Here is a 115,343-nt window from a genome sequence, read left to right as displayed (position 1 = left end):
ACGGAAATCGCTGCCGCGACGCGGCTCCATCTTGAAAAAACGTCAGACAACAATGTTCACAATCCTCTGCGGAACCACGATGACTTTCTTGGGCTCGCCACCGGCAAGAATCGATTTGACGGCATCCAGCGCAAGGGCGGCCGTGCGGACCGCATCTTGATCCGCATCGCGCGCGATTGTCAATTCACCGCGCTTCTTGCCGTTAACCTGCACGGGCATGACCACATCGTTTTCCTCGACCAGCGAAGCGACGAAGCTTGGCCACGGTGTCTGGGCCACAAGGCCCTCATTGCCCAGCGCCGACCAGCATTCTTCCGCCAGATGCGGCGTCATGGGGGCGATGATGCGGATGAGGATCTCGACGGCGTCGCGTGCCGCTGCCTTGACCTCTTCCGGCTTGCCGCCAGCGGCGACATCGGCGAGCGGACCGGCCAGCGCATTGACCAGTTCGTAGATGCGGGCGATGGCCTTGTTGAAGGCGAGCTTGTCCAGATCTTCCTGAACGGCCTTCAGCGTCTTGTGGGCCGTCTTGGAGGCCGCCAGCCCTTCGCCTTCGATTACCGGCTTCGGCTTAACGGTCTTCAGCTCTTCGGCAGCTTCGCAGATGATGCGCCAGACGCGCTGGACGAAACGGTTCGCGCCCTCAACACCCGATTCGGACCAGATGACATCACGATCCGGCGGGGAGTCCGACAACACGAAGAAGCGTGCGGTATCGGCGCCGTAGGATGCGATGATATCGTCAGGGTCGACCACGTTCTTCTTCGACTTCGACATTTTCTCGATGGAGCCGATCTTCACCTCTTCGCCGGACGAGAGCAGGAATGCCCGGCGCGTGCCGTCGTTTTCCTCGATCCTCAGCTCGGCAGGCGGCACCCATTCACGCGCCGTTCCTTCACCGCGGCTGTAGGTCTCGTGGACCACCATACCCTGGGTGAACAGGCCCTTGAAAGGTTCCTTGACGTCAACATGACCCGTCTCGCGCATCGCGCGGGTGAAAAAGCGCGAATAGAGCAGGTGCAGGATGGCATGCTCGATACCGCCAATATACTGATCCACCGGCAGCCAGCGATTGGCGACCTTCGGGTCGGTCGGCGCGTCTTCCCACGGCGCGGTGAAGCGCGTGTAATACCAGCTGGAATCGACGAATGTATCCATCGTATCCGTCTCGCGGCGTGCGTCATGGCCGCATTGCGGGCAGGCGACATGACGCCAGGTGGGGTGCCGGTCCAGCGGGTTGCCGGGCACGTCGAAGGTCACATCGTCGGGCAGCTTGACCGGCAGGTCCTTTTTCGGAACCGGCACGACGCCGCAGACTTCGCAATGGATGACCGGGATCGGGCAACCCCAATAACGCTGGCGGGAAATGCCCCAGTCGCGCAGGCGGAAATTGACCTTGCGCTCGGCCTGCGGCGTATTGCCCAGCGTCTGCGCGGAAAGCTTCTGCACGACCGCCTCGAAGGCGTCCGTTGTGTTCATACCGTTCAGGAAGCCGGAATTGATCATCACGCCGTCATCGGTATAGGCCGTGTCCTCGACGGTGAAGCTTTCCGCATCCGGGCCTTCGGGGGCGACGATGGCCACGACCGGCAGGCCGTATTTGCGGGCGAAATCCAGATCGCGCTGGTCACCCGATGGGCAGCCGAAGATTGCGCCGGTGCCATAATCCATCAGCACGAAGTTGGCGACGTAGACCGGCAGTTCCCAGCTGGGGTCCAGCGGATGCACGACCTTGACGCCGGTATCGATGCCTTTCTTTTCAGCCGTTTCGAGTGCTGCGAGCGAGGTGCCATGGCGACGGCATTCGTCGCAGAACTCGGCGATATCAGGGTTGTTCGCGGACAGTTCCCTGGCCAGCGGGTGGTCGGCGGCAATCGCCAGGAAGGAGGCGCCGAACAGGGTGTCCGGGCGTGTCGTGTAGACGGTAATGTCGGAGAAACCTTCCGGCGCCGTGTCGGCAACGGTCTGCCAGCGCAGCGACAGGCCTTCGGAGCGGCCGATCCAGTTCTTCTGCATCAGGCGCACTTTTTCCGGCCATTGGTCCAGCGTGTCCAGCTCGTCCAGCAGGTCCTGGCTGAAATCGGTGATGCGGAAGAACCATTGCGTCAGCTCGCGCTGTTCGACCAGCGCGCCGGAGCGCCAGCCGCGGCCGTCGATCACCTGCTCATTGGCGAGAACCGTATGGTCGACCGGGTCCCAGTTGACCTTGGACTGCTTGCGATAGACCAGACCCTTTTCCATGAAATCGACGAACAGCGCCTGCTGACGATGGTAATATTCCACGTCGCAGGTGGCGAATTCACGGGTCCAGTCCAGGGACAGGCCCATGGATTTCAGCTGGCCGCGCATGGTGGCGATGTTCTGGTAGGTCCAGTCCTTCGGGTGAACCTTGTTCTGCATGGCGGCGTTTTCGGCAGGCATGCCAAAGGCGTCCCAGCCCATCGGGTGCAGAACGTTGAAACCGCGGGCGCGCTTGTAGCGGGCGACCACGTCGCCCATGGCATAGTTGCGGACATGGCCCATATGGATGCGTCCCGACGGATAGGGAAACATCTCCAGAACGTAATATTTCTCACGCGGATCGCTGTTGTCGGTGACGAAAACCTTGTCTTCGTTCCATTTCTGCTGCCAGCGCGGCTCGGCGTCGCGAGGATTGTAACGTTCGATGGCCATTGTTTAGAATTCCGGGTATCGAGGGGAAAAATTTGCGCTGACCTTCACCATGAAACGACCGGGGCGTCAAGTTTGGCGGGGCATTCGGGCGTTCAATCTTGGCCAGCGTGCCTCAAATGGTGCTAAACCCGCTTGGCATCAAGGCAATCGGCGTCTAGTTAGCGTTGCGAATGGTTCAAATTGAGGTCTTGTGATGGAAATCGAAGCACGTCTTGAGGATGTCAGGCAGCGCATTGCCGATGTTGCGGAGAAATCCGGACGCAAGGCGGCGGACGTTGCCCTTGTCGCGGTCTCGAAGACCTTCGAGGCGGAGGCGATCCAGCCGGTCATCGATGCCGGCCAGCGGGTGTTCGGGGAGAACCGGGTGCAGGAAGCGCAGGGCAAGTGGCCAGCGCTGAAAGAGAAGACTGACGGCATAGAACTGCATCTGATCGGCCCGTTGCAATCCAACAAGGCGGCGGATGCGGTCGCGCTGTTCGATGTCGTGCAAAGTGTCGACCGGGAAAAGATTGCCCGGGCGCTTGCCGAGGAATGCGGCAAACAGGGCCGCAGCCTGCGTTTTTACGTTCAGGTCAATACCGGGCTTGAACCGCAGAAGGCGGGCATCGATCCGCGAGAAACCGTTGCTTTCGTTAAACTCTGCCGGGAGGAACTGAAGCTTCCGGTTGAGGGCCTGATGTGCATTCCGCCGGCGGATGAAAATCCCGGCCCGCATTTTGCGCTGCTGGCGAAGCTTGCCAGGGAGTGCGGTCTTGGGAAACTTTCCATGGGTATGTCGGGCGATTTCGAAACGGCCGTTGAATTCGGCGCCACCAGTGTGCGTGTGGGCTCGGCCATCTTCGGTACGCGATAAGGCCATAAACAAAAAACCCGGCGCTGAGGCCGGGTTTCAAGCATTCGAAAACGTTGATCAGTACTGATCGTCCTCGTCTTCGTCCTTCTGCGTCGACTTCAGCGAGGAGAGCTTCTTGAAGACTGCGTCGGCGTCGATCTGATCGTCTTCTTCACGCTGGAAGCTGTAATCGAGACCTTCCGTCGCCGTTGCCGGCTGCAGCGTGTTGTCGAGTTCTTCGGCTGTCGGCAGCGGGCGGCCACGCGAGGCGCGTTCGACTTCGAGGTCGAGATCGATCTGGCTGCAGAGGCCAAGCGTTACCGGGTCCATCGGCGTCAGGTTGGCCGAGTTCCAGTGGGTACGGTCGCGAATCTGCTCGATCGTCGACTTCGTGGTGCCAACGAGACGCGAAATCTGCGCATCCTTCAGTTCCGGGTGGTTGCGAACGAGCCAGAGAATGGCGTTCGGACGGTCCTGACGCTTGGAAACCGGGGTGTAACGCGGGCCGCGGCGCTTGGATTCCGGCACGCGGACCTTCGGCTCGGAGAGCTTCAGCTTATGGTTCGGATTGGCTTCGGCGCGGGCGATCTCGTCGCGGGAAAGCTGTCCCGTCGCGATCGGGTCGAGGCCCTTGATGCCCTGCGCGGCTTCACCGTCGGCAATCGCCTTGACTTCAAGCGGATGCAGTTTGCAGAACGTGGCGATCTGATCGAACGACAGCGCGGTGTTGTCAACCAGCCATACAGCCGTTGCCTTTGGCATGAGCAATTGTTGAGCCATAGATACAGTCCTTCTGTCCGTCCGCGCCGGTGTCGCGGGCGTGGTATCAACCACTGATTTCCGGGATATTGGCGCTCTATAACCGGATTGCATCATAATTGCAATTCTTTGCGAAACAAATGACCTTTGTCTAATTGCCGTGCGCATTTGAACTGCTATGAATTCACCACATGCCTGAGGTGGGAGTCTCGGGCCGCGTCAGAAGCCATATCGGTTCCAGGAGGAGTTCATGTCTGCCAAAATCTACCCGGTGCTCAAATCGGCGAAAGCCCGCACGCTCATCGACAATGAGCGTTACCAGAAATGGTATCAGGAGAGCGTCGAGGATCCGGAAAAGTTCTGGGACAAGCACGGCCGGCGGATCGACTGGTTCAAGCCCTATACCAAGGTCAAGAACACCTCCTTCAAGGGCAGGGTTCCGATCAAGTGGTTCGAGGATGGCCTGACCAACGTCTCCTATAACTGTATCGACAGGCACCTGAAGACGCATGGCGAACGCACGGCGATCATCTGGGAAGGCGACAATCCCTATATCGACAAGAAGATCACCTATAACCAGCTCTATGACTATGTCTGCCGTCTGGCAAACGTGCTGAAGAAGCACGGCGTCAAGAAGGGCGACCGTGTGACCATCTATATGCCGATGATACCCGAGGCGGCCTATGCCATGCTTGCCTGCGCCCGCATCGGCGCCATCCATTCCGTCGTGTTTGGCGGCTTCTCGCCGGAAGCGCTGGCGGGCCGTATCGTCGACTGCCAATCTACCTTCGTCATCACCTGCGATGAGGGCGTGCGCGGCGGCAAGCCGATCCCGCTCAAGGAAAATACCGACAAAGCGATCGATATCGCCGCCAAGCAATATGTCATCGTCAACAAGGTTCTGGTGGTGCGCCGCACCGGCGGCAAGACCGGCTGGGCGCCCGGCCGCGATATCTGGTACCATCAAGAAATCGCCACCGTGAAGCCGGATTGCCCACCGGTGAAGATGCGCGCGGAAGACCCGCTGTTCATCCTCTATACCTCCGGTTCCACCGGCAAACCGAAGGGTGTGCTGCATACGACCGGCGGTTACCTCGTTTATACCTCGATGACGCATGAATATGTCTTCGACTACAAGGACGGTGAGGTTTTCTGGTGTACGGCCGATGTCGGCTGGGTCACAGGCCATTCCTATATCGTCTACGGGCCGCTGGCGAACTGCGCGACGACGCTGATGTTCGAAGGCGTTCCCAACTTCCCGGATCAGGGCCGTTTCTGGGAAGTGATCGACAAGCACAAGGTCAATATCTTCTACACCGCGCCGACGGCGCTCCGATCACTGATGGGGGCGGGCGACCAGTTCGTCCAGCGCTCGTCGCGCTCCAGCATCCGTCTTCTCGGTACGGTGGGCGAGCCGATCAATCCGGAAGCCTGGGAGTGGTATTATCATGTGGTCGGCGAGGACAAGAGCCCGATCGTCGACACCTGGTGGCAGACGGAAACCGGCGGCATCCTCATCTCGCCGTTGCCGGGTGCGACCGATCTGAAGCCCGGTTCGGCGACAAGGCCCTTCTTCGGCGTGCAGCCGCAGCTGGTCGATGCCGAAGGTAATGTGCTGGAGGGGCCCGCTGACGGCAATCTCTGCATCATCGACAGCTGGCCGGGTCAGTCGCGTTCGGTCTATGGCGATCATCAGCGCTTCATCGACACGTATTTTTCGACCTACAAGGGCAAATATTTCACCGGCGATGGCTGCCGGCGTGACGAGGACGGCTATTACTGGATCACCGGCCGCGTCGATGACGTGCTGAACGTTTCCGGCCATCGCCTTGGTACGGCGGAGGTGGAATCGGCGCTGGTGTCGCATCACCTCGTTTCGGAAGCGGCGGTGGTCGGTTATCCGCATGCCATCAAGGGGCAGGGCATCTATTGTTATGTCACGCTGATGGCTGGCCAGAACGGTGATTACGCGTTGCGCGAGGAGCTGATAAAGCACGTGCGCAACGAGATCGGACCGGTTGCGACGCCCGACAAGATCCAGTTCGCGCCGGGCCTGCCCAAAACCCGTTCCGGCAAGATCATGCGACGCATCCTGCGCAAGATCGCCGAGGATGATTTTGGTGCGCTGGGGGATACATCAACGCTCGCCGATCCGGCTGTTGTCGAAGATCTCATCGCCAACCGGCAGAACCGCACGGCGTGATCATTTGGAAAGGCTGCTTCGGCAGCCTTTTTTCTGGTTTGAGTTTTCCGCAAATAAAAACACCCGGAGGCGGAACCTCCGGGTGTTTTTCGTTTCAGCTGGATGGGGCTTACTGGCCGCGGATCTTCTTCAGGTCCGCCAGAACGGCGTCGACGACGTCGGCGCCGATTTCAGCCTTGTGCTTTTCGTAAACGACCATCGACTTTTCGCGGATACGGGTCTGCTCTTCCGGAGACAGGGCGTTCACTTCGAGGCCGGCAGCCTTGATCTTTTCCAGCGACTTCTGGTTCAGGTCGCGGATGACCTTGCGCTCTTCGTCGCGGCCGACGACTGCGCATTCACGCAGGGCCGTCTGTTCTTCGGGTGTGTAGCTGTCGAAGATCGGCTTGGAGAAGAGGAAGAGGAACGGCGTGTAGGCGTGGTTCGTCTCGGTGATGTACTTCTGCACCTCGTAGAACTTGGAGGTGTCGATCGTCACATAGGGATTTTCCTGCGCGTCGATCGCATTGGTTTCAAGCGCCGAGAAGACTTCGCCGAAAGCCATCGGTGTTGCATTGGCGCCGAGGTTCTGGAAGGTGTCGAGGAAGATGTTGTTCTGCATCACGCGAACCTTGAGGCCGGAGAAGTCTTCCCACTTCGTAACGGCATGCTTGGAGTTCGACAGGTTGCGGAAGCCGTTTTCCCAGTAAGCCAGGTTCACAAGACCCTGCTCTTCCAGCTTCTTGTTCATCATGTCGCCGAAGGCGCCGTCCATGACGGCATCGGCTTCCTTGTCGTTGGCGAACAGGAACGGCAGGTCGAAAACGCCGAGCGAGGGGATGAGACCAACGAGCGGCGAGGACGACGTCACGACGGCTTCCTGAACGCCGGAACGCAGGGCCTGGGTTGCCTGAAGGTCACCACCGAGAGCGCCGCCCCAGAATGCCGTCAGCTTCAGCTTGCCGCCCGACTTGTCGTCGAGGCAGGCCTGCATGGCCTTGATGCCGTTGCCGACGGGGTGATCCTGGTTGATGCCGTTCGAAACACGGATGTTACGGCTGTTGAATTCGGCCATTGCCGGAGCTGCGGCGCCAACGGCGAAAGCGATGGCCGTGGTGGTCAGAAGAAGCTTTCTCATAATATCCTCCCTTGGATTGTGTTCGAGAAACAGGTTGCGGGTTAACGGAGATACTGCAGCGGTACGAGGACGATGTCCGGGAAAATCACCAGCAGTGCCAGCACGATGGTTTCGGCGACGAGGAACGGCCAGACGCCGATCGTGACCTTGCCGAGCGGGATGCGGCCGACGCCGCTGACGACGTTCAGCACGACGCCGACCGGAGGGGTAATCAGGCCGATGGCGTTGTTGATGATGAAGAGAACGCCGAAATAGACCGGGTCGATGCCAGCCTGCTTGATGATCGGCATCAGAACAGGCGTCAGGATCAGGATGGTCGGTGTCAGGTCGAGCGCGGTGCCGACGACGAAGACCAGCACCATGATGACGGCCATCAGGAGCATCGGACGGTCGATCAGCGGCTCGATATAGCCTGCGACTTCGTTCGGGATATTCGCTGCCGTGATGAGCCACGCGGAAACGAGTGCTGCGCAGACCAGGAACATGATGATCGAGGTGCTCTTGGCGGCGCGCAGGAGCACGTGGAACAGGTCCGCCGGCTTCAGTTCGCGATAGATTACCATGCCGACAAAAAGCGCGTAGGCAGCGGCGACGACGGCGGCTTCGGTCGGCGTCATGATGCCGGCCTTGATGCCGCCGAGGATGATGACGGGCATACCGAGCGCCCAGCCGGCGCGTGCCGTCGCCGTGATGCGCTCCCTGGCCGAGGTTTTGGGTAGAGGCTTGACGTTATCCTTGCGCACCACGATCAGCCAGGCGGTGATCAGCGAAATGCCCATCAGAATGCCGGGGACGATACCGGCCAGGAAAAGCTGGGTGATCGAGACGTTGGCGGCCACACCGAAGACGATGAAGGCCATCGACGGCGGAATGACCGGGGCGATGATGCCGCCTGCGGCGATAAGACCGCCCGAACGCGGAATATTATAGCCGGCCTTCGCCATCATCGGGATCAGGATTGCGGCAAGGGCTGCGGTATCGGCCGCAGCCGAACCGGAGATGCTGGCCATGATGATGGCGGCGACGATCGCCACGATGCCGAGACCGCCCCTGATGTGGCCGACCAGCGCGATCGCAAAGTCGATGATGCGGCGGGACAGGCCGCCGGAATTCATCAATTCACCGGCGAGGATGAAGAAGGGAATGGCGAGCAGCGTGAAGGTGTCCGCGCCCGAGATCATGTTCTGTGCGATGATCGCGGTATTGAACATGCCCATGTACCACATGAGCACGACGCCGCAGAACATCAGCGAGAAAGCGACCGGAACGCCAATCGCCATGGCTCCCAGGAGAGAGCCGACAAAAACGAAAAGTGTCATGGTATCAGCGCTCCGAAAGCTGTTCGATCGTCAGGTTCTCACCCGCGAACTGAGCGATTTCATCCTCTGTCACGCGGCCCGTGAGCTGGCGGTACAGGCGCTCCAGCGCGATGATGAACATCAGCCCGCCAGTGAACATGCCGATGCCGTAGACCCAGATCATCGAAAGCTTGGTGACGGGCGCATGCATGCTGGCGTTGATGCCTGATTGCTTCCAGGTCCCCCAGAAGAAGATGGCGGAACAGGCCAGGATGATGATGTTGGACACGATCATGCAGACGATGCGGGCGCGGCGCGACAGGAACATCACGAGCGTTTCGATGCCCATGTGGCTGTTCTCGCGGAATGTCAGCACGGCGCCGATGAAGGTCAGCCACACGAAGAAATAACGCGACAGTTCTTCAGAGATGTTGATGCCGGAATTCATCGTGTAACGCATGACGACGTTGACGAAGACCATGATCGACATGCCGGCGAGCAGCAGGACGAGAATGATTTCGAGAATCCGGTAAAAAAGATTGATGGTCTTTTGCATTTTCCCCTCCCGAAGAAATATCTAGAGCAGCCCTCGTTTCGCCAGGTTGCGCATAAGGGCCGCGGTGCCGAATGTCCATTCCGGGCATTCGTCGGTCGTGGTGACCCAGTTGATCAGCTTGCCGAGCTTGGGCGTGGAGATTTCGACACGGTCACCCTTTGAATGGGTGAAACCGAGGCCTGGGCCATGGCGGTCCTTCACCGGCGCGAACATCGTGCCAAGGAAAAAGACGGCGCCGTCAGGATATTGGTGGTTACGGTTCAAGAGCTGCGAAGCGAGGTTTTCCGGTGTACGGCTGATCGCTTCCATGGGACTGACGCCCGTCATGGTGAAGCCGTCTTCGCCTTCGACCAGAAGCGAAATCTGCGACTTCTTCACGTCTTCGATGGTGAAGTTGCCGTCGAACAGGCGGATGAAGGGGCCGATCGCGCAGGAGGCATTGTTATCCTTGGCCTTGCTGAGCAGCAGGGCGGAACGACCTTCGAAATCGCGCAGGTTGACGTCGTTGCCGAGCGTCGCGCCGATGATGCGGCCGTCGGAGGTAATGGCCAGCACCACTTCCGGCTCCGGGTTGTTCCACTGCGATTTCGGGTGAACGCCGATCAGTGCGCCGCAGCCGACCGAGGCCATGGCCTGCGCCTTGGAGAATATCTCCGCGTCAGGGCCAATACCCACTTCCAGATATTGCGACCAGAGACCCATTTCCTGGAGCAGTTTCTTCACTTCGGCGGCTTTTTCGGATCCGGCCTCAAGTCCCTTGAGGTTGTCGCCGAGAACCGGCGCCAGCCTTCCGCGAATTTCCTGCGCACGCAGCGGGTCGCCCTTGGCCTGCTCCTCGATCACGCGTTCCAGCATGCTGTCGGCGAAGGTGACGCCTGCGGCCTTGACAGCCTGAATATCGTTGGGGGCCAGAAGCTCACCGGCGGAGCCATCGAGGAAGGCATCGAGGGCGCCGAGCGCCACGAATGTGCCGGTATCGGCAAGCCGTTCCACCAGATCCGCCTTTTCCAGAAGCTCCGACATGGTGGGTGCAATGGAGGTGAGGTCATAGAGCACGCCATCCTTGAGCAGGACCGGGCAGGGACCGCCTTCGCTTTTCGACCAGACACGGCCGACCAGCAGGGCGTTTTCATAATCTTCAGGCAAAATTGCAGTAGCGTCGATAGACGTTGCGCCGGTCATGTATGTCCTCCCCTTCAGCCTCCGACAGGCCGCCTCCTGCGGTCTTATTGTCTGGATGTCTGACAACCTAATCCTATCCTTCTTAGTATGACTTTTGCTATGAGTCTAGCGGCCTTGCCGACAAAATTATCGTCTTTCGCGTCTCAATCCCCGGAAAGCCGTAAACCTGTCCTATAGCTTTGCCGGCTGCGCCTATTCGCCGCCTAGAAGATATCCAGTTCGAGATTGACCCGACTTGCTGCGCCGATCAGGTGCTTGCGCATGGCGTTCTTGGCGGCGGTTGCATCGGCCTTCTCGACCGCCTCGTAGATAGCGACATGTTCGGCGATCGTCACCTCGAGAATTTCCCCGAAAACGGCGCGCGAGAAGGCGATGTTGATGGCGGAGCTGATGCGTTCGGCAATGAAGCCGAGGAACATCAGGAAATATTCGTTCTCGGTCGCTTCCGCCAGAATGCGGTGAAAGTCGAGATCGGCGGCGACGCCCTCCGTCGACCAATCATCGGCGGTTTTCATCTTTTCCAGCGCTGCCGCCAGCCGCGCCAGCTGCTGCGGGCTGCGGTGCAGTGCCGCCAGCCCCGCTGCCTCGATTTCCAGCGGCATGCGAAGCTGGAAGAGATCGCGGAAATTTTCCGGGTCGTTCAGGCGGGATCGCTCGATGCGGATGGATAGTCTCTGCCGGGGATCGGTGACGAATGCGCCGACGCCCTGGCGTGTTTCGACGAAACCCTCGTTGCGCAATTGCGCGATCGCCTCGCGAATGACAGAGCGGCTGACGCCGAAGGTTTTCGCCAGAACATGTTCCGTCGGCAGCCTGTCGCCCGGCCCGAGTTTCGAATCATTGATCTCGCGGGCGATCTCCGCGGCGATCCGGCCGGGAAGATGGTCGTTGCGATGTATCTGATTGAACTCCAGCGTCATGGTTGCTCCCGTGCCATAGAAACGATTGGTTCGTTTTTTCCCGCGGCAGCGACTTCCTCCTTCGCCGCCAGCGGGGTTTTCAAAGGCGATGTCTGCGGCCGCCTTTGCCATTTCTCGATTAGCTATCCGGTTGCAGGCTTATCTGGCAACCGGGATTCATCCGCAGATCGGGATCGAAGGCGTTTTTCAGGCCTGCGATCATCCGGCGCTGCACATCAGATAGCCGGCTCTCGAAATCGGAGCGCTTCAGGCGGCCGATGCCGTGTTCGGCGCTGATGCTGCCGACGTAACGGTCGAGGACCTCGTTGACGAGTGTCTTCGATTTGTAGATGAACGCCTCGCGCTCTTCAGGGGTTGCGCCATTCGGCGGCAGCACGTTGAGGTGGACATTGCCGTCTCCCACATGGCCGTAGGACACTGCGAGGCATTCCGGCAGCTTTTCCGAAAGTTCTGCCTCGGCCTCGGCCACGAAAGCCGCGAGTTTGGAGAGCGGCACGGAAATATCGGTGCGCATGTGGCTGCCGCGCAGCGCCTGGCCCTCGTTCATACCCTCACGGAACAGCCAGAGTGATTGCGCCTGCGCACGTGAGGAGGCGATGACACCATCCAGCACCAGGCCGTCTTCCATGACGCCCTCGAGGAAGCGCCCCATCAGGTCGGCCGTGTCCACCAGGCCCGAGCCTGATATTTCCATCAGCACATAGGCCGGATAATCGCCGGCAATTGGCATTTTCAGGTCCGGAATTGCTTCGATCGCCAGAGTGAAGGCGACCGGCGGCATGAATTCGAAGGCAGACATCAAGTCGCAGCATTCGCGGCGGGCGCGGCGATAAAGCTTGATGGCATCGTCAAGCGAATTGAGGCCAAGCAGCGCCGTTTCGATGTGTTCTGGATTGGGGTAAAGTTTGACGGCAACGGCGGTGATGATGCCGAGCGTTCCTTCCGCGCCGATGAAAAGCTGCTTCAGATCGATGCCGCGATTGTCCTTGCGTAACGTTGAAAGCCCGTTCCAGATGGTGCCGTCAGGCAATACCACTTCGAGACCCAGCACCAGTTCGCGGGTCATGCCGTAACGCAGGACATTGATGCCGCCGGCATTGGTGGAGACGTTGCCGCCGATGCGGCAGCTGCCCTGTGCGCCAAGCGACAGCGGGAAGAACATGCCCTTGTCCTGAACCGCATCCTTGAATTCCGAGAGAATGCAGCCGGCTTCCACGATGGCGGAAAAATCGTCGTCGTCTATGGTGCGGATGGCGTTCATGCGTTCCAGGCTCAGCACGACCTGATGTTTGGGGGCATCGGGAATACCGCCGAGTACCAGTCCGGTATTGCCGCCCTGGGGAATGATGGCAAGGCCGAGTTCAGCGCAGGCGCGCACCGTGTCGGAGACTTCCTTGGTCGAACGGGGGCGAATAACGGCCACGGCGGAACTGGTGACGTCGCCATGCCAGTCGCGGCAATAACGCAGCATGTCTTCCTGCGATGTCAGCAGCAGAGCCTCGCCCAGCCTGTTTTTCAGCGAGAACCGCAATTCCTCGATATCGTGTTCGCTCACGATCGTCATTCCACCCTCTCCGTCCAATCCGCCCAAAAGTGCCCGGGCAAGGTCTTTTGCCCTTGCTTTTACCGGTTTGTGAAAAAATACTATTTTCAATCCGATCATATAAGGTTATCAGACAACCTTACAAGCTAATTTATCGGTCGACTGGCCGATGAGGTTTTTTCGGTCTCGGGAGAATGACCGGGACAAAGAGGAGGAAGACATGCATATCGCAATCATCGGCGCCGCAGGCATGGTTGGCCGCAAGCTGACGCAGCGTCTCGTCAAGGACGGTGCGCTCGGCGGCAAGCCGGTCGAGAAATTCACGCTGATCGACGTGTTTCAGCCCGAAGCGCCTGCCGGTTTTTCCGGTGCCGTCGATGCGCGGGCGGCAGATCTGTCCGCGCCGGGCGAAGCCGAAAAGCTGGTGGACGCCCGTCCGGATGTCATCTTCCATCTTGCCGCCATCGTCTCCGGTGAAGCGGAACTCGATTTCGACAAGGGCTACCGCATCAATCTCGACGGCACACGTTATCTCTTCGACGCCATCCGCATCGCCAACGGCAAGGATGGTTACAAGCCGCGCGTGGTCTTCACTTCGTCTATCGCCGTCTTCGGTGCGCCGCTTCCCTACCCGATCCCCGATGAATTCCACACCACGCCTTTGACCAGCTACGGCACGCAGAAGGCGATCTGCGAATTGCTGCTGTCCGATTACAGCCGTCGCGGTTTCTTTGACGGTATCGGCATTCGTCTGCCGACCATCTGCATCCGTCCCGGCAAACCGAATGCGGCTGCCTCCGGCTTCTTCTCCAATATCCTGCGCGAGCCGCTGGTCGGTCAGGAAGCGGTTCTGCCGGTGCCGGAAAGTATTCGCCACTGGCATGCCTCGCCGCGTTCCGCTGTCGGTTTCCTCATCCATGGCGCAACGATTGACGTCGATAAGGTCGGCCCGCGCCGCAACCTGTCGATGCCGGGCCTCAGCGCCACCGTCGGCGAGCAGATCGAAGCGCTGCGCAAGGTCGCTGGCGAAAAGGCTGTCGCCCTCATTCGCCGCGAGCCGAACGAGATGATCATGCGCATGTGCGAAGGCTGGGCGCCCGGTTTCGAAGCCAGGCGCGCCCGGGAGCTGGGTTTCACGGCTGAAGGCTCCTTCGAAGAAATCATTCAGGTTCACATCGAGGACGAACTGGGAGGTTCACTGAAATGAGGATCAGTGGGGAGGAGAAGAAGCGGTCGGTCGCCTTTATCGGCACCGGCCTGATGGGCGGGCCGATGGCCCGGCGTCTGCTGGGCGCCGGTTTTCCGGTTACGGTCTGGAACCGTAGCGTCGATAAGGCCGAGGCGCTGGTTGCCGACGGCGCCGTTCTGGCGGCATCTCCTGCGGAGGCCGCAAAAGGCGCCGATATCGTCATCACCATGCTGAGCGACGGCAAGGCCGTGGGCGAGGTGCTGTTTGAGGCCGGCGTGGCCGAAGCGCTGAAAAAGGGTTCTGTTGTCATCGACAGCAGCTCGATTGCGCCGCCGATTGCGTGGGAACATTCCTCCCGGCTTGAGGCGCTTGGCATCCATCACGTCGACGCGCCGGTTTCCGGTGGGGTGCCGGGCGCGACGGCCGGTACGCTTGCGATCATGGCGGGCGGCGACGAGGCGCTGATTTCGGGTCTTGCGGATGTCTTTGCGCCGATGGGCAGGCTCACTTTTGTCGGCCCCTCGGGTGCGGGCCAGCTCTGCAAGCTCGCCAACCAGCAGATCGTCGCCATCACCATCGGCGCGGTTGCCGAGGCGATGATGCTGGTGGAAGCGGGCGGCGCATCGCGTGAAGGGTTCCGCAACGCCATTCGCGGCGGTTTTGCCGAAAGCCGGATTCTGGAACTGCATGGCGAGCGCATGGTGAAGCGCAATTTCGTGCCGGGCGGTCCGTCCAAGTTCCAGCTCAAGGATCTGAATGGCGTGCTGGCGACGGCAAAGGACCTGTCTCTCAACCTGCCGCTGACCCAGCAGGTGACGCGGGAATTCGACGACTTCGTCGGTGACGGCGGAGCCGATATCGATCATAGCGGCATCCTGCTCTATCTTGAAAAACTCAATAACCGGGAACAGGGCTGAGGCGGCTCATGAGCGACGACAAGACACCGATGCGCCGCCTGCGGTCCCAGGACTGGTTCGACAACCCTGACCATCTCGATATGACGGCGCTCTATCTCGAGCGCTTCATGAATTATGGCGTGACGCCGGAAGAGCTGCGTTCCGGCAAGCCGGTCATCGGCATCGCCCAGAGCGGCAGCGACCTCACGCCCTGCAACCGCGTCCATGTGGAACTGGTCAAGCGGGTGCGTGACGGCATCCGCGATGCCGGCGGTATCCCCATCGAGTTTCCGACCCATCCGATGTTCGAAAACTGCAAGCGCCCGACAGCGGCGCTTGATCGCAATCTCGCCTATCTCAGCCTCGTGGAAGTGCTTTACGGCTATCCGCTCGACGGCGTCGTTCTGACCACGGGCTGCGACAAGACCACGCCGTCGGCGCTGATGGCGGCAAGCACGGTCGATATTCCGGCCATCGTGCTCTCCGGCGGACCGATGCTCGATGGATATCACGACGGCGATCTGGTTGGTTCCGGTACGGTCATCTGGCGCATGCGCCGTAAATATGGCGCCGGTGAAATTACCCGCGAGGAGTTCCTTCAGGCAGCGCTCGAATCCGCGCCTTCGGTCGGCCATTGCAACACCATGGGCACGGCCTCGACCATGAACGCGATGGCGGAAGCGCTCGGCATGTCGCTCACGGGCTGCGGCGCGATCCCGGCCGCTTACCGCGAACGCGGCCAGATGGCCTATCGCACAGGCCGCCGCGCCGTTGAACTGGTTGTCGAGAACATCAAGCCTTCCGACATCATGACGCGTGAGGCATTTCTGAACGCGATCCGCGTCAATTCGGCGATCGGCGGCTCCACCAATGCCCAGCCGCATCTGGCGGCGATGGCGAAACATGCCGGCGTCGAGCTTCGCGAAGAGGACTGGCAGGTTCACGGCTACGACATTCCGCTGCTGGCCAACATCCAGCCGGCCGGCAAATGGCTGGGTGAGAAATACCACCGCGCCGGTGGCACACCGGCTATCATGTGGGAGCTTCTCAAGGCGGGCAAGCTCGATGGACGCTGTCCGACCGTGACTGGCAAAACCATGGCGGAAAATCTTGAAGGCCGTGAATCGACCGACCGCGATGTGATCCTGCCCTATGACAAGCCGCTCAAGGAACGCGCCGGCTTCCTCGTCCTCAAGGGCAATCTCTTCGATTTCGCGATCATGAAAACGAGCGTGATCTCCGCGGAATTCCGCCAGCGTTATCTGAGCGAGCCGGGTCGAGAGGGTATTTTCGAGGGCAAATGTGTGGTGTTCGATGGTTCGGAAGACTATCACGCCCGCATCAACGATCCGTCGCTCGAGATCGACGAGCGTACCATCCTCGTCATTCGCGGCGCGGGGCCGCTCGGCTGGCCGGGTTCGGCTGAGGTCGTCAATATGCAGCCGCCGGACGCGCTTCTGAAAAAAGGCATCACCAGCCTGCCGACGATCGGCGACGGCCGTCAGTCCGGAACGGCGGACAGCCCGTCGATTCTCAATGCTTCGCCGGAAAGTGCGGCCGGCGGCGGGCTCGCATGGCTTCGCACCGGTGATGTGATTCGCATCGACTTCAACAAGGGCGAATGCAACGCGCTGGTCGCGGATGCGGAGCTTACGGCCCGCAGGGCAGATGGTATTCCCGCCGTGCCTGTGGACGCGACGCCGTGGCAGCGCATCTATCGCCAATCCGTCACCCAGCTTTCGGATGGCGCGGTTCTCGAGGGGGCGGCGGATTTCCGCCGGATTGCCGAGAAGATGCCCCGGCACAATCACTGACCGAACATGACGGAAAATCCCCGGCCCAGACCGGGGATTTTTCTTGTTGAGGCGGTTTCGCATTTCATTGCGACCTCCTAATGTAGCCGCGAATCCGCATCACATCCGCATTACCCCCGGGGCAGGACATGACAGATATTTCGATGATCGAGGCGGCGCGCGAGCGCATTGGCAACCATGCGGTCCGGACACCGCTCCTGTCGTCACATTTTCTGGATGAGATAGCCGGGCGAAAGCTGTTCGTGAAGGCGGAGTGCCTGCAAAGGACGGGTTCCTTCAAGTTTCGCGGCGGCTGGTCGGCGGTATCGGGCCTGCCGGCGGCGGTGCGTGCAAAGGGCGTGATCGCCTTTTCCTCCGGCAACCATGCGCAGGGTGTGGCGCTTGCCGCCCGCCTGCACGGCGTTCCTGCCGTCATCATCATGCCGTCCGATGCGCCGAAGATCAAAATCGACAATACCCGCGCCTATGGCGCAGAGGTTGTGCTTTATGATCGGGCGAATGAGGACCGCGACGCCATAGGCGACCGGCTGTCGCGCGAGCGTGGGCTGACGCTGATCCGGCCCTATGACGAACCGCTGGTCATTGCCGGGCAGGGGACGGTGGGGCTGGAGATTGCCGAACAGGGCGCGGAACTGGGTATCGGCGCGGCCGAGGTTCTGGTGCCCTGCGGCGGCGGCGGCCTTACATCCGGCATCTCCCTTGCGCTTGCGGCGAAAGCACCGAATTACAAGGTCAGGACTTCAGAACCGGAGCGGTTCGACGATGTGGCGCGCTCCCTTGCCTCGGGTAAGATCGAGCGTAACGCCACGGCCTCGGGTTCGATCTGCGACGCGATCGTCACGCCGCAACCGGGTAACATTACTTTCCCGATCATGGCGGGGCTGTGTGGAGAAGGTATCGCCGTGACCGAGGAGGAAGCGTTGCGAGCCATGGTTCTTGCCTTCAACCGGCTGAAGGTCGTTGTCGAACCCGGCGGTGCGGTGGCCCTGGCTGCAGCCCTGTTTCACGGCGATGAGCTTGAGAGCGAAACGGTGATCGCGGTCGCTTCGGGCGGTAATGTCGATCTTGGCATCATGGCCGATGCGCTGGCCCGTTTCGGCTGAAATCAGGCCTCGAGCCGTACCGCAACCTCGCTGGCGATTGCCAGTGAGGCGGTCAGGCCGGGGCTTTCTATGCCGAAAAGATTGACGAGGCCGGAAAGCTCGTGTTCTTCCCGCCCATCGATACGGAAATCCATGGCCGGCTCGTCGGGCCCTGAAATCTTCGGGCGTATGCCGGAATAGGCTGGAACCAGTGCGTCTTCCGGCAGGCCCGGCCAATAACGCCGTATCGCGTCACCGAAACCGTCCATACGCCGGGGGTCGACGGCGTAATCGATGGCCTCCACCCATTCGATATCCGGTCCGAAACGGGCCTGACCGGCGAGATCGAGCGTGAGATGCACGCCGAGGCCGTGGGTGTGCGGTGCGGGGTAGATCAGCCGCGAAAAGGGCGATTTGCCCGCCAGCGAAAAATAACTGCCCTTGGCAAAACGCGCCTGCGGGATTGCATGTGCCGGCAATCCTTCAATGTTTCTTGCGACCATGGGTGCGACGAGGCCGGCGGAATTGATGAGCAGCCGGCATGTCAGGCTCATCGGGTCCCTGCCGCCGGTGTGTACCCGGAAACCGGTGCCTGCCGCTTCTGCTCTTTCGAACGGTGTATTGAGTGCAAGCGCTGCGCCATGGTCTTCGGCCTCGCCGAGCAGAGCGAGCATGTAACCATGACTGTCGATGATGCCGGTCGAAGGTGAGAGCAGGGCCGCCCGACAAGCGAGTGCAGGCTCAAGCAACCGCGCCTGTTGTTCATCGATCAGTTCCAGATCGTCGCAGCCGTTCGCCACGCCTTTCTCACGGAGCGCCGCCAAAAGCGTCGTCTCTTCATCATTTTCGGCCACAATGAGTTTGCCGCAGCGGCGGTGCGAAACACCGTGACTCTGACAGAAGGCATAAAGCCGGGTCTTGCCCTCGACGCACAGCCGGGCCTTGAGGCTTCCGACCGGATAATAGAGACCGGCGTGAATGACCTCGCTGTTGCGGGAGGAGGTGGCCGAGCCGAATTCCTTCTCCCTTTCAAGTATGATGACGGAGAGACCGCGCATCGCCAGCTCGCGCGCCGCCGCCAGCCCGATCGCTCCGGCTCCGATGATGATGGCGTCGATATCCGTCATGGTCTCTTCCGTGCCCGCAACTGGTTTTGAACGGGAATGCCCTTCGCCGCGTTGATCCCGGGCAATGGGTAGATTGATGCTTGCCCGCAGGCAAGTCGCGATCCGTATTTTTCCCGATGCGCCGATCTTATGGAATTTTATCTCTACTGAAACAGTGGGGAATAAAGCTATTCTCTAGGGGAGATGAGCAATGCCCGCTTTGAAGGGCCGAGCAGGAAGGGAGTGTACAATGTCTTATTCCAAGGCAGGAAAAGTAAAAGACTTTGTCTCGCAGCCCCAGTCGCCGCGCAACTGGAAAGATTCGGTTCATGCGGCTCTTGTCGGCGTCTGCGTGGCTTTTGTCGCTGCCGTCATTTTCGGTCTCGTTCCCTGATCCTCCCGATTTTCTCATCAGGTAATTTGAGAATAAAAGGCTGGTCGCTCCTCCGACCGGCCTTTTTCATGCCCATTCAGGCCTTCAGGTAATCTTCCGCCAGATCGACCCAGAAAGCGGTTCCGATCGGCAGGATATCGTCGTTGAAATCGAATTTCGGATGGTGCAGCGGCGGGTCGTTATCGGTGCGCGCAGTGCCGAGGAAGAAATAACAGCCGGGCCGTTTCTCCAGCATATAGGCGAAGTCTTCCGCACCCATCGACGGACGCTGCATCTCGACTACCTTTTCAGGTCCGGCAAAACGCCGGGCGAGATCGGCGACATAGTCCGTTTCCGCCTTGTGGTTGACGGTAGCATTATAACCGCGCTCGTAATCGATGGTGACGCTCATGCCGTAGCTGGCCGCCTGACCTTCGGCTATCGCCCGGATGCGCTTTTCCAGCTCGTCGCGCACGCCCGGATCGAAGGAGCGGATGGTCAGCAGCATTTCCGCCGTTTCGGGAATGACATTGCTGGCAGCACCGGCATGGAACGCGCCAACGGTGACGACCGCCGATAATTGCGGATGGATGTTGCGGGACACCACGGTTTGCAGCGCCATGATGATGCTTGCGCCGGCAACGATGGGGTCGGCCGCATCCTGCGGTTCGGCGCCGTGGCCGCCATATCCGTTGACCGTGATCTTGCACTCGTCGACGGCGGCAAGGATCGGCCCGTCGCGCAGCACGAATTGCCCGAAGGGCACGCCGGGGTCGTTATGAAGGGCAAAAACCGCATCGCAGGGAAAACGTTCGAACAGCCCGTCTTCGATCATGATGCGGGCGCCGCCGAAATTCTCTTCCGCCGGCTGGAAGATCAGATGCAGGGTTCCGTCGAAATTTTTGCGCTCGGCGATGATCTTCGCCGCGCCGAGCAGCATGGCGGTATGGCCGTCATGACCGCAGGCATGCATCACGCCCTGATTGGCGCTCGCATAATCCGCACCGGTTTCTTCATGGATCGGCAGGGCGTCGATATCGGCGCGAATGCCGAGCGTGCGGGTGCTGTCGCCATTGCGGAGTGTGGCGACGACCCCGGTTCCAGCCAGCCCCCGCGTAACCTTATAGCCCATAGCCGCCAATTGTTCGGCGATAAAATCCGACGTTTTGAACTCCGAAAGGCCGATTTCGGGGTTGCGGTGCAGATGGCGGCGAATGGCCACCACATCTGGCATATGGTTGGCAAAGGATGCGAGATTTGCGGTCTGTCTGGTCATTTTTAAAGTCCCGGGTTCGGCCGTTTTTTCCGGCGCCTTTTGTAAATGACATAGCAGCATATGCAGCCATGCGTAAGGGGCGTAGCCTGCCCGGAAATGCCCCGAAATTCAGCGCTTGCATCGTGCCGCGACAGGTGGCATGGAACTATTGACGTCCTGGGGCATTAGCTTCTTTCGGATGTAGCGCGGGCCTCTCGGTTCGTGTTGCCCTTCAGGTTGTCAACGGGGGATTATCGGACGTTGCGCGAACAATTTTCGCCATCGGGGAGGGTGCGAAATCCGGTCGGAACGGCATTGCCGGGCCGAACGATGCCATTTTCTTCCCCTCATCGAAAACGCCCTGTCCGCTCCGATCTCCAGTTTCGCAGATATTCCGGAATAATGACTCTGCAGCATGACGCGCCTGCGGATATTCTGCACTTGACGATCCGTTCCGCACGGCGTCCGGTCCGGTTCACCGAAGGTTCAGGATAAGTCATAAATATAGCGTGGCCCGATTTTCGTGTGTGTTCCCGCCACGGACGAAATGCCGGCCAAGTCGAACAGGTTTCCCTTAAGTTCAGAATACGAGCCCGATGTCATTTCATATTACCCCGACCGCCGCCGCCCGTGATTCCGAGACGAAGCAGATCGATCACAACGATTCGATCCGCGCGTCCTATATGACGGTGGAGGAACTGCATGATGCGGGCGCCGCGCTTTCGCGCGATGGCGCCGACAGTCTTCCCGGCTTCATGGAGTTCGATTTCTTCGAGCGTCACCGCGAGAACGAGAAGGAAATCCTCAGGGTCTATCGCACCACGGCCGTCGATGCGGAAAATGGCGCGACGATCACGCCGGCGGCGGAATGGCTGCTCGACAATCACTACGTCATCGAAGAGGCGATCCAGGAAGTCCGCCGCGATTTTCCGCGCAAGTTCTATCGCCAGCTGCCGACGATGACGGTGGGCGGCGTGACGATCCCGCGGGTTATGGCGCTCGGCTGGCTTTATGTCGCCCATACCCACAGCACGGTTTCGCGCGAGAACATGACGGCGTTGGTGGATGGCTACCAGACCTCGAAGACGTTGCAGATCGGCGAATTGTGGGCTTTGCCGTCGATCATCCGTTTCGTCCTCATCGAAAATCTTCGCCGTATCTCCATCCGTGTGGAGCGTTCGCGCCGCATGCGCCAGAAGGCGAATGAGGTCGTCGATGAAATCATCCGTCTGAACGATGTGGAAGCCTCGGCAGCGCTTCTCAAGCAGGTCGATTCGCTGGTCGACGACCCGACTTTCGCGACGCAGTTCCTTTATCGTCTGAGGAACGGTTCGCAGACCTCCGGTTTTGCCGTTGCCTGGCTCGAAGAGCGTCTTCACGCTGCCGGCACCGATGCCGAAAACGTCATGATGTCGGAACATAATCGTCTGGCATCCGGCAATGTCACGATGGGCAACATCGTCAAGAGCCTGCGCGAGATCGACGATACTGAATGGTCCGTGTGGTTCGAGGAAGTCAGCCATATCGACAAGGTTCTGCGCGAAGAGACCGATTACGAGGTTCTCGATTTCGGTTCGCGCAACACCTATCGCAATACGATCGAACTTCTGGCGCGCCGTTCCCCCAAGACCGAAGTGGAGGTTGCGCGCGCCGCCGTCGAAATGGCGCGTTCGGAGACGCCGGCCGGTGCGGATGAAACTCATCGCGTCAATGTCGGCTCCGTGCTTGTCGGCCAGCGTCGTTTCGAGCTTGAAAAGGCTTTGGGTTACCGGCCGCTGGTGTCGCAGCATATTGTCCGGGCGATGCGCAAGTTCAACTGGCTTGCGATTGCGGCGCCGGTGCTGCTGATCACCGCGCTCGCCATGCTGGCGGTCGGCTGGTTCCTGGCGCAGGCCGGTATGCCCTGGTATGTGGTGACCGCTTTCCTGCTGATGTTCGCATTGCCGGCCTCCGAAGGCGCGACCGGTCTCTTCAATACGCTCGTCACCTTCTTCGTGAAACCGTTCCGGCTGGTTGGATACGAGTTCAAGAACGGCATTCCGCAGGATGCCCGCACATTGGTCGCCGTGCCCTGCATGCTGACCAGCCGCGACAGCGTCGACGAGATGATGCGCAATATCGAGGTGCATTATCTCGCCAATCCGCATGGCGAGATTTATTTCTCGCTCGTCAGCGACTGGCGCGATGCGCAATATGAACAGTCCGACGATGACCTCGAGATTCTCGATTATGCCAAGCGCGAGCTTGCGGCGCTGAACAGCCGTTATGCCTTTGATGGCAAGACGCGCTTTTACCTGCTGCATCGCCGCCGCATCTATAATCCGGCCGAAGGCTGCTGGATGGGCTGGGAGCGCAAGCGCGGCAAGCTGCATGAGCTGAACATGCTGCTGCGCGGCGACAAGGACACGACATTCCTCGGCGGCGCCAATGTCGTACCCGAGGATGTGAAATATGTCATGACGCTGGACGCCGATACGCGCCTGATGCGCGACGCGGTGACCAAACTTGTCGGCAAGATGCATCACCCGATCAATCGTCCGGTGATCGATCCGGTATCCGGACGGGTTGTCGAAGGCTACGGTCTTCTGCAGCCGCGCGTGACGCCCTCGCTGACGACCGGCAAGGACGCGTCCGTCTTCCAGCGGGTCTTCTCGATCAACCGCGGTATCGATCCTTATGTCTTTACCGTTTCCGACGTCTATCAGGACCTGACCTCCGAAGGCACCTTCACCGGCAAGGGTCTTTATGATGTGGATGCCTTCGAGGCGGCGCTGAAGGGCCGGATCGAAGAGAATTCCATTCTCAGCCACGATCTGCTCGAAGGCTCCTTTGCGCGCTGCGCGCTGGTGACCGATGTTGAGCTGGTGGAGGACTTCCCGACCCGCTATGAAGTGGAAGTGTCGCGCCAGCATCGCTGGGCGCGTGGCGACTGGCAGCTTCTGCCCTTTATCCTCGATCGTGCCCGTGGCGTTACCGCCATCGGCCGCTGGAAGATGGTCGACAATCTGCGTCGTTCGCTGACGCCGATCGCCTGGTTCTTCGCCTCGATCCTCGGCTGGTATTTCATGGATCCGCTTGGTGCGCTGATCTGGCAGATACTGCTGATCTTCTCGCTGTTTGTCGCGCCCACGCTGTCCCTGCTGTCCGGCCTCGTGCCGCGCTCCACCGATATCGTGCCGCAGGCGCATTTCCATACCATCTGGTCGGAAATCCGCGCCACCAATGCGCAGGTTGCGCTGCGCATCGTCTTCATCGCCGATGCCGCCTGCATGATGACGGATGCGATTGCCCGCTCGCTTTACCGCCTGCTCGTCAGCCACAAGCTGATGCTGGAATGGCGTACCGCCGCCAGCATGCAGTCGAGCGCGCAGGGCAGCATCATCGATTATTACCGCCAGATGTGGCATGCGCCCGTGGTGGCGATGCTTGGCCTGCTGTTTGCGGCGCTGCCGGGCGACAACGCTTTCCTGATCGGCATTCCCTTCACGCTGCTCTGGGTTCTGTCCCCCGCCGTCGCCTGGTATGTCAGCCAGTCGGCTGAAACCGAAGACCGGCTTTTCGTTTCGGAACATGTCTCGTTCGAGCTTCGCAAGATCGCACGCCGCACCTGGCGTTATTACGAGGCCTTCGTGACGCTGCAGGAAAACCACCTGCCGCCTGATAACTTCCAGGAAACGCCGGAGCCGATTGTCGCTTCGCGCACATCGCCCACCAATATCGGCGTCTATCTGCTTTCGATCATTTCGGCGCGCCAGTTCGGCTGGATCAGCTTTGCCGATACTCTGGAGCGGATCGAGAACACGATCCAGACCGTCGAGAAGATGGAAAAATATCGTGGCCATCTCTACAACTGGTATCATACCGACACCCTGCAGACGCTGGGACCGCGCTATGTTTCGGCGGTGGACAGCGGCAATCTCGCCGGCCATCTGATTGCGGTTTCATCCGCCTGCCGCGACTGGGCCGAAGCGCCGTCGGCCCATCTTCAGGGCAATCTTGACGGTATCGGTGATGTTGCCGGCATTCTGCGCGAAACGCTGAAGGCTCTGCCCGACAACCGCAAGACCCTGCGTCCGCTGCATCGTCGTCTGGAAGAGCGCATCATCGGCTTTTCGAACGCTCTTGCTTCCGTCAAGCGCGAGCATGAATTCGCTTCCATCCGCGTCATCAATCTTGCGGTGCTGGCGCGCGATATCCAGAAACTCGCAACCAATGTCGATCATGAGGTCAAGTCCGCGCAGAGCGCGGAAGTGACCCGCTGGGCGCAATTGCTTGTGGAATCCTGCGAAGCGCATATCTCCGACAGCGCCATCGACCTCACCAATATGGAGCCGCTGCGCCAGCGCCTCGCATCGTTGCGCGACCGCAGCCGCAACCTCGCCTTCTCGATGGATTTCACCTTCCTTTACCGCAAGGATCGCCGTCTTCTGTCGATTGGCTACCGCGTCGAAAGCAAGGAACTGGACGAAGCCTGCTACGACCTTCTGGCTTCCGAATGCCGCCTGACCAGCCTGTTCGCCATTGCCAAGGGCGATCTGCCGACCGAGCACTGGTATCGTCTCGGCCGCCAGGTCGTGCCGATCGGCGCACAGGGTGCGCTGGTCTCCTGGTCCGGTTCGATGTTCGAATATCTGATGCCGCCGCTTGTCATGCAGGAGCGTCAGGGTGGTATTCTCAACCAGACCAACAATCTGATCGTCAAGGAACAGATGAACCATGGCCGTCGTCTCGGCACGCCCTGGGGCATTTCCGAAGCGGCGTTCAACGCCCGCGATCACAACATGAACTATCAGTACACCAACTTCGGGGTGCCGACGCTCGGTCTCAAGCGCGGCCTTGGCCAGAATGCGGTGATCGCGCCCTATGCGTCGATCCTCGCCAGCCAGTACGATCCTGACAGTGCGCTGGAAAACCTCGACAAGCTGCGCAAGCTTGGCGCGCTTGGTCAGTACGGCTTCCACGATGCTGTCGATTTCACGCCGACGCGTGTGCCCGATGGCAAGGTCTGCGCGGTGGTCTACAATTATTATGCCCACCATCATGGCATGTCGATTGCCGCCGTCGCCAACGTTGCCTTTGACGGCGTGCTGCGCGAACTCTTCCACTCCGATCCGGTGATCGAAGCGGCAGAGCTGCTGCTGCAGGAAAAGGCACCGCGCGAAGTGCCGGTGATGAGCGCCAAATACGAGCCGGAAACCCCCGGCAAGGAGCAGGCCGATCTGTTGCGTGCGGAAGTCCGCTCCATCGCCGATCCGGCCGTGCGCGACCGCGAAGTGGTGTTCCTGTCGAATGGCCATTATTCGACGATGCTCACCTCCACCGGCGCCGGTTATTCGAAGTGGAATGGCCAGGCGATTTCCCGCTGGAAGGCTGATCCGACCGAAGACCGCTGGGGCACCTTCATCTTCCTGCGCGATACCACCAATGGACAATGGTGGAGTGCGACGGCGGAACCGCGCGTCATCGAAGGTGAAAAGACCAAGACGATCTTTACCGACGACAAGGCCGAGTTCCACAAGACAACAGGCGATCTGCAGAGCGTGGTCGAATGTATCGTCGCCACCGAGCACGATGCCGAAGGCCGGCGTATCACCCTCTTGAACGTCGGTTCCGAGGATCGTTACATCGAAGTGACCTCCTATATGGAGCCGGTCATCGCCTCCGAGGACGACGATAACGCCCATCCGCTGTTCTCGCGCATGTTCGTGCAGACGGAGATCGGCCGCCGCGGTGATGTTATCCGCGCCTGGCGCAACCGTCGCAGTCCGAACGAGCCCGGCACTGTCATTGCGCATCTGGCCGCTGACAATGCCGGCCCGTCGCGCCCGACGGAATTCGAGACGGATCGTGCCAAGTTCATCGGTCGCGGCCGTTCGCTGCGCGAAGCGGCGGCTTTCGATGCCGGTGCGACGCTTTCCAGCGCCGACGGCTTCACGCTTGATCCGATCCTGTCGCTGCGCCGCACCGTGCGCGTGCCGGCGGGCAAAAAGGTGAGCGTGATCTTCTGGACGATCGCCGCGCCGAGCCGCGAGGAGGTCGACAAGGCGATCGACCGTTATCGTCATCCGGACGCCTTCGCGCATGAACTCGTGCATGCCTGGACGCGCACGCAGGTGCAGATGCGCCATGTCGGCGTTACCTCGCAGCAGGCGGCCGCCTTCCAGCATCTCGGCCGTTATCTGACCTATCCCGACATGCATCTGCGGGCGGATTCGGAAACGCTGAAAACGGGTCTCGCCTCGCAGCGCGCCTTGTGGTCGCTTGCGATTTCGGGCGATTTCCCGATCTTCAGCCTGCGCATCAACGACGATATGGACATGGATATCGCCCGCGAGGCGCTGAGCGCCCATGAATATCTGCGTTCACGCGGCGTGATCTTCGATCTCGTTATCGTCAACGAACGGGCCGCTTCCTACGCACAGGACATGCAGCACGCGCTGGATCATATTTCCGAGACGCAGCGCCGCATCAATCCCGCCGATGGCGGTCGTCCGCACGTCTTCTCCGTGCGCCGCGATCTGATGGACGAAGAGACGTGGAGCGCGCTTCTCGCCGCCTCCCGCGTTGTCCTGCACGTGCGCAACGGCAAGATCGTTGACCAGATCAACCGCGCGGTGTCGCTGTTTGCGGCTCATCGCGGCCCTGACGGCACGACGGATGCTGCACAGGCCCGTCTGCCTGTTCCGGCCTTCTCGATTGCGGAGCCGGTCGAGGATGCGGGTGATCTCGATTTCTGGAACGGTTTTGGCGGTTTTGCCAGGAACGGACAGGAATATGTCGTGCGCCTCAATGGCGGGCAGTCAACGCCGCATCCGTGGATCAACGTCATCTCGAACGAGAATTTCGGCTTCCATATTTCGGCTGAAGGCGCGGGTTTCAGCTGGAGCCGCAATTCGCGCGACTATCAGCTGACGCCCTGGAGCAACGATCCGGTCATCAACCGGCCGGGCGAGGCCTTCTATGTCGCCGATGTGGAGACAGGAAAGCTCTATACGCCCTGCGCCGCGCTGTCGCGCGATCCCGAAGCCCTGTTCGAAGCCCGTCACGGTCTCGGTTATTCCGTGCTGACGGGCGTGGCCGATACGCTCGAAGTGGAGCTGACGCAGACCGTGGACCGTGAAAAACCGGTCAAGCTCTCGCAGGTCATCGTTCGCAACAAGGGTTCGAAGAGCCGCCGTCTGAAGGTCTACGCCTATGTGGAATGGGTGCTCGGCAATAACGGCCAGAAATCCGCGCCGTTCATTCTCAGCAGGCACGATGCCGGCAGCAATGCGATCTTCGCATCCAACCCCTACAGCATCGACTATAGTGCCCGCACCGCGTTCCTGACGCTCGACAGCGAGGCGAGCGGCTTCACCACCAGCCGCCGGGAATTCATCGGCCGCTTTGGTTCGGCGCAGGCGCCGCAGGGCATCGTGTCCGGTGCCGCACTCAGCGGCAGCACCGAGCTCGATGGCGATCCCTGCGCGGCGCTGATGCAGGAAATCCACCTGAAGCCCGGTGAAGAACGGCACATGACCTTCATTCTCGGCGATGCCGACAATGCGGAAGAGGCCGAAGCGCTGGTGAAGGATGTTCGCAAGGCGGACTTCCAGACGGTGCTGGACGAAAGCAAGGCTTTCTGGACGGGCTTTACCGGGCAGTTGCAGGTTTCCACGCCCGATGCCGGCTTCAACCACATGGTCAACAACTGGCTGCCGTATCAGGCGCTGGCATGCCGCATTCTGGCGCGCACCGCCTTTTACCAGTCGAGCGGCGCCTTCGGTTTCCGCGACCAGTTGCAGGACACGTTGGCCTTCCTGCTCTATCAGCCGGATCTTGCCCGCAAGCAGATCCTGCGGGCGGCGGGCCGGCAGTTCCCGGAAGGGGACGTGCAGCACTGGTGGTTGCCGTTGACCGGCGCCGGTGTTCGCACCACCATCTCCGACGACGTGGTCTGGCTCGCTTATGCGATCAACCAGTATGTCTCGGCCACGGGTGACACCGCCATCCTCGATGAAAGCATTCCCTTCCTGAAGGGGCCGGCCTTGATGCCCGGTCAGCACGATGCCTTCTTCCAGCCGGAGACGAGCGACAGATCCGCGACCCTTTATGAACATGCGGCGCTGGCTCTCGATCTCGCCATTCATCGCACCGGTGAAAACGGTCTGCCGCTGATCCTCGGCGGCGACTGGAACGACGGCATGAATCGTGTCGGCGTGGGCGGCAAGGGCACCAGCGTCTGGCTCGGTTGGTTCCTTTCGGGGGCGTTGCGCGATTTCATCGAGATCGCGGAAAAGCGTGGCGATACCGACCGCGTCGGCAAATGGGCGTCGCATCGGGAAAGGCTGCGCAATGTGCTGGAAACAGCGGGTTGGGACGGCAGCTATTACCGCCGCGGTTATTTCGATGACGGCACGCCGCTCGGTTCCGCCGAAAGCGAGGAATGCCGGATCGATTCGCTCGGCCAGAGCTGGAGTGTTCTTTCCGGTGAGGGTGAGGAAGGCCGGTCGCGGCAGGCGATGGATGCCGTCATGGAGCATCTGGTCGATGAGCAGACCGGCATTATCCGGCTGTTCACGCCGCCCTTCTCGCGTGCGCCGCATGATCCTGGTTACATCAAGGGATATCCGCCGGGTGTGCGCGAAAACGGCGGACAATATACCCATGCGGCGACCTGGGTGGTTCTTGCGCTCGCCAAGCAGGGCCGCGCGCAGGAAGCCTGGAACTGCTTCAAGCTGCTCAACCCCGTCAATCACGCGCTCGATGCGGCGGCGTCGGAAACCTATCGGGTCGAACCCTATGTGGTGACTGCGGATGTTTACGGTGAAGGCGCTTATGCGGGCCGTGGCGGCTGGAGCTGGTACACGGGTTCCGCCGGCTGGCTCTATCGTGCCGCTGTCGAGGGTATTCTCGGCATCACCCGCACCGACGGCAAGCTGCATATTTCGCCGTCGCTGCCTGAAGACTGGAGCGGTTTCTCGGTGAAGATCACGCTCGACGGGAAGGCAAGGGACATCGTCGTCAGCCGCAAGGCCGGCACGGCGGAAGTCTCCGTTTCCGTCGATGGCAAGGCCCTGTCGGCAGATGACAGGGTGATCCCCTTCGACTGAGACGATCGGGTCTCCGTTCGCCTTTAAACTCAGGCTCCCGCGGTGACGCGGGGGCCTGAATTTTTATGGGGCTGCCCTGACCTCCGACTCGGTATACCGGTGGAATCATGGCACGGAAGCCCGATCTCCTTCGCAGGATTGGCTGGAAGCTGCCGCAGCACCGAGATAGGGTCATCCCGGCGATGGCTTTGATGGCGCGGTGCCGGGTCGCCCGGTCTAACCTGTCGTTTATCTTTTCGGGAAAAACAGCGGCTGTCAGTGATCGGCCGATTGGAAAGGGGGTACCTTGCAATTCCGTGCATCTTTCACAGAACTTGCACTGATGGTGTTGCTCGCCATTCTTTCCCTGGCGTTGTCGTGTTGGTTGGCGTGTTACCCACGGAAGACCAGCGTTGGAATAGCGCTTGGCGTCGTGCTCGGAGTTTTCTTGACCAATCTCGCCGCAGGTATTGTCGCCTTTCTGGGAAATGTCCTTCCATTCGGGCAGATTGATTTTTGGCTGGCAAGTTCTTTGACCGAAATTCTCCGATAACGACCTGTTGTCACGATCCTCGGGTGGCGCACAAAGAAAAAGGGCGGACAACATGCTGTCCGCCCTTGTCTTCATTCCGTCAGCCAAAGCCTCAGGAGGCTATGGCCTTTGGCCGGGGCTGCTGCTGGCTTTCATCCTCCGTCAGCAGGCCGCTGGTGCGCAGCAGCGAGGTGAAACGCCCGCCACGCTGGCTCAATTCGTCGAAGGTGCCCTTCTCGATGACCCGGCCCTGATCGAGGAACAGCACGAGATCGGCATCGCGGACCGTCGACAGCCGATGGGCGATGATGAAGGTCGTACGGTCCTTTCTCAGCGCATCCACGGCGTCCTTCACGCGGGCTTCGGTTTCCACGTCTAGTGCACTGGTCGCCTCGTCGAGAACCAGGATGGGGGCGTTCTTCAAAATGGCGCGCGCGATGGCAATACGCTGGCGCTCACCGCCAGACAGGCGGTTGCCGCGTTCACCCACCTGGGTCAGATAGCCGTTGATACGGCTGTCGATGAAGTCCGTCGCCGCCGCCGCCGCCGCTGCCTCCACCACTTCCGCATCCGTTGCCGATTCCCGGCCGAGGCGGATGTTTTCGCGGATGGAGCGGTTCAGCAGGCCGGCATCCTGAAACACCGTGGCGATGGAGTTGCGGAGCGAATTTTTCGTCACCGTCGAAATATCGGTCCCATCGATCAGGATCTGGCCGGAATCGGGATCGTAGACACGCTGTAGAAGGTTGATCAGCGTGGTCTTGCCGGCGCCGGTCGGTCCGACGATCGCAATGGTCTCACCGGCTTTGGCCGTGAACGAGACGTCGTGAACCCCCTGCTTGGTGTTGGCGAAACCGAAATTGACATTGCGGAACTCCACGGTGCCGGAGACATTCGACAATTCGCGGGCATCGCCCGGTTCTTCCCGTTCCTTGACGGAATCCTCCAGCACGAAGAAGTCCTCGAGCTTGGCGCGGGCTTCGAAAATCTGCGTCACGAACTGACGCATCTGGTCCAGACGGCCGATCAGGAGGTTGGCGAAACCGATGAAGGCGATGACATCGCCAACGCGCAGTTCACCGTTCTTCACCAGCACGGTGCCGATGACGAGGATGATCATCATCGAAACGGTGGAGGCCGTGCGGTTCAGAGCACTCGCGAAAGCCCACCAGTCCAGCACCGGATATTGCGCGCTCAAGAGTTTTTCGGTGAAGGATTTCAGCGCCTTCGTTTCAGCCTCGATGCGGTTGTAGCTGTGCAGCACCGAGACGTTGCTGATGGAATCGCTCACATGGGCAAAAACGCTGTGATAATGCTCTTCGACCGAAGCCTGGCCGTCCTTGGTCCGGCCCATCACCCATTTGCCGATAAACCAGTAGACGATGCCAAGGCCGATCAGAACGAAGCTGAGGCGGAGATCCATGGACATGGCGGTCGGCACAAGCAGCACCAGCGCAACGAAGGTTGCGAGATGCGTGCGCATGAATTCGAGCCAGAGGCCGAACAGCGTTTCGCTAGCGCGCAGCAGGGTGTGCAGGGCGTTGGATGTACCGCGCTGATGGTGCCAGGAAAGCGGCATGGAGATGATGCGCCCGAAGGCTTCCGTCAGCAGCGAAGCGCGCCGGCCATGGGCCAGCCGGTCGGCCTCGCGGGCGACAGCCACATAAGCGACGGTGTTGAAGACACCGAACCCGGCCCAAAGAATGAGAATGGGCGTGACATTGGTGCCGGAAGAGATGGCGTCGATGATCCGGCCGAACAGCACCGGTTCGGCGATGGTGATCGCTGCAAGAATGACGTTGGCGATGACGACCACCGTCACCCGCCATTTATGAACGGTCAGATAGCGCAGAGCGCGTGTGTAAACCTGAAACAAGGTCAAATTTTCAATCCAGTCCGGGCGTCTTTTCAAGCGGTTTGTGGTTCGTCCTCAACGTTATGCTACTTTAGCAAGGTTGCATGAGACGACGAATTTTGTGTAATTATCGCTCTTTCTGTCTGAATGGCGGCTTAACAGATTGACCGCGCGTGCGAACCGAAAAAACCCAACCCGATGTTTCCCGGGACCTGCCGTCACAAGATTTCGCATCTTCGTTTCAGGGATTGCTAACGACGATATGTTCAATCTCAAACGACCGGCGCCCGAGTAACATGACGTCATCGCGGGACCATGTCCTCGTGTCATTCCTTCAAGCCAAGCTCCGGACCCCGTGTCTTTATGCATGATATTCTTCACTTCATCTCCGCGTGTTACCAGGCAGGAAGCGCCGACCGCGTTCGCTCCGAATTTGCAATGCTCATTCGCGAATATGGTTTCGAATATTTTCTCGTCAGCAGACGGATGACCGGGGAGCTCGCCTCAACCGGTCAGGTTCTCGCACAACATCTGCCCGAAGGCTGGCTGGAGGTCTATCGGGCCAAGAAATATAACCTCGTCGATCCCGTCCGTAAGGTGATCGGCATGGTGCACAAGCCGTTTCAGTGGAAGGAGGCGCTTGAGGGCCTGCCGCGTGCGATGCATCGCAAAAGGGCGAGCGTATTTTTTCACGATGCCGGCCGGTACGGTCTGCAGGGCGGTTACGCCTTTCCCGTCCACGGCCGTGCGGGTTTCATCGGCGCGGTCTTCATTGGCGGCCAGGATCGGCAATTGCCCTCTTTGCAGGTCGAGCTTCTGGACGCCGCCACCCGCGCCGTCTTCTGGCGCCTGCTCGATCTTTCCGGGCAGGCTCATGGCTTCACCAATGCGCCTGATGTTTCCGCTCTCGAGCTCACGAAGCGCGAAATGGAGGTTTTGACGCTGATGGCGGATGGCATGACCTCCACTGAAATCGGACGCCAGCTATCGATCTCCAACCACACGGTCGACTGGTATATCAACGGAATCCAGCGGCGTTTCAACGCCAAGAACCGGCAGCATACCGTCGCACTCGCTTTTCGTCATGGTCTGCTGAGCTAACGGCGACAGGACGGTTCTCTCCCGAATTGCCCTTTCCAAGACCGGGTTTTGCTGCTTAATTCCGCAGTGCAGCAGAAATTTTGTTTTGGCGTGTGGGGAGACCGTCTTGAAAATATCGAAAATACTTGTTGCCAACCGATCCGAAATTGCGATCCGCGTTTTCCGGGCAGCGAACGAGCTTGGGATTAAAACCGTTGCGATTTGGGCGGAAGAGGACAAGCTGTCTTTGCACCGCTTCAAGGCGGACGAATCCTATCAGGTCGGCAGGGGGCCGCATCTCGCCAAGGATATGGGACCGATCGAGAGCTATCTTTCGATCGAGGAGGTTATTCGCGTAGCCAAGCTCTCCGGAGCGGACGCGATCCATCCCGGTTACGGCCTTCTGTCTGAAAGCCCCGAATTCGTGGAGGCCTGCAACAAGGCTGGCATCACCTTCATCGGACCGACGGCGGATACGATGCGCCAGCTCGGCAACAAGGTGGCCGCGCGCAATCTGGCGATCTCGGTCAACGTCCCCGTTGTTCCAGCTACCGATCCGCTGCCCGACGATATGGCGGAAGTGGAGCGCATGGCCGAGGAAATCGGCTATCCGGTCATGCTGAAAGCCTCCTGGGGCGGCGGCGGACGCGGCATGCGCGCCATCCGCAGACGAGAAGATCTCGCCCGCGAGGTGACGGAAGCCAAGCGCGAGGCGAAGGCTGCTTTCGGCAAGGACGAGGTCTATCTCGAAAAGCTGGTTGAGCGTGCTCGCCACGTCGAAAGTCAGATTCTCGGCGATACGCATGGCAATGTCGTGCATCTGTTCGAGCGTGATTGTTCGATCCAGCGCCGCAATCAAAAGGTGGTCGAGCGTGCGCCCGCGCCCTATCTCACCGAAGCGCAGCGTCAGGAACTTGCGGCCTACTCCCTGAAGATCGCCGCCGCGACCAGCTATATCGGTGCCGGCACGGTCGAATATCTGATGGATGCCGATACCGGCAAATTCTACTTCATCGAGGTCAATCCGCGCATCCAGGTGGAGCATACCGTCACCGAAGTCGTGACCGGTATCGATATCGTCAAGGCGCAGATCCATATTCTCGAAGGCGCCGCCATCGGCACGGCGGAATCCGGCGTGCCTCGCCAGGAGGATATCCGTCTCAACGGCCACGCGCTGCAGTGCCGCATCACGACGGAAGATCCGGAGCATAATTTCATTCCGGACTATGGTCGTATCACCGCCTATCGTTCCGCGTCGGGATTCGGCATCCGTCTGGATGGCGGCACCTCCTATACCGGCGCTGTCATCACCCGCTACTACGATCCGCTGCTCGTCAAGGTAACGGCCTGGGCGCCGCGGCCGGATGAGGCGATCAACCGCATGGACCGCGCCCTGCGCGAATTCCGTATCCGCGGCGTTGCGACCAACCTTACCTTCCTTGAAGCCATCATCGGTCACGACAGCTTCCGCAACAACACCTATACGACCCGCTTCATCGATTCGACGCCGGAACTCTTCGCGCAGGTCAAGCGTCAGGACCGCGCCACCAAGCTTCTGACCTATCTTGCCGATGTGACCGTCAACGGCCACCCGGAAACCAAGGGTCGAGCCAGGCCGTCCGAAAAGGCGGCAAAGCCCGTCGTGCCTTATATCGATGCGCCGACGCCCGATGGCACCAAGCAGTTGCTTGACAAGCTTGGCCCGAAGGGCTTTGCGGACTGGATGCGCAATGAAAAACGCGTTCTGGTTACCGATACGACCATGCGCGACGGGCACCAGTCGCTGCTGGCCACCCGCGTTCGCACCCATGATATTGCCCGCGTCGCCAGCGTTTACGCCAAGGCGCTGCCGCAGCTTCTCTCGCTGGAATGCTGGGGCGGTGCGACCTTCGACGTTTCCATGCGCTTCCTGACGGAAGACCCGTGGGAGCGTCTGGCGCTGATTCGCGAAGGCGCGCCGAACCTGCTGCTGCAGATGCTTCTGCGTGGCGCGAACGGCGTCGGATACAAGAATTACCCAGATAATGTCGTGAAATACTTCGTTCGTCAGGCTGCAAGGGGCGGGGTCGATCTTTTCCGCGTCTTCGACTGCCTGAACTGGGTGGAGAATATGCGCGTCTCGATGGATGCGATTGCCGAGGAGAACAAGCTCTGCGAGGCGACCATCTGCTATACCGGCGATCTGTTGAATTCGGCTCGTCCGAAATACGATCTCAAATATTATACCAACCTTGCCGCCGAGCTTGAAAAGGCCGGAGCTCATATCATCGCCGTCAAGGACATGGCGGGCCTGTTGAAACCGGCCGCCGCCAGGGTTCTGTTCAAGGCGCTGCGTGAGGCGACCGGTCTGCCGATCCACTTCCATACCCACGATACCTCGGGCATTTCCGCCGCGACCGTTCTTGCGGCCGTGGATGCCGGTGTCGACGCTGTCGATGCTGCAATGGACGCCTTCTCCGGCAATACGTCGCAGCCATGCCTCGGCTCGATCGTGGAGGCGCTGGCGGGATCGGAACGCGATACGGGTCTCGATACCGAATGGATCCGCCGCATTTCCTTCTACTGGGAGGCTGTGCGCAACCAGTATGCCGCCTTCGAGAGCGATCTCAAGGGACCGGCCTCGGAAGTCTATCTGCACGAAATGCCGGGAGGCCAGTTCACCAACCTCAAGGAACAGGCTCGTTCGCTGGGTCTCGAAAGCCGCTGGCACGAGGTGGCTCAGGCCTATGCCGACGCCAACCGCATGTTCGGCGATATCGTCAAGGTGACGCCGTCTTCCAAGGTTGTCGGTGACATGGCGCTGATGATGGTCAGCCAGGATCTGACGGTGGCCGACGTTGAAAACCCCGATCGTGAAGTGTCTTTCCCGGAATCGGTCGTGTCGATGCTGAAGGGCGATCTTGGACAGTCGCCTGGCGGCTGGCCGGCAGCCCTGCAGAAAAAGGCGCTGAAGGGCGAAGCGCCCTATACGGTCCGTCCCGGTTCGTTGCTGGAAGATGCCGATCTCGATGCCGAACGGAAGGTGATCGAGGGCAAGCTGGAGCGCAAGGTCGACGATTTCGAGTTCGCGTCCTATCTGATGTATCCGAAGGTGTTCACTGATTTTGCGCTGACAGCTGAGACGTATGGCCCGGTTTCGGTGCTGCCCACCCATGCCTATTTTTACGGCATGGAAGATGGCGAGGAACTGTTTGCCGATATTGAGCGTGGCAAGACGCTTGTTATCGTCAATCAGGCCTCCTCCGGCACTGACGATAAGGGCATGGTGACGGTGTTCTTTGAGATCAACGGCCAGCCCCGCCGCATCAAGGTGCCGGATCGTGCCCATGGCGCTTCCGGTTCTGCCGCGCGCCGCAAGGCAGAACCCGGCAATGCCGTCCATATCGGCGCGCCGATGCCAGGTGTCATCAGTCGCGTCTTCGTCAATCAGGGCCAGGAGGTCAAGGCGGGCGACGTGCTGCTGTCCATCGAGGCCATGAAGATGGAAACCGCGCTGCACGCCGAACGTGACGGCAAGATCGCTGAAGTTCTCGTGCGCCCCGGTGACCAGATCGACGCGAAGGATTTGCTGATCGCTTACGCGGAATAAGCGCATATAGGCCCTTGGACAGAGTGACAGACGCCCGCCGAAAGGCGGGCGTTTTTTATTGCGCTTCGGCAAAAACTCGAATATGCATGTTCATGCACGTTTATTCCTGTTTATGCATGAGTCCCCATGAGTGATCATTTCGTCAGTGAGCGGCAGGCGCTTATCCTTGCGCAGTTGCGGCAGAGCGGTCGTGTATTGGCGCAGGATCTGGCCCAGAACTTCGGGGTTTCCGAAGATACGGTGCGCCGCGACCTGCGCGAGATGGCGGCGCGCGGGGAATGCCTGCGCGTTTACGGCGGCGCGCTGCTTTCCGACAGCACGACGGTGCCGCTAAAAACGCGGATTGCCGAGGATGCCGACCGCAAGGCCATGCTGGCGCGCACTGTCGTTCCGCTGTTTGAACCGGGCATGGTTGTCTTCATTGATGCCGGTTCCACCAATCTCGCCATTGCAAGGGCGCTCCCTGCGGGTCTCAGTCTCACGGTGGTGACGAATACGCCGGCCATTGCCGCCGAACTGACGGGACGGGCCGATATCGATCTGGTGCTGATCGGCGGCAAGGTCGATCCAGCGGTAGGTGCTGCGATCGACGCCATGGCGCTGCGGCAGCTCGAGTTGATGCGGCCCGATCTCTGTATTCTCGGTGTCTGCGGCGTTGCGGTCGAGACGGGTCTGTCGGCGGATGTTTTCGAAGACGCCGTGTTTAAGCGGCTCGCATGCAGCGCAAGCCAGCGGATCATCGCCGCGATTACCACGGAAAAGCTCGGCCATAAGGCTGCTTTCCACGTGCATGATTTTTCCCCGCCTCTTTCCCTCGTGCTGGAACAGGACGCCGATCACGCATTGGTCGAGGCGCTGTCGGCAAAAGGCGTACAGGTTCATTGCGGCGAAGATGACGCCGTTCAGTTTTCTCATGGTCAAGTCTGAAGGATATTGCCGATGAATGGCCCCACGACATTTTCGCCGACAGGCGCACGCTCATCCTATCTGACGCGGCACAGGCTGGGCGTTTCCCTGCTGTTTCTGATGAATGGTTTCATGATGGGGTCATGGGCTCCGAAGATTCCGGAGTTTGCGGCACGCTTATCGCTCAGTGAAAGTGCGCTCGGCCTGATCATTCTGGTTTTTGGTATCGGTTCGCTGGTTTTCATGCCGATCGCCGGTTCGCAGATCGCCCGTTTTGGCTCGCGCACGGTCAGCCTCGTCACTGCCGCGATCTTTTTGCCGACGCTGCTTTTCATCTCCTGGGCGGGCACGGTATGGGCGGGCGTGATGGCGGTTTTCCTGTTCGGCGGGCTGACGGGGGCGATGGATGTCGCCATGAACGCCAATGCCGTGGCGGTCGAGCGCGACATGCGCCGCGCGATCATGTCGTCTTGCCACGCCTTCTGGAGCCTCGGTGGCCTGATCGGCGCGGGTCTTGGCGGTTACCTCATCACGGCAATCGGCGTCCAGGGCCATGCGATCGCGTTGACAATTATCGCCCTTATCCTCTTGGTTATTGCCTGGCCGCGCGTTCTTGCGGATCGTCCGCATGCCGAGGCGGAGCGCCCGAAAGGCGGCTTGCCGCTGACGCCCCTGCCATGGATCATCGGCCTGATGGCGTTGTTTTCAATGGTTCCGGAAGGTGCGATCCTCGATTGGGGTGCTCTTTATCTGCGCAACGAACTCGGTGCTTCCGTATCTCAGTCCGGTTTCGCCTTCGCGGCATTTTCCATGACCATGGCGATCATGCGCTTTGCCGGCGATCTGGTGCGCGACAGGTTCGGGGCCGTCCGAACCCTGCGTTTTTGCTCGGTCATGTCGATCACCGGTCTTCTGATTGCCGGCCTTGCGGGAAATTCCACTTTCGTGATCATCGGTTTCGCCATTGCCGGCATCGGTATCTCCAACATGGTGCCGATCGCCTTTTCGGCGGCGGGCAATATGCCCGGACTGGCGCCCGGCATCGGCCTGTCGGTCGTCACCACCATGGGTTATTCCGGCATTCTGGTAGCGCCCTCGGCCATCGGCTTCATTGCAGAACATACCGGCCTTGCCAGCGTGTTTCTCGCGCTGCCTTTGCTGCATGTGGTGGTTTTGCTGCTTTCGCGGCTCGCCCGGCATGCGGATGGTGCGGGCAAGGAATAGGCGTCTCGAATTTTGCCATGATTGCGGTAAAGTAGAAGCTCTTATGCGTTGGGTGTTGACAAGCAGGCCCCCTTGTTTCACCTCAATTGCCAGACCTTGCCGCAAGCTCCAGAGACCGCCATGACGTCACACGCCGATTATGATCCAAAGCCCCGCCGCGCATCCGTCGCCGTCGACGTGGGCGGCGTCATCGTCGGTGGCGGCGCGCCTGTCGTCGTGCAATCCATGACCAATACCGACACGGCGGATATCGACGCCACGGTGCAGCAGGTGGCGGCGCTGTTCAAAGCCGGTTCGGAAATGGTGCGCATCACCGTCGACCGGGACGAGAGTGCCGCAGCCGTGCCGAAAATTCGTGAGCGGCTGCTGCGTCTGGGCATGGACGTGCCGTTGATAGGCGATTTCCACTATATCGGCCACAAGCTTCTGGCCGATCATCCGGCCTGTGCCGAGGCTCTTGCGAAGTACCGCATCAATCCGGGCAATGTCGGTTTCAAGGACAAGAAGGACAAGCAGTTCGGCGAGATCGTCGAAATGGCGATCCGTTATGACAAGCCCGTGCGCATCGGCGTCAACTGGGGATCGCTCGACCAGGAACTGTTGACCACGCTGATGGACAAGAACAAGGAGGAGGGTTTCCCGCTCTCCGCCCGTCAGGTCACCCGCGAAGCGATCGTCCAGTCGGCGTTGATTTCCGCCGAGCTCGCCGAAGAGATCGGCCTGCCGCGCAACCGCATCATCCTTTCCGCCAAGGTCAGCCAGGTGCAGGACCTGATCGCCGTTTATTCGATGCTGTCGGAACGCTCCGACCACGCCCTGCATCTCGGTCTCACCGAGGCGGGTATGGGCTCGAAGGGTATCGTCGCCTCGTCAGCGGCCATGGGTTATGTGCTGCAGCACGGCATTGGCGATACGATCCGTGTTTCGCTGACGCCGGAGCCGAATGGCGACCGCACCCGGGAGGTGCAGGTGGCGCAGGAACTCTTGCAGGTCATGGGTTTCCGTCAGTTCATTCCGGTCGTAGCGGCATGTCCCGGCTGTGGGCGCACCACGTCCACCGTCTTTCAGGAACTTGCCCAGAATATCCAGAACGATATTCGCAAGAACATGCCGGTCTGGCGTGAGAAATATCCCGGCGTCGAGGCGCTCAATGTCGCCGTCATGGGCTGCATCGTTAACGGCCCCGGCGAAAGCAAACATGCCGATATCGGCATTTCCCTGCCCGGAACCGGCGAAAGCCCGGCAGCCCCCGTCTTTATCGATGGCGAAAAAGCGCTCACCCTGCGTGGCCCCAATATCGCTGCCGATTTTGAAGCGCTTGTGATCGATTACATCGAAAAGCGTTTTGGCCGGAAAGATGCGGCGGAGTAAAGAGTACCGTGAAAAGGCCGGAATTCCACTGTCATACCTCCTGAACCTCTCGGAGCATCAAAACACATGATCAAAAAAATCGCGATCGTCGCCCTTTGCGGGACCTATCTTTCTGCCTGCACCACCACCGATCCCTATACGGGTGAGCAGAAGATGTCGAACACGGCCGGCGGCGCCGGCATCGGCGCCGTGGTCGGTGCTCTGGGCGGTCTGGCTGTCGGCGGTTCGCCGACCGGCCGCCGTAATGCCGCGCTTATCGGCGCCGGCATCGGCGCGCTCGCCGGCGGCGCCATCGGCAACTACATGGATGGCCAGGAAGCCGAGCTTCGCGCCCAGCTTCAGGGTACGGGCGTTTCGGTCACCCGCCGCGGCGACAGCATCGTTCTCAACATGCCGTCGAACATCACCTTCGCGACGGACCAGGATCAGGTCATTCCGCCCTTCTATCAGACGCTCGATTCCGTCGGCATCGTGCTGAACAAGTTCAACCGCACGCTGATCGACATCAACGGCCACACTGATTCCACCGGCAGCGCCGGTTACAATCAGGGCCTTTCGGAACGTCGTGCCGCCTCCGTCGCCAACTATCTCGGTGCGCGCGGCGTCGATCAGCGCCGTATTTCGACGCTCGGCTTCGGCCCGTCGCAGCCGATCGCCTCGAATGCAACGCCTGACGGTCGCGCTCAGAACCGTCGCGTTGAAGTGCTGATTTCGCCGCTCAAGGGCTGATTGGGTAGAAAGAGCTGGCCGGGAAACCGGCTCAGCTTTTTCGTTCAGCGATGAATCTGGCGGCCGCGATGAGAATCGCGGCCTTTTCGCCATAAGGGGCCAGCAGTTCGGTGGCCTCGGCCACCTGCTCCTGCAGTTTGCGGCGCGCCCAGTTTTCGCCGCGCAACGCCACCAGTGTGCCCTTGCCGCGAGCGGCGTCCTTGCCGGTCGCCTTGCCCATGGTGGCGGCATCGGCGGTCAGGTCCAGAAGATCGTCAGCCAGCTGGAAGGCGAGGCCGATCTTTTCGCCGAAGAGGCGCAGCCTTTGCCTTTCGGAAACATCGCTGCCGGCAAGGATCGCGCCCGCTTCGCAGGCGAAACGCAGCAGCGCCCCGGTTTTCATAGCCTGCAATGTAATGATACCGGCTTCGTCCGGAGCCTGCTTTTCCGCTGCAAGATCAAGCGCCTGCCCACCGGCCATGCCGCCAATTCCGGCTGCGCGGGCAAGCGAAAGCACGAGCAAGGCCTTGCGCTCGGCAGCAAGCGGATTGTCATTCGAGGCAATGATGTCGAAAGCGAGCGTTAGCAGACTGTCGCCTGCGAGGATGGCGGTTGCCTCATCGAACTTGCGATGCACGGTCGGTTGGCCGCGGCGCAGGTCGTCGTCGTCCATAGCAGGCAGATCATCATGGACAAGCGAATAACAATGCAGGCATTCCAGCGCCGCGCCGACATAAAGGGCGGCTTCGGCATTTCCATTCAGCAGCGCGGCGCTCTCGATAACGAGGAACGGCCTCAGGCGTTTGCCGCCATTCAGCACGCCGTGGCGCATGGCGTCGAGCAGGTTCTGCGGGCGCGTGATCTCGTCCGCGCGGGCTTCGCCGGAAAGCAGGCGGCCAAGCAGGGCTTCGGTTTTGGCTGCGTTTTCGCGCAGCCTCGTTTCGAAATTTGTCATCGCAGCGTCCATGCCGCGCTCTTTGGCATGCCGCGTCGGGTCAAGCAACCTTTTCGTGATTCCAGAGCTGCGAGAGTGTGACCGGACTCGCCTTGAAGACGGCAATGGACTATGAAAGGCTTTAACTGGCGCGGGGCTGAGACGGATATTGAGCAGTACGCCTGAAAGCGACGCAGATTACGCCGTGCTGGCGGAGGACCGGAGCAGTCGAAAGGTGGATTTTCGCAGGTTGGCAAAGCGCATCATTATGACCTTGCTGGCACTGCTGATCCTGCCTTACCTGCTGATTCCCGTTTATGCGCTGCCATTCATCCGCCCTGTCTCGACGCTGATGCTTGCTGATCTGGTCACCCTGCAGGGCTACGACAGGCGCTGGGTGCCGCTTGAGGATATTTCGCCGCGCCTCGTGCAATCCGTGATGATGTCCGAGGACGGGCAATTCTGTTTCCATGGCGGAGTAGACTGGAACCAGATGCAGTCCGTCGTCAGCAATGCACTCGATGGTGCTTCCACCCGTGGCGCCAGCACCATTCCGATGCAGACGGCAAAAAACCTGTTTTTATGGAACGGCCGCTCTTTTCTGCGCAAAGGACTCGAATTGCCGCTGGCGATTGCGGCCGATTTCGTCTGGTCCAAAAAGCGGATGATGGAGATTTATCTCAACGTTGCCGAATGGGGGCCGGGCATTTACGGCATCGAGGCCGCTGCGCAGCATTATTTCAAGGTACCGGCCGCAAAGCTGAGTTCGCGTCAGGCCGCGCTGCTGGCAGTCTCTCTGCCCAATCCCATCGACCGTGTCGCCAGCAAGCCGGGGCGTGGCCTGCAACGGCTGGCCGCCCTTATCGAGCGACGTGCCCGGGCCTCGGGCGCTTATGTCGGTTGCGTGCTGGACTGATCCTTCCAGTCACTCAGCCTTTCTTGAAAATATAATCGGTTTCCTGACGCAGGATTTCACCCGGCCTCAGGACAGCGTGCGGGAAATCGGGATGATTGACGGCATCCGGCCATATCTGCGTTTCCAGGCAGAAGCCGGCAAAGGGACCATAATGGCGGCCATCGAGGCCGGGAACGGGAACGTTCAGCTTGAAGGCCGAATAGAATTGCACGCCGGGTTCCGTGGTGTGAACGTCAAGGGCGATGTCCGAGGCCGGTGAATAGGCGCGGGCGACCTTGCGCTTGGCGCGGCGCTCGGGCGACAGGCAGAAATTATGGTCGTAGAGGACCTGCTCGCCATTCTCCTTGCGCCGCATCGGCGTCGGCCGGCGCAGGTCGAAGACGGTGCCATCGACGGAGCGGATTTCGCCGGTCGGTATCTGCTGCTCGTTCGTCGGCAGGTAAAAGTCGGCGGCGATGCTGATCTCATGGCCGAGTGCGGTATCCGCGCCGTCGAGGTTGAAATAGGAGTGCTGGCAGACATTGGCGATGGTCGGCCTGTCGGTCACCGTTTCATAGACCACCGAAAGCACACCGCCATCGCGGATCGTATAGGTGGCCGTGACCGTGCAATTGCCGGGATAACCGGCGCGGCCATCGGGATCGATGATCTGCAGAACCGCATGGCTTTCGCCATGTTCCATCAGCATCCAGTTGCGCTTGCCCATGCCGTCGCTGCCGCCATGCAGATGGGTGACGCCTTTTTCGTTGAGCTCCAGCTGGTATTCGTGTCCGTCGATGGAGAACCGGCCGTTGCCGACACGGTTGGCGTTGCGGCCGGGGGTGGCGCCGAAATAGGAGGAATATTTGTAATCCTCGAATTTATCGAAGCCGAGCACCAGCGGCGGTTGATGGCCCTCAAGGCGCAGATCCTGAATGACGGCGCCCCAGGTGATGACTTTCGCCGTCAAACCGCCTTTGGAGATGGTGACGCGTTCGACCTTTTCGCCGGTTGCCGTGAAACCGAAATTCTCCCGTGCCGCACCGTCGCTCATCTCATCATTCTCCCTGGTGTCGTGAATTGCCGGGCGGACGTTGCGTCATTTTCCGGCAATTCGCAATCCCGCAATTCAAAGCATGTCTCCCGAAAATGTCCCGCGGTTTGTGGGGCAAAGACATGCTTAAGACAACGCGCTTTACGCGGCCAGTTGCCCGATGGATTCGAGGTCGTAGGGCGTCGTCTGGTATATCTCGTTGATCCAGTTTCCGAAGAACAGGTGGGCGTGGCTGCGCCAGCGGTTGAGCGGGGCAAGTTCCGGGTCGTTATGGGGAAAATAATCATGCGGCAGCTTGATCGGCACGCCGGCATGCACGTCGCGAAAATATTCGTCGGAAAGCGAGGTCGAATCATATTCGACATGGTTGAACATATAGAGCCGGTTGCCAGCCTTCTCATGCACCAGGCACACGCCCATTTCCTCTGATTCCATCAGGATTTCGAGTTCGGGACGTTTTTCGATATCGGCGCGGCGCACTTCCGTCCAGCGTGAGACGGGAACCTGGAAATCGTCCGAAAAGCCGTTGAGATAGATCGACGAAGGGCAGAGATTGCGGTGGCGATAGACACCGAACGCCTTTTCCTTCAGTTCGTATTTCGGCACCCCGTGGAAGTGGTAGATGGCGGCCATCGCGCCCCAGCAGACGTTCAATGTCGAATGGACGTTGGTTTGCGTCCACTCGAAAATCTTCTGCATCTCGTTCCAGTAGGTCACGTCCTCATAGTCCAGCAATTCGATGGGCGCGCCGGTGATGATGAAACCGTCGAACTTGCGGTGGCGCACTTCCTCCCAGGTCTCATAGAAGGAGAGCAGATGTTCTTCCGGCGTGTTCTTGGCGCGGTGGCCGCCGATGCGGATGAGCGACAATTCCACCTGCAGCGGTGAAGCGCCAACGAGGCGCGCCATCTGGATTTCCGTCTTGATCTTGTTCGGCATGAGGTTGAGAAGCCCGATCTGGAGCGGGCGGATATCCTGCCGGATAGCAGCCGTTTCGGTCATGACCCGCACACCCTCATGAACGAGGGTCTCAAAGGCGGGAAGCGTATCGGGAATCTTGATCGGCATGTCGAACTCTCTTTTCCGGATCACGTAAAGAACGTTGCGAAAACAAAAAAAACCGGCAGCGAAATCGCGGCCGGTCCCAGGAAATTGCCTTTTTCCTCGACCCTTTAGCGACTTCTTTAAAGTGGCTGCAAGCCGGTCGGCAAATCACCACTGAGGCGTTTCATAATCCCGAAGCCGGCGAAAATCAATATAGGCCGATTTCATCGGCTTTCGGCTTTCCATTTTTGGCCGAGGTGCGATAAGGCAGGGCATGGATAAAGAGCGCTTCACCATTCTTCTTGGCGGCGATGTCACGGTGACCGATCGTCTGAAGGCAGCGGTCGCGAACAGCCGCGTGATCGCGGCCGATGGCGGCATGCGCCATGCAGCGCCGCTCGGTCTCAGGCCGGAGCTTTGGGTGGGGGATTTCGATTCCGCCAGCGAAGAGCTGCTCAACGCCTGGCCCGATGTGACGCGGCAACCCTATCCAGCAGCAAAGGCCGTGACGGACGGTGAAATCGCTGTCTCGGAGGCTCTTTCCCGCGGCGCGCATACGCTGATATTGGTGGGTGCTCTCGGCGGGGCTCGAAGCGACCATGCGCTTCAGCACCTGCTTTATGCGGTGGCGCTTGCGGAACGCGGTCTCGATATAACGCTGACCTCCGGTGAAGAGGAAGCGCAGCCGCTGCTTCCCGGCTCACTCAATGTCGACCTGCCGGCTGGCTCGCTGTTTTCGGTTGCCGGGTTCACCGCCCTTGAGGGGCTCGATATCGGCAATGTGCGTTATCCGCTCAAGGATTTCGCGCTTGCTTTCGGCTCCTCCCGCACTATTTCCAATGTCGTGAATGGCGGCCCCGTGCATTTCTCGCTGAAAAGCGGAAAAGCCATCGTGCTCGCCCGCCCCTATGATCTGACCGGAGCCTGACGCCTTGGCACCCCCAATTTTGAAACTCGATGACATCAAGCTGACCTTCGGCGTGACCCCGCTGCTCGATGGAGCCAATCTCCAGGTGGAGCCGGGCGACCGCATCTGTCTCGTCGGGCGCAACGGTTCGGGCAAGTCGACGCTGATGAAGATCGCCGCCGGTCTCGTCGAGGCGCAGTCGGGCGAGGTTTTCCGTCATCCCGCCGCCACCATCCGTTATCTGGAACAGGCGCCGGATTTTGCCGGTTACGACACGGTTCAGGCCTATGCCGAGGCGGGGCTGGGGCCGGGTGACGATCCCTATCGTGTCACCTATCTTCTCGAGCACCTCGGGCTGACGGGACAGGAAAATCCGGTGAGCCTTTCCGGCGGTGAAGCGCGCCGCGCGGCCCTTGCCCGCGTGATGGCGCCGGAGCCCGATATTCTGATGCTGGACGAACCGACCAACCATCTGGATCTGCCCACCATCGAATGGCTTGAAAGCGAGCTGCAGCAGACGCGCAGCGCACTGGTGCTGATTTCGCACGACCGGCGTTTTCTCGAAAAGGTCTCGACCTCGACCGTATGGCTGGATCGTGGCCAGTCGCGCCGTCTCAATCGCGGTTTTGCCCATTTCGAGGAATGGCGAGACAAGGTGCTGGAAGAGGAAGAGCTGGAGCAGCACAAGCTCGGCAAGGCCATCGAGCGCGAAGAACACTGGATGCGTTATGGCGTGACCGCAAGACGCAAGCGCAACATGCGCCGCGTCGGCGAGCTTCAGGCCATGCGTGCGGAATATCGCGGCCATAAGGGGCCGCAGGGTACGGTGCAGGCGACCGCCACCGAAGGGCGGGAATCCGGCAAGCTGGTCATCGAGGCCGATGCCATCACCAAGTCTTATGGCGAGCGCGTGATCGTCGCGCCGTTTTCGCTGCGCGTCCATCGCGGCGATTGCATCGGTTTCGTCGGCCCGAACGGCGCCGGCAAAACCACGCTTCTGAAGATGCTCACAGGCCAGCTTGAGCCCGATAGCGGCACTGTGAAGCTCGGCACCAATCTGGAGATCGCGACGCTTGACCAGAAACGCGAGGATCTCAATCCCAACGATACGCTCGCGCATTATCTGACCGATGGCCGCGGCGAGAATCTGCTGGTCAATGGCGAATTGAAACATGTGACGGGCTATATGAAGGATTTCCTGTTCCAGCCGGAACAGGCCCGCACGCCGATCCGCAACCTTTCCGGCGGCGAGCGCGCCCGTCTTATTCTGGCGCGCATCCTGGCGCGGCCGACCAATCTTCTGATCCTCGACGAGCCGACCAACGATCTCGATATCGAAACGCTCGACCTGTTGCAGGAAATCGTTGCGGGCTTTTCCGGCACAGTCATTCTGGTCAGCCACGATCGCGATTTCCTCGACCGCACCGTCACGTCCACCATCGCGCCCGTTAATCCCGATGAGCCCGATGGACGCTGGATCGAATATGCCGGCGGTTATTCGGACATGATGGCGCAGCGCAAGGGCGCCGCCGAAGAAAAACGCAGGGCTGAGAAACAGGAAAAGGCAAAGGCCGCACCTTCCGTTTCTGCGTCGCAGGATCCTTCGAAGGCTAAAGGCAAGCTTTCTTTCAAGCAGAAATTCGCGCTCGAAAATCTGCCGAAGGAAATGGAAAAGGCCCAGGGCGAAATCGCAAAACGGGAGCAGCGCATGGCCGATCCTCAGCTCTTTACCAAGGACCCGGCCGCCTTCAACACATTGGCGCAGGAGATGGCGAAGCTGCGCGAAAAGCTGGAGCGCATGGAAGAGGAATGGCTGGAACTGGAGATGCTGCGCGAGGAACTGGAGGGCTGAAGGCGGTCGGTCGCAATGCGATCCTTCCCTAGTCTTTGACAGACAGGCGGAATTGCCGTTCTATGCCGGCGTTGTCGGAGGAGTTCTGAAAATGCGCATGATTTTCGTCAATCTGCCGGTCAAGAATATCGAGACATCGAGAAACTTCTTCACGGCTCTCGGTTTCAGCTTCAATCCGGAATATTCGGATGACCGCACGCTCTGCATGATCGTTGAGGAGAACATCTTCGTGATGTTGCTCCAGGAAGAGCGTTTTCGCGATTTCATCAATGGGGATATCGCTGACGCCAAGAGCAGCACCGAGGTTCTGACCTGTCTTTCCGCCGGAAGCCGCGAGGAAATCGACCGGATGATCGCAACCGCGCTTGCATCTGGCGGCAACGGCTGGAAACCGGTTCAGGACCATGGCTTCATGTATGCCGGCAGTTTTCAGGATCCCGACGGGCACGTCTGGGAACTGGTGCACATGACGGGGCAGGGCTGATCCCGGCCATCTTGCCAAGCAGAGACGACGGGACTACATCATCATCATGATCTAACGGGGTGTCTTTTGTGCTTTCGTGCAAAAGGCTGAGAGGCTTGCCAACCCGAAGAACCTGATCCGGTTCATACCGGCGGAGGGATTAGACGGCTTTCGGACAGGCGGCTATTTCCCTTTTTGTTGTGAGGAGATACCCGTGCGCCGTCGTTTTTTTCTGAATTCCCTGGTTGCCGCTTCGCTGTTTATGCCCGGTCTTGCCGCCGCGAAGGACAGGCAAGAACTGACCGTCTACACCTATGAAAGCTTCGTCTCCGAATGGGGGCCGGGTCCCAAGGTGAAGGAAGCTTTCGAAAAGGTCTGCGGCTGCACGGTCAATTTTGTGGGTGTCGCGGATGGCGTGGCGTTGCTCAATCGCCTGAAGCTTGAAGGGGCGGGGTCCAGGGCGGATGTGGTGGTCGGTCTCGACACCAATCTTGTCGCGGAAGCGAAACAGACCGGTCTTTTCGATGTCAACGGTATCGACGCATCGGCTGCCAAGGTGCCGGGCGGTTACAAGGATGATGTTTTCGTGCCCTATGATTACGGCCATTTCGCCGTCATCTATGATACGCAGACGGTGAAAAATCCGCCGGCGAGCCTTAAGGACCTCGTGGAAGGCGATCCCTCGCAGAAGATCGCCATTCAGGACCCTCGCACGTCCACGCCCGGGCTGGGCCTGCTCTTGTGGGTGAAGTCTGTTTATGGCGACAAGGCGCCGGAGGCCTGGGCGAAGCTCAGGAAGCGCATTCTGACCGTTACGCCGGGCTGGTCGGAATCCTACGGGCTTTTCACCAAGGGTGAGGTGCCGATGGTGCTCTCCTACACCACCTCGCCGGCCTATCACATGGTCGCGGAAAAGACGGACCGTTATCAGGCGGCCGCGTTTTCCGAAGGGCACTACATCCAGATCGAAGTATCAGGCCTCCTCAAGAACGCGCCGCACAAGGAGCTGGCAAAGCAGTTCCTTGCTTTCACGCTGACGTCGGGTTTTCAGGACGCCATTCCGGAAAATAACTGGATGATGCCAGTCGCAGCGACTTCCAAGCCGTTGCCCGAGGCATTTTCAAAGCTGGTCGTGCCGCAGAAGACCTTTCTGATGGACCCGGAAGAGGTGGCGAAGAACCGCAAGGCGTGGATCGACGAGTGGCTTGCGGCCATGAGCATGAACTGACGAAGAGGCGCGCCCAGGCATGATGCTGCGTCGCGACTACAGGCGGTCGATCATTTTCGGGATGGTGGCCTTCGCCGCCGTTTTCCTGTTCATGGCGCTCGCCGTCGCGGCTCTGCTCTCCTTTGATTCCGGCGCATCCGTTACCGGAATCAGCGATGCCTATACGCTGCGCATCCTGCGCTTCACGCTCTATCAGGCAATGCTTTCCACGGTTCTTTCCATTGTTCTCGGCCTGCCGGTGGCATTGGCGCTTTCCCGTCGCAAAGACTTTCCGGGGAGGATCTGGATCATCAGGCTGATGGCGGTGCCGATGGGGCTGCCGGTGATTGTCGGCGCCTTCGGCATTATCGCCATCTGGGGCAGGCAGGGCGTCCTGAATACGGCCCTCGTTTTTATTGGCGCCGATGAGCCTTTCAGCATTTACGGCCTTTCCGGCATTCTTGTCGCCCACGTGTTTTTCAATCTGCCGCTGGCGGTACGGCTGATGCTGGCCGGGCTGGAGCGCATTCCCGGTGAATACTGGCGCATGGCGGCAAGCCTCGGCATGGGGCAGGTGTCGGTTTTCCGTTTCATCGAATGGCCTGCGGTATCGAAGCTCGTTCCGGGCATCGCCGGGCTCATCTTCATGCTCTGCGCCACCAGCTTCACGCTGGTGCTTCTGTTGGGCGGCGGGCCGGCGGCGACGACGCTGGAGGTAGCGATCTATCAGGCGCTACGGTTCGATTTCGATCCGCAGCGGGCGATTGCGCTTTCGGTCTTGCAGATCGTTCTCACCGCAGTTCTGCTTGGCCTGCTGGCCCTTTTTCCATCGCCGGAAGCGGAAATCTCCTCGCTTGGTCGTCCCATCAGTCGTTTCGATGGCAAGACCGCCAGCGCGCGCCTTTGGGACGGGACGGCAATCCTCTTTGCGGTTCTGCTTGTCGGCCTGCCGCTTGTCGCGATAGCTGTCTCGGGCCTGAGGGCCGATCTGCCGCGCCTGCTCGCTGCGCCGGTCTTCCTGCGGGCAATGGCGACCAGTCTTGCAATCGCCGTGCTCTCCGCCGCCTTGGTGTTGCTGTGCTGCATGGCGATTATCGGCGCGCGCCAGGCGGTGCGTTCCAAACGGCAGGCGACGTGGCCGTTGCGCTCGCTTTCCGCCATGCTGGGAGCGGGGTCTTCGCTGGTGCTTTTGGTGCCGCCCGTCGTGCTGGGAAGCGGGTGGTTCCTGTTGCTGCGGCCCTTCGGGGATGTCAGCGTCTATGCCCCGGTTCTTGTTGCGCTCATCAACATGCTGATGGCCCTGCCGCTTGCCATGCGGGTGCTGGAGCCGGCCTTTACCAGCCATTTCCTGCGCACTGGCCAGCTTTCCGCCAGTCTCGGGCTTCAGGGTCTCACGCGGTTACGCTTCGCCGATCTGCCGGTTCTGTGGCGGCCGCTGCTTATGGCATTCTCCTTCGCCATGGCGCTGTCGCTTGGCGATCTCGGGGCGGTCGCCCTGTTCGGCTCGGAAAATTTCGTGACCTTGCCATGGCTGGTTTATAGCAATATGGGCAGCTACCGCACCAATGATGCCGCCGGCTATGCATTCATCCTTGGTGTCATTTGCCTGCTGCTCGCCGCGGGCGGCGTTTCACGGCAATCTCAATCAGCAAGGGCGAACATATGACGGGCGATGGTTTTGCCGTTGAGATGGACAGGGTGAGGCTGCGGCTCGGGGCGCAGGATTTCGAATTTGACTGCGCCTTCCCGCAGGGCCGGATCACCGCCGTCGTCGGCGCATCCGGTTCGGGCAAGTCGACGCTCCTCAATCTCGTTGCCGGTTTCGAACTACCTGATTCAGGGCGTGTGATAATCGGCGGGCAGGACATGACGGCGTTCGATCCTTCCGAAAGACCGGTCTCATCGATCTTTCAGGACAATAATCTTTTCGCCCATCTCGATATTTTCACCAATGTCGCGCTCGGCGTCAGCCCCGGGCTTAAACTGCAGGCGCCAGACAGGCAGAGGATCGATGTGGCGCTCACGCGCGTCGGTCTCGATGGTTTCGGCAAGCGCCTGCCGGGTACGCTTTCCGGCGGCGAAAGGCAAAGGGCGGCGCTGGCGCGTGCGCTGGTCAGGAAAAAACCGGTCATGCTGCTCGATGAGCCTTTTGCGGCACTTGACCCGGGTCTCAGGGCGGGCATGACGTCGCTGCTTCTCGACTTGCACGCGGAAACAAAAAACACCGTGATTATTGTCTCGCACCATCCGGACGACATAAAAAAGCTGGCGCAGCGGGTGGTTTTTCTTGATCGCGGCCGTGTTGTCTATGCGGGCGCGACCGCAGATTTCTTCGCCACACAAAATGTGAAGGCCGTCGACAGTTTTCTGAACGGCTGATCGCCTTATTTTCGACGCGTGCCGCTGGCAATCGCTTTAGATGACTTCAATGGCGCTAATTTGCACTTGCCAGTTTCAAGTTGTTGCCCGAGAAAAGATGGGAATTATTGCGTTCTTCAGGAATATTCCGGACTTGATGGATCGTTTTTACCGTTTTGGCATTCATCGTCCGTTGGGGCGAATCTGTTATTCTGGTCTGCAATTAACGGATGATCAGGAACGTTAGGGGCAGGCACAGAGAATGAGAAATAGCATGACTGCACAGTGGAGGCTCTTCTCCCGTTCAGGCCTTCGCCGTTCGGGCAGGATGGCTGCCGCCTGTTCGGTACTGACGGCGTCGGCCGTTTTTCTGTCGTCCTGCCAGTCTCTTTTCAGTCCGGCCTACCAGTCCACCCTGCGTCCTTCGGATAATCCGCAGACCGTGGAAGAGGTGCAGAAGAACGATCCCCGCGCCCAGATGGGTGCGCGCGAACATCCGCGCATCGTGGCGAGCTATGGCGGGGAATATCGCGACGCCAAGACGGAGCGGCTTGTCGCCCGTATTACCGGCGCGCTGACGGCGGTTTCGGAAAATCCGCAGCAATCCTATCGAATCACGATCCTGAACTCACCTGCCATCAACGCCTTTGCCCTGCCGGGCGGTTATCTTTACGTGACGCGCGGGCTTCTGGCACTTGCCAACGATGCTTCGGAAGTGGCCGCCGTGCTTTCGCATGAGATGGGCCATGTCACGGCAAACCACGGTATCGAACGCCAGCGCCGCGAAGAGGCGGAGGTGATTGCGAGCCGCGTGGTTGCCGAAGTGCTGTCGAGCGATCTTGCCGGCAAGCAGGCGCTTGCGCGCGGCAAGCTGCGGCTCGCGGCCTTTTCGCGCCAGCAGGAATTGCAGGCGGATGTGATCGGCGTGCGCATGCTGGGCGAGGCCGGTTACGACCCCTTCGCCTCACCGCGTTTTCTGGATTCCATGGCGGCCTATGCGCGCTTCTCCTCTGCCGATCCCGAAAACGACCAGAGCCTCGACTTCCTTTCCAGCCATCCCAATACGCCGCAACGCATCGAGCTTGCGCGCCGTCATGCCCGCGCCTTCGGCCAGGACGGCCAGGTCGGGGATCGTGGTCGCGACTGGTTTCTGGATGGCATAGACGGCCTGCTTTACGGCGACAGCCCGCAGGAGGGTTATGTCCGCGGCCAGACATTCCTGCACGGAACGCTCGGCATACGCTTCGATGTGCCGGAAGGTTTTGTCATCGACAACAAGGTCGAGGCCGTTCTGGCGACGGGACCGGGCGATACGGCGATCCGTTTCGATGGCGTTGCCGATCCGAAACAGACCAGCCTTGCCAATTACCTGACCAGCGGCTGGGTTGCCGGTCTGCTGCCGGAAACCGTCAAGGAAATCCAGATCAACGGTCTGGAGGCCGCGACAGCCCGGGCAAGTGCGGATAAATGGGATTTCGACGTGACCGTCATCCGTGTCGGGCAGCAGATATTCCGTTTCCTGACCGCCGTGCCGAAGGGCAATACGCAACTCGATTCCATCGCCAATATTTTGCGCACCAGCTTCCGCAAGATGACGCCGCAGGAAATCACCTCGCTGAAGCCGCTAAGGGTGCGGGTGGTGACGGTGAAGCCCGGTGAAACCGTGGCGACGATGGCGGCGCGAATGATGGGAACCGACCGGAAGCTCGACATGTTCCGTATGATCAATGCCATGAGCGCCACGGCCACCATTCAGCCGGGTCAACGGGTGAAGATCATTTCGGAATAGACCTCAAAGAAAAACCCCGGATCACTCCGGGGTTTTATCATCAGCTATCTGCGATGATTATTGCCACTCGCGCACGTCGACGAAATGACCGGCAATCGCCGCCGCCGCCGCCATGGCGGGGGAGACGAGGTGGGTGCGGCTCTTATAGCCCTGACGGCCCTCGAAATTGCGGTTCGAGGTGGAGGCGCAGCGTTCGCCGGGTTTCAGGCGGTCGTCATTCATGGCAAGGCACATGGAGCAGCCCGGCTCGCGCCATTCGAAACCGGCTTCGAGGAAAATCTTGTCCAGACCTTCCTTTTCCGCCTGTTCCTTCACGAGACCGGAGCCGGGCACGATCATGGCCGAAACGGTGGGAGCGACTTTACGGCCGTCAACGATCTTCGCCGCCGCGCGCAAATCCTCGATGCGGCCGTTAGTGCAGGAGCCGATGAAGACACGGTCGATGGCGATATCGGTGATGCGCGTGCCGGGCTTCAGGCCCATATACTCAAGCGCGCGCCACTTGGAAGCGCGCTTGTTTTCTTCCTCGATATCATCGGGATTGGGAACAATGCCTTCAACGGACGTCACGTCTTCCGGAGACGAACCCCAGGAGACGATGGGCGGCAGATTGGCCGCATCCAGAATGACCACCTTGTCATAATGGGCGCCTTCGTCGGATTTCAGCGTTTTCCAGTAGGCGATCGCCTGTTCCAGCGTTTCGCCCTTCGGCGAGCGCGGCTTGTCCTTGATGTATTCGAAGGTCGTCTCATCCGGCGCGATCAGACCGGCGCGGGCGCCGCCCTCGATAGTCATGTTGCAGACCGTCATGCGGCCTTCCATGGAGAGCGAACGGATCGCCTCGCCGGCAAATTCGATGACGTGGCCGGTGCCGCCGGCCGTGCCGATCTCGCCGATAATGGCGAGGATGATGTCCTTGGCGGTGACGCCATCAGGAATCTTGCCATCGACACGCACCAGCATGTTCTTGGCTTTCTTCTGGATCAGCGTCTGGGTTGCCAGAACATGTTCCACTTCCGAGGTGCCGATGCCATGCGCCAGCGCGCCGAAGGCGCCGTGGGTCGAGGTGTGGCTGTCGCCGCAGACGATCGTCATGCCAGGCAGGGTAAAACCCTGTTCAGGGCCGACGATATGGACGATGCCCTGGCGCTTGTCGCGCTCGGAATAATATTCGACGCCGAAATCCCTGGCGTTCTGCGCAAGCGCTTCCACCTGAATACGGCTTTCCTCGTTCTTGATGCCTTCCAGCCGGTCGGCCGTAGTCGGAACGTTATGGTCGACGACAGCCAGCGTACGGGCCGGCGAATGCACGGGGCGACCGGCCATGCGCAGACCTTCGAAGGCCTGCGGGCTCGTCACCTCATGCACGAGGTGACGGTCTATGTAGAGAAGACAGGTTCCGTCCGGGTCACGATTGACGACGTGGTCGTCCCATATTTTGTCATACAAAGTGCGGGGTGCGCTCATGGCTCTATGCCTTGTCATGGAAAAGGGTAATCAGGGTTCAGAAAGGCGGTGGACAGCGGGTGCTGTCAGGCGAGCCTAAGTCGGCTGGTGAGCGCCCCGGAAACGCGCGCAAAGAACCGTGCCGGCAGACGCTTGTGGTCCTGCAGCACATAAACATTCTGCGCGAGACATCCGAATTTAGATCCCATGGCAGCCTTCATAGCAGATCGCCGGTTTTACGGCAACATGAATGCGTATGGCACCGAATGCGACCGCTCGGCATTTCCCATGTGCACTGCATCATTACTGAAGGTCCGTAACAGGCTTCTCTTGCGGGGTTTCCCAATGGTTATGTTGCGATGCAACTTGCGTATTTTGCGCCGCACATATAGATGGGTCCCCTTATCATTTGCATTTCGACGAGAAATCGAAGGGAGGGAAAGCATATGGTATCCGAAAAGGCCCTTATCTCGAAGATCACCTGGCGGCTGATGCCGTTTCTTGGCCTTCTCTATCTCATCGCCTATATCGACCGCCAGAATGTCAGCTATGCCAAGCTGCAGATGGTCGATGCGCTGAGCCTTAGCGAATATGCCTACGGTCTTGGCGCTTCGCTATTCTTCATCGGCTACTTCATCTTCGAAGTGCCGAGCAACCTGTTCCTCAACCGTTTCGGCGCCAGCAAATGGTTTGCCCGCATTCTGGTGTCCTGGGGTGCGGTTACCATCGCGCTTGCCTATACGCAGAATGCCACGATGTTTTACATCCTGCGCTTCCTGCTGGGTCTCTGCGAGGCGGGTTTCTTTCCGGGCGTATTGTTCCTGATGACGCTCTGGTTCCCGCGCGATTATCGCGGCCGCATGATCGGCCTGTTCATGATTTTCAGCGCGCTTGCCAATGCCATCGGTGCGCCGCTCGGCGGCATGCTGCTCGATCTCGATGGTTTCCTCGGTTATGCCGGATGGGAATGGGTATTCCTCGCCACGGGTATTCCGGCTGTCATCGCCGGTATCGCCACTTTCTTCTATCTGGACGATACGCCCGAAAAGGCGAAGTTCCTGACACAGGACGAGAAGGACTGGCTGAAGAACCGGCTGGCCGAAGAAAACAAGGGCATGGAAGAGCATGCGGAGGATGGCTTCAAGGCGCTCATCAATCCGCGCGTCCTGTTCATGGCGCTCTGCTATGTCGGCTTTCCGCTGGCGGCCTATGGTCTCAGCTACTGGCTTCCGACCATCGTGAAGAGCTTCGGCGTTTCCAACACCGCCAATGGCTTCATCAACATCATCCCCTGGGTGATCGTGGCCATCGCCCTGTTCGTCGTGCCCCTGGCCGCCGACAAGGCAAAGAACAAGACGCCTTATATCGTCGGTCCTGCCTTTATCGGCGCATTTTGCCTGTTGATGTCGGCATTACTGAGCGATCCGGTCCTGCAGTTCGCTTTCCTCTGCATCGCCGCCGCGGGCATCTTTGCCGGCCAGCCGGTATTCTGGAGCCTGCCCGGCCGTTTCCTCAAGGGCGCAGGTGCGGCAGCCGGCATCGCTGCGATCAATTCCGTCGGCAATCTGGGTGGCTTCGTGGCGCAGAATGTGGTGCCCTGGATCAAGGATCAGACCGGTAGCACCATTGCGCCGATGTTCTTCCTTGCCTTCTGCCTGGCGCTTGCCGGGGTGCTGGTCATCATCGCAGCGCGTAAAATGGGCAATCAGGTCAAGGCCGCCTGATTCTGGAAGATTGCGGCGGCTGACACGATTGGCGACCGTCGCACATGTAAAAAAATTGTGGCCCGGATGTTTCCGGGCCACAATTTTTTAAGCGGCAATAGATGAAATTCTCTTCGAGAGAATTATGCGGTGAACCAGTCGCTACCGGTCAGGTGAACACCGGCAACGACGATCTTTTCACCCTTGTGCTCGCCAGTCACGTTGTAGCTGAGGATGGTGTCGTTATCGATCGTCGACACCGCCCAGTTATCGATTACCGTGCCGACCAGCTTGAGCTTGTCCACGGCGGCGTTGAAACCTTCGATGGTATCCGTCGCCAGGCTCTTGGCCATGTCGCCGAGATTGAAGACGAAGGTATCGGCGCCACCGCTTGCCTTGATGTGGTCGATGCCCTTGCCGCCGGTTACCAGCGAAGAAGCAAGGTTCACACCGCTCAGGTCGATAAAGTCGTTACCTGCACCAGCATCGATCTTGACGGAGGTGAAGCTGCCGTCGGTGATGCCAGCGCCGCCGTTCACGGCGCCGGTGTTGGCGGCAAGGCCGCCCGTGCCGGCCGCAGACGCATCATTGAATGCAGCGCCCGCCTTGACGATGATCGTGTCGTTACCGGCGCCGGTGTCGATGTTGAAATTGTTTACCCAGGTCTTTTCGTTCGAAACGACGGAGACGGTGACCGTGTCATTGCCCGCGCCGGTCGAGATATTGCCACGCTTGGCATTGAGAACTTCCACGGTGGACGAACCCGTGCCGCCGAGATGAACGTCGACCTGAACGAAATCCTTGAAGGTAAGGTTTTCAGAGGTATCGGACTGGGCGAGAGCGTTCTTTACCGAATTCCATGCCGACGATACGTCAAATTTGAAGCCGTTCGCGCTGGGATCGTAGCCAACATCGACCGTGCCGCCCGCGCCGGTACCGGGAACCGATACAGCGCCGACATTGACCACGCCCGTGTCGAGGGAAGAGCCGTTCTTGACCAGTGCAGTCGATTCCGTGAGGAGCTTATAAGCTTCCTGATCGACCAGGCTGGTGAGCGAAGAAACCGATGCAGCGCCACCATTACCAAAAGTCACTTTTAACGCCATTTTACACTCCCATAAATTTTTGAGAAATCGATGAATTGAAATTAAATTTATACTAAATATTGCGGGTGATATTTAATGCATAAAAAACGATAATACAATATAAGAAATTGTTTTTTTAGGCTTGGCGCGTTTTTACTAATTTTCAGAAATTTCTTTCTGAAAATTATGCGGCGAAAATTATTTATTCCTGTACGAAGGTCTTTTTGAGCCTGTCCTGGAATGGCTTCACAAAATAAGAAAGAACACTTCTTTCGCTGGTTTGTATGAATACTTCAGCCGGCATTCCGGGATATAATTTCCCACCGGGCAGATGACCCATCCCGGCCCTGTCGGGTTTGATGCGCAGCGCGTAATAAGATGCGCCGGTTCGGGAATCTGTCTGTAGATCAGGAGCGACGACAGCAACTTCCGCTTTCAGATCCGGTGTCGTGCTTTGGTTGAATGCGGTGAAGCGAATGGTAACCGGCTGCCCGACATAAATCTGGTCGATGTCTCGTGGCGTTATGTTGGCTTCGATGGCAAGATCGTCCTGCTCCGGCACCACCAGCATCAGCACTTCACCCGGTTGAATGACGCCATTTATGTTGTGCACCGATAGCTGGTAGATGCGGCCGGCAATCGGCGAGCGGATGTCGAGGCGATCCAGCTGATCGCGCGTTGCCGCCAGCCGTTCTTCATATTCCGCAACGGTTGCTTCGATCGCCGTCAGATCTTTCGTAACTTCCGATTTGCGGTCCTCGTCGAGCTGGAGCAATTGCAGGTCCAGTTCGCTCAGCTTGCCCACCGTCTGTGCACGCGCTGCAATATACTGGCCCTGCTGACCCTCGAGATTGGAAAGCTGGCGCTTGAGGAGATTGAGGCGCTGAAGCGTGACAAGACCTTTTTTGAAGAGCTCTTCCGTCTTGGAAACGTCTTCTTTCACGATGGCAAGCTCGTTGTCGGTGGCCTCAACCTGAACCTCGAGGCCACGCGACTCGTCGGCGAGCTGGTCCTTGCGTGTTCCCAGCTGCTTTTTCATGCCGATCAGCGCACTGCGACGACTGGTGAAAAGGCTCTGTTCGCTATCGATGAAAGTTTTGGCCGCCTTCGAGCCCGTCAGCGCCGTCAGGTCTTCCGTGACGGTGAAAGACGGGGCTTCGGCAATCTCCGCACGCAGACGAGCCCGACGCGAATAGAGCTGCGCAAGCGTATTCTCGACAATGGAAAGGTTCGCCTGAACGATCGTATCGCTCAGCCGCAACAGCACCTGACCGGCCTCGACCCGGTCGCCTTCGGCGACATTGATCTCGCTGACGATGCCGCCGGAAAGGTGCTGGACTTTTTTTGAATTGCCTTCAACGACGACCCGTCCCGTTGCCACCACTGCGCCGGCAAGCTTTGCAAAAGCCGCCCAGCCGCCCAATCCGACCAATAGGCCTAGCGCGAGAACGACCACTGCGGTCGAATGTCTGAGGATGGACGCATTTGTCATGCCGGGTTTTTCTGCCTCAACCATTTTCGCTCACCCGGTTTTCAATCTTGCGCGTTTCTTCCTCCTCAGGCACCTGGCGGATGTTCTGCCGCAGGATTTGCGCGAGCACCTCTTCCTTGGTGCCGAAGCGCAGCATCCGGCCGTTGCTCATCACCATCACCAGGTTGACGCTTTCTATGGCGCTGGGGCGATGGGCAATGACGACGACGATGCCGCCGCGGGCCCTGATGTCGCCAATGGCATTGCGCAGGGCGCCTTCGCCCTCACTGTCCAGATTGGAATTCGGTTCATCGAGAAGCACGAAGAAGGGGTCGCCAAACAGTGCACGGGCAAGGCCGATACGCTGTTTCTGCCCGCCCGACAAAGCCTCTCCGTAATCGCCAATATGGGTATCGTAACCATTGGGCAGATTGAGGATCAGCTCATGCACCTGTGCGGCCTTGGCTGCGGCGACAATCGCTTCTGCGGTCGCATCGCGGTCGAAGCGCGCGATATTCTGCGCCACCGTTCCCGGCATCAGCTCCACCTGCTGGGGCATGTAGCCGATGGATTTGCCGAGAAACTCGAAATCCCACTGGTTGAGCGCAGCCCCATCGAAGCGGACGGAACCGCGTTCATAGGGCCAGATGCCGGTCATCAGGCGTGCCAGTGTGGATTTGCCGGAGGCGCTTGGGCCGATGATTCCGAGGCCGTCGCCCGCGTTCAGCGTGAAGGAAATATCGGCGACCGTATCGCGCGGGCCTTTGGGCGGGCCACCTGTTACACGATCAACGGCAACAGTATATTGCGGGCGCGGCAGGGAGAGCGGCGGTGCGGGTTCCGGCACCAGCTCCAGAAACTCATTGACGCGTTTCCAGCCCTGCCGGGCTGTCATGAAGCTGCGCCAGTTCGCAATCGCATGCTCGACAGGGCCGAGCGCCTTTGCAGAAAGGATCGAGCCCGCGATGATGCTGCCCGCCGATGCATTGCCATCGATGACAAGCACGGCGCCGACGGCCATGACGCCGGATTGCAGCAACAGGCGGAATGTTCGCGACATGGCGCCGAGCATGCCGGCCGTATCGGATGTCGATAGCGTGACGGAGCGGTATCTGGAATGCAACTCGTCCCACATGGATGTCACGGCACCCATCATGCCCATGGTCCTGATGGATTCAATGTTGCGCTGACTGCTGCTGACGAGCACGTTTCTCTGCCCTCTGGCGGTATAAGCCTGCTTTGTCGCTTTTTCCGTCAGCCAATTGGTCAGCAGCGTCAGCACGACGAGAACCACGGCCCCGCCGAGCACCGCAAAACCGATCCAGGGATGCAGGGCAAAGCAGATCAGCAGATAGATCGGCAGCCAGGGAATATCGAAAAAGGCCGCCGGGCCCGGTCCGGAAAGAAACTGTCGGATCTGATCGAGATCGCCGACGATCTGCAGCCCATCGATCTTGGCGGAAGCGATGAGCGGCGTACTGATCGATGCCCTGAACAGCTTCTGATTGAGCGCGTCATCCATATTATCGGCGATGCGCGCCAATATCCGGCCGCGCAGCGCGTCAAACCCCATAAGAAACGCGTAGAGAACGATGAGGAGAACAACCAGCGCCACCAGAGACGGTATACTCTTGCTGGGCAGAATGCGGTCGTAAACCTCCAGCATGAAAAGCGAGCCGGAGAGATTGAGAATATTCATCAACGCGCTGGCAAGGCCAACAGCGAAAAAAGCGGACCTATTTTTTGTTAAAAAAGAATTAAATAAAAACATAGTAACACCTAAAACAACAGGAAAATTGCACAATAAATGGAATTAGGCAATGCTGTTCGAGGATTGGCTAAAATGGCTGAGGAAGAAATGGATGAATATCGGGCGCAGGCATCAATCTGCCAGCGTCGGTCCGTGGGCAAAAATGGTTGACGAATGGCGGAGGCGTGGGGCGGACGGGAGAAGAGGATAGCTTCCTGACTGCACGACCGGTCTTACCCTCGGATCACCTATGGAGGCCCCGATGTGCAGCGTCCGGCGGGCGTTCAGGCGTAACAAAAAAGGCGGTCCTGAGACCGCCTTTTTACTCAATCCACCGAAATGGAAATCTTATTCAGCTGCGGTTTCAGCAGCCTTTGCCGCTTCTTCCGCTGCCTTGGCTTCTGCGGCTTCGGCTGCTGCCTTCTCGGCGGCGAGAGCCTGTGCTGCTGCTACCTTTTCGGCTTCCAGACGCGCCTTTTCGTCGGCGAGCGCCTGACGCTCGGATTCGTTCAGCTTGCGGGCGCGGGTACCGGTGTTTTCAACGATACGGGCAGCCTTACCGCGACGGTCGCGCAGGTAATAGAGCTTCGCGCGGCGAACCTTGCCGCGGCGAACGACTTCAACGCCTTCGACCAGCGGGGAGTAGATCGGGAATACGCGCTCGACGCCTTCGCCGTAGGAGATCTTGCGAACGGTGAAGCTTTCGGAAAGACCACCGCCGGAACGGGCGATGCAAACGCCTTCATAGGCCTGCACGCGGGTACGGTTACCTTCGGTAACGCGTACGTTGACGCGCAGGGTGTCGCCCGGAGAAAACTCGGGCAGGGTGCGCTTTGCTTCGATCTTGGCGGCCTGTTCGGCTTCCAGCTGCTGAATGATATTGGTCATGTTAACCTCTGATTTCTTCTGAAACAGCCAGAGCGCTCAACGGTTCATCCCTCGGTCAAAGCCTTGGGATCATGCCTTGCGGCAGGAGCGGGTTCGCCATTCTTTGCTTGCGGTTAAAGGGGTAAACCCCAATTCCACGCGGGCACATACACGAGGATGCGCCGTTTGTCATCCCTTTCATGACAATATTTTATCAATTGCGCACTGTGTTCCGGTGGTTGCGAAGGCGCATTTCGCCAGCTATGGCATGAAAACCTTGGGAGGGGCCATGTCAGTTTTCATTATTCTTATGCTGTTTGCGACCGGTTTTCTGTCTGGCGTTGTCAATGCTATCGCCGGTGGAGGCACCTTCCTGACCTTCGGGGCGATGACGCTGGCCGGTCTGCCGCCAATCGTCGCCAACGCCACGTCGGCCATCGTGCAGTTTCCGGGCTATATTACTTCGGTGATCGCTTATGGGCCGGAAATCCGGGCGCACTGGCGCGAGGCAATCCTCTTATCCGCCGTTTCCGTCATCGGCGGGCTCGCCGGGGCGTTGCTGCTGCTGTCGCTTGATAATCCTTCGTTCCGCCAGCTCGTGCCATGGCTGCTTCTGGCCGCCACCGCCGTTTTCGCCGCCGGTCCGTGGCTCCGGCCGAAGGCGAGCGTGGAGCGGTCGCCCGGCAATCTGCTGAGCCTTATCTTTCAGGGGCTGGCCTCCATCTATGGCGGTTTCTTCGGGGCGGGCATGGGCATCATGATGCTGGCCATCCTCGGAATAACCTCGGGCGGCAGCTATCATCATCTGAATGCGCTGAAGAACCTCTTGTCGGTGGTGATCGCCGTCATCGCAATCACGATCTTCGTCAGCGGCGGCGTCGTTTCCTGGTGGGCGGCGGTCATCATGTTCCCGGCGGCTGCGCTTGGCGGTTATGCCGGCGTACATACAGCCAGACGGGTGCCGCAATGGATCATCCGCTGGCTGGTCATTGCGGTCGGGCTGGTGCTGACGGTCTATTATTTCGTTTCGGCCTGAGCCTTTTTGAGGAGGTCCGGGCGTCTTTCCTGCGTCAGCTTCAGCGCTTGTTCGTGACGCCACCTGTCGATGAGGGCGTGATTGCCGGAGGTGAGCACAGCGGGAATATCGCGGCCTTCCCAGACCTGCGGGCGGGTGTAATGCGGGTGCTCCAGCAGTCCGCCCTCGAAGCTCTCATGCACGCCGGACATGTCGTTGCCCATGACGCCCGGCAGGATGCGGACGACGGCATCCAATAGAGTCAGAGCCGCCGGCTCGCCGCCGGAGAGGATGTAGTCGCCGATCGACACTTCCTCCAGCCCGCGTGCTTCAATCACCCGCTGGTCGACACCCTCGAAACGGCCGCAGACGATGATTGCGCCTTCGCCCGCCGCGAGTTCACGCACGCGGTTCTGCGACAGCGGCTTGCCGCGCGGGCTCATCAGCAGCCGCGGCCGGGTATCGCCATCCGAAACATGATCGATGGCTGCGGCCAGCACATCGGGTCTCAACACCATGCCGGCGCCGCCGCCTGCCGGTGTGTCATCGACGCTTCTATGCCTGTCGGTGGCGAATTCGCGGATCTGCACGGCGTCCAGCGACCATTGCCCCCGCTCCAGCGCCTTGCCGGCCAGCGAATATTGGAGGTGCCCCGGAAACATTTCCGGGTAGAGCGTCAGCACGGTCGCCTTGAAGGTCATGGATTATTTCTTGCCGAACGGCGACATGCCGGTTTCGTCCTTGTCGTCGGGATTGTCGATCAGGCCGGCGGCCATCGGATCGATAAGAATGCGCCCCGCCTCCAGATCGATCTCGAGCACGGCCGCTTCCGAAAAGGGAATAAGGGCAGGGCGGCGGCCGGCGCCCTTCAGCTCCAGCAGATCGCCGGCGCCGAAATCATAAACGGCGCTGACGGCGCCATAGCTTTTTCCCTCGGCATCGACGGCTTCCAGCCCTTCCAGGTCGGCATAATAAAACTCGTCATCGTCAAGCTCGTCATCCGGCAGGTTGTCGCGCTCGATAAAGAGCTCCAGCCCGTTCAGGCTCTCGGCCGCGTTGCGGTCATTGATGCCCCGGAAGCGGACGACGACGACATTCTTGCCTTCGCGCAATTCCAGGATTTCGAAGACCCGGCCATCGGCCGTGACAAGATTGCCGTAGTCGCCGAGCGCCAGGGGATCGCCCGTATAGGTGCTGACGCGGACTTCGCCGCGCAGACCCTGCGCGCCGCCGATCTTTGCCATGAGTACCGGGTTTTCCAGCTTTGCCATCGGGCCGTCCGTCTTCTGGTGTTGGTTGCGTCAGCTTTAAGGTTTGTTGACGCCAAAATAAACAAAAAACGGGCGGCATGGAAAACCACGCCACCCGTTCTTCAAAAGTTTCCGTGCAGATTATTCTGCAGCAGAGGCTTCCGCAGCAGCAGCGGCTGCATCTTCAGCCTTCTGCTTCTTCTCGGCGACACGCTCAAGAGCGCGCTTGCCCGGCTTTGCCTTCTCCGGGTTGCTGCGAGCGGCGCGCTCGGCAAGACCGGCTTCGGCGAGGAAGCGCAGAACGCGGTCGGTCGGCTGTGCGCCCTTGGCGATCCATTCCTTGATGAGGTCGGTCTTCAGCTCAACGCGCTGCGGGTTGTCCTTGGCAAGCATCGGGTTCCAGGAACCGACCTTCTCGAGGAAACGACCGTCGCGGGGCGAACGGGCGTCAGCAACGACGATCTGGTAATACGGGCGCTTCTTGGAACCACCGCGTGCGAGACGAATTTTAAGTGCCATGTCATTTACTCCTTAGGATGGCTTGTCCGCCGTTCAGGCGGTCTTTTCGGTGCCGCCATGTTCGGCGGCGATTGCTTCATGATGCCGGATGACTTCCTTGATGATGAAGTTCAGGAACTTCTCGGCGAAATCCGGGTCCAGATTGGCGTCCTTCGCCAGGCGGCGAAGGCGTTCGATCTGGTATTCCTCGCGCGCCGGGTCGGCTGGCGGCAAATTGTATTTTGCCTTCAGCACGCCCACCGCCTTGGTACAGCGGAAACGCTCGGCAAGAATGTGAACCAGTGCGGCATCGATATTGTCGATCGACTGGCGGTATTCGGAAAGCTGGGCTTTCACCTCTGCATTGTTCACTGGTGTCCCCCTCACTTCTTTTTCGGAAAGCCGGGCAGGCCCGGCATGCCGCCGAGACCCGGCAGCTTGGCGCCACCCAGACCCGGCAATCCGCCCGGCATGCCGCCAAGACCGGGCATTGCGCCCGGCTTGCCGAGACCGGCGGCTTCCGCCTGTTTCTGGAGCGCCTCGAGCTGCTTCGGATCGATGTTCGACAGGTCAGGCATGCCGCCGCCAAGACCACCGAGGCCCATCTTGCCGGCAAGACCGCCCATCATCTGCTTCATGATGCCGCCTTTGCCCTTGCCGCCCATGGCCTTCATCATGTCGGCCATGCCGCGATGCATCTTCAGAAGCTTGTTGATTTCAGCGGCATCCGTGCCGGAACCGGCGGCGATGCGCTTCTTGCGGCTGTGCTTCAGAATGTCCGGGTTGGCGCGTTCCGCCTTGGTCATGGAGGAGATGATGGCGATCTGGCGATCGAACATCTTGTCGTTCATACCGGCCGAAGCCATCTTGTCCTTCATGCCGGCCATGCCGGGCATCAGCCCTATGATGCCGCCCATGCCGCCCATCTTCTTCATCTGGCCAAGCTGGTCGGCGAGATCGTTGAGGTCGAACTTGCCCTTGGCCATCTTCTCGGCCATGGCGCGGGCTTTTTCCGCATCGATGTTTTCGGCGGCCTTTTCGACCAGCGAGACGATGTCGCCCATGCCGAGAATACGGTCGGCGATACGGCGCGGATGGAACTCGTCGAGTTCGTTCATGCGCTCGCCGATACCGATCAGCTTGATCGGCTTGCCGGTGACGGCGCGCATGGAAAGAGCAGCACCACCGCGACCGTCGCCATCCATACGGGTGAGCACGAGGCCTGTAATACCGACGCGCTCATCGAAATTGCGCGCCAGATTGACGGCATCCTGACCGGTCAGCGAATCCGCGACCAGCAGGATTTCATGCGGGTTGGACTTCTTCTTGATGTCGGCCATTTCCAGCATCAAGGGTTCGTCGATATGGGTGCGGCCGGCGGTGTCGAGAATGACGACGTCATGGCCGCCGAGCCTGGCGGCCTGCACGGCGCGTGCGGCGATATCGGTCGGCGACTGGCCGGCGATGATCGGCAGCGTGTCGACGCCTGTCTGAACGCCGAGCTGGCGCAGCTGCTCCTGCGCGGCCGGACGACGCGTGTCGAGAGATGCCATCAGCACCTTCTTCTTCTCGCGGTCGGTCAGGCGCTTGGCGATCTTGCCGGTGGTGGTGGTTTTACCAGAACCCTGCAGACCCACCATCATGATGACGACGGGAGCGGGAGCGTTGAGATCGATGGAGACGCCTTCGGTGCCGAGCATCTCGACAAGCTCGTCATGCACGATCTTGACGACCATCTGGCCGGGCTTGATCGACTTCAGGACGGCGGCACCAACAGCCTTTTCACGCACCCTGTCGGTGAAGGAACGCACGACTTCCAGCGCAACGTCCGCTTCCAGCAGCGCACGGCGAACCTCGCGCAGGGCGGCGGCAACATCGGCTTCCGTCAGCGCGCCACGGCCGGTCAGTCCATTCAGAATGGAACCAAGGCGGTCCTGGAGGTTTTCAAACATCGTTTCTTCCTTCTTCGTTCCGGGGTCTCCGAAACGTCGGTGCTTTCGCTGGCAAAAACAAGACGCAAAGCCAAAAAGCACCCGAGGGCGCATCGCGCTGTCGGGTGTTGACCTCCGGGATATCTTTATACCTTTGCGGGTCCCGGTCGGCGGCTTGGAGTCGTGAAACTGCCAGCTGATGGGCGGGATAAACAGGAAAGTGCGGGAAAAGTCAAGGCGGCGCGGGTTTGCGGCCGGCAAAGCCTGCATTTCATCTTTGCGTGATCGGTCATAGGTCGCGACTGGCGGTGCTTGAACGACGCCATTCCGCTTCCTATACCTTTGTCATGAAACGTCGAAACTTCTTTCGTTTTTCCGCTCTAGGCCTGCTCGCTCTGGCGGGCGGCGGCCTTTATGCCCGTCGTTCGAGCGCCAGCGCCTATTATAGCGGCCCGATCTCCGATCATTTCGACGGGGTGCGCTTCTTCAATCCCGGCGGCGCGCCGCCCGGCAATTTTATGGGTCTGCTGAAATGGCGCTTTAATGGCGAGCGCGCCACCTGGCCGGAAAACTATCCGAGCCCCTTTCCCTTCGCAAAACCGGAAGCCCGGATCGAAGGCAGGGACATGCGCGTTACCTTCGTCGGCCATGCCTCGTTTCTCATCCAGACGGCGGGTCTGAATATTCTCATCGATCCGGTGTGGTCGCAGCGTACCAGTCCGTTCAGCTTCACCGGTCCCAAGCGGGTCAATCCGCCCGGTATCCGTTTTGAGGATTTGCCGCCCATCGATCTGGTGCTGGTGACGCATAATCATTACGACCATCTCGATATTGAGACGCTGAAGCGCCTGCATGTGGCGCATAAGCCGCTTTTCATCACGCCGCTTGGCAATGACGCCATCATCCGCACCGGGGTAGAGGCGGCGCGTATCACGGTGGGCGACTGGGGCGATGTGGTGGAGACGGGTTCGGTTAAAATTCATTTCGAGCCGTGCCATCACTGGTCGGCCCGCGGTCTGAATGATCGGCGCATGGCGCTATGGGCTGCCTTCGTCATCGAAACGCCGGGCGGTAAAATCTACCATATCGGCGATACCGGCTTTCACGAAGGCCTCAACTATCACGCCGCGCGCAAGAAGCACGGCGATTTCCGCCTCGCGAACCTGCCTTTCGGCGCTTACGAGCCGCGCTGGTTCATGAAGGGCCAGCACCAGAACCCGGCAGAAGCCGTGGAAGGCATGAAGCTTTGCGGCGCGGCGCATGTTTGCGGCCATCACTGGGGCACGGTGCAGCTCACCGATGAGGCCGTTGATGCGCCGCTTACGGCCCTCAAGGCAGCATTGACGGGGCAGGGGGTGGATGAGAGCCGTTTCCGGCCGATGCGCCCCGGCGAGGTTTTCGACGTGCCTTCCGCCTGATCGCTGCCCCGTTTGCGCCGTAACAGTCTGGTAATTTGCCGGCCTTTCCGCCATATAGGGCGAAAGCGCGGGGAAATCCCCTATGCAATCCGATTTTCAGACAGTTTTCAGGTTTAGGGCAATGGCGGATACGGTCGAATTTGCGAAGATGAACGGGCTTGGCAACAAGATCCTCGTTATCGACATGCGCGGCCGCAAGGATATGGTCACGCCTGAAGCCGCGATTGCGCTGAACGCCGATCCTTCGACCCAGTTCGACCAGATCATGGCCATCCACGATCCGCGTGTCAGTGGCACGGATGCCTTTATCGATATTCTCAATTGCGATGGTACGAAGGCGCAGGCTTGTGGCAATGGCACACGCTGCGTGGTGCAGGCTCTGTCTTCCGAAACCGGCAAGACCAGTTTCACCTTCCAGACGGTTGCGGGCATTCTGAATGCCGTCGAGCATGAAGACGGCATGATATCGGTCGATATGGGTTTGCCGCATTTCCGCTGGAGCGACATTCCGCTTTCGGAGGAGTTCCACGATACCAGCCGCATCGAATTGCAGATCGGGCCGATCGACGCCCCGATCCTGCATTCGCCCGCTGTCATGTCCATGGGCAATCCGCATGCCATCTTCTGGGTGGATCGCGATCCGATGGAGTTCGATCTCGAACGTTTCGGGCCGCTTCTCGAGAACCATCCGATGTTTCCGGAAAAGGCCAATATCACACTGGCGCAGGTGATTTCCGACAGCGCGCTGCGCACCCGCACCTGGGAACGGGGCGCGGGGCTGACGCTTGCCTGCGGTTCAGCCGCCTGCGCTGCAGCCGTTTCCGCCGCCCGCACGGGGCGCACCGGCCGGAAAGTGACCATCGATGTCGCCTCCAGCCCCATCCGCGTGCCGCTGACCATTGAGTGGCGTGAGGACAATCATGTCATCATGACCGGTCCGGCCGAATGGGAATGGTCGGGTGCCGTCGATCCCGTCACCGGCGTCTGGTCGCGCGATGCGGCCGAACGGGGGGCTGTATGAGCGGCGTCGAGGTTATAACCTTCGGCTGTCGTCTCAACACCTATGAATCGGAAGTGATGCGGGCGGAGGCAGAAAAGGCCGGGCTCAACAATGCCGTGCTAGTCAATACCTGCGCGGTGACGGGTGAGGCGGTGCGCCAGGCGCGCCAGGCCATCCGCCGTGCACGGCGCGACAATCCGCATGCGCGCATCATCGTTACCGGCTGCGCCGCCCAGACCGAGAAGCAGACTTTTGCCGAAATGCCGGAGGTTGATGCGGTGCTGGGCAATGAGGAGAAGCTGAAAAGCGCCTCCTATCGTGCACTGCCGGATTTCGGCGTCTCGGCGGAAGAAAAGCTGCGCGTTAACGATATCATGAGCATCAAGGCGACCGCGCCGCAGATGGTGAAGCACATAGACGGACATGTGCGCGCCTTCATTCAGGTGCAGAACGGCTGCGATCATCGCTGTACCTTCTGCATCATTCCTTATGGGCGCGGCAATTCCCGCTCCGTGCCCATGGGCGCCGTGGTGGATCAGGCCCGCAGGCTGACGGAAAGCGGCTATTGTGAAATCGTGCTGACCGGGGTGGACGCCACGAGTTACGGTGCGGACCTGCCCGGTGAACCTTCCCTCGGTTACCTCGCCAAGACCTTGCTGAAGCAGGTGCCGGATATTCTGCGTTTGCGGCTCTCCTCCATCGACAGTATCGAGGCCGACCATCATCTCATGGATCTGATTGCCGATGAGCCGCGTTTCATGCCGCATCTGCATCTGTCCCTCCAGCATGGCGACGACATGATCCTGAAACGCATGAAACGCCGCCATTTGCGGGCAGATGCCATTCGCTTCTGTCACGAGGTGCGGTCGCTGCGGCCGGACATCGCCTTCGGGGCGGATATGATCGCCGGTTTTCCGACCGAGACGGAAGACATGTTCGAAAACGCCGCGACGCTGGCGGAAGAATGCGGCATTTCCAGCCTGCATGTGTTTCCTTACAGCCCGCGCGCCGGCACGCCGGCGGCCCGCATGCCGCAGCTCGACCGGGCGCTGGTGAAGGAGCGTGCGGCGAGGCTTCGGGAGCGCGGCGAGGCGCTGAAGCTTGCGCATCTGCGAGGCATGGTCGGTTCGGAGCAGACGATCCTCGTTGAAAACAACGGTTTTGCCCATACCGACAATTTCACGCTGGTGGAAGCGCCTGATCTTCTCCCGCGCACTCTTGCGCAGGTTGCGATTACCGGCCACAACGGCAAACATCTGAACATGAAGCTTCTGGCGGCAAATGTGGCCTGAGGCGGCACAAGAGAAAAGACACGGGAACGACCATGGCCCTCGGCTTCATCAAAAAAGTCTTTTCGTTCGGCAAGGACAAGGCCGAAACGGAAGAACGGCCGCAAGAGGACGCCGCGCCTGAGCGCGGCAATGAAAACGCCTCCTTCGAAGCGGCGCTGAGCGACGCCGAAGCGCATGGCCCTGTCGACAAGGATCCGGTTTCCGAACTGGAGATGGAGACGGCCGGCGGGCCGGCCCCGGACGAGGTCCCTTCCGACGATGACGAGGAAGAGGACGCACCGCTTCTGCCCGGTGCAGAGCTTTCCGGCGATATGGGCGTGGTGCCGCTGTCATTGCTACAGGCGGAAGCCGCCGCCGAAGAGCAGGATGAAGCCTTGCCGGAAGCCGTGGATGTCGTGCTGGATGCGGATGCGATGGATGCGCTGCTCGACGAGGCGGAAGCCGCGACCGCCGCCGAGCCCTCCGCTATATCGCCAGCTCTACCAAAGGGTTTTTCGTCCGCCAGTGAGCGGCAGGAGCCTGCGCCTGCCGTACCGCAGGTAAAACTGACATGGTTTCAGCGCCTGCGCGCCGGGCTTGCCCGCACGTCGTCGCAGCTGACCACGCAGATTTCGGCGCTTTTCACCAAGCGCAAGCTGGATGAGGACACGCTCGACGAGCTGGAGGATCTTCTTATCCAGTCGGATCTCGGCGTCGAGACCGCCATGCGCATCACCGGCGCCCTGTCTTCCGAGCGTTATGGCAAGGATGTCAGCGGCGAGGATGTGGCGCGCATTATGGCCGGCGAGATCACCAAGGTCCTGAAGCCTGTAGCCAAACCGCTGGAGCTTGATCTTTCACACAAGCCGCATGTCATTCTCGTCGTCGGCGTGAACGGTACGGGCAAGACGACGACCATCGGCAAGCTTGCCGCCAAGCTTTCCGGCTCCGGCCTCAAGGTGATGCTGGCGGCGGGCGATACGTTCCGCGCGGCGGCCATCGAGCAGCTCAAGATCTGGGCGGACCGCACCGGGTCGCAATTCATCGGCACCAAGCTCGGAGCGGATGCCTCGGGTCTGGCCTATGACGCCTATGAGCAGGCGCGGGCGCAGAAAAGCGACGTTCTCATCATCGATACGGCCGGTCGTCTGCAGAACAAGACGGAACTGATGGCGGAGCTGGAAAAGATCGTGCGCGTGCTTGGCAAGCTCGATCCGGATGCGCCGCACACCGTGCTGCAGACACTGGATGCGACGACGGGGCAGAACGCCATGAACCAGGTGGAGATATTCCGCAATGTCGCGGGCGTTTCGGGCCTGATTATGACAAAATTGGATGGCACGGCGCGGGGCGGTATCCTCGTCGCCATCGCTGCCCAACACAAGCTGCCGGTCTATTTCATCGGCGTGGGTGAAGGTGTTGATGATCTGGAGCCCTTCGAGGCGGAAGATTTCGCCAAGGCCATTGCGGGAGTTTGAGTATGGATATTGAAAGCAATTCCAAGGAAAGCGAAAAGATGGTGGCGGAAATCAGCCCGCTCCTGAAATTCGTGCTCGAGCTTGGCCCCCTCATGGTGTTCTTCTTCGCCAATTCCCGCGGCGAATGGCTGGCCTCCACCTTCCCCGTGCTGACGGAATTCGGCGGGCCGATCTTCATCGCCACCGGCCTGTTCATGATCGCAACGGCGCTCGCGCTTTCCGTCTCATGGGTGCTGACACGCAAGCTGCCGATCATGCCGCTGATATCGGGCATCGTGGTGTTCGTGTTCGGTGCGCTGACGCTATGGCTGCAGAACGACACCTTCATCAAGATGAAGCCCACCATCGTCAACACGCTGTTCGGTGTCATTCTGCTCGGTGGCCTGTTTTTCGGGCAATCGCTGCTCGGTTATGTCTTCAATTCGGCCTTCAGGCTGACGGATGAGGGCTGGCGCAAGCTGACGCTGCGCTGGGGTGTATTCTTCCTCTTTCTTGCGGTGCTGAACGAGGTTGTCTGGCGTATGTTCACCACCGACACCTGGGTGGCCTTCAAGGTGTGGGGCACGATGCCGATCACCATCATCTTCACCATGGCGCAGATGCCGCTCGTCATGCGCCATTCGCTTGAGCCACTCAACAAGGACGAAAAATGACGGTTGCGGAGATGTCGGCTTCCCGTTCGCGCTCGCTTAAATGGTTCGGCGTGGCCGCCGGGCTGCTTCTCCTGCAGATCGTCATCCTTTATTTCATGGGCCGCATTCCCATTTGCGAATGCGGTTATGTGAAGCTGTTCGAACCGGGTGTGAACACGCCGGGTAATTCCCAGCATCTGGCCGACTGGTATACGCCCTCGCATATCATCCACGGCTTCCTTTTTTATTGGTTCGCCTGGTTGCTGTTCCGCAGCAAACCGTTTTCCATGCGGCTTTCTTTCGCGGTTCTGATCGAGGCGGCGTGGGAGCTTCTCGAAAACTCGCCAATCATCATCGATCGTTATCGCACGGCGACCATGGCGCTGGGTTACACTGGCGACAGCATCCTGAACTCGGCGATGGACACGGTTTTCATGGCGCTGGGTTTCCTCTTCGCCGCCCGCGTGCCGGTGTGGCTGACGGTGGTGATCGCCGTCTTCTTCGAAATATTCACCGGTTGGCTGATCCGCGATAACCTGACGCTGAACGTGGTGATGCTGGTCTGGCCCTTGGAGGCGATCAAGGAATGGCAGGGCGCGCTCCCGTAAACCTGAACGCAGCTGCCGGTATTTTTGCCGGAATGGGCTGAAACCGCGCGATACATGCAGGTTTTCTTAAGGGCAATGCCGTATCGTTCGGGTTTAAAGGCCCGTCTTTTCCTGGCAGAACCCGTTGCAAGATAATTTCGCCTATCTTCTCCCCTTCATCATGCTGACATTTGGTGTGGTGTTTCTGTTCCTGCAGAGGATCGGTCACGCTTCTGCCCGCTATTGGGGTATCGGATATCTTTCTGCGGCGTTTGGTTTTGCGACGCCTCTGGTGCTTGGCGGCTTGCCGTTTGAAATCCAGGCGATCGTCTCGAACCTGCTATTCTTCTCCGCCTTCTTCCTTTACGGCCACGCGCTGCTCACCCATTTCGGGCGGCCGCTTTATGTCAGGGCCAGACTGTCGATCGTGATTGCTGCGGTCTTGCTGGTCTCGTTCCACGTCTTCGTGACGCCGGATCTGAAGCGCGAGCTTGTCATCGGCGATCTCATTTGCGCCCTTTTGCTCGCTATCCCGGTCTGGGTCGTGCGGAAGCGGCCGGTGGCGCTTGCCGACAGGCTGATGGTGGGCATTGCCTGTCTTGTGGTGATGGAGACGCTGGTGCGCATCGGCATGCTTCTGGTGATGACGCCGAACGGCTCGATGGTCGAGCTCAGCGAATTCTTCGAATCCGACTATGCCTTCTACATGCAGCTTGCGGCGAGCATTTTCGGCTTCCTGCTCGCCCTTTCGGTGCTGGCGAGCCAGATTTCCGTCACCGTCGACCGACACCTGCATGCGGCGGAGCATGATCCGCTGACGGATGTGCTGAACCGCCGCGGCTTCGACCGGCGTGTTCCCGATTTTCGCAATGATACGCCTGATGGGGCGATCATAACCTGCGACATAGACCATTTCAAACGCATCAACGACGTCTATGGTCATGCGGCCGGTGATATAGTGCTTATCGGCCTTTCCGATCTCCTCAGGCGACACGCGCCTGAGAATGCGCTGGTGGCCCGTTTCGGCGGCGAGGAATTCGTGGTCTTCCTGCCGGGCCAGACGGCCGCCGTTGCCAGCCAGCTTGCCAATGGCATGCGCACAGGTCTTTCATCTCTCGATTGGCGGAACCGCGGTGTTACCAGCCAGATCACCGCAAGCTTCGGTGTCTCGGCCGTTGCGAGGGGGGATCATTCCATCCACGACGCCATCAAGCGTGCCGATGATAGCCTTTATGTCGCAAAACGTGGCGGTCGCGATCAGGTCGTGCTGGAAGGCATACGCCTGTCAGCGGAGGGCCCTGTGCTGAGGGTCATTACCAAGGTGTGACGTCCTTAGGGTGCGGCGTTTATTTTCCCGCTGCGGCGGCGATGGCTGGGAGCAGGTCGCGTTCGACGCTGCGGGCATCGAAGGGGCCGACCTTCTTGAAAAGGATCGTGCCATCAGCGCCAACCAGATAACTTTCGGGAATGCCGTAGACACCCCAGTCGATTGCCGCCTTGCCGTTTGGATCGACGCCTATCGCGGCAAAGGGATTGCCGAGTTCGCCAAGGAAGCGCAGCGCATTATCCTGCTTGTCCTTGTAGTTGATGCCGACGACGGTGATGCGGCTGTCCTTCGCCAGTTCCTGAAGCAGCGGGTGTTCCTGCCGGCAGGGAATGCACCAGGAGGCGAAAACATTCACCAGCGTCAGCTTGCCGTTGATGGCGGCATCGGTGAGTGCCGGCCGGTTCGAGCCCTCCAGCGGCGGCAGCGAAAGGGCAGGCGCCTTGGTGCCGATGAGGGCCGAAGGAATGGCGCTGATGTCAAGCCCGTTCACATCCTGATCGTAGAGCATCTTGCCGGCCACAAGGGCAAAACCGCCGAAAAGCAGCAAGGGCAGAAGCGCCAGCGCGTAACGTGCGCGGCCCGTCGTTTTGGCCTTGGTGTCGTGGTCCGTCTGCGTCATTGCGCGTCACCTGAAGAACCGGCTCTTGCCCTGCGGCGCACGCCGGAGGCCTCCAGCTCCTTGAGTTCCCTCTTGCGCGCCTGACCGTCCATGACGACCCAGGCGATGAGACAGAGAACGACAAGGCCGGTCGCCGCATAGGACATGCCGATATAAAAGGCGTGTGTCATCCCTTCAGCCCTCCCGGTTCGCCATGCGGGCGGCAAGCCGTCGCTGCGCGGCCACGCGCCGACGCCAGATTTCATTGCGCATGGCTGCGATATGCAGGGTGAAGAACAGCAGCGTGAAGCCCACGGCCATGGTCAGTAGCGGCCAGAGGAATTCCGCATCGATGGCGGAACCGCCCATGCGGATGACGCTTGCCGGCTGGTGCAGCGTGTTCCACCACTCGACCGAAAATTTGATGATGGGGATATTCACGAAACCGACGAGGATCAGCACGGCGCTGACGCGGGCGGCTCTGGACGGATCGTCCATGGCGCGGTTAAGCGCGATCAGCCCCAGATACATCAGGAAGAGGACGAAAACGGAGGTCAGCCGTGCATCCCACACCCACCAGGTTCCCCACATGGGCTTGCCCCAGAGCGAGCCGGTGACGAGCGCAATCAGCGTGAAGGCCGCGCCGATGGGGGCCGCGGCCTTGTGGCTGACATCCGCCAGCGGGTGGCGCCAGACGAGGGTGCCGATAGCGGAGACCGCCATGACCGAATAACACATCATGGCGAGCCAGGCTGAGGGCACGTGCACATACATGATGCGCACCGTGTAACCCTGCTGGTAGTCGCCTTCGGTGGTGAAGGACAGATAAAGACCGGCGGCCAGCACCAGCGCCGTGAGCGCAGCGAGCCATGGCAGAATACGTGCCGCCAGCGCCAGAAACCGGGTGGGATTGGCGAGATCACTGAATTTGGTGATGGTGAAGGTCTGCTCGTTCATGCCGTTTGTGTAACCCGAGAATGGCCGCCCCGCAATTGATCCCTGTCAATCGGGGATCGTCTGGCGTGGTTTCATCAATCCATAACATTGCGCAGCGCCAAAGCGGCGAAGAAAGGTCCGGTCACGGCTGAAAATAACGTGATCGCGCTCAAAATGAGAAATGGCGGCATGAAGGGCGCCGGGTCCTGTACCGCCGCATAGGAGGCGCTGACGCCGAAGATCAGCACGGGAATGGCGAGCGGCAGGACGAGGATGGAAACCAGAAGCCCTCCGCGCGGCAGGGCAACGGCAACCGCCGCCCCCACCGCGCCGATGAAGGTGATGGCAGGTGAGCCGACGAGAAGGGTAAGCATCACGGCGCCGATCGCCACTTCGTCCATGTTCATGAAGAGGCCAAGCAGAGGGGAGGCAAGCACCAGCGGCAGACCGGTCGTGACCCAGTGTGCCAGGCATTTCACGAACACGGTCAGCACCAGCGGGGTTTCCTGCATCAGGATCAAATCGAGGGAGCCGTCATCCCGCTCGGCCTGAAACAGCCGGTCGAGGCCGAGAAGGGCGGAGAGCAGCGCGCCAATCCAGACGATGGCCGGGCCGATGCGCGCAAGCAGGTTGAGATCGGGGCCGACGCCGAAGGGGATGACGGCAACCACTGTCATGAAAAACAGCACGCCGATCAGCGCGCCGCCGCCGGCGCGGATGGAGAGTTTAATATCGCGGAGGAAGAGGGCGGTCATTGGGGGGACCTCGGTGGGTGTGGCTTACCCCCCTCTGCCCTGCCGGGCATCTCCCCCTCAAGGGGGGAGATCGGCAAGAGGCCCCTCCACCACTCCATTCTCGAGCGTTGAGATTGTCGAGACCTAGCCGCAGATCGATCTCCCCCCTTGAGGGGGAGATGCCCGGCAGGGCAGAGGGGGGTATGCCACACGCGCATCGCCTTCATACCCAAGCCTCCACACCCGCAAACCCAGTCATCCGCAATTCCCGCGCACTCTCCAGCCCCAAAGGCTGATGGGTGGCAGCCAGAACGATACCGCCTTTCGCAAGGTGGTTTTTCACGAGATCGGTAAACATCCCATCCGCCGCCTTGTCGAGCGCCGCGGTCGGCTCATCGAGAATCCATACCGGTCGCCAGGCAATCAAGAGTTTCGCCATGGCAAAACGCCGTTGCTGGCCGGCGGAGAGATAACCGAAGGGCAGGTGGGTAATGCCGGCGAGGCCGACGATCTCTGCCGCCTCATCGATCGCCATGCCTGTTCCTCCGGAAAAATCGCCAAGGAAGTCTTTCCAGAAGCGCAAGTTTTCCGAAACGGTCAGTTCGGTCTTCATGGCATTGCGATGGCCGAGATAATGACAGGCCTCCGAGGGCCGCATGTCAGGATCAACTCCTTCGCCGGCTATCTTCACTCGCCCCAGCTCGGGGCGCAGCAGGCCCGCCACCGTGCGCAGCAGCGTGGATTTTCCCGAACCGTTGCGGCCGGTCAGCACAAGAGCCTCACCATCGCTTAACTTGAAGGAAATATTCATGAATATGAAATCTTCGCCGCGTCGCACGCCAAGATTTTCCGCCGTCAAATCCATGCTGCGGTTCCGTTTCAGATTTCGTCGTCTCGATAAAAAAATCGATTAGCTTCGTTGAATGGTCTGGCACGTTTCTCTGAAATTATCTATATGGGTGTCAACCACGCCAGCGGCCGGCGTGAACATCATCTTGCGCCGGACTTGACGATTGCGAGGAGCAATTTTCACGTGCGGACAGCGGAAATGGTCGTACCCGCATCCTGATGTGCATGAGTGCATAGGTGTCCGCACGAACGTGTTGGCTATCAGTGTAAGCGGGGTTTTTATCCATGCCCAAATCACTCGACAGTTTCAAATGTCGTTCCGTCCTTACCGTCGATGGTAAGGACTACGTCTATTTCAGCCTTCCCAAGGCTGAGGCCAATGGTCTGAAGGGCGTTTCCAAGCTGCCCTATTCCATGAAGGTTCTGCTCGAAAACCTCCTGCGTTTCGAGGACGGCCAGTCCGTCACCAAGGAGCATATCCTTGCGGTTTCCGAATGGCTGAACAACAAGGGCCTGACCGAAACCGAAATCGCCTATCGCCCCGCCCGCGTTCTGATGCAGGACTTTACCGGCGTTCCCGCTGTGGTTGACCTTGCCGCCATGCGTGATGGCATCAAGGCGCTTGGCGGCGATCCGGAAAAGATCAATCCGCTCGTTCCCGTCGACCTCGTCATCGACCACTCTGTTATCGTCGATGAATTCGGCACGCCGAGCGCCTTTGCCCGCAACGTCGAACTGGAATATGAACGCAATGGCGAGCGTTATCGCTTCCTGAAGTGGGGCCAGCAGGCGTTCAAGAACTTCCGTGTGGTTCCGCCAGGTACCGGCATCTGTCACCAGGTCAACCTCGAATATCTCGGCCAGACCGTCTGGACGAAGGAAGAGGACGGCGAAACGATCGCTTACCCGGATACCTGCGTCGGCACGGATTCGCACACGACCATGATCAATGGTCTCGGCGTTCTCGGCTGGGGCGTCGGCGGCATCGAGGCTGAAGCGGCCATGCTCGGCCAGCCGGTCTCCATGCTTCTGCCCGAGGTTATCGGCTTCAAGCTGACCGGTAAGGTAAAGGAAGGCGTGACCGCGACCGACCTCGTGCTGACCGTGGTGCAGATGCTGCGCAAGAAGGGCGTTGTCTCCAAATTCGTCGAATTCTTCGGTCCCGGTCTCGATTCGATGTCTCTGGCCGACCGTGCCACCATCGGCAATATGGGCCCGGAATATGGCGCGACCTGCGGCTTCTTCCCGGTTGATGGCGAGACCATCAATTACCTGACCATGTCCGGTCGTGCCAAGGATCGCATCGCGCTCGTCGAAGCCTATTCGAAGGCGCAGGACATGTGGCGCACTGGCGACGGTTCAGACCTCGTCTTCACCGACACGCTGGAACTCGACCTTGGCGACGTCGTGCCGTCGATGGCCGGCCCCAAGCGTCCTGAAGGCCGCCTGCCGCTCGAAACCATCGCACCGAATTTCGCGACGGCTCTTGAAAACGACTACAAGAAGCCCGGCCAGCTTTCGAGCCGTTATGCGGTCGAAGGCGAGGAGTTCGATCTCGGTCATGGCGATGTGGCGATTGCCGCCATCACTTCCTGCACCAACACCTCCAACCCCTCGGTCCTTATCGCCGCTGGCCTTCTTGCCCGCAACGCCGTCGCCAAGGGGCTGAAGTCCAAGCCGTGGGTGAAGACGTCGCTCGCACCCGGATCGCAGGTTGTTGCCGAATATCTCGACAAATCCGGTCTGCAGAAGGATCTCGATGCGATCGGTTTCAACCTCGTCGGTTTCGGCTGCACGACCTGCATCGGCAATTCCGGCCCGCTGCCGCCGGCGATCTCCAAGACGATCAACGACAAGGGCCTGATCACATCAGGCGTCCTTTCCGGCAACCGTAACTTTGAAGGCCGTATTTCGCCAGACGTTCAGGCGAACTATCTGGCCTCTCCGCCGCTCGTCGTTGCCTATGCGCTTGCCGGCACGGTCCAGAAGGACCTGACCAAGGAGCCGATCGGCGACGACCAGAACGGCAACCCGGTCTATCTCAAGGATATCTGGCCGACCTCCAAGGAAATCCAGGAATTCATCCTGAAATATGTCACCCGTGAACTCTACGAAACGAAGTATGCCGACGTGTTCAAGGGCGATGCGAACTGGCAGGCGGTTCAGGTTCCTCCGGGTCAGACCTATGCCTGGGACGACCAGTCTACCTATGTTCAGAACCCGCCCTATTTCGTCGGCATGGGCAAAAAGGGCTCGGGCCTCAAGAACATCAAGGGCGCGCGCGTCCTTGGTCTCTTCGGCGACAAGATCACCACCGACCATATTTCTCCGGCCGGTTCGATCAAGGCTGCTTCGCCTGCCGGCGCCTATCTGACGGAACATGGCGTCGCGGTTGCCGACTTCAACCAGTACGGCACGCGCCGTGGCAACCATGAAGTGATGATGCGCGGCACCTTCGCCAATATCCGCATCCGCAACCACATGCTCGGCCCGAACGGCAAGGAAGGTGGCTACACCATCCACTATCCGTCCAAGGAAGAGATGTCGATCTATGACGCGGCGATGAAATACAAGGCGGAGGGCGTCCCGCTCGTCATCTTCGCCGGTGTCGAATATGGTAACGGTTCTTCCCGCGACTGGGCGGCGAAGGGCACCAACCTGCTCGGCGTCAAGGCCGTCATCGCGCAGTCTTTCGAGCGTATCCACCGCTCGAACCTCGTCGGCATGGGCGTCGTTCCCTTCGTTTTCGAGGAAGGCACGACCTGGGCAAGCCTCGACCTCAAGGGCGACGAAATCGTCGAGATCGATGGTCTTGAAGGTGAAATCAGGCCGCGTGAAAAGAAGATCGCCAAGATCACCTACAGCGACGGTTCGGTGAAGGAAGTTCCGCTTCTTTGCCGCATCGATACGCTGGATGAAGTGATCTACATGAACAATGGCGGCATTTTGCAGACCGTTCTTCGCGATCTGGCGGCATAAAGCTTCAACAATCGAAGACGCCGGGAGAAATCCCGGCGTCTTTTCGTTTCAAGTCTCTTTTTTTGTGATTGTCGCTCACCCCTTCGTGACTTTCTATTGAAGGGCAATAGACGTTATTTTCCGGTTTGCATCCCGGCAGGATTGATCGCATCAATTCGTCTGGATCTCTTCCGGACAAAGGTTTTTGTAATGCCATTGAAATTCCCCCTGTCGATATGTCTTCTCGGCACGTTTCTCGTCACCTCCGCGCAGGCGCAGGAGGCCGTGAAGGGCGTTGTCGAATTGTTCACATCGCAGGGATGCTCATCCTGCCCACCGGCCGATGAGGCCCTGCGCAAGATGATCCAGAAGGGCGATGTCGTCGGTCTTTCCTACCATGTCGATTACTGGAACTATCTTGGCTGGAACGATTCGCTGGCATCGAAGGAAAATACCGACCGGCAATATGGTTACATGCGGGCGCTGGGCCGTAACGGGGTCTATACGCCGCAGGCCATTCTGAACGGCCGCGACCACGTCAAGGGCGCGGATGTCCGCGGCATCTATGACAGGCTCGACGCGTTCAAGCGCGAGGGCAAGGGGCTGAACGTGCCGGTCTCGTCGAAATTTGCCGGTGATGAGGTGGAGATCGATATTGGCGCCGGAAGCGGCAAGGCCGATGTTGTCGTCGCCTATTTCACCCGTGAGCAGACGGTCGATGTGCAGAAGGGCGAAAACCAGGGGAAAAAAATGTCCTACTGGCATAGCGTCTACGACGTGCAGACGGTCGGCATGTGGGATGGTTCGCCGATGACGGTGAAGCTTCCGGCGAGCGTGGTGGCCAAGGTGAAGAAGGGCGGCTGCGCCGTGCTGTTGCAGACGGCCAATGCCAGCGGCGATCCCGCGGCAATCGTCGGTGCAAGTATTTTGCTGGGAAATGAAAAGCCATAATCGCCGACCTGGCGATGGAAGATCCGGTCCGGGCATTGGGGGCTGGGGGTAAAGGGTCAATGCACCGGACCGGGTCATCTTGGTGCCTAGGCATCAATTGACAACAGGACTATTCCACCCAATTCAGGCCATGGTTTGACCGAAATACGGCAGCCCATGTGAAAATGGCTGCCTAAATGGTTACCATTTTTAACCCCTGCTTTTGCCGTTGGCACTTGCTCCAGGGGGATACTAGCGCGACATTCTGTGTTGCTGCCTTGTGATCCCGCTGCCATTCGAAGGCTCGTCAGGCATGCCCCGGAATTCCCTGTCCTGTGCGCCATGCCGGTGCAAAGACTTGCAATTTCACCTTCCCAGGCTCACACTGCACGGATGATTTGGGTGGAATCGGAGGTATTGGATGACCGATCAACCGGATGTGCAGCAGGTGCAGACCGCTTCACGTGACAATTCCACCGTTATCGATCTCCGCGAATATAAAAAGAACAAGGACCCTTTGCCGGTCACCTTTCACCGCCGCGAGCTGGATGCGATCCTGCGCATCTATGGCCGCATGGTGGGAGAGGGCGAATGGCGTGACTACGCCATCGATCACCTGAAGGAAAAGGCGGTGTTTTCCGTCTTTAAACGTTCAGGTGAAATGCCGCTCTTCAGGATCGAGAAAACCCCAAAGCTGGCGGCGAAACAGGGCGCCTACTGCGTGGTGAATACTGATGGCCGCATTCTCAAACGTGGGCATGAGTTGCCGCAGGTTCTGAAGATCTTCGACAAGGTTTTGAAGCTCATCGAGTGAGCTTTCGCAGAAGCGGATTGCCCGCAGGCGCGGGACGCTCTGGCGGATAAGGGTGAAGAATCTTTCCAAATAAAAAGGCGGCCGATGGGCCGCCTTTCGTATGTCTGGCAATCGAACCCTTAACCTTAGTCGTCGCGGTTTCCGAGGAACTGCAGGAGGAAGGTGAAGAGGTTGATGAAGTCGAGATAGAGCGTCAGCGCGCCCATGATGGCCTTGCGGCCGGCCACGGCAACATCGTCAGCATCGAAATACATTTCCTTGATCTTCTGGGTGTCGTAGGCGGTCAGGCCTGCGAAGATCAGCACGCCGATCGCGGAAATCGCGAACTGCAGCGCGGAGGATGCAAGGAAGATATTGACGATGGAAGCGATGATCAGGCCGAACAGACCCATGATCAGGAACGAACCGAAACCGGAAAGGTCCTTCTTCGTCGTATAACCGTAAAGCGAGAGCGCGCCGAACGAGGCGGCGGTCACGAAGAACGTCTGCACGATGCTCTGGCCGGTGAAGACCAGGAAGATCGAGGACAGCGAGACGCCCATCAGCGCCGCGTAGACCCAGAAGGTCGTCTGGGCGGCGGAAACGCTCATGTTCTGGATACGGAAGCTAAGGAAGAAAACCAGTGCGAGCGGAGCCAGCATGACAACCCAGCGCAGCGGCGACGCATAAAGCAGCTGGGCGAAAGCCGGGTTGGAAGCGGCAAGCGTATAGGTGCCGAACGCTGCAACGCCGGTGATGACCAGAGCCAGCGCCATCAGGTTATAAACCTTGAGCATGTAGGCGCGGAGACCTTCATCGATCATCGCACCAGTCTGTGCACGGGTCTGCGCCATGCGGTTCTGGTAGTTATTGAAGTCAGCCATTGTTTCCTCTTTTGAGCTCCGTGATTGCTACGGTGTCGGGATACCTCCCGGGCGCCGCTGCGGAGCTTCAGCAAGCCTGCTCAAGAATATGATGGCAGAACGTGTCCGATACAAGGCCTTATCATATCGAAAAGACACCATATGCGCGAAAAGCGCTCACGTTTTGGCGATCATTACAAAGAATTAATCGCTAAAGTTAAGCGGCGCACAACCGGCGATCATTCCCCTGCCTGCCTGAGAACCGGAGCTGCCTTCTGCCCGAGAATCCGCCAGGTGCCGATGAGGCCGATGCCAACAGTCATGACGAGGGCGACGACAAGCGTGCCGATCGCCACGTCCGGCAGGAAGCTGGAGGGCAGCTTCATGATGCGGGCGATCACGAACCATGCGGAGACGCCGCCGGCGAAAAGCGCGAAGACGGCGGTGGCGAGACCGAGCATCATATATTCGTAGGAGAAAGCCCGAATGAGCAGGTTACGCGTGCCGCCCAGCGTTTTCAGGATGACCGCGTCATGGGTGCGGGCGCGGTTGCCGGCGGCAAGGGCGCCGGCGAGAACAAGGACGGAGGCTATCAGGGCGACGGCGGCAGCGGCGCGGATGGCGGTGGCGAGCTGGCCGACGAGCCGGTTGACGACGTCCAGCGCATCCTTGACGCGCACGCTGGTGATCGTCGGATAGGTGTTGGTGACGGCGCGCAGGATACGGCCTTCGTCGCTTGCGGAAGCGGAAGGATCGGCGAGTGTCGCCAGCCAGGCATGCGGTGCGCCGCGGAAGGTGTTCGGTGAGAACACCATGACGAAATTGATCGACAGGGATTCCCATTCGACATTGCGCAGATTGGCGATCTTCGCCGTGATGCTGCGCCCGAGCACGTTGACGGTCACTGTGTCGCCAATCTTGAGGCCCAGTTCCCCGGCTTCTTCCGCCGCGAATGAGACCAGCGGCTCGCCGCTATAATCCGGCCCCCACCACGTTCCCTCTGTCAGCGTCGCGTTTTCGGGAACATCCTGGGAATAGGTGATGCCCCGGTCTCCACGCAGCACCCAGCGTCCGGACGAGGGCACATTCATTTTCGTTACGTCCTCGCCGTTAAGCGCCAGAATGCGTCCGCGCAGCATCGGCACTTCGGTAAGGGTGCCTTCCGGCGCTTCCCGCTTGAGAAGATCGCGGAAGCCCTGAACTTCACTACCCTGAATATCGACGAAGAAGAAATTCGGCGCCTTTTCCGGCAGACTGTCCGTCAGTTCGCGGCGCAGATTGCCGTCGATCAGCGTCAGCGTCACGAGCAGGGTCAAGCCGAGGCCGAGGGAGAGGACGACCGAGGGGGTGAGTGCGCCGGGACGGTGAATATTGCCGATCGCCAGGCGAAGGGCTGCCGAATGAACGCGGGGGCTGCGTTTGGCGATGGCCTTGACGCCGGAAGCCACCAGCCGCAGCACCACGAAGGCAAAGGCGATGGCCGCAAGGAAGACCGAGGCGATGAAGCGGTCTTCCGCCGAAAAGATGGCAAGGGCCGCGAGCGCCGCCAGTAGCAGGCCGGTTGCGGCGAGATAGGGCCAGGATGGCCAGCTTCCTTCTTCGAACCCCTGTTCGCGGAAAAGGGCCGTTGCCGGCACCTCACGCGCCTGGCCGAGCGGCACGATGGCGAAGGCGAGTGTCGTCAAGAGGCCGAACAGGGCGGCGAGACCGAGAGCGCTGGGGTAAAAGGCTAGCTCTTCCGGCACGGGCAATACGCCTTCGAGAAAGCGCATCGCGATAAGCGGTGCGACAGCGCCAACGGTAAGGCCTATCACGATGCCGACGATGGCAATGAAAGCGATCTGGAAGAGATAGGTCATGGTGACCACGGAGGCCGGTGCGCCGAGGCATTTCAGCGAGGCGATGGTGGTGCGCTTGGAATCCAGAAATGCGCGAACGGCATTGGCGACGCCGACCCCGCCAACGATGAGGGCGGTGAGGCCAACAAGCGTCAGGAATTGCGAGAAGCGGTTGACGTTTTCGGTAAGCGAAGGTGCTGCCCGGTCGCTGGTGCGGATGGACCAGCCCGCATTCGGAAAGGCCTTGTTGGCCGCGTCGTTCATGGTTGCCCGCGCCGAAGGATCGTTCAGTCTGATCTTGTAGGCATGTTCGACGAGGCTGCCGGTTTGAACAAGGCCGGAGGCGAAGAGGGCGTCGCGGCTGACCAACAGCCTTGGGGCAAAACCGAAACTATCCGAGAGTGCATCCGGTTCGTCGACCACGGTGCCGGTCAGTCTCAGCTTCATATTGCCGAGCAGGATTTCATCGCCGACGTTGATTCCCAGCCGTTCCAGCAGGAGCGGCGCGGCGAGGGCGCCATAGGTGTCGCCGCTGCCGGTCAGAAGTTCAGATAGCGGCCGGTTCGGCTCAGCGACGAAAGCGCCATAGAGCGGATAGGCGCCGTCAACCGCCTTTACTTCCGTCAGGGTCTGTTGGGACCCATCGGCAAGACGTGCCATGGAACGCAGCCCGGTGGAGACCGCAACGGTGCCAAGATCGTCGAGATAGGCCCGTTCCTCCTGCGTCGCCTCCCTGTTGCGCAGTTCGAAGCGCACGTCGCCCGCCAGAATCGATTGACCTTCCGTCGCAATGGCGCTGGTGACCGCACGCGAGACGGAATTGACGGCGGCGATGGCGCCGGTTCCGAGTGCGATACAGGCGAGGAAAATGTAAAAGCCGCGCAGGCCGCCGCGGATTTCGCGCCGCGCCAGCCTCGCGGCGTTTCTGATATTGGCGAAAGACGGGAGAATGGAGCCGATCATGCCGATACCGCCCGCGCTACCTGGGGGCGGGCGGTATCGCCCTCAATCTCGCCGGAGCGCACTTTGATCTGCCGTGAGCAACGGGCGGCAAGCGACGGATCGTGGGTGACGAGCACCATGGTCATGCCGCGTTCGGCCTGTTTGGCGAAGAGAAGATCAGCGATCTGCCTGCCGGTATCGGTATCGAGATTGCCCGTCGGTTCGTCGGCGATCAGCACGGCCGGCGATGGTGCGAGCGCGCGGGCGATGGCGACACGCTGCTGCTCGCCGCCCGATAGCTGGCCGGGATAATGGTTGAGGCGCTCCCCAAGCCCGACGGCGACGAGTTCGCGTCTGGCGATCTCGAAGGGGTTCGGAGCATTGGCCAGTTCCAGCGGAACGGCAACGTTTTCCAGCGCCGTCATATTGGCGATGAGGTGGAAGGATTGGAACACAATGCCGATGTTCCGGCCACGGAAATCCGCCAGCGCATCTTCGCCGAGCTTGTGCAATTCGGTATTCGCAATGACGATTTCGCCGCTGTCCAGCCGTTCGAGACCGGCAAGCACCATCAGAAGCGTCGATTTTCCCGAACCGGAAGGGCCGACGATACCCACCGCCTCACCTTCCCCGATGGAAAGATCGATGGTCTTGAGAACGTGAACGGAGGCGGCGGCGTTGCCGAGGGTGAGGTCGGCCTTCTTCAGCTCTATGATGCTTTTCGTCACAATTCTCGTTCCTATATAGGGTGATGAAAACAGTCTGGCGGTCGATGCGGTCGGTGTTTCAGACAATGCGAACCAAGTTAGGAAAGCCGTAATGAGATTTAAAGCTGCCCTGTTTCACTTCATCGTCATTTTTGCCGCGGCCTTTTCCGCCCCGCTGGCCGTGGCCCAGGAGCGGTCATTGCAACTGGTCGGCCTCGGCGACAGCCTCATGGCGGGGTATCAGCTGCCGCCCACCGATAGCTACACCGCACAGCTTGAAGCTGCATTAAAGGCGAAAGGCATCAACGTCGTCATTACCAATGCCGGCGTCTCCGGCGATACCTCCTCCGGCGGTCTGGCGCGGGCGGAATGGTCGGTTCCCGATGGTACGGACGGGGTGATCCTTGAACTTGGCGCCAATGACGCACTGCGCGGTATCGCCCCCGAACAGACCGAAAAGAACCTTGACGCCATTATTTCCGGTTTTCAGAAGCGCAACATAGCCGTGCTGCTCGTCGGTATTATGGCGCCGCCGAATATGGGTGGTGATTACGCCGGACGCTTCAACCCGATCTTTCAAAAGCTTGCCGAAAAATACAACCTGCCGCTTTATCCCTTCTTTCTGGATGGCGTGGTGACGGATGATGCGCTGAAGCTGGATGACAAGATGCACCCCAATACCAGGGGGGTGGCGACGATGGTCGAAAAATCTTTGCCGGCTGTTGAAAGCTTCATCAAGACAATCGGTGCGCAAAAAAAATAAGCACTTGCGCCCGTCTGCATTGCGTGATTCGCTATGCTTGTTCTGCCAAGAGATTCGGGGAGCTCGCCATGCCGAGACTGTTTACCGCCCTCGAAATTCCGCGCAATGCGGCTATGAGCCTCTCATTGTTGCGCGGTGGTCTGCCGGGAGCCCGGTGGATCGATGTGGAGAATTATCACATAACCCTGCGTTTTATCGGTGACATCGACGGGCGGACCGCCGATGAGGTCGTCGACCGGCTGGATCGGATCGAAAGGCCGGAGTTTCAGCTCAACCTCACCGGTATGGGGTCTTTCGGTTCCAAAAAACCGCATTCTATCTGGGCCGGGGTTTCGCCCTCACCGGAGATGCATGCGTTACAGGCGGAAATCGAGAGGATTTGCCAGAGGATCGGTCTCCCGCCCGATCCGCGCAAGTTCATGCCGCATGTCACGCTGGCGCGGTTGCGCTCCTCCCGCGTGGACGATGTGGTGCAATATCTCTCCGGACGCGGCAACTTCCGCACCTCGCCTTTCACGGTCGGCCGCTTCGTGCTGATGTCGTCGAAGGAATCGGTAGGCGGCGGGCCTTATATCGTTGAAGAGGCGTTCCCGCTTCACGAAGCGCGGTCGAGTTCCATCTTTTCGAGCAACGACCTGCATCCCGCCAAGAGCATGTTGTAGACCTTGAGGAACCCGTCCTCGGCCCCGTAATAGGGATCGGGGACGTTCTCGCGGCGACCGGCGGCATAGTCCATGAAGAGATGGATCTTGTGCCGGTGCCCCTCAGGGCTTGCTTGAAGCAGTTTCGCCAGATTGTTTTCGTCCATGGCGAGTATCAGGTCGAAGGTATCGAAATCCGCCCGGGTGACCTGCCTTGCCCGTTGCCTTGAAATATCGATGCCGTGTTGTCGCGCCATGGCGATGGAACGCGGATCAGGCGCGTCACCCGCGTGCCAGCCGCCGGTGCCGGCGGAATCGATGGTGAGCTGGTCAGATATGACCGTGTCGTCGGCTAGATGTCTCAAAACGCCTTCGGCAAGCGGCGAACGGCAGATATTGCCCATGCAGACAAAAAGAATAGCTGTATGTTTCATGGAATATGCGTCGATCCGGTCGTTGGAGCGTTAATGGGTCTCAAGCGGAGGCAAGTTCATGAAATATCCCAGACTCGAGCCGGACGCCATCCGGCAGTCCCTGTCGAAACTCGAAGGCTGGTCCCTGCGGGAAGACGGGGCGGCGATTGTCCGTTCCTTCAAGTTTTCGAGCTTTGCGGAAGCTTTCGGTTTTATGGCCGAATCAGCACTTGCCGCGGAAAGGCTCAATCACCATCCCGAATGGTCCAATGTCTATTCGCGGGTCAAGGTCTGCCTCACCACCCATGATTCGCAGGGCGTCACGGAGCGGGACTTTCTTCTGGCCGAAGTCATGGAGAAGGCGGCTGCGGGCCGAAACAATTGAACGGCGGACCTTAAACCCCATATAATAGCCGTGACCGGAGGACCGTCGATCATGGATGATGTGAAAATCGGTGAAATTCTTCTGCCGGGTGAAACCGACAGGCAGCAGGAGCGCGAGACTGTGGTGCGGGCGAAATTCTGGCCCAAGCTGAAGCGCGTGATGTCGAAAGTGCCCTTCGCGCGCGATGCGGCCGCCGCCTATTATTGCGCGATCGACCGCGATACGCCGTTGCGCGCCAAGGGTATCATTCTGGCGGCGCTTGCCTATTTCATCATGCCGATGGATGCCGTGCCTGATGTGCTGGCCGTGATCGGATTCACCGATGATATCGCCGTTATCACGGCCGCGCTCGCCATGATCCGCGCCCATATCAAGATGGAGCATTACGAGGCGGCTGACGCCATGCTGAAGCGGCAGCAGGAAGCTGGGTAACGCCTCTGTGATCTGCCCGTCCGGGCGACCCCGGCGGGGGACAAATTCTTGCCTGAATTTATGTGTCATACACACGAAGGAAGGGTGTTTCGCGCCCTTCCCCTCAGGGCGTCGGGAGTCGCCAATCTGTAACACCGCAAGACGTTTCCGGCATTTTATACGTGTTGTTGACGGTTTGGTAACCGCTTCCCGACCACAATGAGAAAAGACGATCCGCACCTGAACGTGGCCGATCCAGAAACTGGGCTCGCCGATGCTTCGGGCCAATGGAAGACAATAACCCGGCAGGAAATTCTATGTTTGTAAGAAGTGTAGCAACCGCAGCGGCCATTTTGCTGACCAGCGTCGGCGTAGCATCTGCACAGTCGCCCACGCGCATCCAGCAGTTCAATGCTTGGGGTGCCTATTCGTACAAATCGGGCAACAGCACCGTCTGCTACGTTCTTTCCATTCCGACCGCCAAGGAACCGGCGAGCGTCGACCACGGCGATATCTTCTTCATCGTCTCGCAGCGCCCGGGCCAGAACATTTCCTATGAGCCGCAGGCCATGGTGGGTTACCCGCTGAAGCAGGGTTCCAAGGTCAATGTGACGATCGACAACAGGAACTTCGTCATGTTCACCAAGGACAAGGCTGCCTGGGTTGAAAACGCCGCTGAAGAGCCTGCTCTCGTGGCCGCCATGAAGGGCGGCAAGTCGATGACCGTCAAGGCCACCTCCGGCCGCGGCACCGCGACATCCTATTCCTACTCGCTTTCGGGTATTTCGGCTGCTCTCAAGCAGATCGAGAGCTGCAAGTAATCCCGACGTTTTATTGTATTCGACAATGGCCGGTCCTTGACCGGCCATTTGCGTTTTTACCAGTTTGATGCTAAAGGCGCGGCAACATTGACAGGCGGATGCGCGCAAAGTGCTCCGCCTTTGATTTTCTCGACATGCCGACGATTTTCCGCCTATCCGACAGGCCGGTCGTGCGATGCATGGAATGATGGGATAGCGTGATGTCCGTAATGCAAGCTCCTGCCGGCCTGGCAATCAAAACCCCGCTGATCGCCAATAGCGATCTGATGTCGGGCAAGCCGTCGCTGATCGGCATGACCCGTGAAGAAATGGGTGAGGCGCTTTCGGAGATCGGTGTGCCGCAGAAGCAGGTGAAGATGCGCGTCAGCCAGTTGTGGAACTGGCTTTATGTGCGCGGTGTCTCCGATTTCGACAATATGACCAATGTCGCCAAGGAGCTTCGTGAGAAGCTGAAGGCCGCCTTCACCATCGCCCGCCCGGAAATCGTCGAGGAGCAGATCTCCAATGACGGCACCCGCAAATGGCTGATGCGCTTCCCGCCGCGTGGCGCCGGACGTCCGGTCGAAATCGAGACGGTCTATATTCCCGAAGAGGGGCGCGGCACGCTGTGCATCTCGAGCCAGGTGGGCTGTTCGCTGACCTGTTCCTTCTGTCACACCGGCACACAGCGTCTTGTGCGCAACCTGACGGCCGAAGAAATCCTCTCCCAGCTTCTGCTGGCGCGTGACCGGCTGGGTGATTTTCCCGATGGTTCGACGCCGGTGGGCGCCTATGTGCCGAGCGAAGGCCGCAAGGTTTCCAACATCGTGATGATGGGCATGGGCGAGCCGCTCTATAATTTCGAGCATGTGAAGACCGCGCTTCTGATCGCCACCGATGGCGATGGCCTGTCGCTCTCCAAGCGTCGCGTGACGCTCTCCACCTCGGGCGTCGTGCCGGAAATCTTCCGCACCGGCGATGAGATCGGCGTGATGCTGGCGATTTCGCTGCATGCGGTGCGTGACGAGTTGCGCGACATGCTGGTGCCGATCAACAAGAAATATCCGCTGAAAGAGCTGATCGAGGCCTGCCGCAAATATCCGGGCCTTTCCAACGCCCGCCGCATCACCTTCGAATACGTGATGCTGAAGGACGTCAATGACAGCCTGGAAGACGCCAAGATGCTGGTGCAGCTTCTGAAGGGTGTACCGGCCAAGATCAATCTCATTCCCTTCAATCCCTGGCCGGGCACCAATTATCAGTGCTCGGACTGGGCGCAGATCGAGAAGTTCGCCGATTTCATCAATCAGGCGGGTTATGCCTCGCCGATCCGCACGCCGCGCGGCCGCGATATCCTCGCCGCCTGCGGTCAGCTGAAGTCGGAATCCGAGCGCATGCGCAAGACCGAAAGGCTGGCTTTCGAGGCGATGATGATCGCAAACCACGGCGCAGATGACTGAATCAGCCGCAATTGCGCCATAAAGCTTGATTTGCCGCGGTTCTCTGATTGATTTCGTTCTGTCTTGTTCCTAAGAAGACGAAAACAGGGAACCAACAGGAGGATATCCATGCGCGCATTCATTCTGGCTCTCGCTGCCGCGAGCGCCATCGTTCTGCCGGCCAAGGCCGAGAACGTCACCGTCGCCGTCACCGCCATCGTCGAACATCCGGCGCTTGATGCCGCCCGCGATGGCGTGAAGGCAGCCCTTGCCGAAGCCGGTTACAAGGAAGGCGAGAACCTCAAGTTCCTGTATGAGTCCGCTCAGGGCAATCCCGGCACCGCAGCGCAGATCGCGCGCCAGTTCGTGGGTGGCGCCCCGAACGTCATCGTGCCGATCTCCACGCCGTCGGCGCAGGCTGTCGTTGCGGCCACGCGCGATATTCCCGTTGTCTTCACGGCGGTCTCCGACCCGGTCGGCGCACAGCTCGTCAAGAGCATGGAAAAGCCCGGCGGCAACGTGACCGGTCTTTCCGACATGTTGCCGGTTGGCGAGCATCTGGCGCTCATCAAGGAAATCTCGCCGAACGCCAAGTCCATCGGTTTCATCTACAACTCGGCTGAAGCCAATTCCGCCTCGACGCTCGCTTTGCTGAAGGCCGAAGCAGACAAGGCTGGTCTGAAGGTTGTCGAATCCGTCGCCACCAAGTCCGCTGAAGTTCAGGGTGCAACGCGCGCTCTGGTCGGTAAGGCTGATGTGATCTACGTTCCGACCGACAACACCATCGTTTCCGCTTTCGAGGCGGCAGCCGGCGTTGCGAGCGAAGCCAAAATCCCGCTTTATGCCGCGGACACGGATTCTGTTGCGCGCGGTGCGATTGCGGCCCTCGGCTTCAACTATTTCGACGTTGGCAAACAGACGGGCGCTGTCGTTGTCCGTATCCTCAAGGGTGAAAAGCCGGGCGACATTCCGGCCACTGTCGCTGTCGGTACGGATCTGGTGATCAACAAGAAGGTGGCGGCGCAGGTCGGCGTGACCTTCCCTGAAAGCGTGACCAAGCGCGCCACCAAGATCGTCGACTAACCGAAACCAGACTGAATCGCGGGCGGCGGTAATTTCGCCGCCCGTTTTACGTGGCACGAGACGGTGCCCGTCTCCGCCTGATGGCGGCAATAACAAGGACATTACCGTGAGCCAAATCGCCTTCTGGGGTGCCGTGGAGCTGGGACTGGTCTTCGCTTTCGTGGCGATCGGCGTTTATCTCGCTTTCCGGGTGCTCGATTTTCCTGACCTGACCGTGGACGGTTCGTTTCCGCTCGGCGCCGCCGTTGCTGCCGTGCTGATCATCGCCGGTCTGAATGCCTGGGTTGCTACGGCGGTTGCCATGGTTGCCGGTGCAGCTGCGGGCGTCGTCACCGCCACGCTCAACGTGCGTTTTAAAATCCTCAATCTGCTTGCCTCGATCCTGACGATGATCGCGCTGTTTTCCGTGAACCTGAGGGTGATGGGAAAGCCGAATGTGGCGCTGCTCAATCAGGACACGATGATCTCGCCGTTTTACGGTCTCGGCCTGTCGGAATATCTGGTGCGGCCGCTGTTCGTCGGCGCATTGGTGTTGATCGCGGTCATTCTGGTCTGGCGTTTCCTCGAAAGCGATGCCGGCCTTGCCATGCGCGCCACGGGCGCCAACGCCCGGATGGCGCGCGCCCAGGGCGTGAAGACCGGTAACCAGATCTATCTCGGCATGGCGCTTTCAAACGCGCTGGTGGCGCTTGGCGGCGCATTGTTTGCGCAGACCAATGGTTTTGCCGATGTGACCTCCGGTGTCGGCACCATCGTCGTCGGGCTTGCGGCCGTCATCATCGGCGAGACGCTGTTCGGGGCGCGCGGCATTCTGATCGCGCTGATCGGCTGCGTCTTCGGCTCCATCGCCTATCGTCTCGCCATCCAGCTTGCCCTGTCGAGCGACGTGCTGGGTCTCAAGGCGTCCGATCTCAATTTTGTAACGGCGGTACTGGTGGCCATCGCGTTGATCCTGCCCCGACTGCGCCGTGGGGGAGCAACATCGTGATTTCCCTTTCCGACATCCAGGTCGTCTTCGGGCGCGGCACGCCGCTGCAAAAGCAGGCGCTGTCCAAGATCGACCTCACCATCGAGGATGGCTCCTTCGTCACCGTCATCGGCTCCAATGGTGCCGGCAAATCAACGCTGCTCGGAGTTTTGGCTGGCGATGTTCTGCCGACGGCGGGCAAGGTTGTGATCGGCGGCGCCGATGTTACCCGCAAGCCGACCGCCAGCCGGGCGGGACGGGTGGCGCGCGTGTTTCAGGATCCGCTGGCGGGCAGCTGCGGCGCGCTCACCATCGAGGAAAATCTGGCGCTGGCGGCGTCGCGCGGCGAGCGTCGCGGCCTTCTGCCGGCGCTTGGGCGCGGCCGGCGGGATTTCTTCAAGGAGCGCATCGCTTCGCTCAATCTCGGGCTGGAAAACCGCCTGAAGGACCGCATGGATCTTCTGTCCGGCGGCCAGAGGCAGGCCGTCTCGCTCGTCATGGCGACGCTCGCTGGCTCGGATGTGTTGCTTCTCGACGAGCATACGGCGGCGCTCGATCCCGGCATGGCAGAATTCGTGATGGAACTGACCCGCAAGGTGGTGACTGAGCGCAAGCTGACGACGCTGATGGTCACCCATTCCATGCGTCAGGCGCTGGACTATGGCACCCGTACGATCATGCTGCATGCCGGTGAGATCGTACTCGATGTTTCCGGCGACAGCCGCAAGGATCTCGAGGTCGAAGACCTGATCGACATGTTCCGCAAGATACGCGGCCAGAAGCTCGACGACGATGAGTTGCTGATCGGCTGATTGCAGGAAAGGCGCCTCCCGGCGCCTTTTTTTGCCTTCAGCGCGTCTGTGTGAAGAAAATCTTGACGGCGAAGAGCGAAAAGACGCCGGCGATCGTATAATCCAGCCCGCGCAGAATTTTCCGGTTGCGTTGCAGCCAGGCGGAGAGGACATCTGCGGCAATCACGATGCCGATGCCGATCGGCAGCGCGACGATGATCGACCAGATGCCGAGGAAGATCAGCTTGCCTGTCACATGCGGATCGGACGCGCTGACGAATTGCGGCAGGAAGGTCATGAAAAAGATGATGATCTTCGGGTTCAGCAGGTTGACCCAGATGCCGTTCAACAAGGCCGATTTCAGCGAGGGTTGCGCCTTCTCGCCGGTGCTTTTCACCATCACGAAATCCGAGCCCTTGCGGATCGCCTGAATGGCGAGCCAGACCAGATAGGCTGCTCCGCCAGTCTTCAGGATCAAGAAGGCTGTCGGTGAGGCGACGATGAGGGCGGCGACGCCGAAAGCGACGAGCATCGTGTGGACGGTGATGCCGATATTGGTTCCGACAAGCGTCATGAACCCTGCCGCCCGGCCCTCGCGCAGCGAGCGGCTGATCCACAGCGTCATGTCAGGCCCCGGCGTCACCGCCAGAAGCAGAATGGCGATGGTGAAGGCGATCAATGTTGGCAGATTTGGAACGAAATCCATCGCGGCACCCAAAAAACTGGAGATTGTCGTTGCTTAACGTGGTTTTGCGTTTCTGCCAATATTTTTGAGCGCCAATGGCGGCGGCCCAGTGGAAGCCGCCGCAATGGCCTCATCGCGGCGGCCCGGAACGTTCAGTTTTTCAGGAAGCTGGAGAAGGCCGCAGAATATTCGGTATGCCAGCGCGACAGCGGCGGGCGGTTCTGGACGATGTCATAGGCCGCCCAGAGAATGCGCTTCTCATCCGTGGGGCGGTCCACCTCGCCATCCGGGCAGAGAATGTAGAAATCGCCGCGGCCGATGCTTTCGACCATGAAATCCACGGTCTGTTCGCCGGTCCATGCGCCCTCCGGCTTTTCCGTCCTGCCATGGGCGGTAAGGCCGGTGAAGACGTAACCGGGGATCAGCAGATGGGCCGAAACCGAGCTGTTCGGCACATTGCGCAATTCATGCTGAAGCGCTTCCGTGAAGGTTTTGACGCCGGCCTTCGAGACATTATAGGCGGGATCGCCGGGAGGCGTGGTGATACCCTGTTTCGAGCCGGTATTGATGATGAGCGCCGGCTCCCCATGGGCGATCATGCCCTGGCCGAAGACGCGGCTGCCGTTCACCACGCCCATCAGATTGACATTGATGACCTTTTCCCAATTGGCCTGCGGGCCGAAAATGGCGCTGCCCGGCTGGATGCCGGCATTGTTCATCAGCACGTGAACGCGTCCGAAGCGCTGGATCACGGCGCGTTCCAGCGCCTCCAGCTCATCGAGTTTCGATACGTCGGTCGGGATGGCGACGATCTGCGCCTCACCGTCCTTAGCGACGGTCAGAATATCCGCATGGGCTGCGGCGAGCTTGTCGCCATCGAGATCGGCGAGCACGACGCTCATGCCGAAACCGGCGAATTTGCGGGCGGCGGCAAGTCCGATGCCGGACGCCGCACCGGTGATGACGGCGACATTATCTTCCTTGAATGCGGGGTGGATGGTCGTCATAGGTTTCTCCTTCGCGTCGTTTCTGCTGTTTCCAGCGGTTTGCAACGTTGCCTGAACCTCACTGGCTTCATTCACGGTCTTCAAGTCGATCGCGCCGCTTTATGATAAAGCGCGAATTTTCTAAATGCATGTGACAATTGCTTCGTTCCCATCGGCGCGGCCGGTCACCACCCGCGTCATACGCGCCCATCAATTGTTTTGTCGCTTATCTCACGGAAAAGCGCTTCACACATTTCGGGTTGCACTGTAAAAGTGCCGAAATCCCAAGGAAATGGCGGTGTCCAAATGCCGTCATCATGCAGATGGACATCATTATGGCACTTCCGAAAGACGTTAAGAAAGTCGTCCTCGCCTATTCCGGCGGTCTCGACACCTCGATCATCCTGAAATGGCTTCAGACGGAACTCGGCGCTGAAGTCGTGACCTTCACCGCCGATCTTGGCCAGGGCGAAGAGCTCGAGCCGGCGCGCAAGAAGGCCGAGATGCTGGGCATCAAGGAAATCTTCATCGAGGACGTCCGCGAAGAATTCGTGCGTGATTTCGTATTCCCGATGTTCCGCGCCAACGCCGTTTATGAAGGCGTCTATCTGCTCGGCACGTCGATTGCCCGTCCGCTGATTTCCAAGCACCTGATCGAGATCGCCAGGAAGACCGGCGCCGACGCCATCGCCCATGGCGCCACCGGCAAGGGCAACGATCAGGTTCGTTTCGAGCTTTCGGCCTATGCGCTGAACCCTGATATCAAGATCATCGCTCCCTGGCGCGACTGGACGTTCAAGAGCCGTACGGACCTCCTGAACTTCGCCGAACAGCACCAGATTCCGGTCGCCAAGGACAAGAAGGGCGAGGCGCCTTTCTCCGTCGACGCCAACCTGCTGCACTCGTCTTCCGAGGGCAAGGTTCTGGAAGACCCGGCACAGGAAGCGCCTGAGTATGTGCACATGCGCACCATTTCCCCGGAAGCGGCCCCGGATAAGGCGACCGTCATCAAGGTCGGTTTCCGTAAAGGCGATGCCTGCTCCATCAACGGCGTTGAAATGTCGCCCGCCACGCTTCTTGCAACGCTCAACAATTACGGTCGTGAAAATGGCATCGGCCGCCTCGATCTGGTCGAGAACCGCTTCGTCGGCATGAAGTCGCGCGGCGTCTACGAGACGCCCGGCGGCACCATCCTGCTTGCCGCGCATCGCGCCATCGAATCCATCACGCTTGACCGGGGTGCAGCCCACCTCAAGGACGAGCTGATGCCGCGTTACGCCGAGCTCATCTATTACGGCTTCTGGTTCTCGCCAGAGCGCGAAATGCTGCAGGCGCTGATCGACAAGAGCCAGGAACATGTGGAAGGCGAAGTGACGCTGAAGCTCTACAAGGGCAATGTCATGGTGACTGGCCGCGAGAGCGCCAAGTCGCTCTATTCCGACGCGCTGGTGACCTTCGAAGACGACCACGGCGCTTACGACCAGAAGGATGCGGCTGGCTTCATCAAGCTCAATGCGCTGCGCCTGCGCACGCTCGCAAAGCGTAACCTCAGCAAGTAATCATGCTGTTGTGGAAATAGGCAAAACCGTCGGCGGTAACGCCGGCGGTTTTTTTATGTCTCCCGTCTGGAGACGATGCGGAAACCGACATAGCTGGCGACCGCGGTGAATTCCATCACCGGGATGATGATGCCGAAGCCGATCAAGGGTGAGCCGATAAGCGAGGCCGCCGCACCGCCGGCAAAACCCGATCCCATCTGGATGAAGCCCATCATCGCCGATGCCGAGCCGGCAATATGCGGGAAGGGCGCGAGCGCCGCCGTTACCATGGATGGCGTCAGCAAGGCGATGCCGATTGTCGCCACCGCCACGGGTCCCATGATCGAGAGGAAGGACGGCGGTATCAGGAATACCGACAAAAGGATGAGCAGACCGCCCGTTCCAGAAAAACAGAGGCCAAGCATGACCGAATGACGGTCACCCAGCCGCGGTGCGATGTAACGCAGGACGATGGACCCGAAGAAATAGGCGCCGGTCTGCATCAGCATGCCGACACCGAAAGCGGTAGGTGTCATGCCGACCTCGTTGATGAGGATGAAGGTCAGCATGGTAGCCTGGGCATATAGCGCGCCGATGGACCCGCCGAGCACCAGTGCGGCCAGAAGAAAACGCGGCGCTGTCAGCAATGTCCTATAGGCCGACAGGAGGCGGCGCGGGCGGATCAGACTTCTGTCCGGAACCGTCGTTTCGCGCAGAAAAACCGCGACGGAGAAGATGGCGGCGGCCCCGAGGCCGGCCATGAGGAAAAATACCGACTTCCAGCCGAAAGCCGCAAGCGAAAGCCCGCCGATCGTCGGACCCATGGCCGGGCCAACCGCCAGCATGATGCCGATGAGGTTCATGATGCTGGAGGCATCAGGGCCGGTAAACTGGTCCCGCACCACGGCGCGCGCCACCGTCATGCCAACCGAGGCCCCGATGCCCTGAACCAGCCGGGCGAAGAGCAGCACTTCGATTGTCGGTGCGAAAATCGCCAGCAGCCCGCCGCCCAGAAAGATCGAAAGGAAGACAAGGCTTGCCCTGCGCCGCCCGAAAGCATCGGATGCCGGCCCGGCGAGCAGTTGCGCCACGGCGAAACCGGCAAAATAGAGCGACAGGCTGAGTTTTACGGCGGATTCCGTGGTGGCGAAAACCCGTGTCAGCTCCGGCATGGCCGGTGTGTAGATCGCCATGGAAATTGGCGCCAGCGCCGTCAGCAACGCTCCGAGTATGGCCGTGCGTTTTCTGGACATGATCGTTTCTGGCGGCATTGCGTATCAGCCGTTCTGGCCCGGCTGTTCCGGCTGCAGATTATTGCGAAGCGTCCGCAGGAAACTGCGGAAGAGCGCCACTTCTTCGTCGTTCAGACCCTGTGTGGCGTGGCGCACGAGTTCATCGATTTCCTGCCCGACGGCCTCCAGCATGTCGGCGGAGTTCTTTGTCAGCACGATGCGTTTGGAACGCCTGTCCTGCGGATCCTGCTGGCGTTCGATGAGATCGAGGGATTGCAGCTTGTCGAGATAGGCGCAGATCGTCATCGGCTCGATGCCGAGACGGGCGGCAATATCCGACTGTTTGCTGCCATCGACGACGGCTACCGTCAGCAATGCGCGTGCTTCACCGGGGGTCAGGCCTAGTCCTGCTTCAGAAATACGGCGCTCAAATGCACTGTTCAGCAGGCGTGCGCCGCTGTTCAGCAGAAATGCCAGGGAGTCTTTTTCGCGTTTCGTGCCCATGCTTCGCCTTTTCGTAAGTCAGCCTTACTAAATTCCGGGCGATAATCAATGGTACACAAATCATATTGTCGAAAATCGAGTAAAGTATGCATCAGTTCGCTTGCTGGATGCCCACCAGCATAGTCAGTAATCGTTACACTAAAGCAAAAAAAGACAGGATGTCCTGCATTTTTTCCAGTTCGTCTGCCGTGCCGATGGAACGGGCAATTTCGGCCCGATTGGAGAAATAGGCGATAAAGTCGAAATCCGTATCGTCGGTCACATCGGTGATGTCGATCACGTCGCCATTGGCCGTCAGCGTCTGCGCCGGCAGTTCAGATGAAAGTTCAACCAAGATGTTCTGGCTGATCTTTCCCGAATCGTAATATTCTCGGGCGATTTCCCGCAATTCGCGGGGACTGATATGGGTAAAGTCGATGCGTTTTACCGTCTCTTCGAAGCCTGCGCCCGCGTCGGATTTGTCGGTCTTGCCGAAATCGGCGCTGCCCACGGATCTCGCGTTTCTGGAATTGTCCCTGAAAAGGAAATTATTAGAAGCCCTTAAAGAATAAATCTCCATAATACATATCTCCATCATGGGATATTATTTCAGGAAAACAGATCATGCCGTCATCGTTTCGGTCAATACTTGATCGTGACGGCGGTTGCGTATTCCACACCAAATTCCGGCATTGAATTGGCGGTGGAGGCGTGCCCATATGGGTTTAAACGGGAATTATACAAGGAAGATGAAATGCCATCCAAGACCAGGCCCCATCCTGCACTCGTGACCTGGAACGGTCACAACGGTCTACCGAAGTTCGATGCGGTCAAGGATGAGGATTTCGCTCCGGCTTTCGATGCGGCGCTTTTATCCCATGAAGGGGAGATCGACGCGATTGCCGGCAATGCGCAGGCGCCGAGTTTCGAAAACACCGTAACCGCACTCGAGATCGCCGGAGATGATCTCTCGCGTATTTCTGCGCTCTTCTGGAACAAGGCAGGCGCCAATACCAATGGTGCGATTCAGGCGCTGGAGCGCGAAATAGCCCCGAAAATGTCGCGGCATTATTCGAAGATCGGCATGAATGAGGCGCTGTTCAAACGTATCGATGCGCTGTGGGAAAAGCGCGAGACGCTGGGGCTGACGGGCGAGGAAATTCGCGTTCTCGAACGGCACTGGAAGGGCTTCGTGCGCTCGGGCGCCAAATTGCCGAAAGAACAGCAGAAACGTCTGGCAGCGATCAATGAAGAGCTTGCCGGCCTCGGCGCCAAGTTCGGGCAGAATGTGCTGGCGGATGAAAAGAACTGGAAGCTTCTGCTTTCCACGGAGGAGGAACTTGCCGGTATTCCCGGTTTTCTGCGCGACGCCATGGCGGGCGCCGCCCGTGAGCATGGTGAGGACGGCAAATTCGCCGTCACCCTTTCCCGTTCCATCATCGAGCCTTTTCTGACCTTCTCAGAACGTCGCGATCTGCGCGAGCAGGCCTTCAAGGCCTGGGTGGCGCGCGGCGAAAATGGCGGCGAGACCGACAATCGCGAGATCGTCCACCGCACGCTCGAACTGCGCGAGGAAAAGGCAAAGCTTCTCGGTTACGTCAATTTCGCCGCCTACAAGCTTGATGACACGATGGCGAAGACGCCCGATGCCGTGAACGGCCTTCTGGGACAGGTATGGGAAAAGGCCGTGCGCCGCGCGGACGAGGAAGAGACCGAACTTGCCGCCATCATTGCCGAGGAGGGCAGGAATCACGAGGTGCTGCCATGGGACTGGCGGCACTATGCCGAAAAGCTGCGGGCACGGAAATTCAGCTTCTCCGAGGCGGAGTTGAAGCCCTATCTGCAGCTGGAAAAGATCATAGAGGCCTGCTTCGATGTGGCCGGGCGGCTGTTCGGGATTCGTGCCGTGGAGGTGAAGGGCGTTGCCGCCTATCATCCCGATGTGCGGGTTTTTGAAATCCGCGACGACAAGGGCGATCTGAAGGCCATGTTCCTCGGCGATTATTTCGCCCGTCCCTCCAAACGATCAGGCGCGTGGATGAGTTCCTTCCAGTCGCAGCACAAGCTGCCGCTGAAAAACGGCACGGTCGGTGAAATTCCGATCGTCTACAATGTCTGCAATTTCGCCAAACCGGCCGAGGGCAAGCCCGCGCTGCTTTCGCTCGATGATGCGCGCACGCTGTTCCATGAATTCGGCCACGCGCTGCATGGCATGCTGTCCGATGTCACTTACCCTTCCGTTTCGGGAACGGGCGTCTCGCGCGATTTCGTCGAATTGCCCTCGCAGCTTTACGAACATTGGCTGACGGTGCCGGAGATACTGGAAAAATACGCCCTGCACTATGAAACCGGCGCGCCGATGCCGAAGGCGCTGCTGGACAAGGTTCTGGCTGCGCAGACCTTCAACGCCGGTTTCAGTACGGTGGAATTCACTTCTTCGGCGATTGTCGATATGGCGTTTCACACCCGCGACAGCGTCGCTGACCCGATGGCCGTGCAGGGGGAGGTGCTTTCCGCGCTCAACATGCCGAAATCCATCGTCATGCGCCACGCGACGCCGCATTTCCAGCACGTGTTCTCCGGCGACGGTTATTCCGCCGGGTACTATTCCTACATGTGGTCGGAAGTGCTGGATGCAGATGCTTTCTCGGCATTCGAGGAAACCGGCAACGCCTTCAATGGCGATATGGCGCGCCGGCTGAAGGACAATATCTATTCCGTCGGCGGCTCCATCGATCCCGAGGAGGCTTATCTGGCCTTTCGTGGCAAGATGCCGAGCCCGGATGCCATGCTTTCGAAGCGCGGTCTCCTATAAGAGACTGTCATAATTCTAAGCTAGAAGCTGAGCGCAGGGGGCTTATGACATGAGCCCCCCTTTCGCATTTGCAAAAAAAAGGTTATGAGCGCGCCAAACTAAATTGGCGTTTCTCATCAATATAGCGCCCAACCTCAGAGATTTTGAACAATGGCACTTCGCAACATCGCGATCATCGCGCACGTTGACCATGGAAAAACGACGCTTGTTGACGAGCTTCTGAAGCAATCCGGTTCGTTCCGCGAAAACCAGCGCGTGATGGAACGCGTGATGGATTCCAACGACATCGAAAAAGAGCGCGGCATCACCATTCTCGCCAAGGCGACCTCGATCGAATGGAAAGATACCCGCATCAACATCGTCGACACCCCCGGCCACGCCGATTTCGGCGGTGAAGTCGAGCGTATCCTGTCGATGGTGGATGGCGCGATTGTTCTGGTCGATGCCGCCGAAGGCCCGATGCCGCAGACCAAGTTCGTGGTTGGCAAGGCGCTGAAGGTTGGTCTCCGTCCGATCGTCGCCATCAACAAGATCGACCGTCCGGACGCCCGCCACGAGGAAGTCGTCAACGAAGTCTTTGATCTTTTCGCGGCTCTCGACGCCACCGACGAACAGCTCGACTTCCCGATCCTTTACGGTTCCGGCCGTTCCGGCTGGATGAACGTCAATCCGGAAGGCCCGAGCGATGAGGGTCTTGCGCCGCTTCTCGATCTCGTCGTCAAGCACGTGCCGGAGCCCAAGGTCGAAGAAGGCCCGTTCCGCATGATCGGCACGATCCTCGAAGCCAACAACTTCCTCGGCCGCATCATCACCGGCCGTATCGCTTCCGGTTCGATCAAGCCGAACCAGGCCGTCAAGGTTCTCGGCCAGGATGGCAAGCTGATCGAAAACGGTCGTATCTCGAAGATTCTCGCTTTCCGCGGCATTGAGCGCACCTCCATCGAAGAAGCCCATGCGGGCGATATCGTCGCCATTGCCGGCCTCTCCAAGGGCACTGTCGCCGATACTTTCTGTGATCCTGCCGTCATGGAGCCGATGCAGGCGCAGCCGATCGACCCGCCGACTGTCACCATGTCCTTCATCGTTAACGATTCGCCGCTCGCCGGCACCGAAGGCGACAAGGTCACGAGCCGCGTCATTCGCGACCGTCTGCTCAAGGAAGCCGAAGGCAACGTTGCGCTGAAGATCGAAGAATCCGCCGACAAGGATTCGTTCTTCGTGTCTGGCCGCGGCGAATTGCAGCTGGCGGTTCTGATCGAAAACATGCGCCGCGAAGGCTTCGAACTTGCCGTGTCGCGTCCGCGCGTTGTCATGCATAAGGATGAAAACGGCCAGCTGATGGAGCCGGTCGAAGAAGTCGTGATCGACGTTGATGAGGAACATTCCGGCGTCGTCGTCCAGAAGATGTCCGAGCGCAAAGCCGAAATGGTCGAGCTTCGTCCTTCTGGCGGCAATCGCGTCCGTCTGGTGTTCTTCGCGCCGACCCGTGGCCTTATCGGTTACCAGTCGGAACTTCTGACCGATACGCGCGGTACTGCCGTGATGAACCGCCTGTTCCACGACTACCAGCCTTACAAGGGCGAGATCGGCGGCCGCGTCAACGGCGTTCTGCTGTCAAACGAATCTGGCGAAGCAGTTGCCTATGCCCTGTTCAACCTTGAAGATCGCGGCCCGATGATCATTGATGCCGGCGAGAAGGTATATGCGGGCATGATCATCGGCATTCACAGCCGTGACAACGACCTCGACGTGAACGTGCTGAAGGGCAAGAAGCTCACCAACATCCGTGCCGCCGGCAAGGATGAAGCCGTGAAGCTCACCCCGCCGATCAAGTTCACGCTGGAGCGCGCGCTCTCCTGGATCCAGGACGATGAGCTCGTTGAAGTCACGCCGAAGTCGATCCGTCTTCGCAAGCTCTACCTCGATCCGAATGACCGCAAGCGCTTCGAAAAGGCAAAGCTTGCCGCCAGCTGATCGACTCGATCCGATGTTTTTGAAAAACCCGGCCCTGCGCCGGGTTTTTTTATGCATTCGTTTTTATGTGTGCATGAGTCGAAAGGCGCTTGTGCCAAAGGTTAAGGATGCGTTAATTTTTCCTGGTCGTCCACATGAATAGGCTGTGGGTAAGCCTGCCGGCGTTAACCTTTATGACTGGCAAGTTTCCGTGGCCGGGGCCAGAATCGCGTTATGAAAACGTTATCCATCGATGTTCGCCGTGCCGAGCCGCATGATGCGCGCGCCATCTCCGAGGCGCACCGTCTGTCGTGGCAACAGGCCTATGCGGGGCTTATCCCGCATCGGCCGTTGACGCAGATGCTCGAGCGTCGTGGAGAAGTCTGGTGGAAAAAGGCGACTAAAGGCTCGGCAACCATGCTGGTCATCGAGGTTGCCGGTGTGGTCGCCGGATATGCGACGCTGGGTCTCAGCCGGGCGCGTGGGTTGCCCCATGACGGTGAAATCTACGAACTTTATCTCCGCCCCGAATATCAGGGTATCGGCCTTGGCTCGCTGCTGTTCACGGAGGCGCGCAGGCTGCTGACCTCGCTCGGTTGTAACGGCATCGTTGTCTGGTGCCTTGAGGACAGCGATGTGGCCAACCGGTTTTTCCGCTCACATGGCGGCCGGGATATTGCCGAGGGCATGGAAGATTTCGACGGCAAGTCGCTGCGCAAGGTCGGTTTTGTCTGGAACTGACGGGGAATTTTCCGTCATTTTGATTTTGCGCCGGGCGATGTGTCGTCGCTATGATCCCAAATCGCTCATTCTGCCTTATCCGCCCAAAGCCATGTTGCAATGCGGCGACTTTCCCAGTATCGAAAACCAAATCCAACCCGTCGAATGAGGGAAGCGAATGCGTATCGATGCAATTTCCGTAGGCAAGAATCCGCCGGATGACGTGAATGTCATCGTTGAAGTGCCGGTCGGTGGACACCCGATCAAGTACGAAATGGACAAGGATGCCGGTGCGCTGATCGTCGATCGCTTCCTCTACACGCCGATGACCTATCCGGGTAACTATGGCTTCGTGCCGCACACCCTGTCCGACGATGGCGACCCGATCGATGTTCTCATCTGTAACACCCGCCCGCTGGTTCCGGGCTGCGTGATCAATGTCCGCCCCATCGGCGTGATGATCATGGAAGATGACGGCGGCAAGGACGAGAAGATCCTCGCCGTGCCGGTTCCGAAGCTGACGCGCCGTTACGACAAGGTCCACAACTATACCGACCTGCCGGAAATCACGCTGAAGCAGATCGAGCACTTCTTCGAGCACTACAAGGATCTGGAGCCCGGCAAGTGGGTGAAGATGGGCGGCTGGCAGGATGTCGACGTCGCCAAGAAGCTGATCGTCGAAGCCATCGAGCGCTACAAGGCGCAGGGCTGATCTAGTTTTCGAGCTTTTTAAACAGCTCTTCGAAATCCTCCGGTTCGACATCGATCCGGAGGATTTTTTTGCGCGCCGTTTCGCCTGAAACGAAGCTGATGGACGATTTGGGTATTCCGATTTTTTTCGCCAGCAAAACAATGAGCGCCTTGTTTGCCTTGCCGCCTTCCGGCACGGCGCTGACGCGGACTTTCAGATGCGCGTTTCCTTCCGCATCCTGCTCCACGCCGTCAATGGCGTCCCGCCCGCCATTCGGTGTGAGGCGGACGGACAGGCGGATGTGATCATTGTGCTTCTGCCAGCAGCCGCTCAAGCGACCATCGGGTAAAGCGTGTTCCACATGAAGGAGCGGATGAAGAAGATGATCAGCAGCACGATGATCGGGGAGATGTCGATACCGCCGAGATTGGGCAGGATGCGGCGGATTGGGCGCAGAACCGGTTCCGTGACATTGAACAGAAAGCTGCCGATGGCGTTCACGAACTGGTTGCGGGAATTGATGACGTTGAAGGCGTAAAGCCAGGAAAAAATGGCGCTGGCGATCAGCACCCAGGTGTAGAGGTTCAAGGCCAGATCGATGGTCTGAAACAGGGCAAGCATCAATATCTCCGTATCTTGGTTGCAAGACATTTAGACATTGACTCGTGAACCGGCAAGTGTTGCGCCAATATGGCTGGCGATTCTTGTCATATCGCTCTATTGCAGACATCTCATATTGTCTCGCGAGCACCCAGCCGATGTCTCTCCCTTCTGCCGAAAATCGCTTCGGCGCATTCCGGCATAGTTCCTATCGCCGTTTCTTCAGCGCCCGGTTTTTCTCGGCCTTCGCCATCCAGATCGTCAGCGTTTCCGTTGGCTGGCAGATGTATGAGGTGACCGGCAACGCCTTCTATCTCGGCCTGATCGGTCTTTTCCAGTTCCTGCCCTCGCTGCTTCTGATCCTCGTCACCGGAACGGTGGCGGACAGGCACAATCGCCGGCGCATCATGGCGATATGCCTGCTGGTCGCGGCGTTATGCGCAGTGGCGCTTCTGGGTCTTACGCTGACGCATCGTTTTTCCCCGTGGCCGGTCTTCGCCATTCTCGTCGTCTTCGGCATTGAGCGGGCCTTTATGGGGCCGGCGGTCCAGTCACTTGCGCCCAATCTCGTGCCGGTGGAGGATCTGCCGAACGCCATCGCCTGGAATTCCTCTTCCTGGCAGATGGCGTCCATTCTTGGCCCCGTCGCCGGCGGTCTGCTTTATGGCCTCGGCGCTTCCGTCGCCTATAGTGTGGCGCTGGTGCTTTTCGTCGTATCCGCAATGCTGGCGCTGACGATCCGCAAGCCGGAACAACGCGGCCCGGCAAAAGCCATCAGCCTCGAAACCATGCTCGCCGGGTTCAAATTCATCGCGCAGGAAAAAATCGTTCTCGGTGCTATCTCGCTCGATCTTTTCGCGGTGCTGCTGGGTGGCGCCGTTGCGCTGATGCCGGTTTTTGCCAAGGAAGTGCTGACGCTCGGGCCGTGGGGCCTCGGGCTATTGCGCGCGGCACCCGGCATCGGGGCCATTACCGTTGCGGTTATTCTGGCGTTCAAACCCATCCGACACCATGCCGGCCTGCTGATGTTTACCGGCGTTGGTTTCTTCGGCGTTTCCACCGTGGTCTTCGGACTTTCGCAGACAGCATGGCTGTCCATCGCCGCGCTGGTGGTCATGGGTGCATCCGACATGGTATCGGTTTACGTGCGGGAAACACTGATCGCGCTGTGGACGCCGGATGAGGTGCGCGGGCGCGTGAATGCGGTGAACATGGTCTTTGTCGGCGCATCGAACGAGCTGGGTGAGTTCCGCGCCGGGACCATGGCCCATGTCGTCGGAGCCGTGCCGGCCGTTGTCATTGGCGGGGCGGGCACGCTTGCTGTGGCGGTTATCTGGGCGTTCGGCTTCTCGAAGCTGCGCAAGATCGACAATCTGGATGCGCCGCACTGATGGCGATGGGCATTAGATCATGATGATTCTAGGTCGAATCGACCTAGAATCATCATGATCTAAATCAAAAAGTTGAGACGCGGGATTTCAGGCGAAAACCGCTCACACTTTTCGCCATCCCGCTCTAGCGCTGCGCCTTGCCCTCAAAAACCAGATCGAGGAAATTGCCGAGCCATGCCCTGAGCGGCGTGTCGAACAGCATGCGGCCCTCCAGATGCTGGCTGCCCACCTGCGCATTGGGCATGCCAAAGCGCTGCGCGCCGCGCACCACCCAGCTATGCATCATGGCGCGGGTCAGCTCGGCGTGAAACTGCAGGCCCCAGGCATTTTTTCCATAGCGATAGGCCTGATTGGGATAGGTTTCGCCGGAGGCCAGAAGTTCGGCTCCGCGCGGCAACTCGAACCCCTCCTTGTGGAAATGATAGACCATCTTCGGCCAATGCGGCATCAGAAGCCGCCCATGTTCGGTGGCATGAAGCGGATACCAGCCGATCTCCACCTTGCCCTCCCTGTCGGCCTCCACCTTGCCGCCGAGATGTTTGGACAGCATCTGCGCGCCGAGACAGATGCCGAGGAAGGGCTTGTTTTCCTTCAGCGGCACCTTCAGCCAGTCGATTTCGGCTTTGACGTAGTCATGAGAATCGTTGGCGCTCATCGGGCCGCCGAAGATGATGGCGCCAGCGTGTTTCTCCAGCGTTTGCGGCAGGTCGTCGCCGAGCGCAGGGCGTCTTATATCCAGACGATACCCTTTTTCCACCAGCATCTGGCCGACGCGGCCGGGCGTGGAACGTTCCTGATGCAGGACGATGAGCAGCGATGGTTGTTTTCTCTGTTGCCTGGAAGGGTCAAACAGCATCGTCTTCGTTTTCGCTTTCTTCAGCGGGACCGGACCTCGTGGCGGCCTGCTGACGTTGCAGAACCCTGTCGCGCACGGAAACACCAAGCAGATCGGCGACGCGCCAGATCACATGGTCTTCCATTTCGCTTCGTTCGCCGTCAGCGTAAACAATATCCCATAATATGCCAATAAGCTCCACGCGCTGATCTTCATCGAGATGGCGGCGTATATCGGTGGTGAAGCGGTAATAATCGACGGCTTCCTTGCCAGCCTCCTGACCGGCGGCAAGAAGCGCGTCGAGCTTGCCGGAATCGAGATGGTAATAATCCTGCAGGATTTCGCGCAGGCGGTCACGCTCGCTTTTCGAGACGGTGCCATCCGCTTCCATAACCTGGAAACAGAGGGCAGCCACCGCCACCCGCAGATCATCAGGGCTGAAATCATCCCCATGCGGGCCGACGAGGTTCTGAATAAACGACTGTATTTGCTGGAACATCGATATCCTGTTGGTCAGAAGAGTTTGAGCCGGGTCTTGGGTTCGGCTTCCGCGCCGGGTTTCTTGACGCCGGGATCATCCGGCGCGCCGCCGAAAAACGGCACGGCTTCGGCTTTTTCATCCGGTGCGTCGGTTTCAAGCGGCGCCTCGATCGTGACGGGCTTTTTCTCCTTCGGCGCCGATACGACGGGCTTTACCTCGATGGGTGTGGCGGCAGCAGGTTTCGGCTCGGCAAGGGGCTCGGGAGCAGCCTCGACAATGATCGTTTTCGCAGCCGGTTCGGCCCTTGCGGGTGCGGCGGCAATCGCATTTTCTATCATCAGGTCTTCGACTGGACCTTCGAGCTGGCCGAAAGGCGCTTTCCATTCGAAGGCGTCAAGACGGCCGGTGACCGGTGAAACGGGGAGCCATTTTTCCGAAACGACGCCATCGGCCACCCAGGCGGGATCACGCGGCGCGCGCAGCGCCTGCGCCATCCAGTAACGCACCCGGCCCTGATCGCCGGTTTCGGCTTCTTCAATATCCGCCATCAGCAGGAAGATGCTTTCGCGCGGCTCGATGCGGGCGGCGGCTTCCGCCTTTGTCCGCGCCTTGGCAAACTCCTTGGCGTCGAGCGCCGCCTGCGCCACCGCAAACAGCGACTCAATGTTATTGGGCTTCAGGCTCTCAAGCCGCTCCGCCCGTTTCAGCCGGTCGATGGCGGTATCGCCGCTGCGGGCGCGGACATAAAGTTCGGCGATCTGCGGGTGCGGATCGTTTTTCCACACGGGTTCCAGAACCGTGGCGGCCTTGCGCAGATTGTCTTCGCGCAGATAGGACTTCGCCGCGATCAGCGCAGCTGGAACCAGGCCCTTGGCAAGCTTGAGAGCGTGCTTGGCGTCCTCGCGCGCGCCAACCGGATCACTTTCCAGCTTTTCGCCGGCCTTGGCGGTGAGAAGCACGGCTTTCAGACGTTCCGCCTCGCCGCGTTCGATGATGCTGGCCGCCTTCTGCTGGTCGAGAAGGCGGATGGCGTCATCCCACTCTCCGTTGCGACAACGGTTTTCCAGCGTCGCCTGCGCCGCCCAGGGCAGATAGGGGGCTTTTTCCGCTGCGTCCTCGGCATATTGCTGGGCTGCTTCATAGGCGCCCTGACGGCGAGCCTCGATATAAAGGCCGCGAAGGCCAAGCTCGCGGGTCTCTGGGTCGCGGGCCATGGCCTCGAATTTGCGGCGCGCCTCGTCATATTTGCCTTCAATCAGGTCAGCCTGCGCATCGAGCAGATGGATCAGCGGCTCCTGATCGGCGCTGAGCAACCCTTGAGTGCGGGCGGTCATCTTGCGGGCGAGGATGGCATTGCCCGCACCGGCGGCGATGAGGCCGGTCGACAGCGCCTGATATCCACGGTCGCGTTTGCGCGCACGAAAATAGCGCCGGGCGGCGTTGGGCGAGGTCCAGATGGCATTGACGATCCACCAGACCAGCATGACGGCGGCGACCAGCGCGGCGATGATGGAAGCGGCGACCATCAGGCTCATTTCGATCAGCTGGCCCTGCCAGACGATGGAAAGCAAACCCGGCCTGTCGGCCAACCAGGAGAAACCGAAGCCGAGAGCCAGAACGATAACGGCGAAAGTCAGAATTCTGGTCATGCCCTTACCCCTGCCTGCCGGTGCTGGTGATGGCGCGGTTCAACGTGCCGCCGACCAGATTTTCGACCTCGATGCGCGCATCCAGCGATTTCTTGTAATCGGCGGATGCCGTCTTGGCGGGATGGGGAAGCCCGTTCCATTCAAGTGCTGCGCCCTGCAGATCACCATTGCGCAGCTTGTTTTCCATGCGCGCGATCATGGCTTCGGCGGTTTCGCCCTCGATATTTCCGACCGGCCGGACCTTCACCAGCGAAAAGGCGCTTTCGGTCAGGCGTTCCATAATGCCCTGATTGGGGTCAGGCTGGTTGATGGCTGATAGCATTGCATTGGCGACGTCAGGGAATTTCTGCATCAGTTCCGAACGTGACGGCACACCGGTTGCGGCGAAGGATTGCAGTGATGCGATGGCCGGATCGTCGGGGGTTACCCTGGATAGCGTGTCGAGTTCGGTCAGGAACGGCCCACCGCGATCGATCGCGGCCTTCAGCGCGGCGGAAGCGATGGCGCGGGCGACTTCGATATCGTCGCGAGGCTCGTTAATCTTGGCTTCCGCATCCGCAAGACGGCGTGTCAGTTCCGCCGTCGCCGATGCCTGCGCGGATCGCTCCGACTGGAGGGCGGATTCCAGCGCGGCGATTTTTTCCGACAGCCCATCCACCTGCGGAGCCTCACCCTTTGCGCCTTCGAGGGTTGCGATGCGCTGTTCCAGCGCCGAGGTGTTTGCCGCTGGCGCATTGGCAAGCTGCTGCCGCAGATTGCCCAGATCGGTTTTCAGCGTGGTGATCTCCTCGCTTCCCGCCTTATCTGCATTAAAGGAGGGCAGGATGCCGGCATATTGCATGCTGCCGGCGGCGGCGAGCGCCACAAGGCCGCCGACAATACCTGCCGCGATCAGGCCGGAGGTCGCCGCCGGTTTGCGTTCCGCCTGCTGTGGTGCGGAGGGTTTTGCCGGTCCTGATGACGTGGACGTGGCCGATGGTTTTGCAGCGGTGGCGCCGCTGGATGCGCTGGAGGAAACCGTGGAGCCAAAGGCCGGCTTTGCGGCTGCTGCCGCAGCGGCAGCGGTGCTCGTCTCGGCGGTGCCCGTCGACGTTTTTGTATCGGCTTTGGGCGGAACAGGGGCCGTCGAGACCGGCTCGTTCTGTTTGTCTGCGGAGCTCTCAGCCTTCGGCGCCGTGGCTACGGATTCCGCTTTGCCGACATTGGGTTCGGGCTCGATAGGGGTTTTCTTGGGTTGGTCCCATATGGGCGCGGGGTTGCCTGTTACGGCTGCTTCGGGCTTTGTCTCCGAAACACCCGGCTCTGCGGTGGCCGCAGGTGTTTTGTCGCCGGGCTTTTCGTCCGTCTTGGCAGCGTCCTCGTCGGCGGAAATTGCTTTCACGTCTTTGGCGTCCAGGTCGATGGTGACCGGTTCGGCTTTGGACTTGGAGTGGCGTGGCGGCTTTCCCGATACCATGACAACCTCATTTCTGCCTGCAGTAATCTAAACCTAGTCAGTGACGGCGGCAAAGGAAAGAGGCGAGCTCGAATTAGGTTCCAGAGTTATGGTGCAGAAGTTCAAACATCGCGGCCTCGCTCGGTTCTTCGGCGGCTTTGGCGTTTGCGCGGAAGATTTGAGGAATAAGAGAAAACACGTTGCGGCTGATGCAGATGAATTGTGTCGTTGCCAGCGCCGCCACGTATTTTTCCGTCGATACATGATGGAAAAAGGCGCGCGCCGCTTCCGATGAATAGAGCAGGACCACATCGGCAGCGCTTTCGACAAGCACCGTTTCAAGCATCGTTTCCGAAATGTCGGAGGGCAGCATCTCGTAACAGTCCACCGTTCTGAAGGGAATGCCGCCGGCGGCAAGGCCTTCCTCGAAGACGGCGCCACGGGGCCTGCCGGCGAGATAGAGCAGGGGCTCTTTTTCGGAAAACAGAGTCTGGTGCTCAGCCACCAGCGCGGTCAGACTCACGGCGTCGCCGGAGGCGGTGAAAATCTGTTCGAAGCCGGTTTTTTCCGCCGCTTCCGCCGTTGTTCCACCGACGGCGAAAAGCGGTTTTGACAGATAGGGAGCCAGCCCGTCCCGTGATGTTTCCAGCGCCCGCAGCGCCTCGGCGCTGGTTACGGCAATGGCCGCCAGCGGGCCGGATAGCGCCGAGACGGCGCGTTCGCCATGATGGACGGGATGAAACAGCGGAAGAAGCACAGGCTCATGGCCGAGCGCTTCAAGCTTTGCGGCCGTCCTTTCGCCCGAGCGCTGCGGCCGGGTGACGACGATCCGCATCGGCTCAGCTCCAGCCTTCGAAGAACTTGCTGCCCGCCTTGGCGCGCACGTCTTCGCCGGCCTGCCGGCCGAGTTTTGCCGCATCCCGGCGGTTGCCGGAGACTTCGATGCCGTGGCTCGTCTGGCCATCGGGAGTGAGGATCAGTCCGGAAAAATAGAGTTCGTCGCCATCGCAGGTGGCGTAGCCGGCAATCGGCGTGCGACAGGAACCATCAAGCGCGGCCAGAAAGGCGCGCTCACAGGTCACGGCGTCGAAAGTCGGCCTGTCATTTATCGGGGCAAGCAGCCCGTCCATGCGCGTATCGCCGATGCGGCTTTCCACACAGATCGCGCCTTGTGCCGGAGCCGGGGGGAATTCCTTCGGGTCAAGAATTTCCGTCGGGACATTCTCCTTGCCGAGCCTTTTCAGGCCGGCAAAGGCGAGAAGCGTTGCATCCGCCTGACCTTCTTCAAGCTTGCGCAGGCGGGTATCGACCAGGCCGCGAAAAACGATGACGCTCAGATCCGGCCGCAGGCGGCGGATCAGCGCCTGACGGCGCAGAGAGGCGGAGCCGACAACGGCGCCCTGCGGCAACTCCAGAAGCTTCGGCGCGGTGCGGCCGATAAAGGCGTCGCGCATGTCTTCGCGTGGCAGGAAGGCAGAGAGATGCAGGCCCTCGGGCAAGACGGTCGGCATGTCCTTGGAGGAATGCACTGCTATATCGAGTTCGCCGGACAGAAGCTGGCTCTCCAGTTCTTCCGTGAACAGGCCCTTGCCGCCGATCTCCGACAGAGCGCGGTCAGTTATCCGATCACCCTTGGTGGATAGCACGACGATTTCGAACATGTCTTCCGGCAGGCCATGCGCCGACATCAGCCGGTTGCGCGTCTCATAAGCCTGCGCGAGCGCCAGCGGGCTGCCGCGCGTGCCGATTCGGAAAGGTTTTGTTTGCATCCGCGTCTATCCATTGTTACCGGAGTTGTCTTAGACCAACTCAGCGCATGATCGCAATGAACGAACAGATTTGATGACCCCCTTTCTTCGTATCCTCGGCATAGAGACAAGCTGTGACGAAACCGCCGCATCCATTGTGGTTCGGCATGCGGACGGCCATGGCGAGATCGTCTCCGACGTCGTTTTGTCGCAGCTTGAGGAACACAGCGCCTATGGCGGCGTGGTGCCGGAAATTGCCGCGCGCGCCCATGTCGAGGCGCTGGATACGCTGGTGGAAGAAGCGCTGGAGCAGGCGGGCGTGACGCTTGCCGATGTCGACGCCATCGCCGCCACCTCCGGCCCCGGCCTCATCGGCGGTCTGCTGGTGGGGCTGATGACCGGCAAGGCCATTGCCAAGGCGGCCGGCAAGCCGCTTTACGCCATCAACCATCTGGAGGGCCACGCGCTGACGGCGCGGCTGACCGATGGTTTGTCCTTCCCCTATCTGATGCTGCTGGTTTCCGGCGGCCATACCCAGCTGGTGCTGGTGCGCGGTGTGGGTGACTATGAGCGCTGGGGCACCACCATCGATGACGCGCTGGGGGAGGCTTTCGACAAGACCGCGAAACTTCTGGGCCTGCCCTATCCCGGCGGGCCAGCGGTCGAGAAGGCGGCGGCGAAGGGTGATCCGAACCGCTTTCCGCTTCCGCGCCCTATGGTCGGCGAGGCTCGGCTCGATTTTTCCTTTTCCGGCCTGAAGACGGCGGTACGGCAGGCGGCTACCGCCATCGCGCCGCTTTCCGAGCAGGATATTGCCGATATCTGCGCCTCGTTCCAGAAGGCGGTGTCTCGCACACTCAAGGATCGGATTGGCCGTGGCCTTGCCCGTTTCAGGCAGGAATTTCCGCATACAGAAAACCAGCCTGCTCTGGTCGTCGCCGGCGGCGTCGCCGCCAATCAGGAAATCCGCCAGACGCTGCAATCGCTTTGCGATACCCATGGCTTCCGCTTCGTCGCGCCGCCGCACCGGCTCTGCACCGATAATGCCGCGATGATCGCCTGGGCGGGGCTGGAGCGCATGGCTGATGGCCGGGACCCAGATCCTCTGGAAATTCCGCCGCGCTCGCGCTGGCCGCTGGATGGCAGTGCGGAGACATTGATAGGTTTCGGTAAAAGGGGAGCCAAGGCCTGATGCAGCGGGAGAAAATCCTCGTCATCGGCGCCGGCGCCTTCGGAACTGCGCTTGCTGTCGTCATCGCTTTGGAAAACCGGCACGACGTGACCCTGCTCGGCCGCGACCCATCGCTGATGGCTGACCTCAGGAACGACCGCGTGCACGAGGCGGCCCTGCCGGGCGTCGATCTGCCGGATGCGCTTGAATTTTCCGCCGAGCCCGATGTGCTGGCCGGCGCTGGCATCGTCCTCTTCGCCATGCCCTCGCAGGCTCATGCCGATGCGGCCCGTCATTACGGCCCTTATCTGGCTAATGACTCTATCATTGTCACCTGCGCCAAGGGTATCGACCGCAGCTCCGGCCGGCTGCTGACGGAACTTCTGGAAGCGGAACTGCCGCATCATCCGATTGCGGTTCTGTCCGGTCCGGGCTTTGCGGCCGACATAGCACGGGGCCTGCCGACGGCCATGGCGATCGCGGCGGAAGATGCGGTGATAGCCGAGCGGCTGGCGACCACGATTTCCGGCAAGACCTTCCGGCTTTATGCCTCGACCGACCGCATGGGCGTGCAGCTGGGCGGGGCGCTGAAGAATGTTCTCGCCATTGCCGCCGGCATCGTCGAAGGCGCGGGTCTTGGCGATTCCGCCCGGGCGGCGCTGATTTCGCGCGGCCTTGCCGAAATGTCGCGTCTCATCGTTGCGATGGGCGGCAAGGCGGATA

Annotated in this window: 99 protein-coding genes and 2 riboswitches (2 of these 101 cut by a window edge); of the genes, 51 read left to right on the top strand and 48 right to left on the bottom strand. The window is 59.8% G+C overall.

Features of this window, described 5'->3' with window-relative positions; translation table 11 throughout:
* Together lptE and leuS are read right to left on the bottom strand one after the other, a co-directional pair.
* Positions 1-50, bottom strand: partial view of an LPS assembly lipoprotein LptE gene (lptE, locus tag N5D22_RS14915; protein WP_279656562.1) — the start only. 496 nt of this gene lie to the left of the window's left edge; only the first 50 of its 546 coding nucleotides appear in the window; the start codon lies at positions 48-50; the stop codon falls past the left edge of the window.
* Positions 43-2,673, bottom strand: coding sequence for a leucine--tRNA ligase (gene leuS, locus N5D22_RS14910; protein ID WP_279656563.1), 2,631 nt, complete (start codon positions 2,671-2,673; stop codon positions 43-45). The genes lptE and leuS overlap by 8 nt, the downstream gene beginning before the upstream one ends.
* 193 nt (positions 2,674-2,866) lie before the next feature.
* Between leuS and N5D22_RS14905 the strand changes: the two genes are divergently transcribed.
* Positions 2,867-3,526, top strand: coding sequence for a YggS family pyridoxal phosphate-dependent enzyme (locus N5D22_RS14905; RefSeq protein ID WP_279656564.1), 660 nt, complete (start codon positions 2,867-2,869; stop codon positions 3,524-3,526).
* A 57-nt stretch (positions 3,527-3,583) separates the two neighbouring features.
* Here N5D22_RS14905 and N5D22_RS14900 read toward each other — a convergent pair whose 3' ends face one another.
* Positions 3,584-4,285, bottom strand: coding sequence for a DUF1013 domain-containing protein (locus tag N5D22_RS14900; RefSeq protein WP_279656565.1), 702 nt, complete (start codon positions 4,283-4,285; stop codon positions 3,584-3,586).
* Between the two features lie 229 nt (positions 4,286-4,514).
* Between N5D22_RS14900 and acs the strand changes: the two genes are divergently transcribed.
* Entirely contained in the window at positions 4,515-6,467 is a 1,953-nt protein-coding gene (acs, locus tag N5D22_RS14895; RefSeq protein WP_279656566.1) for an acetate--CoA ligase, read from the top strand.
* Between the two features lie 109 nt (positions 6,468-6,576).
* Here acs and N5D22_RS14890 read toward each other — a convergent pair whose 3' ends face one another.
* The 6 genes from N5D22_RS14890 to N5D22_RS14865 form a co-directional block, all read right to left on the bottom strand.
* Positions 6,577-7,584 carry a TRAP transporter substrate-binding protein gene (locus N5D22_RS14890; protein ID WP_279656567.1) on the bottom strand — a complete coding sequence of 336 codons (1,008 nt, stop codon included), beginning with the start codon at positions 7,582-7,584 and terminating at the stop codon, positions 6,577-6,579.
* 41 nt (positions 7,585-7,625) lie between these two features.
* On the bottom strand, positions 7,626-8,903 hold the full coding sequence (locus N5D22_RS14885; protein WP_279656568.1) for a TRAP transporter large permease subunit: 1,278 nt from the start codon (positions 8,901-8,903) through the stop codon (positions 7,626-7,628).
* Positions 8,904-8,907: 4 nt separating this feature from the next.
* Positions 8,908-9,438 carry a TRAP transporter small permease gene (locus N5D22_RS14880; protein ID WP_279656569.1) on the bottom strand — a complete coding sequence of 177 codons (531 nt, stop codon included), beginning with the start codon at positions 9,436-9,438 and terminating at the stop codon, positions 8,908-8,910.
* A gap of 21 nt (positions 9,439-9,459) precedes the next feature.
* Positions 9,460-10,620, bottom strand: coding sequence for a fumarylacetoacetate hydrolase family protein (locus N5D22_RS14875; protein WP_279656570.1), 1,161 nt, complete (start codon positions 10,618-10,620; stop codon positions 9,460-9,462).
* Between the two features lie 203 nt (positions 10,621-10,823).
* Positions 10,824-11,540 carry a FadR/GntR family transcriptional regulator gene (locus N5D22_RS14870; protein WP_279656571.1) on the bottom strand — a complete coding sequence of 239 codons (717 nt, stop codon included), beginning with the start codon at positions 11,538-11,540 and terminating at the stop codon, positions 10,824-10,826.
* Positions 11,541-11,658: 118 nt separating this feature from the next.
* A complete protein-coding gene (locus N5D22_RS14865) occupies positions 11,659-13,104 on the bottom strand; it encodes an FAD-binding oxidoreductase (protein ID WP_279656572.1) in 1,446 nt (481 codons plus the stop codon).
* Between the two features lie 199 nt (positions 13,105-13,303).
* Between N5D22_RS14865 and denD the strand changes: the two genes are divergently transcribed.
* The 4 genes from denD (at position 13,304) to N5D22_RS14845 (ending at position 18,085) form a co-directional block, all read left to right on the top strand.
* Positions 13,304-14,290, top strand: coding sequence for a D-erythronate dehydrogenase (denD, locus tag N5D22_RS14860; protein ID WP_279656573.1), 987 nt, complete (start codon positions 13,304-13,306; stop codon positions 14,288-14,290).
* Positions 14,287-15,189: an NAD(P)-dependent oxidoreductase gene (locus N5D22_RS14855; RefSeq protein WP_279656574.1), complete on the top strand. Its 903-nt coding sequence runs from the start codon at positions 14,287-14,289 to the stop codon at positions 15,187-15,189. Before denD ends, N5D22_RS14855 begins: the two co-directional genes overlap by 4 nt.
* Positions 15,190-15,197: 8 nt before the next feature.
* The gene (locus N5D22_RS14850; protein WP_279656575.1) at positions 15,198-16,982 is read left to right on the top strand and encodes a dihydroxy-acid dehydratase family protein; all 1,785 of its coding nucleotides are present in this window, start codon (positions 15,198-15,200) and stop codon (positions 16,980-16,982) included.
* 128 nt (positions 16,983-17,110) lie between these two features.
* Complete coding sequence (locus N5D22_RS14845; RefSeq protein ID WP_279656576.1) at positions 17,111-18,085, top strand: threonine/serine dehydratase; 975 nt, start codon at positions 17,111-17,113, stop codon at positions 18,083-18,085.
* Positions 18,086-18,087: 2 nt separating this feature from the next.
* Here N5D22_RS14845 and N5D22_RS14840 read toward each other — a convergent pair whose 3' ends face one another.
* Positions 18,088-19,191: an NAD(P)/FAD-dependent oxidoreductase gene (locus N5D22_RS14840; protein WP_279656577.1), complete on the bottom strand. Its 1,104-nt coding sequence runs from the start codon at positions 19,189-19,191 to the stop codon at positions 18,088-18,090.
* 229 nt (positions 19,192-19,420) lie between these two features.
* Between N5D22_RS14840 and N5D22_RS14835 the strand changes: the two genes are divergently transcribed.
* Entirely contained in the window at positions 19,421-19,564 is a 144-nt protein-coding gene (locus tag N5D22_RS14835; protein ID WP_003505150.1) for a hypothetical protein, read from the top strand.
* A gap of 76 nt (positions 19,565-19,640) precedes the next feature.
* Here N5D22_RS14835 and N5D22_RS14830 read toward each other — a convergent pair whose 3' ends face one another.
* Positions 19,641-20,819 carry a M20 family metallopeptidase gene (locus N5D22_RS14830; protein ID WP_279656578.1) on the bottom strand — a complete coding sequence of 393 codons (1,179 nt, stop codon included), beginning with the start codon at positions 20,817-20,819 and terminating at the stop codon, positions 19,641-19,643.
* A gap of 575 nt (positions 20,820-21,394) precedes the next feature.
* Between N5D22_RS14830 and N5D22_RS14825 the strand changes: the two genes are divergently transcribed.
* On the top strand, positions 21,395-29,890 hold the full coding sequence (locus N5D22_RS14825) for a glucoamylase family protein (RefSeq protein ID WP_279656579.1): 8,496 nt from the start codon (positions 21,395-21,397) through the stop codon (positions 29,888-29,890).
* A gap of 623 nt (positions 29,891-30,513) precedes the next feature.
* Here the strand turns inward: N5D22_RS14825 and N5D22_RS14820 are convergent.
* Positions 30,514-32,283, bottom strand: a complete 1,770-nt coding sequence (locus tag N5D22_RS14820; protein WP_279656580.1) for a glucan ABC transporter ATP-binding protein/ permease — start codon at positions 32,281-32,283, stop codon at positions 30,514-30,516.
* Positions 32,284-32,619: 336 nt separating this feature from the next.
* Between N5D22_RS14820 and N5D22_RS14815 the strand changes: the two genes are divergently transcribed.
* The 6 genes from N5D22_RS14815 to N5D22_RS14790 all read left to right on the top strand — a co-directional run bounded on the left by N5D22_RS14815 (position 32,620) and on the right by N5D22_RS14790 (position 41,155).
* On the top strand, positions 32,620-33,357 hold the full coding sequence (locus N5D22_RS14815) for a LuxR family transcriptional regulator (protein WP_279703366.1): 738 nt from the start codon (positions 32,620-32,622) through the stop codon (positions 33,355-33,357).
* Positions 33,358-33,463: 106 nt separating this feature from the next.
* On the top strand, positions 33,464-36,925 hold the full coding sequence (gene pyc / locus N5D22_RS14810; protein WP_279656582.1) for a pyruvate carboxylase: 3,462 nt from the start codon (positions 33,464-33,466) through the stop codon (positions 36,923-36,925).
* 126 nt (positions 36,926-37,051) lie between these two features.
* Positions 37,052-37,852, top strand: coding sequence for a DeoR/GlpR family DNA-binding transcription regulator (locus tag N5D22_RS14805; RefSeq protein WP_279656583.1), 801 nt, complete (start codon positions 37,052-37,054; stop codon positions 37,850-37,852).
* Between the two features lie 12 nt (positions 37,853-37,864).
* Positions 37,865-39,055 carry an MFS transporter gene (locus tag N5D22_RS14800; RefSeq protein WP_279656584.1) on the top strand — a complete coding sequence of 397 codons (1,191 nt, stop codon included), beginning with the start codon at positions 37,865-37,867 and terminating at the stop codon, positions 39,053-39,055.
* A gap of 120 nt (positions 39,056-39,175) precedes the next feature.
* Complete coding sequence (gene ispG / locus N5D22_RS14795; RefSeq protein WP_279656585.1) at positions 39,176-40,426, top strand: flavodoxin-dependent (E)-4-hydroxy-3-methylbut-2-enyl-diphosphate synthase; 1,251 nt, start codon at positions 39,176-39,178, stop codon at positions 40,424-40,426.
* Between the two features lie 66 nt (positions 40,427-40,492).
* Positions 40,493-41,155, top strand: coding sequence for an OmpA family protein (locus tag N5D22_RS14790; protein WP_279656586.1), 663 nt, complete (start codon positions 40,493-40,495; stop codon positions 41,153-41,155).
* 31 nt (positions 41,156-41,186) lie between these two features.
* Here the strand turns inward: N5D22_RS14790 and N5D22_RS14785 are convergent, their stop codons facing one another.
* Positions 41,187-42,101, bottom strand: coding sequence for a farnesyl diphosphate synthase (locus N5D22_RS14785; RefSeq protein WP_279656587.1), 915 nt, complete (start codon positions 42,099-42,101; stop codon positions 41,187-41,189).
* A 136-nt stretch (positions 42,102-42,237) separates the two neighbouring features.
* On the opposite strand from N5D22_RS14785, the gene mtgA reads away from it, so the two are divergent.
* Positions 42,238-42,984, top strand: a complete 747-nt coding sequence (gene mtgA, locus N5D22_RS14780; RefSeq protein ID WP_279656588.1) for a monofunctional biosynthetic peptidoglycan transglycosylase — start codon at positions 42,238-42,240, stop codon at positions 42,982-42,984.
* 13 nt (positions 42,985-42,997) lie between these two features.
* Here the strand turns inward: mtgA and N5D22_RS14775 are convergent, their stop codons facing one another.
* On the bottom strand, positions 42,998-44,017 hold the full coding sequence (locus N5D22_RS14775) for a galactose mutarotase (protein ID WP_279656589.1): 1,020 nt from the start codon (positions 44,015-44,017) through the stop codon (positions 42,998-43,000).
* 141 nt (positions 44,018-44,158) lie between these two features.
* Complete coding sequence (gene metA / locus N5D22_RS14770; RefSeq protein ID WP_279656590.1) at positions 44,159-45,085, bottom strand: homoserine O-succinyltransferase; 927 nt, start codon at positions 45,083-45,085, stop codon at positions 44,159-44,161.
* 84 nt (positions 45,086-45,169) lie between these two features.
* Positions 45,170-45,246, bottom strand: a riboswitch (SAM riboswitch).
* 89 nt (positions 45,247-45,335) lie between these two features.
* Between metA and N5D22_RS14765 the strand changes: the two genes are divergently transcribed.
* From N5D22_RS14765 to N5D22_RS14735, 7 genes are all read left to right on the top strand, one after another.
* A complete protein-coding gene (locus tag N5D22_RS14765) occupies positions 45,336-45,989 on the top strand; it encodes a thiamine diphosphokinase (RefSeq protein ID WP_279656591.1) in 654 nt (217 codons plus the stop codon).
* Positions 45,990-45,993: 4 nt separating this feature from the next.
* Positions 45,994-47,820 carry an ABC-F family ATP-binding cassette domain-containing protein gene (locus N5D22_RS14760; protein ID WP_279656592.1) on the top strand — a complete coding sequence of 609 codons (1,827 nt, stop codon included), beginning with the start codon at positions 45,994-45,996 and terminating at the stop codon, positions 47,818-47,820.
* Positions 47,821-47,911: 91 nt separating this feature from the next.
* Complete coding sequence (locus N5D22_RS14755; RefSeq protein ID WP_279656593.1) at positions 47,912-48,304, top strand: VOC family protein; 393 nt, start codon at positions 47,912-47,914, stop codon at positions 48,302-48,304.
* A gap of 45 nt (positions 48,305-48,349) precedes the next feature.
* A riboswitch (TPP riboswitch) is annotated at positions 48,350-48,460 on the top strand.
* 37 nt (positions 48,461-48,497) lie between these two features.
* Positions 48,498-49,511, top strand: a complete 1,014-nt coding sequence (thiB, locus tag N5D22_RS14750) for a thiamine ABC transporter substrate binding subunit (protein WP_279656594.1) — start codon at positions 48,498-48,500, stop codon at positions 49,509-49,511.
* Between the two features lie 19 nt (positions 49,512-49,530).
* On the top strand, positions 49,531-51,156 hold the full coding sequence (gene thiP, locus N5D22_RS14745) for a thiamine/thiamine pyrophosphate ABC transporter permease ThiP (RefSeq protein WP_279656595.1): 1,626 nt from the start codon (positions 49,531-49,533) through the stop codon (positions 51,154-51,156).
* Positions 51,153-51,869, top strand: a complete 717-nt coding sequence (locus tag N5D22_RS14740; protein ID WP_279656596.1) for an ATP-binding cassette domain-containing protein — start codon at positions 51,153-51,155, stop codon at positions 51,867-51,869. The genes thiP and N5D22_RS14740 overlap by 4 nt, the downstream gene beginning before the upstream one ends.
* Positions 51,870-52,176: 307 nt before the next feature.
* Positions 52,177-53,637 carry a M48 family metalloprotease gene (locus tag N5D22_RS14735; RefSeq protein ID WP_279656756.1) on the top strand — a complete coding sequence of 487 codons (1,461 nt, stop codon included), beginning with the start codon at positions 52,177-52,179 and terminating at the stop codon, positions 53,635-53,637.
* 57 nt (positions 53,638-53,694) lie between these two features.
* On the opposite strand, the gene leuC is transcribed toward N5D22_RS14735, so the two are convergent.
* The gene (gene leuC / locus N5D22_RS14730) at positions 53,695-55,104 is read right to left on the bottom strand and encodes a 3-isopropylmalate dehydratase large subunit (RefSeq protein WP_279656597.1); all 1,410 of its coding nucleotides are present in this window, start codon (positions 55,102-55,104) and stop codon (positions 53,695-53,697) included.
* A 425-nt stretch (positions 55,105-55,529) separates the two neighbouring features.
* Between leuC and N5D22_RS14725 the strand changes: the two genes are divergently transcribed.
* Positions 55,530-56,807: an MFS transporter gene (locus N5D22_RS14725; RefSeq protein WP_279656598.1), complete on the top strand. Its 1,278-nt coding sequence runs from the start codon at positions 55,530-55,532 to the stop codon at positions 56,805-56,807.
* 122 nt (positions 56,808-56,929) lie between these two features.
* Here the strand turns inward: N5D22_RS14725 and N5D22_RS14720 are convergent, their stop codons facing one another.
* The 4 genes from N5D22_RS14720 to rplS form a co-directional block, all read right to left on the bottom strand.
* Complete coding sequence (locus N5D22_RS14720; RefSeq protein WP_279656599.1) at positions 56,930-57,892, bottom strand: rhizobiocin; 963 nt, start codon at positions 57,890-57,892, stop codon at positions 56,930-56,932.
* A gap of 181 nt (positions 57,893-58,073) precedes the next feature.
* Positions 58,074-59,387: an HlyD family type I secretion periplasmic adaptor subunit gene (locus N5D22_RS14715; protein ID WP_279656600.1), complete on the bottom strand. Its 1,314-nt coding sequence runs from the start codon at positions 59,385-59,387 to the stop codon at positions 58,074-58,076.
* Positions 59,380-61,113 (bottom strand): type I secretion system permease/ATPase, encoded by a 1,734-nt coding sequence (locus N5D22_RS14710; protein ID WP_279656601.1) that lies wholly within the window; start codon positions 61,111-61,113, stop codon positions 59,380-59,382. The genes N5D22_RS14715 and N5D22_RS14710 overlap by 8 nt, the downstream gene beginning before the upstream one ends.
* 327 nt (positions 61,114-61,440) lie before the next feature.
* Positions 61,441-61,980, bottom strand: coding sequence for a 50S ribosomal protein L19 (gene rplS / locus N5D22_RS14705; RefSeq protein ID WP_003520506.1), 540 nt, complete (start codon positions 61,978-61,980; stop codon positions 61,441-61,443).
* A 268-nt stretch (positions 61,981-62,248) separates the two neighbouring features.
* Between rplS and N5D22_RS14700 the strand changes: the two genes are divergently transcribed.
* A complete protein-coding gene (locus N5D22_RS14700; RefSeq protein WP_279656603.1) occupies positions 62,249-62,995 on the top strand; it encodes a sulfite exporter TauE/SafE family protein in 747 nt (248 codons plus the stop codon).
* Here the strand turns inward: N5D22_RS14700 and trmD are convergent.
* The 5 genes from trmD to ffh all read right to left on the bottom strand — a co-directional run bounded on the left by trmD (position 62,977) and on the right by ffh (position 66,674).
* Positions 62,977-63,675, bottom strand: a complete 699-nt coding sequence (gene trmD / locus N5D22_RS14695) for a tRNA (guanosine(37)-N1)-methyltransferase TrmD (protein ID WP_279656604.1) — start codon at positions 63,673-63,675, stop codon at positions 62,977-62,979. The two genes, N5D22_RS14700 and trmD, sit on opposite strands and share 19 nt — an antisense overlap.
* Before the next feature lie 3 nt (positions 63,676-63,678).
* Positions 63,679-64,245 (bottom strand): ribosome maturation factor RimM, encoded by a 567-nt coding sequence (rimM, locus tag N5D22_RS14690; RefSeq protein ID WP_279656605.1) that lies wholly within the window; start codon positions 64,243-64,245, stop codon positions 63,679-63,681.
* 120 nt (positions 64,246-64,365) lie between these two features.
* Positions 64,366-64,743: a 30S ribosomal protein S16 gene (gene rpsP, locus N5D22_RS14685; RefSeq protein ID WP_279656606.1), complete on the bottom strand. Its 378-nt coding sequence runs from the start codon at positions 64,741-64,743 to the stop codon at positions 64,366-64,368.
* Between the two features lie 33 nt (positions 64,744-64,776).
* Positions 64,777-65,094: a chorismate mutase gene (locus N5D22_RS14680; protein ID WP_003492497.1), complete on the bottom strand. Its 318-nt coding sequence runs from the start codon at positions 65,092-65,094 to the stop codon at positions 64,777-64,779.
* A gap of 11 nt (positions 65,095-65,105) precedes the next feature.
* Entirely contained in the window at positions 65,106-66,674 is a 1,569-nt protein-coding gene (ffh, locus tag N5D22_RS14675; RefSeq protein WP_279656607.1) for a signal recognition particle protein, read from the bottom strand.
* Between the two features lie 281 nt (positions 66,675-66,955).
* On the opposite strand from ffh, the gene N5D22_RS14670 reads away from it, so the two are divergent.
* The 7 genes from N5D22_RS14670 (at position 66,956) to N5D22_RS14640 (ending at position 74,366) form a co-directional block, all read left to right on the top strand.
* Positions 66,956-68,071 carry an MBL fold metallo-hydrolase gene (locus tag N5D22_RS14670; RefSeq protein ID WP_279656757.1) on the top strand — a complete coding sequence of 372 codons (1,116 nt, stop codon included), beginning with the start codon at positions 66,956-66,958 and terminating at the stop codon, positions 68,069-68,071.
* 121 nt (positions 68,072-68,192) lie between these two features.
* Positions 68,193-69,092 (top strand): diaminopimelate epimerase, encoded by a 900-nt coding sequence (gene dapF, locus N5D22_RS14665; protein ID WP_279656608.1) that lies wholly within the window; start codon positions 68,193-68,195, stop codon positions 69,090-69,092.
* The gene (mtaB, locus tag N5D22_RS14660) at positions 69,089-70,363 is read left to right on the top strand and encodes a tRNA (N(6)-L-threonylcarbamoyladenosine(37)-C(2))-methylthiotransferase MtaB (protein WP_279656609.1); all 1,275 of its coding nucleotides are present in this window, start codon (positions 69,089-69,091) and stop codon (positions 70,361-70,363) included. Before dapF ends, mtaB begins: the two co-directional genes overlap by 4 nt.
* Positions 70,364-70,395: 32 nt before the next feature.
* Positions 70,396-71,820 carry a signal recognition particle-docking protein FtsY gene (ftsY, locus tag N5D22_RS14655; RefSeq protein ID WP_279656610.1) on the top strand — a complete coding sequence of 475 codons (1,425 nt, stop codon included), beginning with the start codon at positions 70,396-70,398 and terminating at the stop codon, positions 71,818-71,820.
* A gap of 2 nt (positions 71,821-71,822) precedes the next feature.
* Complete coding sequence (locus N5D22_RS14650) at positions 71,823-72,473, top strand: septation protein A (RefSeq protein ID WP_003520517.1); 651 nt, start codon at positions 71,823-71,825, stop codon at positions 72,471-72,473.
* On the top strand, positions 72,470-73,060 hold the full coding sequence (locus tag N5D22_RS14645; protein ID WP_279656611.1) for a DUF2585 domain-containing protein: 591 nt from the start codon (positions 72,470-72,472) through the stop codon (positions 73,058-73,060). The genes N5D22_RS14650 and N5D22_RS14645 overlap by 4 nt, the downstream gene beginning before the upstream one ends.
* A 124-nt stretch (positions 73,061-73,184) precedes the next feature.
* Positions 73,185-74,366 carry a GGDEF domain-containing protein gene (locus tag N5D22_RS14640; protein WP_279656612.1) on the top strand — a complete coding sequence of 394 codons (1,182 nt, stop codon included), beginning with the start codon at positions 73,185-73,187 and terminating at the stop codon, positions 74,364-74,366.
* Between the two features lie 19 nt (positions 74,367-74,385).
* Here the strand turns inward: N5D22_RS14640 and N5D22_RS14635 are convergent, their stop codons facing one another.
* The 5 genes from N5D22_RS14635 to ccmA all read right to left on the bottom strand — a co-directional run bounded on the left by N5D22_RS14635 (position 74,386) and on the right by ccmA (position 77,499).
* The gene (locus tag N5D22_RS14635) at positions 74,386-74,985 is read right to left on the bottom strand and encodes a DsbE family thiol:disulfide interchange protein (protein ID WP_279656613.1); all 600 of its coding nucleotides are present in this window, start codon (positions 74,983-74,985) and stop codon (positions 74,386-74,388) included.
* Complete coding sequence (gene ccmD / locus N5D22_RS14630) at positions 74,982-75,155, bottom strand: heme exporter protein CcmD (RefSeq protein WP_279656614.1); 174 nt, start codon at positions 75,153-75,155, stop codon at positions 74,982-74,984. The genes N5D22_RS14635 and ccmD overlap by 4 nt, the downstream gene beginning before the upstream one ends.
* 4 nt (positions 75,156-75,159) lie before the next feature.
* A complete protein-coding gene (locus N5D22_RS14625; protein WP_035261524.1) occupies positions 75,160-75,921 on the bottom strand; it encodes a heme ABC transporter permease in 762 nt (253 codons plus the stop codon).
* 74 nt (positions 75,922-75,995) lie between these two features.
* Entirely contained in the window at positions 75,996-76,655 is a 660-nt protein-coding gene (gene ccmB / locus N5D22_RS14620) for a heme exporter protein CcmB (RefSeq protein WP_080815619.1), read from the bottom strand.
* A gap of 202 nt (positions 76,656-76,857) precedes the next feature.
* Positions 76,858-77,499, bottom strand: a complete 642-nt coding sequence (gene ccmA, locus N5D22_RS14615) for a heme ABC exporter ATP-binding protein CcmA (RefSeq protein WP_279656615.1) — start codon at positions 77,497-77,499, stop codon at positions 76,858-76,860.
* 269 nt (positions 77,500-77,768) lie between these two features.
* Between ccmA and acnA the strand changes: the two genes are divergently transcribed.
* Positions 77,769-80,462: an aconitate hydratase AcnA gene (gene acnA / locus N5D22_RS14610; RefSeq protein WP_279656616.1), complete on the top strand. Its 2,694-nt coding sequence runs from the start codon at positions 77,769-77,771 to the stop codon at positions 80,460-80,462.
* A gap of 4 nt (positions 80,463-80,466) precedes the next feature.
* Here acnA and N5D22_RS14605 read toward each other — a convergent pair whose 3' ends face one another.
* Positions 80,467-80,658, bottom strand: coding sequence for a hypothetical protein (locus N5D22_RS14605; RefSeq protein WP_279656617.1), 192 nt, complete (start codon positions 80,656-80,658; stop codon positions 80,467-80,469).
* On the opposite strand from N5D22_RS14605, the gene N5D22_RS14600 reads away from it, so the two are divergent.
* Complete coding sequence (locus N5D22_RS14600; RefSeq protein WP_279656618.1) at positions 80,652-81,392, top strand: thioredoxin family protein; 741 nt, start codon at positions 80,652-80,654, stop codon at positions 81,390-81,392. The genes N5D22_RS14605 and N5D22_RS14600 overlap by 7 nt on opposite strands.
* Positions 81,393-81,792: 400 nt before the next feature.
* Entirely contained in the window at positions 81,793-82,185 is a 393-nt protein-coding gene (locus N5D22_RS14595) for a DUF2794 domain-containing protein (protein WP_279656619.1), read from the top strand.
* 125 nt (positions 82,186-82,310) lie between these two features.
* Here the strand turns inward: N5D22_RS14595 and N5D22_RS14590 are convergent, their stop codons facing one another.
* From N5D22_RS14590 to N5D22_RS14580, 3 genes are all read right to left on the bottom strand, one after another.
* Complete coding sequence (locus N5D22_RS14590; RefSeq protein WP_279656620.1) at positions 82,311-83,048, bottom strand: Bax inhibitor-1/YccA family protein; 738 nt, start codon at positions 83,046-83,048, stop codon at positions 82,311-82,313.
* A gap of 218 nt (positions 83,049-83,266) precedes the next feature.
* Positions 83,267-85,828 carry an ABC transporter permease gene (locus N5D22_RS14585; protein ID WP_279656621.1) on the bottom strand — a complete coding sequence of 854 codons (2,562 nt, stop codon included), beginning with the start codon at positions 85,826-85,828 and terminating at the stop codon, positions 83,267-83,269.
* On the bottom strand, positions 85,825-86,535 hold the full coding sequence (locus N5D22_RS14580; protein ID WP_279656622.1) for an ABC transporter ATP-binding protein: 711 nt from the start codon (positions 86,533-86,535) through the stop codon (positions 85,825-85,827). The genes N5D22_RS14585 and N5D22_RS14580 overlap by 4 nt, the downstream gene beginning before the upstream one ends.
* 91 nt (positions 86,536-86,626) lie before the next feature.
* On the opposite strand from N5D22_RS14580, the gene N5D22_RS14575 reads away from it, so the two are divergent.
* Entirely contained in the window at positions 86,627-87,277 is a 651-nt protein-coding gene (locus N5D22_RS14575; protein WP_279656623.1) for an arylesterase, read from the top strand.
* Between the two features lie 68 nt (positions 87,278-87,345).
* On the top strand, positions 87,346-87,939 hold the full coding sequence (gene thpR, locus N5D22_RS14570; protein WP_269828499.1) for an RNA 2',3'-cyclic phosphodiesterase: 594 nt from the start codon (positions 87,346-87,348) through the stop codon (positions 87,937-87,939).
* On the opposite strand, the gene N5D22_RS14565 is transcribed toward thpR, so the two are convergent.
* Positions 87,873-88,352 (bottom strand): low molecular weight phosphotyrosine protein phosphatase, encoded by a 480-nt coding sequence (locus N5D22_RS14565; RefSeq protein ID WP_279656624.1) that lies wholly within the window; start codon positions 88,350-88,352, stop codon positions 87,873-87,875. The two genes, thpR and N5D22_RS14565, sit on opposite strands and share 67 nt — an antisense overlap.
* Before the next feature lie 58 nt (positions 88,353-88,410).
* On the opposite strand from N5D22_RS14565, the gene N5D22_RS14560 reads away from it, so the two are divergent.
* The 7 genes from N5D22_RS14560 (at position 88,411) to N5D22_RS14530 (ending at position 94,228) form a co-directional block, all read left to right on the top strand.
* A complete protein-coding gene (locus N5D22_RS14560) occupies positions 88,411-88,716 on the top strand; it encodes a 4a-hydroxytetrahydrobiopterin dehydratase (protein WP_279656625.1) in 306 nt (101 codons plus the stop codon).
* 51 nt (positions 88,717-88,767) lie between these two features.
* On the top strand, positions 88,768-89,148 hold the full coding sequence (locus N5D22_RS14555) for a YkvA family protein (RefSeq protein ID WP_003523181.1): 381 nt from the start codon (positions 88,768-88,770) through the stop codon (positions 89,146-89,148).
* 296 nt (positions 89,149-89,444) lie between these two features.
* Entirely contained in the window at positions 89,445-89,948 is a 504-nt protein-coding gene (locus N5D22_RS14550; protein ID WP_279656626.1) for an invasion associated locus B family protein, read from the top strand.
* Positions 89,949-90,214: 266 nt separating this feature from the next.
* Entirely contained in the window at positions 90,215-91,387 is a 1,173-nt protein-coding gene (gene rlmN, locus N5D22_RS14545) for a 23S rRNA (adenine(2503)-C(2))-methyltransferase RlmN (protein WP_142913030.1), read from the top strand.
* A 108-nt stretch (positions 91,388-91,495) separates the two neighbouring features.
* Entirely contained in the window at positions 91,496-92,449 is a 954-nt protein-coding gene (locus tag N5D22_RS14540) for an ABC transporter substrate-binding protein (protein WP_279656627.1), read from the top strand.
* A gap of 106 nt (positions 92,450-92,555) precedes the next feature.
* Complete coding sequence (locus tag N5D22_RS14535; protein ID WP_279656628.1) at positions 92,556-93,437, top strand: ABC transporter permease; 882 nt, start codon at positions 92,556-92,558, stop codon at positions 93,435-93,437.
* Complete coding sequence (locus tag N5D22_RS14530) at positions 93,434-94,228, top strand: ABC transporter ATP-binding protein (protein WP_279656629.1); 795 nt, start codon at positions 93,434-93,436, stop codon at positions 94,226-94,228. Before N5D22_RS14535 ends, N5D22_RS14530 begins: the two co-directional genes overlap by 4 nt.
* Before the next feature lie 37 nt (positions 94,229-94,265).
* Here N5D22_RS14530 and N5D22_RS14525 read toward each other — a convergent pair whose 3' ends face one another.
* Complete coding sequence (locus N5D22_RS14525) at positions 94,266-94,913, bottom strand: LysE family translocator (RefSeq protein ID WP_279656630.1); 648 nt, start codon at positions 94,911-94,913, stop codon at positions 94,266-94,268.
* Between the two features lie 131 nt (positions 94,914-95,044).
* Positions 95,045-95,899 (bottom strand): SDR family NAD(P)-dependent oxidoreductase, encoded by an 855-nt coding sequence (locus N5D22_RS14520; RefSeq protein ID WP_279656631.1) that lies wholly within the window; start codon positions 95,897-95,899, stop codon positions 95,045-95,047.
* A 314-nt stretch (positions 95,900-96,213) separates the two neighbouring features.
* On the opposite strand from N5D22_RS14520, the gene N5D22_RS14515 reads away from it, so the two are divergent.
* Positions 96,214-97,437, top strand: coding sequence for an argininosuccinate synthase (locus N5D22_RS14515; RefSeq protein WP_279656632.1), 1,224 nt, complete (start codon positions 96,214-96,216; stop codon positions 97,435-97,437).
* 53 nt (positions 97,438-97,490) lie between these two features.
* Here the strand turns inward: N5D22_RS14515 and N5D22_RS14510 are convergent, their stop codons facing one another.
* The 3 genes from N5D22_RS14510 to N5D22_RS14500 all read right to left on the bottom strand — a co-directional run bounded on the left by N5D22_RS14510 (position 97,491) and on the right by N5D22_RS14500 (position 99,642).
* Complete coding sequence (locus tag N5D22_RS14510) at positions 97,491-98,687, bottom strand: multidrug effflux MFS transporter (protein ID WP_279656633.1); 1,197 nt, start codon at positions 98,685-98,687, stop codon at positions 97,491-97,493.
* Between the two features lie 6 nt (positions 98,688-98,693).
* Complete coding sequence (locus N5D22_RS14505) at positions 98,694-99,152, bottom strand: MarR family winged helix-turn-helix transcriptional regulator (protein ID WP_279656635.1); 459 nt, start codon at positions 99,150-99,152, stop codon at positions 98,694-98,696.
* A gap of 133 nt (positions 99,153-99,285) precedes the next feature.
* Positions 99,286-99,642, bottom strand: coding sequence for a hypothetical protein (locus tag N5D22_RS14500; RefSeq protein ID WP_279656636.1), 357 nt, complete (start codon positions 99,640-99,642; stop codon positions 99,286-99,288).
* A 243-nt stretch (positions 99,643-99,885) separates the two neighbouring features.
* Here N5D22_RS14500 and N5D22_RS14495 point away from each other — a divergent pair, with 243 nt between their 5' ends.
* From N5D22_RS14495 to ppa, 4 genes are all read left to right on the top strand, one after another.
* Entirely contained in the window at positions 99,886-101,946 is a 2,061-nt protein-coding gene (locus N5D22_RS14495; RefSeq protein ID WP_279656637.1) for a M3 family metallopeptidase, read from the top strand.
* A 150-nt stretch (positions 101,947-102,096) separates the two neighbouring features.
* Positions 102,097-103,920 (top strand): translational GTPase TypA, encoded by a 1,824-nt coding sequence (gene typA / locus N5D22_RS14490; protein WP_279656638.1) that lies wholly within the window; start codon positions 102,097-102,099, stop codon positions 103,918-103,920.
* Positions 103,921-104,133: 213 nt separating this feature from the next.
* Positions 104,134-104,640, top strand: coding sequence for a GNAT family N-acetyltransferase (locus tag N5D22_RS14485; protein ID WP_279656639.1), 507 nt, complete (start codon positions 104,134-104,136; stop codon positions 104,638-104,640).
* A 157-nt stretch (positions 104,641-104,797) separates the two neighbouring features.
* Positions 104,798-105,331: an inorganic diphosphatase gene (gene ppa, locus N5D22_RS14480; protein ID WP_003523485.1), complete on the top strand. Its 534-nt coding sequence runs from the start codon at positions 104,798-104,800 to the stop codon at positions 105,329-105,331.
* Position 105,332: 1 nt separating this feature from the next.
* Here ppa and N5D22_RS14475 read toward each other — a convergent pair whose 3' ends face one another.
* Positions 105,333-105,644 carry a DUF167 domain-containing protein gene (locus N5D22_RS14475; RefSeq protein WP_279656640.1) on the bottom strand — a complete coding sequence of 104 codons (312 nt, stop codon included), beginning with the start codon at positions 105,642-105,644 and terminating at the stop codon, positions 105,333-105,335.
* Positions 105,641-105,931 (bottom strand): YggT family protein, encoded by a 291-nt coding sequence (locus tag N5D22_RS14470; protein ID WP_003523487.1) that lies wholly within the window; start codon positions 105,929-105,931, stop codon positions 105,641-105,643. Before N5D22_RS14470 ends, N5D22_RS14475 begins: the two co-directional genes overlap by 4 nt.
* Positions 105,932-106,068: 137 nt before the next feature.
* Here N5D22_RS14470 and N5D22_RS14465 point away from each other — a divergent pair, with 137 nt between their 5' ends.
* Positions 106,069-107,301 carry an MFS transporter gene (locus N5D22_RS14465; protein ID WP_279656641.1) on the top strand — a complete coding sequence of 411 codons (1,233 nt, stop codon included), beginning with the start codon at positions 106,069-106,071 and terminating at the stop codon, positions 107,299-107,301.
* A gap of 124 nt (positions 107,302-107,425) precedes the next feature.
* Here the strand turns inward: N5D22_RS14465 and N5D22_RS14460 are convergent, their stop codons facing one another.
* The 6 genes from N5D22_RS14460 to hemC form a co-directional block, all read right to left on the bottom strand.
* Positions 107,426-108,157, bottom strand: a complete 732-nt coding sequence (locus N5D22_RS14460; RefSeq protein ID WP_003523491.1) for a glutamine amidotransferase — start codon at positions 108,155-108,157, stop codon at positions 107,426-107,428.
* Positions 108,147-108,635: a TerB family tellurite resistance protein gene (locus N5D22_RS14455; RefSeq protein ID WP_279656642.1), complete on the bottom strand. Its 489-nt coding sequence runs from the start codon at positions 108,633-108,635 to the stop codon at positions 108,147-108,149. The genes N5D22_RS14460 and N5D22_RS14455 overlap by 11 nt, the downstream gene beginning before the upstream one ends.
* 14 nt (positions 108,636-108,649) lie before the next feature.
* Positions 108,650-110,266, bottom strand: a complete 1,617-nt coding sequence (locus tag N5D22_RS14450; protein ID WP_279656643.1) for a heme biosynthesis protein HemY — start codon at positions 110,264-110,266, stop codon at positions 108,650-108,652.
* Positions 110,267-110,270: 4 nt separating this feature from the next.
* Complete coding sequence (locus N5D22_RS14445; protein WP_279656644.1) at positions 110,271-111,722, bottom strand: COG4223 family protein; 1,452 nt, start codon at positions 111,720-111,722, stop codon at positions 110,271-110,273.
* A gap of 73 nt (positions 111,723-111,795) precedes the next feature.
* Positions 111,796-112,536, bottom strand: a complete 741-nt coding sequence (locus N5D22_RS14440) for a uroporphyrinogen-III synthase (protein WP_279656645.1) — start codon at positions 112,534-112,536, stop codon at positions 111,796-111,798.
* Positions 112,537-112,540: 4 nt separating this feature from the next.
* Positions 112,541-113,470, bottom strand: coding sequence for a hydroxymethylbilane synthase (gene hemC, locus N5D22_RS14435; protein WP_279656646.1), 930 nt, complete (start codon positions 113,468-113,470; stop codon positions 112,541-112,543).
* Between the two features lie 73 nt (positions 113,471-113,543).
* Between hemC and tsaD the strand changes: the two genes are divergently transcribed.
* Both tsaD and N5D22_RS14425 read left to right on the top strand, forming a co-directional pair.
* Positions 113,544-114,641 (top strand): tRNA (adenosine(37)-N6)-threonylcarbamoyltransferase complex transferase subunit TsaD, encoded by a 1,098-nt coding sequence (tsaD, locus tag N5D22_RS14430; protein ID WP_279656647.1) that lies wholly within the window; start codon positions 113,544-113,546, stop codon positions 114,639-114,641.
* On the top strand, positions 114,641-115,343 hold the 5' portion of the coding sequence (locus N5D22_RS14425) for an NAD(P)-dependent glycerol-3-phosphate dehydrogenase (protein WP_279656648.1). It continues 281 nt past the right edge of the window; the window shows 703 of its 984 coding nt (coding positions 1-703); its start codon is at positions 114,641-114,643; the stop codon falls past the right edge of the window. Before tsaD ends, N5D22_RS14425 begins: the two co-directional genes overlap by 1 nt.

It is taken from the genome of Agrobacterium sp. GD03872, assembly GCF_029840625.1.
Taxonomy (GTDB): Bacteria; Pseudomonadota; Alphaproteobacteria; order Rhizobiales; family Rhizobiaceae; genus Agrobacterium; species Agrobacterium fabrum_A.
The sequence above is the reverse complement of the archived record's forward strand: the minus strand, read 5'-3'. Positions and strand labels throughout refer to the sequence as shown.

Bases quoted from the DNA above. Each gene is read 5' to 3' on its own strand.
- leuS (WP_279656563.1), bottom strand. From the start codon at position 2,673: ATGGCCATCGAACGTTACAATCCTCGCGACGCCGAGCCGCGCTGGCAG.
- N5D22_RS14905 (WP_279656564.1), top strand. From the start codon at position 2,867: ATGGAAATCGAAGCACGTCTTGAGGATGTCAGGCAGCGCATTGCCGAT.
- N5D22_RS14900 (WP_279656565.1), bottom strand. From the start codon at position 4,285: ATGGCTCAACAATTGCTCATGCCAAAGGCAACGGCTGTATGGCTGGTT.
- acs (WP_279656566.1), top strand. From the start codon at position 4,515: ATGTCTGCCAAAATCTACCCGGTGCTCAAATCGGCGAAAGCCCGCACG.
- N5D22_RS14890 (WP_279656567.1), bottom strand. From the start codon at position 7,584: ATGAGAAAGCTTCTTCTGACCACCACGGCCATCGCTTTCGCCGTTGGC.
- N5D22_RS14885 (WP_279656568.1), bottom strand. From the start codon at position 8,903: ATGACACTTTTCGTTTTTGTCGGCTCTCTCCTGGGAGCCATGGCGATT.
- N5D22_RS14880 (WP_279656569.1), bottom strand. From the start codon at position 9,438: ATGCAAAAGACCATCAATCTTTTTTACCGGATTCTCGAAATCATTCTC.
- N5D22_RS14875 (WP_279656570.1), bottom strand. From the start codon at position 10,620: ATGACCGGCGCAACGTCTATCGACGCTACTGCAATTTTGCCTGAAGAT.
- N5D22_RS14870 (WP_279656571.1), bottom strand. From the start codon at position 11,540: ATGACGCTGGAGTTCAATCAGATACATCGCAACGACCATCTTCCCGGC.
- N5D22_RS14865 (WP_279656572.1), bottom strand. From the start codon at position 13,104: ATGACGATCGTGAGCGAACACGATATCGAGGAATTGCGGTTCTCGCTG.
- denD (WP_279656573.1), top strand. From the start codon at position 13,304: ATGCATATCGCAATCATCGGCGCCGCAGGCATGGTTGGCCGCAAGCTG.
- N5D22_RS14855 (WP_279656574.1), top strand. From the start codon at position 14,287: ATGAGGATCAGTGGGGAGGAGAAGAAGCGGTCGGTCGCCTTTATCGGC.
- N5D22_RS14850 (WP_279656575.1), top strand. From the start codon at position 15,198: ATGAGCGACGACAAGACACCGATGCGCCGCCTGCGGTCCCAGGACTGG.
- N5D22_RS14845 (WP_279656576.1), top strand. From the start codon at position 17,111: ATGACAGATATTTCGATGATCGAGGCGGCGCGCGAGCGCATTGGCAAC.
- N5D22_RS14840 (WP_279656577.1), bottom strand. From the start codon at position 19,191: ATGACGGATATCGACGCCATCATCATCGGAGCCGGAGCGATCGGGCTG.
- N5D22_RS14835 (WP_003505150.1), top strand. From the start codon at position 19,421: ATGTCTTATTCCAAGGCAGGAAAAGTAAAAGACTTTGTCTCGCAGCCC.
- N5D22_RS14830 (WP_279656578.1), bottom strand. From the start codon at position 20,819: ATGACCAGACAGACCGCAAATCTCGCATCCTTTGCCAACCATATGCCA.
- N5D22_RS14825 (WP_279656579.1), top strand. From the start codon at position 21,395: ATGTCATTTCATATTACCCCGACCGCCGCCGCCCGTGATTCCGAGACG.
- N5D22_RS14815 (WP_279703366.1), top strand. From the start codon at position 32,620: ATGCATGATATTCTTCACTTCATCTCCGCGTGTTACCAGGCAGGAAGC.
- N5D22_RS14805 (WP_279656583.1), top strand. From the start codon at position 37,052: ATGAGTGATCATTTCGTCAGTGAGCGGCAGGCGCTTATCCTTGCGCAG.
- N5D22_RS14800 (WP_279656584.1), top strand. From the start codon at position 37,865: ATGAATGGCCCCACGACATTTTCGCCGACAGGCGCACGCTCATCCTAT.
- ispG (WP_279656585.1), top strand. From the start codon at position 39,176: ATGACGTCACACGCCGATTATGATCCAAAGCCCCGCCGCGCATCCGTC.
- N5D22_RS14790 (WP_279656586.1), top strand. From the start codon at position 40,493: ATGATCAAAAAAATCGCGATCGTCGCCCTTTGCGGGACCTATCTTTCT.
- N5D22_RS14785 (WP_279656587.1), bottom strand. From the start codon at position 42,101: ATGGACGCTGCGATGACAAATTTCGAAACGAGGCTGCGCGAAAACGCA.
- N5D22_RS14775 (WP_279656589.1), bottom strand. From the start codon at position 44,017: ATGAGCGACGGTGCGGCACGGGAGAATTTCGGTTTCACGGCAACCGGC.
- metA (WP_279656590.1), bottom strand. From the start codon at position 45,085: ATGCCGATCAAGATTCCCGATACGCTTCCCGCCTTTGAGACCCTCGTT.
- N5D22_RS14765 (WP_279656591.1), top strand. From the start codon at position 45,336: ATGGATAAAGAGCGCTTCACCATTCTTCTTGGCGGCGATGTCACGGTG.
- N5D22_RS14755 (WP_279656593.1), top strand. From the start codon at position 47,912: ATGCGCATGATTTTCGTCAATCTGCCGGTCAAGAATATCGAGACATCG.
- thiP (WP_279656595.1), top strand. From the start codon at position 49,531: ATGATGCTGCGTCGCGACTACAGGCGGTCGATCATTTTCGGGATGGTG.
- N5D22_RS14740 (WP_279656596.1), top strand. From the start codon at position 51,153: ATGACGGGCGATGGTTTTGCCGTTGAGATGGACAGGGTGAGGCTGCGG.
- N5D22_RS14735 (WP_279656756.1), top strand. From the start codon at position 52,177: ATGGCTGCCGCCTGTTCGGTACTGACGGCGTCGGCCGTTTTTCTGTCG.
- leuC (WP_279656597.1), bottom strand. From the start codon at position 55,104: ATGAGCGCACCCCGCACTTTGTATGACAAAATATGGGACGACCACGTC.
- N5D22_RS14725 (WP_279656598.1), top strand. From the start codon at position 55,530: ATGGTATCCGAAAAGGCCCTTATCTCGAAGATCACCTGGCGGCTGATG.
- N5D22_RS14720 (WP_279656599.1), bottom strand. From the start codon at position 57,892: ATGGCGTTAAAAGTGACTTTTGGTAATGGTGGCGCTGCATCGGTTTCT.
- N5D22_RS14715 (WP_279656600.1), bottom strand. From the start codon at position 59,387: ATGGTTGAGGCAGAAAAACCCGGCATGACAAATGCGTCCATCCTCAGA.
- N5D22_RS14710 (WP_279656601.1), bottom strand. From the start codon at position 61,113: ATGTTTTTATTTAATTCTTTTTTAACAAAAAATAGGTCCGCTTTTTTC.
- rplS (WP_003520506.1), bottom strand. From the start codon at position 61,980: ATGACCAATATCATTCAGCAGCTGGAAGCCGAACAGGCCGCCAAGATC.
- N5D22_RS14700 (WP_279656603.1), top strand. From the start codon at position 62,249: ATGTCAGTTTTCATTATTCTTATGCTGTTTGCGACCGGTTTTCTGTCT.
- trmD (WP_279656604.1), bottom strand. From the start codon at position 63,675: ATGACCTTCAAGGCGACCGTGCTGACGCTCTACCCGGAAATGTTTCCG.
- rimM (WP_279656605.1), bottom strand. From the start codon at position 64,245: ATGGCAAAGCTGGAAAACCCGGTACTCATGGCAAAGATCGGCGGCGCG.
- rpsP (WP_279656606.1), bottom strand. From the start codon at position 64,743: ATGGCACTTAAAATTCGTCTCGCACGCGGTGGTTCCAAGAAGCGCCCG.
- ffh (WP_279656607.1), bottom strand. From the start codon at position 66,674: ATGTTTGAAAACCTCCAGGACCGCCTTGGTTCCATTCTGAATGGACTG.
- dapF (WP_279656608.1), top strand. From the start codon at position 68,193: ATGGCGGATACGGTCGAATTTGCGAAGATGAACGGGCTTGGCAACAAG.
- mtaB (WP_279656609.1), top strand. From the start codon at position 69,089: ATGAGCGGCGTCGAGGTTATAACCTTCGGCTGTCGTCTCAACACCTAT.
- ftsY (WP_279656610.1), top strand. From the start codon at position 70,396: ATGGCCCTCGGCTTCATCAAAAAAGTCTTTTCGTTCGGCAAGGACAAG.
- N5D22_RS14650 (WP_003520517.1), top strand. From the start codon at position 71,823: ATGGATATTGAAAGCAATTCCAAGGAAAGCGAAAAGATGGTGGCGGAA.
- N5D22_RS14645 (WP_279656611.1), top strand. From the start codon at position 72,470: ATGACGGTTGCGGAGATGTCGGCTTCCCGTTCGCGCTCGCTTAAATGG.
- N5D22_RS14635 (WP_279656613.1), bottom strand. From the start codon at position 74,985: ATGACGCAGACGGACCACGACACCAAGGCCAAAACGACGGGCCGCGCA.
- ccmD (WP_279656614.1), bottom strand. From the start codon at position 75,155: ATGACACACGCCTTTTATATCGGCATGTCCTATGCGGCGACCGGCCTT.
- N5D22_RS14625 (WP_035261524.1), bottom strand. From the start codon at position 75,921: ATGAACGAGCAGACCTTCACCATCACCAAATTCAGTGATCTCGCCAAT.
- ccmB (WP_080815619.1), bottom strand. From the start codon at position 76,655: ATGACCGCCCTCTTCCTCCGCGATATTAAACTCTCCATCCGCGCCGGC.
- ccmA (WP_279656615.1), bottom strand. From the start codon at position 77,499: ATGGATTTGACGGCGGAAAATCTTGGCGTGCGACGCGGCGAAGATTTC.
- acnA (WP_279656616.1), top strand. From the start codon at position 77,769: ATGCCCAAATCACTCGACAGTTTCAAATGTCGTTCCGTCCTTACCGTC.
- N5D22_RS14600 (WP_279656618.1), top strand. From the start codon at position 80,652: ATGCCATTGAAATTCCCCCTGTCGATATGTCTTCTCGGCACGTTTCTC.
- N5D22_RS14605 (WP_279656617.1), bottom strand. From the start codon at position 80,658: ATGGCATTACAAAAACCTTTGTCCGGAAGAGATCCAGACGAATTGATG.
- N5D22_RS14595 (WP_279656619.1), top strand. From the start codon at position 81,793: ATGACCGATCAACCGGATGTGCAGCAGGTGCAGACCGCTTCACGTGAC.
- N5D22_RS14590 (WP_279656620.1), bottom strand. From the start codon at position 83,048: ATGGCTGACTTCAATAACTACCAGAACCGCATGGCGCAGACCCGTGCA.
- N5D22_RS14585 (WP_279656621.1), bottom strand. From the start codon at position 85,828: ATGATCGGCTCCATTCTCCCGTCTTTCGCCAATATCAGAAACGCCGCG.
- N5D22_RS14575 (WP_279656623.1), top strand. From the start codon at position 86,627: ATGAGATTTAAAGCTGCCCTGTTTCACTTCATCGTCATTTTTGCCGCG.
- thpR (WP_269828499.1), top strand. From the start codon at position 87,346: ATGCCGAGACTGTTTACCGCCCTCGAAATTCCGCGCAATGCGGCTATG.
- N5D22_RS14565 (WP_279656624.1), bottom strand. From the start codon at position 88,352: ATGAAACATACAGCTATTCTTTTTGTCTGCATGGGCAATATCTGCCGT.
- N5D22_RS14560 (WP_279656625.1), top strand. From the start codon at position 88,411: ATGAAATATCCCAGACTCGAGCCGGACGCCATCCGGCAGTCCCTGTCG.
- N5D22_RS14555 (WP_003523181.1), top strand. From the start codon at position 88,768: ATGGATGATGTGAAAATCGGTGAAATTCTTCTGCCGGGTGAAACCGAC.
- N5D22_RS14550 (WP_279656626.1), top strand. From the start codon at position 89,445: ATGTTTGTAAGAAGTGTAGCAACCGCAGCGGCCATTTTGCTGACCAGC.
- rlmN (WP_142913030.1), top strand. From the start codon at position 90,215: ATGTCGGGCAAGCCGTCGCTGATCGGCATGACCCGTGAAGAAATGGGT.
- N5D22_RS14540 (WP_279656627.1), top strand. From the start codon at position 91,496: ATGCGCGCATTCATTCTGGCTCTCGCTGCCGCGAGCGCCATCGTTCTG.
- N5D22_RS14525 (WP_279656630.1), bottom strand. From the start codon at position 94,913: ATGGATTTCGTTCCAAATCTGCCAACATTGATCGCCTTCACCATCGCC.
- N5D22_RS14520 (WP_279656631.1), bottom strand. From the start codon at position 95,899: ATGACGACCATCCACCCCGCATTCAAGGAAGATAATGTCGCCGTCATC.
- N5D22_RS14515 (WP_279656632.1), top strand. From the start codon at position 96,214: ATGGCACTTCCGAAAGACGTTAAGAAAGTCGTCCTCGCCTATTCCGGC.
- N5D22_RS14510 (WP_279656633.1), bottom strand. From the start codon at position 98,687: ATGCCGCCAGAAACGATCATGTCCAGAAAACGCACGGCCATACTCGGA.
- N5D22_RS14505 (WP_279656635.1), bottom strand. From the start codon at position 99,152: ATGGGCACGAAACGCGAAAAAGACTCCCTGGCATTTCTGCTGAACAGC.
- N5D22_RS14495 (WP_279656637.1), top strand. From the start codon at position 99,886: ATGCCATCCAAGACCAGGCCCCATCCTGCACTCGTGACCTGGAACGGT.
- typA (WP_279656638.1), top strand. From the start codon at position 102,097: ATGGCACTTCGCAACATCGCGATCATCGCGCACGTTGACCATGGAAAA.
- N5D22_RS14485 (WP_279656639.1), top strand. From the start codon at position 104,134: ATGAAAACGTTATCCATCGATGTTCGCCGTGCCGAGCCGCATGATGCG.
- ppa (WP_003523485.1), top strand. From the start codon at position 104,798: ATGCGTATCGATGCAATTTCCGTAGGCAAGAATCCGCCGGATGACGTG.
- N5D22_RS14470 (WP_003523487.1), bottom strand. From the start codon at position 105,931: ATGCTTGCCCTGTTTCAGACCATCGATCTGGCCTTGAACCTCTACACC.
- N5D22_RS14465 (WP_279656641.1), top strand. From the start codon at position 106,069: ATGTCTCTCCCTTCTGCCGAAAATCGCTTCGGCGCATTCCGGCATAGT.
- N5D22_RS14460 (WP_003523491.1), bottom strand. From the start codon at position 108,157: ATGCTGTTTGACCCTTCCAGGCAACAGAGAAAACAACCATCGCTGCTC.
- N5D22_RS14455 (WP_279656642.1), bottom strand. From the start codon at position 108,635: ATGTTCCAGCAAATACAGTCGTTTATTCAGAACCTCGTCGGCCCGCAT.
- N5D22_RS14450 (WP_279656643.1), bottom strand. From the start codon at position 110,266: ATGACCAGAATTCTGACTTTCGCCGTTATCGTTCTGGCTCTCGGCTTC.
- N5D22_RS14445 (WP_279656644.1), bottom strand. From the start codon at position 111,722: ATGGTATCGGGAAAGCCGCCACGCCACTCCAAGTCCAAAGCCGAACCG.
- N5D22_RS14440 (WP_279656645.1), bottom strand. From the start codon at position 112,536: ATGCGGATCGTCGTCACCCGGCCGCAGCGCTCGGGCGAAAGGACGGCC.
- hemC (WP_279656646.1), bottom strand. From the start codon at position 113,470: ATGCAAACAAAACCTTTCCGAATCGGCACGCGCGGCAGCCCGCTGGCG.
- tsaD (WP_279656647.1), top strand. From the start codon at position 113,544: ATGACCCCCTTTCTTCGTATCCTCGGCATAGAGACAAGCTGTGACGAA.